Source organism: Streptomyces sp. NPDC058045, from assembly GCF_042885635.1.
Taxonomy (GTDB): Bacteria; Actinomycetota; Actinomycetes; order Streptomycetales; family Streptomycetaceae; genus Streptomyces.
Genome location: NZ_JBHVRR010000016.1, coordinates 1 through 114772, shown reverse-complemented (window position 1 = coordinate 114772; position 114772 = coordinate 1). Strand labels below are relative to the sequence as shown.

Below are 114772 nucleotides of genomic sequence, written 5' to 3'. Positions count from 1 at the left end.
GCCCGCCGCCAGGCCCTGAACTACGCCTTCGCCATCAAGGCCGGCCTCGGGGTGGAGATGAGCGCGGGCCGCCGTCTGCTCACCGTCTTCGAACGGCGCCCCGGTCTGCTGCACGCCGTCCTCACCGGTTTCCGCCCGGCCTGGCGCGCCTTCACCCGCGTCACCCGCGGCTCCACCACCGTCGGCGAACTCGTCCGCACCAACGCCGTAGTAAGCCGCGCCCTCAACACCCTGGACCGCTGACCTGGCCTACGGGCTACGGCCATTCGTACGGAGTGGGGGACCGGGGGCGGCAAGGGGAGGGGATCGGACAGGGAGCGGCAGCGGCTCACGTCGTACGCAACTTCTGTGCCGGGGCGGGGTGTTGAAGTCACCCGATGGGTTGTGAGCGGCGGCGGAGGGGGTTAGCTCTTGACGGTGACGTGGAACACCGGGTGGTGGCCGGCCGAGGCGAGCAGTTCCTCGTCGGAGGAGCTCGCGGTCAACCCGTCGAAGAAGCGGCCCACCTCCCACCCCCACCGGTCCAGGTAGCGCCGCAGCACCACCGGCTTCTCCGCGTCCGCCACCTCCACCGCCGTGAACTCCCGTACCCGGCGCCCCACTTGAAGCCGCCCACCACCCGCGGCCCGCATGTTCCGCACCCAGTCGGCGTTCCCGCGCGCCGACACCAGATAGAACCCGTCGCCGTCCGGCAGCGGATTGACCGGCACCCGGCGCCATTCACCACTGCTGCGCCCCCGTACGGACAACTCCGCCGAGCCCGCCAGACTCACCCCTCGCCGGGCCAGCCACCCGACGAGACTGCTGACGGCCGAGTCGGGACGACCGGGCTTGAGGTAGCGGGACATGAGGGCCTCCGTGGTGCGTGGGCTTGATTGCGAGCAGTGCTCTGGGTGGAGATGCGAGCAGTGCTCCGGGTAGTGAACGGTGCTCGCGGTGGTGAACGGCGTTCTCGACTGTGAGCGGCGCTCTCGGGGGGTGAGCGCTGGTCTCCAAGGCGAGCGGTGCTCCCTGTTGTTGGCGGTGCTCTCTTGGGTGAGCGGTGCTCTCCGGTGCGACCAGTGCTCTCGATGGCGAGCACCGCTCACGTATGTGCAGGCCCCGGGTTATGCAGCTCCAGATCACGCAGGCCTAACCCAGTGAGCGCCGCTCTCGCTTGTGAGCACTGCTCTCGCTTCCCTCCAGTGTGCACCCGTCGACAGCCGCAAAGCAAGAGCGCTGCTCTCGTTTGTGAGCGGTGCTCTCCAGTGGCAGACTCGCGTCATGAGTACGACACGAGGCGTTCGGGCGCGGGCCCGGACGGAGATGACCGAGGCCATCAAGGCCGAGGCGCGCAGGCAACTGGCGGAGGAAGGGGCCGCGAAGCTCTCCCTGCGGGCGGTGGCACGTGAGTTGGGGGTGGCGTCCTCCGCGCTGTACCGCTACTTCCCCAGCCGCGACGAGTTGCTGACCGCCCTCATCGTCGACGCCTACAACGCGGTCGGTGCTTCCGCCGAGGCCGCGTACGAGAAGGCGGTGCTGGGGGATCCGGAGGGGCGGTGTCCGGCGGCGCGGTGGGAGGCGGTGTGTGTGGCGGTGCGGGAGTGGGCGCTGGCGCATCCGCATGAGTACGCGCTGATCTACGGTTCGCCGGTGCCGGGGTATTCGGCGCCGGAGTCGACGGTGCCGGCTGCGGCGCGGGTCGCGGGGCAGTTGGTCCAGGTGGCGCGGGACGCCTATCGGGGGCCTGGGATCGCGGAGCCTCGGCTGGGGGACGAGGCGGGGGTGGAGGCGCGGCGGATGGCGGAGGAGTTGGCGCCGGATCTGCCGCCCGCGGTGGTGTTCGCGTTGGTGACGGCGTGGGCGCAGTTGTTCGGGCTGATCGGCTTCGAGGTGTTCGGGCAGTTCCATCGGGTGGTCGAGGATCGCTCCGCCTTCTTTGTGCAGGCGGTGCGCCAACTCGCCCATGACGTGGGGCTGGTGCGCGCCAAGCCGGAGCCGGCCCGCCCCAGGCGCTCCCCCCGCGACTGACCCGCCCCCACCCCGTACTCCCGCGGGAGTAGCCCCGCGCACTGCGCGCGGGGGACGCCGGGCTGGGGGAGGGCGTCTAGCGTGGCGGTATGGCAGCGCGGCGGAACCCAGAAGGCGGCGGTCGGTCCCGGGATCGGGGCGGGCTGCCGTGGCCCCGGTGCCTGACCCCCGCCCACCGGCCGCCGTTCACGCCCCCGCACCAGACACCGCACGAGATGCCGTACGACGGGCCGCCGGGGCCCGGTTGGCTGGTTCGGTGGCCGTGGGTGTCGACGTTGGTGGTGACCGGGGTGATGTTGGCCGGGTCGCATTTCGCGGCGCACGGGCAGCCGGAGCGGGCGCCGTTGGATGTGTTCGCCCGGGTGTTGCTGCTGGTCGCCGGTGGGGTGCTGTTGTGGCGGCGCAGGCATCCGGTGGCGGTGGTGTGGGCGACGGCGGTGGCCGTGCTGCTGTACCTCGGGGGCGGGTATCCGTACGGTCCGGTGTTCCTCGCGGTGGCCGTGGGGTGCTTCGCGGCGATCGCGGCGGGGCATCGGCGGGCCGCCTGGGCGGCGGTCGGGACGGTGTGGGTGGGGCATCTGCTGATCGGGCACTGGTGGTGGCGCTATCTGCCGCCCGCGCACGACCATGCGGCGCCCTGGGCCGAGGAACTCGGCGTGGCCGCCTGGGTGTTGGCGGTTCTCGCGGTCTCCGAGCTGGCGCTCAACCGCCGCCAGCAGTGGGCGCGGGAGCGTGCGGAGCGGGCGCAGGCGGCCCGGCGCCGCGCCGACGAGGAGCGGTTGCGGATCGCCCGTGAGCTGCATGACGTACTGGCGCACAGCATCTCCGTGATCAATGTGCAGGCGGGGGTGGGGCTGGCGTTGCTCGATTCGGACCGGGAGCAGGCGCGTACCGCGCTGACCACCATCAAGGCGGCCAGCAAGGAGGCGCTGGGGGAGGTGCGGCAGGTGCTCGACAATCTGCGGACGCCGGGTGACGCGCCGCGGGCGCCGGCGCCGGGTCTGGACCGGTTGCCGGAGCTGGTGGAGCAGGCGCGGGGTGCGGGTCTGACCGTCGAGGTGGACAGTGCCCGCGAGCCGGGTGCCCCGTCGGCGGTGCCGCCCGGACTCGACCTGGCCGCGTTCCGGATCGTGCAGGAGGCGCTGACGAATGTGGTGCGGCACTCCGGTTCGCGGCGGGCCCGGGTCCGGGTGCGGTACGGGCCCGGGGAGGTGCGGCTGCGGGTGGACGACGACGGTCCGGCGACGGGGCAGGAGGCCGGTGGCAGCGGCAACGGGCTGGCCGGAATGCGGGAGCGGGCGGCCGCGCTGGGTGGCACCATCGAGGCGGGGCCGCGCGCGGACGGCGGTTTCCGGGTGTCGGCGGCGCTGCCGCTGGACGGCTCGCGGCAGCTCAGGGAGGACCGTTGATCCGGGTACTGCTTGCGGATGACCAGTCGCTGGTCAGGGCCGGGTTCCGGGCCCTGCTGGACGCCCAGCCGGACATCGCGGTGGCGGGGGAGGCCGCGGACGGCGAGGAGGCGGTGCGGCTGGTGCGTGAACTGCGCCCCGATGTGGTGCTGATGGACATCCGGATGCCGCTGCTGGACGGTCTGGCCGCCACCCGCCGGATCACCTCGGAGGCGGATCTGGCGGCGGTGCGGGTGGTGATGCTGACCACCTTCGAGCTGGACGAGTATGTCTTCGAGGCGATCCGTTCCGGCGCTTCGGGTTTCCTCGTCAAGGACACCGAGCCGGAGGAACTGCTGCGTGCGGTGCGGGCGGTGGTGGAGGGGGACGCGTTGCTGTCGCCGGGGGTGACGCGGCGGCTGATCGCGGAGTTCGCGGCGCGGTCCAAGGCGCCGTCGGAGGACGGTGCGCTGGCCGGGCTCACCGAGCGGGAGCGGGAGGTGATGGCGCTGGTGGGGATCGGCCTGTCCAACGAGGAGATCGCCCGCCGGCTGGTCGTCAGCCCGCTCACCGCGAAGACCCATGTGAGCCGCACCATGGTCAAGCTGGGCGCCCGGGACCGCGCCCAACTGGTCGTCCTGGCCTACGAGTCGGGGCTGGTGCGGCCCGGCTGGCTCGGCTGAGGGCGGTGCTCCGGTCGCGGCACGGGGCGGCTCAGGCGGGGTCTGCGCGGCGGGTGGTCCAGCCGATGGCGGCGGCCACCGCGGCCAGGACGGCGACGCTGGTGAGGGCCGAGGGCAGGGAGAACCAGTCGGCCATGAAACCCATCGCGGGCGGCCCGAGCACCATGCCGCTGTAGCCGAGGGTGGAGGCCGCGGCCACTCCGCCGGGTCCGGTGAGGGCGCCGGCGCGGTCTACGGCCACCGGGAAGATGTTGGCGAGGCCGAGGCCGGTGATGCCGAAGCCGAGCAGGGCGGCCCAGGTGGCGGGGGCGAGTGAGCCGAGGAGCATCCCGGCGGCCGCGGTGAGCCCGCCGCCGACCAGCAGCGGGGTGCGGCCCAGCCGTTCCAGGAGGGTGGTGCCGCAGAGCCGGCCGATGGTCATGGCGAGGGTGAAGCAGGCGTAGCCGGCGGCGGCGAGGCCCGGCTGGGCGTGCAGGTCCTGCTCCAGGTGGAGGGCGCCCCAGTCGGCCAGTGCCCCCTCGCCGTACGCGGTGCAGAGGGCGATCACGCCGAAGACGAGAACGGTGGCGCGGGTGGCGCGTGCCGGACGTGCGGGCTCGGTCGGCCGGGGCGCGCGGGGTTCGGGCGGGCGGACGGGTGCGGGTGGGGTGTGGCGGAGGAGGGCGGGGCGGGCGAGGGCGGTGATGAGCAGGCCGGTCGCGGTGAGGGCGAGCAGGTGCCGGGTGGGGGAGAGGTGCCCGGCGACCAGCCCGCCGAGCCCCGAGCCCAGCATTCCGCCGAGGCTGAACGCCGCGTGGAAGCTGGGCATCACCGGGCGCCGCAGGGCGGCCACCAGGTCGACGGCGGCACTGTTCATGGCGACGTTGAGTCCGCCGTACGCGGCGCCGAACACCAGGAGTACGGCGCCGAGTTGGGGCGCGGAGCGGGTCAGGGGCGGCAGGGCGACGCTGAGGGACAGCAGGATCGCGCAGAGCACCGTCAGCGGGAGGCTGCCGTAGCGGCGGCAGAGGCGGCCGGTGAGCATCATGGTGATCACGCCGCCCGCGGACACTCCGAGCAGGGCGAGACCGAGGGCGCTGGCGGAGGCGCCGGTCTGCGTCTTGATCGCGGGGATGCGGACGACCCAGCCCGCGAAGATGAAGCCGTCGAGGGCGAAGAAGACGGTGAGGACGGCGCGCAGCCGAAGGAGCGGGTCCGTCCCGGGACGGCGGCCGCACACCCTCGGACCGAGTTTGTTCAATGTCGGCACAAAAAGAGGCTACGGGTCTGCCGGAGGTCGCGGCAAGGGGGACCGCCTCACAGCAACGACACGGCCTAGACCGCGATCACCGTCAGGCCCGCCTCCTCGAAGCGGGTGAGGGTGGCCTGGTCGGCGGCGCTGTCGGTGACCAGGGTGCCGATGTCCTCGGTGTCGCAGATGCGGGCGAAGGCGCGGTGGCCGAGCTTGCTGGAGTCGGCGGCGACGATCACGCGGTCGGCGCGCTCGCACAGCAGCCGGTTGATGGCGGCCTCCGCCTCGTCGTGGGCGGTCGCCCCGTGGTCCGGGTCGAGGCCGACCACGCCGAGTACCGCCACGTCCAGCGAGACCTGCCCGAGCACCCCGTCGGCGAGCGGTCCGATCAACTCGTAGGACTGGGGGCGGGCCACTCCGCCGGTGAGGACGATTTTGAACTGGGGGCGTACGGCGAGCTCGTTGGCGATGTTGAGGGCGTTGGTGACGACGGTGAGCGCGGGGGAGCCGGTGGCGAGGTCGGCGCGGACGGCGAGGGAGCGGGCCACTTCGGTGGTGGTGGTGCCGCCGGTGAGGCCGACCGCTTCGCCCGGCGTGACCAGCTCGGCCACCGCACGTGCGATCCGCTGCTTCTCGGAGGCCCGCCGCGCCGTCTTGTACCGCAGCGGCAGCTCGTACGAGACGCCGTGGACGACGGCGCCGCCGCGGGTGCGGACGAGCATCTGCTGCTCGGCGAGCTGGTCGAAGTCGCGGCGGATGGTGGCCGCGGACACCCCCAGCTCGGCGGCGGCCTCCTCGACGTCGAGCCGGCCGCGCTCCACCAGCAGTTCCAGCAGCGACTTCCAGCGCGCGTCCCGGGACATGACCCTCTCTTCCATGGTCGATCTCCCGGCGACCCTAGCGCAACCACCCCTCACCACCACTGCTTGAAAATGATTGACAGTTCCCGATATCTTGCAGGAACAATCACAAGTCGGAGGTGGGGCACGGCATGAGCCATGTCGAGAACGAACTCAGCAGCCAGCCCGAGTGCTGGGAGCGCGCCGCGCACCTGGCCGAGGCGCACGGCGCGGCGCTGCCGCAGCCCGGCGAGCGGGTCGCGGTGGTCGGCTGCGGCACCTCGCTGTTCATGGCGCAGTCCGTGGCGGCGCTGCGCGAGCAGTCCGGGCAGGGCGAGACCGACGCGTTCGCCGCCTCCGAGTTCCCCGACGGCCGCCGCTACGACCGCGTCCTCGCCCTCACCCGCTCCGGCACCACCACCGAGGTACTGGCCCTGCTCGCCGCCCAGCGCGGCCACGCCCGCACCACCGCCGTCACCGCCGACCCGGAGACACCGGTGATGTCCGCCGCGGACGATGTGATCGTGCTGGACTTCGCGGACGAACGCTCCGTGGTGCAGACCCGGTTCGCCACCACCGGCCTCACCCTGCTCCGGGCCCACCTCGGGCTGCACGACGGCTCAGTGGTCGCCGACGCCCGTACCGCGCTGGCCGAGCCGCTGCCCGAAGGGCTCGTGGGGCGCCGCCAGTTCACGTTCCTGGGGCGCGGCTGGACGGTCGGGCTGGCGCAGGAGGCCGCGCTGAAGATGCGGGAGGCCGCGCTCGCCTGGACCGAGGCGTACCCGGCGATGGAGTACCGGCACGGGCCGATCAGCATCTCCACCGACACCACCGCCACCTGGATGTTCGGGCCCGCGCCGGAGGGCCTGGAGCAGCAGGTGCGGGACACCGGGGCGCAGTGGGTGGCCGGGGAGCTGGACCCGCTGGCCGAGCTGGTGCGCGCCCAGCGGCTGGCCGTCGCCGTCGCCGCGGCCCGCGGTCTCGACCCGGACCGGCCGCGCCACCTCACCCGCTCCGTGATCCTCCCCTCCGCCTGACCCACCGGCCTCCAGGGAGCCGTTCGCGTCAACTCCGGTCTCCGGCAGGTGAGTTGGCCAGGCCCGCAGGTCGTCCCGTGCACCGAAAGGAGGGGCCGTGCCCCTCGCAGCAACCGGCACCCTCATCACCGAGGCGGCCGCCGCGCACTCCGCGGTCGCCGCGTTCAACGTCATCACCCTGGAACACATCGAGGCCGTCGTCGCGGGCGCCGAGGCGGCCGGTGCGCCGGTCGTCCTCCAGATCAGCGAGAACGCGGTGAAGTACCGCTACGGCAGGCTGCTGCCGCTGGCGCGGGCCGCCGTGGCCACCGCGGAGCGCGCCGGGGTGCCCGTCGGCCTCCACCTCGACCATGTGCAGAGCGACGACCTGCTGCGCCAGGCACCCGAGGCCGGCTTCAGCTCCGTGATGTACGACGCGGCCCACCTCCCCTACGCCGAGAACCTCGCCGCCACCCGTGCCGCCGCCGACTGGGCGCACGGCCAAGGCCTGTGGATCGAGGCCGAGTTGGGCGAGGTCGGCGGCAAGGCGGGCCCCGACGGCCGGGTACGCCCACCGCTGGACGCCCACGCCCCCGGCGCCCGTACCGACCCGGGGGAGGCGCGGGAGTACGTCGCCGAGTCGGGGGTGGACGCGCTGGCCGTGGCCGTCGGCAGCAGCCACGCCATGACCACCCGCACCGCCGCCCTCGACCACGGCCTGCTGCGGTCCCTCGCCGCCACCGCGGGGGTGCCGCTGGTGCTGCACGGCTCCTCCGGGGTGCCCGACGGCGAACTCGCCGCCGCCGTCGGCGAGGGCATCGTCAAGGTCAACGTCGGCACCGCGCTCAACCTGGCCATGACCGGCGCCATCCGCACGTACCTGGCCGCCCGCCCGGACGCCGTCGACTCCCGCTCCTACCTCGGCGCGGGCCGCGAGGCGATGGCCGCCACCGTCACCCGCCTGATCGGCGTCCTGCGCCCCTGACCCGGGGCGCGGCGGCGGGTGCGAGAATCACCCCCGTGACCCGAGAGAACCAGCCCCAACCGCCGCAGGAACCAAGGGAGTTCCCGCCCGACATGGTGGTGGCCGAGGACGCCCGCTGGCGGGTGCACGGCAGCCGCCGCGAGTACCGCAGTCCGTGGCTGGAGGTGCGGGTCTCGGACGTGGAGCAGCCCGACGGGACCCGGGTCGACTACCACCATGTGGTGCTGCGCCGGGTCGCGGTGGCCGCCGTGGTGGTGGACGGCCGGGTGCTGATGCTGTGGCGGCACCGCTTCCTCACCGGCACCTGGGCCTGGGAACTGCCGATGGGCCTGGTCGAGGACGGTGAGACACCCGCCGCGGCCGCGGCCCGGGAGGCGGAGGAGGAGACCGGCTGGCGCCCCGGCCCGCTGCGCCCCCTCGTCTACGCCGAGCCCTGGGCGGGGATCTCGGACTCCGAACACCATGTGCTGCGCGCCGACTCCGCCACCCGTGTCGGCGACCCCGTCGAACGCAACGAGGCCGGTCTGCTGCGCTGGGTGCCGCTCGGCGACCTGCGCGGCATGATCCGCGACCGCCGGATCGTCAGCAGCGCCACCCTGGTCGGCGTCCTCACCCTCCTCCTGGACGAGACCCCGGACGAGACCCCGGATGCGGCCCCGGACGGCGCCCGCTGAGGGTCCCGACCGAATCCCGCCCGTCCGGATCATGACGGGTCCGCACCGTGGGAGACTCGCAGGCATGAACCGCAAGGCGGCGCCCGAAGGGAGCGGGAGCATGACCACCCGCAGCCGGCTCGAACGGGGCCGCGGCGCGCTCGGCCCCGCCCTGGAACTGGTGCACACCGGCCGGGCGCCGACCCGTGCCGTGCTCACCGCGGAGCTGGGCGTCACCCGGGCCACCGCGGGGGCGGTCGCGGCGGAGCTGGCCGCGCTCGGCCTGATCCGGGTCGACCCGCGGCCCGCCGCCGAGGGCTCCCAGGGGCGGCCCTCGCACCGGCTGGAGATCGCCGAGGACGGCCCGGTGGCGTTCGCCGCGCAGGTCCACGCCGACGGATTCCGGGCGGCGCTGGTCGGCCTCGGCGGCCGTATCGTCGCCACCGCGCCCGGCTGCGAGACCGTGGCGGAGGACCCGGCGAGTGTGCTCGGCTCCGTGGTCGAGGCGGGGCGCCGGCTGCTGCTGGAGACCGGGCGCCGCTGTGTGGGCGCCGGGCTCGCCGTGCCGTCCGCGGTCGCGGAACCGGAGGGCACCGTGCTCAACCCGCTGCATGTGGCCTGGCCCGTGGGCGCCCCGGTGCGGGCCATCTTCGCCCGGCGGGTGCGGGAGGCGGGCCTCACCGGTCCCGCCTTCACCGCCAACGACGTCAACCTGGCGGCCCTCGCCGAGTACCGGCACGGTGCCGGGCGCGGCGCCCGCGATCTGCTGTGTGTGGCCACCGGGCACCGCGGGGTGGGCGGCGCGCTCGTCCTCGACGGCCGTCTGCACAGCGGGAGTTCGGGCCTGGCGCTGGAGGTCGGCCATCTCACCGTCAACCCGGAGGGCCGCCCCTGCCACTGCGGCAGCCGCGGCTGTCTGGACGTGGAGACCGACCCGCTCGCCTTCCTCACCGCCGCCCACCGCACCCCCGGCCCCGAGGTGTCGCTGCTGGAGCAGTCCCGCGCCCTGATCACCGGCGCCTACGACGACCCCCGGGTGCGCGGCGCCACCGAGGCCCTGATCGACCGCCTCGGGCTGGGCCTCGCCGGTCTGGTCAACATCCTCAACCCGGACCGCATCATCCTCGGCGGCCTCCACCGCGACCTGCTGGAGGCCGACCCGGAGCGGCTGCGGTCCGTCGTCGCCGCCCGCAGCCTGTGGGGGGTCAGCGGCAGTGTGCCCGTCCTCGGCAGCAGCCTGGACCACAACAGCCTGGTGGGCGCCGCGGAACTCGCCTGGCAACCGGTGCTGGACGACCCCCTCAGCGCCGTCCCCACCGCCTGACCACGGCCGCGGCGGTCAGACGGTGGGCCGTGCCGCTACTCGCAGTTCCCGGCGAAGGTGGCCCGGGTCATCACGTCCGTTGAGGCGGCCGCGGAGTCGATCCAGGTGATGCGCTGCCCGTCACCGAGCGACGGGGCGAGCTGGGTGCCCGAGGAGCAGGAGACCCGCTGGTAGGTGGGCGTGCCGTTGACGACGTCCGCGGTGGGCGCCGCGTACGCCTTCCACGGCCCGGACCAGGCGCCTAGGCCGCCCCAGACGTCGGTGGAGGAGTAGGCGAAGTAGTCGTCGGTGACGGTGAATTGGCCGAGGTAGGTGGACGACGGCCTCTTCAGCGGCTTCATCTGGCCGAGGTCGGACACCGGGGCCGTGTTGATGCTGTCGCTGCTGATCAGGAAGTACTGCGTGCCCCGGTAGAAGAGGCGGTCCGAGGTGAGCTGCACATCGGTGATCTCACCGAACAGGAAACCCGTCATCCGCTTGCTCTGGGTCTTGCCGCCGGCGATGTCGTAGGAGTACACCCACGTCCCGTCGCCGCCGGCCCAGGCGATGGTGCCGTTCTTCATGGTGAGGCGGTAGGCCTGGGTGCCGGGCTCCGGTGTGACATTGACGGTGGTGCCGTCGGCCTTGCGGAGCATGACGTCGGACTCGCCGTCGGCGGTGGTGGAGATGTAGGCGAGCGCGCCGTTCTCGGTGACCGGCTCGGTCAGGTCAGCGCCCGGGGTGGCGAGGACCTTCTTGATCTTGCCCTGGCCCTTGTCGCCGGCGCCGTAGATGCCGATGCCCTCGGCGCTGATCCGGGTGAAGACGACCCGGTCCCTGTCGACCGACGGGTCGATCAAGTAGGCGTCCCGCTGGGCCAGTTCATGGTCGGACTTGCCGTCCTGCTTGCTGAACCGGCCGACCGTGATACCGAAGGCGGCACCGCCCTGGTCCCAGGCGACGGCGTCGCCATGCCCGATGGCGTAGACGTCACCGCTGATCTGCGCGGCCTGCTCGTCCACCCCGCCGTACACCTCGTAGGCGGGCAGGACGTCGGCGCTGAGGGTGGTGCCGCCGGTGCGGTTGGCGCCCTTCTTCTCCCAGCCCTGCTCGATGCCGTGCGCGTCGAAGGCCTTGGCGATGGCGGCCATGTCGGCGGCGGACACCTTCAGCGACTTGGCGGCGAGGGTGACCGCGGTGCGCATGTCGGTGAAGCCGGACAGCGGGGTGAGGTAGTTCTGCGCGGCGCGGTAGACGATCCGGTCGGCGAGCTTGGTGTCGATGGACTTGCGGACGTCCCACAGGGCGCCGCCGACGATGGTGGAGTTGTAGTGCACCCCGCCGTTGTCGATGTCGAGCGGGATCGGGTCGAAGTCCTTCTGCGCGTTGCGGCCGTCGTTGAGGTCGCGCAGGGCGCAGTCCTCCAGCGGCTTGGTGCCGTTGCAGAGGTACTCGCCGATCAGCCCGGAGTGGGGGTCGTCCATGGCGATGCCCTTGTCGGTGGTCTCCATGGCGTTGCCGAAGTAGTCGGAGATCGCCTCGTTGAGGGCGCCCGACTGGTTGAGGTAGACCAGCCCCGCGTTGTGCTCGGTCACCCCGTGCGTCATCTCGTGGCCGACGACGTCCAGGCCGACGGACAGCGGCACACCGCCCATGTGCCCGTAGACCATCTTCGAGCCGTCCCAGAAGGCGTTGGCGTAGTCCTTGCCGTTGTTGGCGACATTGACGACGGAGTACACCGAGCCGCCCTTGCCGTCGATGCCGTCACGGCCGATCTCGTCCTTGTAGAACTCGTAGACCTTCGCCGCGTTGAGATGCGCGTCCACCGCGCCGGACGAGGTGTTCGCCCCGTCGAAGCGGTCGCTGCCCGAGGTCACCAGCGGGACGTCGGCACTGACCGGGCCGCCCGCGACCGCCGTGTACTGCTTGCGCTGGGCGTCGTAGGTGCGGATCTGGCCACCGGTGGCGGGGTACATCGCCCGTGTCGAGTCGACCAGCGTGTACGTGCAGTCCGCGCCCTTGTCCGCGGCCAGCTTCACCTCACTGCCGTCGACCCGCACCCCGGTCGCCTCGGCCGGTGAGGCGTCCGCCGTGTCGATGTTGTTGTAGAAGAGGACGAGCCCGCCGACCCGCGCGTCCACATAGGTCTCCTGGCGGACCGGGCTGCCGTCCCGGTGGGCGCCGGTGACGGTGAAGTGCCAGGCGAGGCGCCCGCCGTGGGCGTCCGGCAGGACCGTCAGACCGTGTGCGGCGGTCTTCGCGCCCCGCACATGGCGCAGATCGCCGTCCAGAACTGCCAGGCGCCGCTTGGCCGTTGCCTCGTCGACCCGGGGTGTGGTGGACACCGTCAGCTCGGTGTACAGGGTGCCGGTGGCGGAGGTGATCTGCTGCCCGTCGCCGGACTCCCGGGTCTGCACGGCGTACTCGGCGCCGAACACCGGGACACCGTGGTGCTGTTGGTGGAAGCGGACGGTGGTCTGCCCGCGGTCCTCGGTGGTACGGACCGCCTTCAGGTCGGACACCGGCACCCGGTAGGTGTTCTGGTGGGCTTTGAGGTGGGCCCGGGCGGCCTGTGCGGGGGTGCCCTCCCTGGCCGATGTGTCGAGGCCCTGCGTCATGGCCGGTGCCACCGCGACCGGGGCGCTGCTGCCCGGCGCGCTCTCGGCCGGGACCGTCGCGGACGCCGCGTCGTCGGCCCAGGCGGGCCCGGTCAGCAGTGCCGTACCGGTGGCGGCGGCCACGACCCCCGCGGCCACCGTCCGGCGTATCGGTCTCTTCGCCACAGAATCCTCCCCATCACACACGGAAACGCGGGGCGCTGCCGCCCCACGTGCTCGGTGCGTCGATGGTTCGCCACGGTGCGTATCGGTCACAAGGCATCGGACCTGGCGTCAAATGGCCATGGCGTAAAGCCGCCTGATGACCGGAGAGTTGGACTCCACTCGGTTCCGACCAGGGGCTTTCCGGTTCGGTCCGGGGACCTTCCGGGTCAGTGCAGCCAGCCGGCCCCGCTCCACCAGCACCGCCAGCGCCCGCGCCCTCTCGTCCGGCGTCAACTGGCCGGTGAACGCGCCCGGTTCGCTGTCCGGGTGGTCCACGAGCTGCCGGTAGACGGAGTCCTCCTCGGGGCCGAGCCCCAGCAGGGTGAGCAGCGACGCGGCCACCGCCCCACCATCCCAACTCCCCCCGCCCGCACACCGCTTGCCGGCCGACGCGGTCGGAGTAACGGCAGCTTCCGGGAGCGCTGCCCTCGATGCGGGGCCGCGCCGGGTGCGGATCAGCCACCGCGGTGCGTGACACCCCGCCGGGAGCAGCCCCCGCCCGCCGCCGTACTCCCCGTGAGGTAGGGGCGAAGCCGCTGGCCGTACGACGTTTTCCGGGCGGTGGGGCGCGAGGCTCGAAGCAGTGGTCGACCAGCGTCGACCGGCCCCCCCGCGGAACGCGGTGCGAGGGGGCGCCCGACAGCCCGCACAGGGCCTCCCCAAGGAGCTGACCGAGAATGAATGTCCTGGCCTTCGCACATGACGGGCCCGGCCCGTGGATCCTGTTCTTCCCGCTGTTCTGGGCCGCCGTGGTGTTCGGTGTGCTCACCCTGCTGCGGCGCACCGTCTGGCGCGGCCGCGGCGGACCCTGGCGCCGGCCGGCGGACGCCGACGACCACTCGCCGATCACCGTCCTCGGCCACCGCTTCGCCTCGGGCGAGATCGACGAGGACGAGTACTGGCGCCGGCTCTCCGTGCTGGACGAGCAGTTCGGCCGCCGCGACCGCAAGGGCGGCCAGGTATGACGGCCACCGGCGGCCCGGCCCGGCCCGCCGCGCGGGTCGCCGGAGCCGTGAAGGTCCACGGCTCCGGCGACACCGCGGTACACGCCCTCGACGGGGTGGACGCCGCCTTCCCGGCCGGCCGCTTCACCGCGATCATGGGGCCGTCCGGCTCCGGCAAGTCCACCCTGATGCACTGCGCCGCCGGGCTCGACACCCTCACCTCCGGCAGCGCCTGGATCGGCGGCACCGAACTCGGCGCCCTTGACGACCGGCGCCTCACCGTGCTCCGGCGCGAGCGCGTCGGCTTCGTCTTCCAGGCCTTCAACCTGGTGCCCACCCTCACCGTCGCCGAGAACATCACCCTCCCCCTCGACCTGGCCGGCGCCACCGGCGACCGGGACTGGATCGACGCCGTCATCGAAGTGGTCCACCCCCGCGACCGCCTGCACCACCGCCCTGCCGAACTCTCGGGCGGGCAGCAGCAGCGGGTGGCGGTGGCCCGCGCCCTCGCCGCCCGCCCCGAAGTGGTCTTCGCCGACGAACCCACCGGCAACCTCGACTCCCGCTCCGGCGACCAGGTCCTCGGCCTACTCGCCCACGCCGTACGGGAGTTGGGCCGCACCGTGGTCATGGTCACCCATGACCCGGTGGCCGCCGCCCACGCCGACGAGGTCGTCTTCCTCGCCGACGGGCGCCTCGCCGGCCGGATGCGGCAGCCCACCGCCGACCGGGTCCTCGACCGGATGAAGGGCTTCGACCCCCACACCCCCACGGAGGTGCCCTCGTGACCGGCACACCCGCCGCGGCCCGGCTCAGCCTCGCCGCGCTGCGCGCCCACCCCCGCCGCTTCGCCGGCACCTTCCTCGCCGTCCTCCTCGGTGTCTCCTTCCTCACCGGCACCCTCGTCATGGGCGACACCCTGCGCGCCGGCTTCGACACCCTCTTCGGCAATGCCACCAGCGGCACCGACGCCGTCGTCCGCAGCGCCGCCACCATCACCACACCCGGCGAGACCCAGGGCGTACGGCAGCCCGTCCCCACCAGTCTGCTCAGCCGGATCGAGCGGGTGCCGGGGGTGGCCGCCGCCGCGCCCGCCGTCCAGGGCGCGGGCCAACTCGTGGGCGCCGACGGCAAACCCGTGGGCGGCCAGGGCCCGCCCACCCTCGCCGGGAACTGGATCGACGACGCCCGGCTCAACCCGTACCGCCTCGCCGAGGGCCACCCGCCGCGGCACCACGGGGAGGTCGTCGTCAACCGCGGCGCCGCCGCGGCCGGGCACCTCCGCCTCGGTGACACCACCACCCTGCGCACCCCCGACCCGGTGCGCGTGACCATCGTCGGCCTGGCCACCTTCGGCGGTGAGGACGGTATGGCGCAGACCACCTTCACCGGGATGACCCGCGCCGACGCCGAGCGGTACCTGGCCCCGGAGCCGGGCCGCGCAGCCACCCTCCAGGTACGGGCCACCCACGGCACCGGTCAGCGGGAACTCGTCGACGCCCTGAAGCCGGTACTGCCGCGGGGCGTGGAGGCGATCACCGGGGAGGCCGCCGCGCAGGAGAACACCGACATGATCTCCGGGCGGTTCCTCACCCTCTTCACCACCCTGCTGCTGGTCTTCTCCGGGGTGGCCCTGCTCGTCGCCACCTTCTCCATCCACAACACCTTCGCCATCGTGGTCGCCCAACGCACCCGCGAGAACGCCCTGTTGAGGGCGGTGGGCGCGTCCCGGCGACAGGTCACCGCCGCCACGCTCACCGAGGCGAGCGCGGTGGCCCTGATCGCGTCCGCGGCCGGACTCGCCGGCGGTGTCGCCGTCGCCGCGGGACTGCGGGCGCTGTTCCCCGCCATCGGTTTCCCCTTCCCTGACGGGCCCCTCGTCATCAGTGCGCTGTCGCTGCTGCTCCCCCTGGCCGTGGGGGTGCTGGTCTGCCTCGGCTCGGCCCTGCTGCCCGCGCTGCGCGCCGGACGCACCGCGCCGCTGGCCGCCCTGCGCGAGACCACCACCGACCCTTCCGGCACCTCCCGCACCCGCACCGCCGCCGGTGCCCTGCTGCTCGCGGCCGCCGCTGCCTGCACCCTGACCGGTGTCTGGGCACTCCCCTCGGTGTGGATCGCGGGCACCGGGGCGGTACTCGCCCTCGCCGGGTTCGTCGTCCTCGGGCCTGTCGCCGCGGCCTGGACCCTGCGTGCCCTCGGCGGGCCGCTGGACCGGCTGCGCGGCACCACCGGAGCCCTCGCCCGCCGGAACGCGCTGCGCCAGCCCAAGCGGACCGCCGCCACCGCGGGCGCCCTGATGATCGGCGTAGCCGTGGTCACCCTCTTCACCGTCTTCGGCGCCTCCCTGAAAGCCACCATGGACCAGACCGTGGACCGCTCCTTCGCTGGTGATCTCGCCGTCAGCGCCCCCTCGTTCGGCGCCGGCGGCAGCGGCCTCAGCCCCGCCCTGGCACCGGCACTCGACCGGCAGCCGCAGGTGGACACCGCCGTCGGACTCGGCCGCGGGGTCGCCGAGGTCGACGGGCAGGGCCGCGCCCTCACCGTCACCGACCCGGTCGCCCTGTCCCGCGCCCTCGACCTCGGACCGGTCCGCGGCTCCCTCGGCGGACTCGGCACCGACGGGCTCGCCGTCGCCGCCTCCGAGGCCGCCGCACAGCATCTCACGCCCGGCTCCACCACCGTCCTCACCTTCACCGACGGCAGCCGCCACACCTTCACCGTCCGTGCGGTGTACGGCAGTTCAGAGCTGGCCGGCGACTACCTGATCACCCGTCAGGCCTGGACGCCGCACCGCATCCAGGACTCCGACACCCTGGTCGCCGTCACGCTCAGGTCCGGGGTGGGCGCCGCCGAGGGCAAGGCCGCCGTACAGAAGGTCGCCCGCGCCTACGGCAACCCCGAGGTGCAGACCCGCGGCGAGTACGCCGAGTCCTCGGCCGGCGGCATCGACATGATGCTCACCCTGGTCTACGCACTGCTCGCGCTCGCCGTACTGATCGCGCTGCTCGGTATCGCCAACACCCTGACCCTGTCGGTCCATGAACGCACCCGTGAACTGGGCCTGTTGCGCGCCGTCGGGCAGACCCGCGCCCAACTGCGGGCCATGGTGCGGTGGGAGTCGGTCCTGGTCGCCGCCTTCGGCACGGCCGGCGGGCTGGTCCTCGGCGGATTCCTCGGCTGGGTCCTGGTGCGGGCCTCCGACAGCACCTCGGACAGCGCCTTCGCGTTCGCCCTGCCGCCGCTGCAACTGGCGGTGGTGGCCGTCGCCGGACCGGTCGCGGGCGTCCTGGCCGGCCTGCGCCCGGCCCGCCGCGCCGCCCGCCTCGACGTCCTGCGCGCGGTCGCCACGGAGTGACGGGCGACGGGGGAGCGGTGCGGGTGTGGCCGCTCAGCCGGAGAGCGCGGGCGGGGCCGGCAGTGGTTCCGCCAGCCGGTCCGGGTCCGCGCCCGGCCGGGCCGCGGTGGCCATCGTCCCGGTGAACGGGCCGGTGGTCTCCGCCCCGTAGACGGGCACCGCGGTGACCGGTGCCGCGGTCGGCGCGGGCAGGGTGAACCAGACGACCTTGCCGTGCTCGCCCTGCTGGTGCGCGCCCCAGCTCTCGCTGAGCGCGGCGATCAGGGCCAGCCCACGGCCGCCGGTGTCGTACGGCCGCGCGTCGTTGAGGCGGGGGAGATGGGGATCGTGGTCGTGCACCGACACCGTGAGCCGGTCCAGGACCAGTTCGATCTCCACGGTGCAGGTCTTGTCCGGGTGCGCGTGGCGGTGCACGTTGGTGAGCAGTTCGGTGACACCGAGCGCCGCCCGGTCCACCAAGGGATCGAGATGCCAGTAGCGCAACTGCGCCGATACGATTCTGCGGATCTGTCCGATCCGGGAGGGCAGGGCCTGGAGCCCCACCGTGCAATGCCTGCTGTGCTGGCTGATCACGGCTACGACTCCCCGAAGTGAGGTCCGAAGAAGACGAGATGCTGATCCAGCAGCGCGATCACGGGTCTCCGCGAACGGCCTGCTGCGGTACCGGCGGGGGCTGGTTCGCAGTGTTATCGCCGGTGAACCCAGAGTGACGTGCCACCAGCGTGACGCAGGGTGCGGCAGCGCGCAACTCGCGGGCCCACACGTGCTCCTGCGCACCTGAGCCGCCGGGTACCGCCGGGCGCCGGCACTGCGGGCACCCGTGCTCCGGGGCGCGCTCCCGGGCGGAACGGCCCAGGTCCCGCGGCCGGTTCAGCCGCGGCGGCCCCCGGCCCGGCGCACCGCCTCGACGAAGCGCCGTGCCGCCCCCGCGCCCTCCCGCGGCGGGCCGTCCTCCGGGGCGAGCCGCAGTACGTACCGGGTGCCGTTGACCTCGGCCGAGGCGCGGTCCGGGGTGAACCACGGGGTGCCCGCGCGCACCGCCTGCACCGGCGCGCTGTCGATCTCGCTGCCGTAGCTGGTCAGCAACTCCAGCCGGCCGCCGCTGATCCGCACCTGGCCCGCCCGGGTCAGCGACCGCAGCCGCTTGCCGATCCGCACCCCTCTGGCCGAGAACTCCTCGTCCGCCATGGCGCCGCCCCCTGTCTCCTCAGCACGGTCACGGGACCGGTGCCCCATACCCCAAGTCTGCCCGCCGCCGGGCCGTTCGCGCCAGGCCTCCGGCAGTCCCGTCGAGCGGCCCCACGCAAGGCTCGCCTTGAGCCGCCCAAAGTAGTGTTTATGCAGGTGAGAAGTGGTGCGAGGCGGGCTATCCTCGGAGCGTCACGCCGCGCGGATCCGCCCGGCGCCGCCCTGTGAGGAGCTCCGTGGTGACCAGCCGCCCCCAGCCGGAACCGGACCGCACCGCCCCCGCCGTCCCCCAGGCCACTCTGGACGTGGACCGCACCGACACCGCGTACCGGGACTGGCTGAAGGAGGCCGTGCGCAAGGTGCAGGCCGACGCGAACCGCTCGGCCGACACCCACCTGCTGCGCTTCCCGCTGCCCGAGCGGTGGGGCATCGACCTGTACCTCAAGGACGAGTCCACCCACCCCACCGGCAGCCTCAAACACCGCCTGGCCCGCTCGCTGTTCCTGTACGGCCTGTGCAACGGCTGGATCCGGCCGGACCGCCCCGTCATCGAGGCGTCCAGCGGCTCGACGGCCGTCTCCGAGGCGTACTTCGCCCAGCTCACCGGCGTCCCCTTCATCGCCGTGATGCCCCGCACCACCAGCACCGAGAAGATCCGCCTGATCGAATTCCACGGCGGCCGCTGCCACTTCGTGGACGACCCGCGCACCATGTACGAGGAGTCCGCCGCGCTCGCCGCCCGCACCGGCGGCCACTACATGGACCAGTTCACCTACGCGGAACGCGCCACCGACTGGCGCGGCAACAACAACATCGCCGAATCCATCTACCGCCAACTGGAGAGGGAGCGCTACCCGCACCCCGCCTGGATCGTCGCCACCGCCGGCACCGGCGGCACCTCCGCCACCCTCGCCCGCTACGTCCACTACATGCAGTACGACACCCGTATCTGCGTCGCCGACCCGGACAACTCCTGCTTCTTCGACGGCTGGACGACCGGCGACCCGTCCGTCACCTGCGACTGCGGCTCCCGCATCGAGGGCATCGGGCGGCCCCGGATGGAGCCCAGCTTCGTACCCGGGGCGATCGACCGGATGATGAAGGTGCCGGACGCGGCGAGCGTGGCCGCGGTCCGCACCCTGGAGCGGGTCATCGGGCGCAGGGCGGGCGGCTCCACCGGCACCGGGCTGTGGGGCGCGCTGAAGATCGTCGCCGAGATGGTCGCCGCGGGCCGCACCGGCAGCGTCGTCACCCTGCTGTGCGACCCCGGCGACCGCTATCTCGACAAGTACTACTCCGACACCTGGCTCGCCGCGCAGGGCCTGGACATCGACCCGTACACGGCGACCCTGGACACCCTGCTGACCACCGGCACCTGGCCCGAACGGGGCTGAGCGGGGCGGCAGTTGGGCGCCCGGCGTCAGGCGGCGAGGCGTTCGTCAAGGCGGGTCACCGCGTCCCGGAAGGCGCGCCCCAGACCGGCCCGGCCCAGCCTGAGCGCCAGCCGGACCGCCGGGCCGCCGTCCGCCGCCACCGTCCACCGCAGATGGGTCCCGCCCTCCGAAGGCGTCAGCCGCCACTCCTCCAGCAGCGCCCGCAGCCCCGGCACATTCGTCGCCACCGTCCGGTACGCGTACACCTCCGGTGCGGTGGCGGCGATCACCAGCTCGTCGAAGCGGGCGCCGCCGCGCAGCCGCACCGCACGCCCGGTGCCCCCGGCCAGCGACCGCACCGACCGCACCGGGGTGAACCAGAGCGGAACGTCCTCCACCTCCTCCGCCAGTGTGTGGAAGACCGCCTCCGGAGCGGCGGACATCCTCTGGGCGAACACCAGGCGCAGCGGCGCGCTCTCGGTGAAGTCGAGCCCGACGGGGCTCAGGCGGTGTGCCATGGCACGCACCCCCAAAGCACTCAGGGGAGCCCTGGCCGGGCTCCCGGCGGACGACCCGCGGGCCGTCACCGCACGGCGGCCCCAGGTGACCTGATCACCATAGCCGCGGGCCGCGCCGACCAGTAGGCCGTATCCGGGACCACCGGACCACACCGGCCGCGTCAGGCCCCGAGCCCCGGCCGCTCAGCCCTCCGCGGCCTCCGTAGACCCACCGGCTCCACCGGTCCCGCGGGCCGCATCGGTCCCGTCGGGCTCATCGGCTTCATCGGTCCCGCCGTCCTCCGCCGACTCGCCCGCCACCACCAGCCGCCGCAGCCGCTCCGTCACCTCGTCCCGGACCCGGGCCGGCAGCCCCGCGTCCGTCACCAGCGTGTCCACCTCGTCCAGGGTGGCGAACGAACTCAGGCCCACCGTGCCCCACTTGGTGTGGTCCGCCACCACCACGACCCGCCGCGCCGACCGCACCAGCCGCCGATTGGTCTCCGCCTCCGCGAGATTGGGCGTGGAGAGACCGGCCTCCGCGGAGATGCCGTGCACCCCGAGGAACAGCAGATCGAAGTGGAGCGCCCCGATCGCCTGATCCGCCACCGGCCCCACCAGCGAGTCCGACGGGGTGCGCACCCCGCCCGTCAGCACCACCGTCGCCGCACCCGGCCGCCGCCCCGTACCGCGCTGCGCGGTGTGGAACACCTCGGCCACCCGCACCGAGTTGGTCACCACCGTCAACTCCGGTACGTCCAGCAGGTGATGGGCCAGGGCGAAGGTCGTGGTGCCGCCGGAGAGGGCGATCGCCGTACCCGGTACGACCAGGGCCGCCGCGGCCCGTGCGATGTTCTCCTTGGCCGTCGGCTCCAGCCCCGACTTCGCCTCGAAACCGGGCTCGTGGGTACTCGCCTCCACCACCGGCACCGCACCGCCGTGCACCTTCTCCACCACGCCCTGCCGGGCCAGCACATCCAGATCGCGGCGCACCGTCATATCGGACACGCCCAGTCTGCGCGTGAGTTCATTGACGCGGACGCCGCCGCGGCGCCGCACCTCGTCCACGATGAGGGCGCGGCGCTGCTCCGCGAGCAGGTTCTGGTTCTCGCTCACGTCCGCTCGGTCCCTTCCCGACGTTCCCACGGCGGCCCCCACGGCCCCGCCCGCGCCCGCACCGGACCGGCCCGCGCGGGACGCCCATCCTGCCACGCGGCACCGACAGTCCCGCCCGCCGTCACCACCGCCCGTCAGCGGCATGTGCCCAACGTCCCCCGGAACGGGGAGATTCGGTGCGGAGGCCTGTGCTCCGCTGTCCTGTTCGGAGAACATGGCGGGGAGACGAACGACCGCACCAGCCAGGGCGACACCGCGGCCCAGCCGCGGCACGGGGGGATCCCAAGGTGGCATCCGCGACCGAACCGACCACACCGACCACACCGAACACAGCACCCGAACCGGCTCCGGACGCGGGCACCGGCGGGCGCCCCGCGCTGGAACTCCTGGTGCACGGCGTCGGCGGCGCCACCCCCGAGGAGATGCTGGGCGACCCGCGCACCGTACGCATAACGGGAGACGAGACCGCCGCCGTCTACCGCCGCGCCGACGACGTGGACGCCGAGCGCCACCCCGAGGAGCACCGCGAGGAGCCGGTGCCCGAGGCCTACGTCTGGTCCAACCTCACCTCGGGCAACGGCTCCCGCGCCCTGTGGCTGCTGTTACTCCCCTTCATGGTGGTCAACCTCGCCCACTGGATGCGCCCCACCACCCACCACCCGGGCTCCCGCACCGTCCGCGCCTACGGCCTGCTGGTACGGCTCTGCGGCCTCACCCTCACCGTGCTGCTCACCGCCGCCGCCTGCGAGGTCGCCCTCGGCCTCGCCGCCTGGCAGTGCGCCGGCACCCGGGCCTGCGCCGCCGACCACTCCTGGCTGCACTTCATGTCCCCGGGCCTCACCCCGCACGGCTGGTGGACCCAGCCCGGCCGCCGCCTCGCCCTGGCCGCCACCGTCCCCACCGCCCTCACCGCCCTCCTCTGGTACCTCTCCCACCGCACCTGGAGCGCCTACGAGTCGCAGCAGCCGCTGCCGCACCGGCCCGACACCAGCGACACCCCGGACCCGGTCACCCACACCGCCCTCAGCCGCCCCGGCTTCTGGTACGGCCGCCGCCTCGTCGCCCGGCTGCGCGCCGCGCACACCGCCGCCGGACTCCTCACCGTCGCCGCCTCCGTCGGCACCTCCGCCGCCCGCCACGACCGGGCCCCCGGCGGCCCGCCGCTGCTGGACGCCACCGGCCGCGTACTGGAGGCGCTGATGGTGGTCGGCGCGCTCGTCGTGCTCTGGGTGGTGTGCCGCCGCGGCCGCAGCGAGCGCCGCGCCGACACCTCCCTCGACGCCGCCCTGGTACGCGCCCTGCCGCTGGCCGCCCTCGCCCTGCTCACCGCCACCGCCGGATACGCCGCCTGGTCACGCCCCGAGTGGCACTCCGCGGACCGGCTCGCCGGCGACACCACCTTCGGCCTGATCGCCCTGGTGCAGGGCGTGCTGGTGGTCGCCCTGGCCGTCACCGCCCGGCTGCTGCACCGCGCCAACCCGGTGCCGCGGACCGTGCTGCGCGGCCTCGGCGGCCCCGCCGTCGCCATGCTGGCCTGCGCCCTCGGCGGTGTGATGACCGGCGGCGTCGCCCAGCGCGTCGCGGACTGGCTGGACGGCTCCGGCGGCAGCATCATCGGCCCGCCCACCCTGCTGACCTGGCAGGCCTCCGTCATCCCGCCGCTCCTCCTGGTCGTCATCGCCCTTGTCGTCTGGAACGCGGTACGCACCGCGGCCCGCACCCGCCGCGCCCTGCCCGCGGTGCGCCGTGACTACCCCGACGAGCCGGAGGACGCCGCCCGCACCCGCCGTATCGCCGCCACCCGGGTCCGCGCCTCCCTCACCGACCGTGCCCCGCTGGCCGTCGGCCTGATCTCCGGGATCACCCTGGTGCTGGGGGCGGGCGCCCTGGCCGGGGCCTGGCTCACCGGCGAGGTGCCGGCCGAGGCGGCGAAGGGCTCCTGGCGAGTGATCGAGGGTGTGGCCGGCACCTCCCAGATCCTGGGCTCCTGGCTGATCGGCCTCGGCTTCGTCCTCCTCGTCGCCTCCGGCCGCCGCGCCTACCGCGACGCCTCCACCCGCCGCACCATCGGCATCCTCTGGGACGTCGGCACCTTCTGGCCGCGCGCCGCCCACCCCTTCGCCCCGCCCTGCTACGCGGAGCGCGCGGTCCCCGACCTGACCTGGCGGATGGCGACCTGGACCAGGATCACCTGCGGCCGCCTGGTGCTGTCCGGGCACTCCCAGGGCAGTGTGCTGGCAGCCGCCGCGGCCTGGCAGCTCGGCCCCGCGACCCGCCGCCGCGTCGCCCTCCTCACCTACGGCTCCCCGCTGGAACGCCTCTACGGCCGCTGGTTCCCCGCCCACTTCGGGCCGGAGGCCCTCCAGGGCCTGCACGACGAGGTGGACTGCTGGCGCAACCTCTACCGGGAGACCGACCCCATCGGCGGCCCGGTACGGCTGCCGGACGACGCGGCCCCGGACGTCGACCGCGGCCCCCTCACCGACCCCCTCGCCTACGGCCGCACCGATCTGCATCCGCTGCCCGCGCCCATCCTCGGCCACTCCGAGTACCAGGCCGACCCGGTCTTCGCCGCCGAACGCGCCCGGCTGCTGGCCCGGTTGAAGCCCGGCGCGGAGGGCGAGGCGGGCGCCGCCCCGCTGGAGCACGCCGAGGCGGTCGACGGGCAGGCCGTCGCCACCGCCGCCCCACCCGCACCCCGGGAAGCGGAGACCGCCGCCCCGGAGTCCGTACCGCCGCAACCGTCGAAGGGGTGAGGGGGAAGGGGCCAACGGGCTGGCGGGTCAGGGGAGTTGGGGGAGGTCCTCGGGGTAGAGGAGGGTCAGGTCGTCGGTGCTGATGTCGAGGAGCTGCGCCACCCGCCCGGCGTGCCGCTCCACCATCGCCTCGAAGGTCTGCCGCGCGGTACGCCCGTTGCCGAACGCGGGCCCCCTCGGTACCGCGGCGAAGTACGCCCGCAGTGCCTCGCCGGTGCCCTCGGCCAGGGTGTACTCATGCTCCTCGGACTGCTGCTCCACGATGCTGAGCAGCTCGTCGGGCGAGTAGTCGCCGAAGGTGATGGTGCGGGAGAAGCGGGACGCCACCCCCGGGTTGACGGTGAGGAAGCGCCGCATCTCCTCGGTGTAGCCGGCGACGATGACCACCACCGCCTCCCGGTGATCCTCCATCAGCTTCACCAGGGTGTCGATGGCCTCCCGCCCGAAGTCCCGCCCGGAGTCCTCGGGGGAGAGGGCATAGGCCTCGTCGATGAACAGGACGCCACCGCGGGCCCGTTCGAAGGCCTCCTGGGTGCGGATCGCGGTCGAACCGATGTGCTCGCCGACCAGGTCCACCCGCGACACCTCGACCAGATGCCCCTGCTCCAGCACACCGAGCGCGGCCAGTATCTCCCCGTAGAGCCGGGCCACCGTCGTCTTGCCGGTGCCGGGGGAGCCGGTGAAGACGAGGTGGCGGCGGACCGAGGCCGCCTTCAGCCCGGCCTCCTGCCGGCGGCGCCCCACCTCGATCATGTCGGTGAGCGCCCGCACCTCCCGTTTCACGCTCTCCAGGCCGACCAGCGCGTCGAGTTCACCCAGGACCTCCTTGGCCTCCCGGCGCTCCGCCACCGGCGCCGCGGTCGCCACCGCGGCCTTCGCCGGCCCCGCCACGGCCTGCTCGGGGATGGTCGCGGCGGCCGGTGACGCGCCCAGCAGGCCCGGGACCGGGTCGCTCTGCACGGCGGCCGCGCGGGCCCGCACCCCGCCGCTCTCGTCGCTGCTGCACTCCTCCACCAGGGCCCCGCCACCCGCCTCGGTACCGCCCTGGACGTCCGCGAACTCGAAGCCGCCGCGGGCGCACCGCTCGGTACGGCACCGGCGGAGCGTGGTGCGGCAGCCGTCGATGATGTGGAAGCCGTAGCCGCCGCTGTCGGTGACCCGGCAGCCGTGGAAGGTGCCGCGGCCGCCCGCCGACACATAGCAGCCGGCCTCGGTGGGCGCCGTGACCGTGCAGCGTTCGATCGACGGGTCGGCGCCCTTGGTGACGATCACGCCGGTCTGGGTGCCGTCGAAGGTGCAGCCCGCGAGGGTGCCGCCGCTGCCGTGGTCGCGGAACCAGGCGCCGGTCGCGGCCTCCCGGATCCGGCAGTCGTCGAGCTGCGCGGTCGCCCCGTCGCTCACCGACACCGCGGTGTTGCGGACCTGGGCGAGATCGCTGTCGACCACATCGGCGCGCGAGCCCCGGTCCAGGACGAAGAGGGCGTCCGGCACATCGTGCACCCGGCAGGTCTCCAGGACCGCGGTCGCCCCGTCGCTCACCCACACCGCCGGATAGTCGCCCGTACTGTCGTGGATCTCGCAGCGGTTGGCGTCGACGCGGGTGCCGGGGTCCCATACCGAGAGGCCGTTGCGGCCGAAGCGGCGGACGGTGCAGCGGGTCAGCGTGAGCACCGAACGGGAGCGCAGATCGACCGCGTTCTCCGGCACCTCGTGGATCCGGCAGTCGGCCATGGTCAGTACCGCGTCGGTGTCGAGGGTGACCCCGTCCGCGGTGGTGCGGTGCACCTCGCAGTCCGCCAACTGCGCGGAGGCCTGCGCGGTGACCTGCACCCCGCTGCCCTTGACCTCGTACACCTCGCAGCCCACGGCCTCCAGTCCGGACCGCTCGCCCGTCGCGGAGAGGCCCGCACCCGAGGCGTGGTGGATCCGGCACCGCTCCAGCCGCGGATGCCCGCCTTCCCGCACCGCCACCCCGGCCTGCCCGGCCGCCACCACCTCGCAGTCCTCGAACACCCCACCGGAGGCGTCGAGTACGGCGATGCCGACGCCCGCCGGATTGTCCACCGTGCAGCGGCGGACCGCGGGACGCGCCCCGCCCCGCACCTCGATCCCGGAGGCGGACCGGGTCACGATGCGCAGCCCCGCCAACTGCGGTGCCCCGTCCTCCACGAGCAGTGCGGGCGCCGCCGCGTCCTGCCCCTCCACCTGGAGGTCCTGCACCACGGCCGAGGACCGCACCGTCAGCGGCACCCCGTCGGCCGGCGCGATCCGCACCGAACCGGGAGCGTTGTCCGCCCCGCGCAGCGTCACGGCACGCTGCACCACCAGATTCTCCCGGTAGGTGCCGGGCGCGACGGTCAGTACGTCACCGTCGGCGGCCGCCTCCAACGCGGCCGCCAGCGAGGCGTACTCGCCTGTGCGGCGGCGCCACCGCGATGTGCCGGTGTGCGTCACCTGGACCGTGCCCTGTGCCATGGCGGTGTCTCGTCCCCCACCTCGTGGATCGCAACGCAAACCCGGCGCGACCGCACCGGGAACCGGAGAGTCCGGCCGGTCCACCGTAGCGTGTGCGGAGCACCCGTTCCGACCGCGGGAGAACGCCCGGCGCGGGTCAACTCCCGGTGCCGGTACGGCCCCAGTCGGGACCGGCGCGCTCCCAGGCGCGGTCCCAGCGGGCGTACCGCCGGCGCACCATTCTCCACCGCACCAACTGCCGGCCGCCCTCAACGGAGAGGGCGGTGAGGGCGGCGGCGCCTATTCCGGCCAGAGTGGCGTACGCCGTGGCCGTGGTCCGGTCCAGCGGCCGCTGCACGGGCTTGCCGCGGTCGTCCGTCCAGAGCGTGAAGTGGTCGCCCGGGTGCGGGGTGCGCAACGGGGAGAAGACCTTGCCGGTGTGGTGGGAGCGGTCGGGGCCGGTCCAGGAGGCGAGGACGCGGCTTCTTCTGGTGCCGGTGCCGGTCTCGGGATCGGTGTCCAGCGGGGGCTGGGGCAGCGCCTCCAGCACCGTGGCCGGGATCTCGTGGCGCTGGCGCTGCTGGTCACGCATCGACCGCAGCAGCGCCTGCCGGCTGGACGACCCGGTGACCATCCCGGCGACCGGTGCCGCCACCGCGATCAGCAGGATCGCCGTCAACGCCAGCCAGGCCTCGGCGAGATCGGTCTTGCGGCACAGCGGATTGCGCCGCCACCGCCACAGCCCGGCGATCACCCGCACTGCCGAGCACCCCCCTTCCGCGTCCTTCGCACCCCGCGCCGCACCGGTCGCACGGGGGCGCCGGAGGACGGCGGGCGGCAGCACCCCGCCCGGCGAGAGGCAGGGCCCGTCTGTGGAAAGAAACGACCGCGCCCGCCCGGCGGTTCCCACCCGCGCGGGCGACGGCCGGGATTGGCGCGAAGGGCTCGGCCGCGGTACCGGCTCGTCTCCGGCGGAGTTCGGCCCGAAGCCCCAAGTCCCCCTGGGGAAGCCTCAGTCGAGGATGCGCACCGGGTCGCCGAGACGCAGCGTTCCGGTGGTCTCGGGGATCAGGTTCTGGCCGAAGACCAGTTGGTCGCCGAAGCGCCGGGCCCGCGCCAGGGTCCGCAGCGGCTCGCGGCCGCGCTCCGCGGTCTCCTGGTCGGTGGTGGTCACCACGCACCGACCGCACATCTTCACCACCCGGAAGCGGACCTCACCGATGGAGATCCGCGTCCAATCGTCCTCCGCCCAGGCGGCCACCCCGTCCACGACCGCACTTGGCCGGAAACGGTTCATCGGCAGCGGACCCTCCTCCGGGTGGCCGCCGTCCGCGATCAGTGTGTTGAGCGCGGCCAGCGAGGCGGTGGTGGTGAGCAGCAGCGGATAACCGTCGGCGAAGGACACGGTGTCCCCGGGCCGTCCGTAGCCCGGGTCGACAGGGCGGCGCACACCCGGCTCGTCGAGGTGCACCAGGCGTACCGGTACGTCCAGCAGGCCGCTGAACCACTCGGCCGCGGCGGGGTCCGCGGTGACCGTCTCCACCGTGGCGCCGAAGATCTCGGCGACCGCGACCGGACTCCCCGGAACCGGTACGGCCACGTCGAGAGGCGCCAGGCCGGGCGCTTCGAGCCGCAGCCCACCACCGGGCGCGAGATCGGCCAATACCCGTGCCAACAGGGGCTGTTGACGTTGTGTCACGGCACGTCCGCTGCTGTCGATCAGCATCCAGCGGCGGTCGCCGGCCAGTCCCCAGGGCTCGACCGCCGCCGTCGACGGGGCGAGAGCGCGCGCGGCCTTCAGTGGATAGACGTGCAGGGCGGTCAGGGTGGCGGAGGCGGTCGGCATATCCCCATCCTGCCAGCAGGCCGGCGGCGGCCCGGCCTCCCCCTGGCCTGCCCACCACCCGCCCGCGGCAGGCAATCAGTAGCCGCCTGCGGCCGGGTCAGTACCCGCGGTACTGCCGGTTGTACGGGTCCTCGTAGCCGTTCGGCGCGGGGCGCGGGGCGGCGGGGCGGGGCGCCGCGGGCCGCATCGCCTCGTAGCCGGTGGGCGCGGCCGGACGGGGCTGCTGCTGGGGCGCCGGATAGCCGCGCGGCACGGCGCTCTGCTGAGGGATGTACGGCGCCGGGGCCTGCTGCAACGGGGCGGGCTGCAGCGGCGCGTGGTACTGCGGGCCGGGGTGGCCGTAGCCCGCGGGCGCGGGTGAGGGCGCCGAGGGCCGCGCGGGAAGGGCCGCCGGGAGGGCGGGCAGATGACCGCCCGTCTCATAGGCGGAGGGCACGCGGATCGGAGCGATCTGCGGGGTGCCCCGCTCTGCGACCAGAGAGTCGTAGATCGGAGTGTCCGGGAAAAGAGGCGCGGAGTGGTAACCGCCGCCATAAGTGGAGCGGGGGGAGGTCATGGCACATAAGTTAAGCCCACGATGTGCTGGTTGGGGAGACCGATAAGAGGGTTGTTTTGAGTCCTGTCCGTGACCTGGCTTCCTCAATTCGAGCGTATCCGTGGAAAACGGTCGTCCACAGCCGTGTGGATCGTGTAAAGCGCGAGATCACGCCGGGTTACCGATGAGTTGACCGATCGGTTGACCCGTGAGTTGACCGGCGGGTAGCCGACGGGGCGGAGGGCCGGGAGCGGAACTGCCTCCGGTGTGCGGTCGTCCACCGGGTACGGGCCGCGGGCCGGACGGCCGGTGGCTGTCGGCCCATGGGCTTAGATTTGGACCAGCAAGGGCCCCAACGGCCCGCACACGACGCCGTGGCAACGGGGGAGGACATGTCCGTGACGCAGAACATGCCCAAGGGATCAAACGTGATGGTGCCGGCCCAGGCGGTGCGCATCGAGCTCAACTGGCATACGGGGCCCGGGATTCCGGACGCGGACGCCTCGGCCCTGCTCCTCGCCGACGGCCGGGTGCGCTCCGACGCCGACTTCGTCTTCTACAACCAGCCGCAGCACTCCTCCGGCGCCGTACGCCACGAGGGCAAGCGGACCCAGGGCGGCAGCGCCACCGACACCCTCCAGGTCGAACTCGGCCGCGTGGAGCCGGGGATCGAGCGGATCGTCATCGCCGCCTCCGCCGACGGCGGCAGCTTCGGCCAGGTCCCCGGCCTCTCCGTCCGTGTCCTCGACGCGGCCGCCGGCAGCGAGATCGCCCGCTACGAGAGCACCGACGCCGGGGTCGAGACCGCGTTCATCCTCGGCGAGCTGTACCGGCGCCAGGGCAGTTGGAAGTTCCGCGCTGTGGGCCAGGGCTACAGCACCGGACTCGCGGGCCTCGCCACCGACTTCGGCATCACCGTCGACGAGCCCCAGCGACCCGCCCCGCAAGCCCCTGCTCCCCAGCCCCCCGCCCCGCAGGCCCCCACCCCGCCCCCGCCCCCGCAGCCCTACCCCGCGGCCCAGCCCGGCCCGCCGCCCGCCCCGCTCGCGCCCACCCTCCCCGGCACCGTCCCCCCGCCGCCCGTCGCCTGGCCCGCGCCCGCCGGCCAGCCCGCCCCGGGGTACCCGCCGCCCGCGCCCACCCAGCCGACGCCCGCACCCGCCGCGCCCGTCAGCCTCAGCAAGGTCACGCTCACCAAGGAGGCGCCGTCCGTCTCCCTCACCAAACAGGGCGCCACCTCCGGCGCGCTGCGCGTCAACCTCAACTGGCAGGTGCGCAAGCAGTTCAAGGGCTGGGGCAGCAAACTCGGCCGCGCCGTGGCCCAGCACAACGATCTCGACCTTGACCTGTGCGCCCTCTACGAGTTGAGCGACGGCCGCAAGGGCGTGGTCCAGGCACTCGGCAACGCCTTCGGCGACTTCCACCGCGCCCCCTATATCCACCTCGACGGCGACGACCGCACCGGCGCCGTCGACACCGGCGAGAACCTCACGGTCAACCTCGACCACCGCAGCGACTTCCGCCGCATCCTGGTCTTCGTCACCATCTACGAGGGCGCCCGCTCCTTCGCCGACCTGCACGCCACGGTCACCCTGCAACCCCAGCACGGCGCCCCCGTCGAGTTCTTCCTCGACGAATGCACCGTCCCCTCCACCGTCTGCGCCCTCGCCCTCATCACCCACGACGGCAACGACCTGGTCGTCCAGCGCGAGGCCCGCTACCTGGTACCACAGCGCGGCGTCAGCCCCCAGCGCACCGTGGACCACACCTACGGCTGGGGCATGAACTGGACCCCGGGCCGCAAGTGACCCTGCGGCGGGCCGAGTTGGTGCCCCTAGGCCGTGTCGTTTGGATCTCCGTGGAGCAAGGAGCGGGGTCTGGTGCGTGCTCTCGGTGCGTCGGCCAAGCGCCCTCGTACTGGACGTACTTGGGCGTTTGGCCGGTGCGGCGAGAGTGCGTGCCAGGGCCCGCGACGCCATGGAGATCCAAACGACACGGCCTAGTCCCCGGTCGGCCGGCCCGCTCTCAGGGCCGGCGCCCGGGGTCCGCCGCCGAGCTCGCGTCGCCCACCGGACGGGCATAGGTGCGGCCCTTCCAGGCGGCGCCCCGGCCGCGGAAGTGCTGCACCGCGGAGTCCACCGTCATCAGCAGATACAGCAGCGCCGTGAACGGCAGCAGCGGCGCCCACCACCCGCCGAGCCCGTAGTAACGCACCATCGGCAGGAACGTCCCCGCCATCACCAGCCACCCCAGCCCGCCCACCGCCGCCACCGGCCACACCCCGGACCCCAGCCCCGCCACCAGCGCCACCGGCGGCACCAGGTAGACCAGCGCCAGACCGGCCACCGTCCCCGCCAACAGCAGTACGCTGTGCCGGAGTTGGGCGAAGGCGCTGCGGGACACCATCCGCCACAGATCCCCCAGCCGCGGATACGGCCGCACACTGTGCACATCCCCCGCGAGCCCCAGCCAGATCCGGCCCCCGCCGCCCTTCACCGCACGGGCCAACGCCACATCGTCGATGACCGCCTCCCGGATCACCTCCGGCACCCCCGCCCGCACCGCCGCCGAGGTCCGCAGCAGTACACACCCCCCGGCCGCGGCCGCCGTCCGGGTACCCGGACGCCCGATCCACCGGAACGGATAGAGCTGGGCGAAGAAGTAGACGAACGCCGGCACCACCAGCCGCTCCCACACCCCCGCCACCCGCAGCCGCGCCATCAGGGACACCAGGTCGAAGCCGCCGCCCTCCGCGGACGCCACCAGATCCCGCAGGCTCAGCGGGCCGTGCGCGATGTCCGCGTCCGTCAGCAGCAGATACTCCGGATCGCGCGCCCGGGCCAGCGCGATGCCGTGCCGCACCGCCCACAGCTTCCCGGTCCAGCCCGCCGGCGGTTCCCCCGGCGAGGCCACCGTCAGCGGCAACCCGCCCTGCCGCTCCGCCAGTTGACGCGCCAGCCCACCCGTGCCGTCCGTACTGCCGTCGTCCACCAGGAAGATCTCGGCCCGCCCCGGGTACTCCTGCGCCAGCAGCGACGGCAGGCTCGACGGCAGCACCTCCGCCTCGTCCCGCGCCGGCACCACCACACACACCGAGGGCCACACTCCGGGCTCCGCGGGCGGCGGCAGGCGTACATCCGTCCGCCAGAAGAAGCCCTGCCCCAGCAGCAACCAGAGCCAGCCGGCCAGCGACACCACGGAGATCCACCACAGAGCCATCACCCGCCGAAGTCTGCCACCGCGGACCGGTCGCAGCCGGGCACAGCGGGGCGAAAGCCACCCACTGACCTCGACTGACCATCGACTAGGGTGGCCGGGTGAAAATCGCGCTCGTGGACTCCGGCCTTGGACTGCTGCCCGCCGCCGCCGCCGTGCGGCGCCTGCGCCCCGACGCCGACCTCGTGCTCTCCAGCGACCCCGACGGAATGCCCTGGGGCCCGCGCAGCCCCGAGGACGTCGCCGAGCACGCCGTCCAGGCCGCCGAGGCCGCCGCCGCGCACCGCCCCGATGTGCTGATCGTCGCCTGCAACACCGCCTCCGTGCACGCCCTGCCCGCCCTCCGGGCCCGGCTGGAACCGGAGTTGCCCGTCGTCGGCACCGTCCCCGCGATCAAACCGGCCGCGGCCGGCGGCGGACCGCTCGCCATCTGGGCCACCCCCGCCACCACCGGCAGCGCCTACCAGCGGGCGCTGATCGCGGACTTCGCCGACGGCATCCCGGTCACCGAAGTGCCCTGCCCCGGCCTCGCCGACGCCGTGCAGCACGCCGACCCGGAAGCCACCCGGGCAGCCGTCGCCGCCGCGGCCGGACTCACCCCGCCCGGCACCCGCGCGGTCGTCCTCGGCTGCACCCACTACGAACTCGTCACCGACGCCATCCGTGGTGCCGTCCAGCAGCCCGGCCTGCCGCCGCTGGTGCTGCACGGCTCCGCCGGAGCGGTCGCCGCCCAGGCCCTCCGCCGCATCGGCGCCGAGCCCGCCCCCGAAGCGCCCGCCACCGGTGGGATCACCGTGCTGCTCAGCGGCCGCGAGGAGCGGCTGCCCGCGGACGCCGCGCGCTACCCCGAGGGCCGGCTCCTCGCCGAGACCGCCCCCGTCCGCTGACCCGGCACCCGGCGAAGCGGCGCCCGCGGTCCGCCGAATGACGCGCGCCACCGCCTCATGCGGTGACGTCCCCCCGCGCGGAACCGGTGCCGCTGCGCAGTCTCCTGAGTACGCTCGATGACATGAGCGACCACTCTCCGGGCGACCACCCTGCGGGCGACAACTCCCAGGACGACGACGCCGCGGGCCGGGCCGAGGCGACGCCCGAGATCTGGACCGGGCGCGCCACCAACCGGGTCCAGTGGCTGCTCGCCCCGGCCGGCGCCGCCTGCCTCGCGCTCGGCATCGAGATCGCCGTCCGCTCCCACTGGACGGCCAATGTGCCCGCCCTGCTGATGTCCGTCATCGGCTGTATCGCAGCGGGCCTGCTGATGCTCTACGGCACGCTCGCCTTCGTCCATGTCGCCGTCCGGGTCGACCGGGAGTGCCTGGAGGTGCGCTGCGGGCACATCGGGCTGCCCCGCCGCCGCATCCTGCTCGCCCATGTCGTGGACGCCGACTTCGCGCCCCGTGTCACTCCCCGCCAGTGGGGCGGCTGGGGCTACCGGTGGCGCCCCGAGAAGGGCACCGCGGTGGTGGTGCGGCGCGGCGAGGGCATGGTGCTGGTCCTCGGCGACGGCCACAAGTTCACCGTCACCGTCGACAACGCGGAGACCGCCGTCCGGATCATCCGCTCCCGCCTCGCCCGCCTCACCTGACACCCAACACCCCGGCTGCCATGGGCACTTGACCGTGCTACTTCTTCCCCTTCACCGGCCGGGTGAGGACCTTCGCCACACACGCCGGGACCGCCGCCCCCTCCTCGTGCGGCCGCGCCCGGTACGCGCTCGGGCTCTCGCCCACCAGCTCCGTGAAGCGGCTGCTGAACGAACCCAGCGAGGTGCAGCCCACCGCGAAGCACACCTCCGTCACCGACAGATCACCACGCCGCAGCAGCGCCTTGGCCCGCTCGATCCGCCGCGTCATCAGATAGCTGTACGGGCTCTCGCCGAACGCGGCCCGGAAACTGCGGGAGAAGTGGCCCGGCGACATCAGGGCGGCACGGGCCAGTGCGGGCACGTCCAGCGGCCGCGCGTAGTCGCGGTCCATGGTGTCGCGCGCCCGGCGGAGCCGGACCAGGTCCCCAAGCATCACCCGGCCAGCATCCCACGCCCACCGCCCCCGCCTACCGCGCTGTCCGGGCCGAGGTCACGCGCCGTACACTCCCCGGGTGACCGCCACCAGCCCTTCCCTTGACGCACCGGAGCAGCCGGAACCGCAGGCCACGCCGTTGTCCCGGTGGGCGCGGCGGGCCGGACGGGCGCTGCCCGCCGCGGTGGCGGCGCTCGCCGGAGTGCTGCTGTATGTGAGTTTCCCGCCCCGCCCCCTGTGGTGGCTGGCGCTGCCGGCCTTCGCCGTGTTCGGCTGGTGCCTGCGCGGTCGCGGCTGGAAGACGGGCCTCGGGCTCGGCTATCTCTTCGGCCTCGGTTTCCTGCTGCCGCTGCTGGTGTGGACCGGGGTCGAGGTCGGCTCGGGTCCCTGGCTGGCGCTGGCCGGAGTGGAGGCGTTGTTCGTGGCGCTGGTCGGCGCGGGCACCGCGGCGGTGTCCCGGCTGCCGGCCTGGCCGGTGTGGGCGGCGGCGCTGTGGACCGCCGGTGAGGCGGCGCGGGCCCGGTTCCCGTTCGGCGGCTTCCCCTGGGGCAAGGTCGCGTTCGGCCAGGCCGACGGGGTGTTCCTGCCACTGGCCGCGCTGGGCGGCACCCCGGTACTGGGCTTCGCGGTGGTGCTCTGCGGCTTCGGCCTCGCGGAAACGGTACGGCTGGCGGTGGCGCGGCGCCGTGGCGGGGAGTTGCGGCGGCCCGTGGTGGTGGCCGCGCTGGCGACGCTGCTGCTGCCGGTGGCCGGTGCCCTCGCCGCCCGGCCCCTGGTGAGCGACGCGGCGGAGGACGGCACCACCACCATCGCCGTCGTCCAGGGCAATGTGCCGCGCGCCGGTCTCGGCTTCAACGCCCAGCGCCGCGCCGTCCTCGACTTCCACGCCCGGGAGACGGAGCGCCTCGCCGCCCGGGTCGACGCGGGCCGCGTGCCCCGGCCCGACCTGGTGCTGTGGCCGGAGAACGCCTCCGACATCGACCCCTTCACCAACCCCGACGCACGCGCCGTGATCAGCGGGGCGGTGCACGCGATCGGTGCTCCGGTTTCGGTGGGCGCGGTGGTGAACCGCGACGGCGAGCTGTACAACGAGCAGGTTTTGTGGGACCCGGACAAGGGCCCGGTCGACACCTACGACAAGCGGCAGATCCAGCCCTTCGGCGAGTACATCCCGCTGCGGTCCGTGATCGGCTTCTTCAGTTCGGACGTCGGGATGGTGCGGCAGGACTTCAGCCGCGGCACCCGGCCCGGCGTCTTCCCCATGGCGGGCGCCCGGGTGGGCCTCGCCACCTGCTACGAGGCGGCCTTCGACTGGGCGGTGCGGGACACCGTGACACACGGGGCGCAACTGATCTCGGTGCCCAGCAACAACGCCACCTTCGACCGCAGCGAGATGACCTACCAGCAGCTCGCCATGTCGCGGATCCGGGCCGTGGAGCACAGCCGCGCGGTGGCGGTACCGGTGACCAGCGGAGTGTCCGCGGTGATCATGCCGGACGGCCGGATCACCGATCGCACCGGGTTGTTCACCGCGGACTCGCTGGTCGAGCGGGTGCCGCTGCGCTCCTCCCAGACCCCCGCCACCCGCCTCGGCACCCTGCCCGAGCTCCTGCTGGTCCTGCTCGCGGCGGGCGGTCTCGGCTGGACCGGCGCCCGCACCCTCCGCTCGCGCCGTACGCCGGCGACTCCCGACGCGGGGGAGCGCGCCACCGGCGAGTGACCGCGCCCGTCCCCTGTGACCTGGGCGGTTAGGGTCGGGGGATGGCTACTCCCGAATTCATCCGCACCGTCCGGGCCAGCGCCGGCCACCAGTTGCTGTGGCTGCCGGGGGTGACGGCGATCGTCTTCGACGACCAGGACCGGGTGCTGCTGGGGCGGCGCAGCGACACCGGGCGCTGGGCGGTGATCGGCGGCATCCCCGACCCGGGCGAGCAGCCCGCGGCGTGCGCGGTGCGCGAGGTGTTCGAGGAGACCGCGGTGCGCTGCCTACCGGAACGGCTGGTGCTGGTGCAGGCCCTGCGGCCGGTCACCTATGGCAACGGCGATGTGTGCCAGTTCATGGACCTCACCTTCCGCTGCCGCGCGGTGGGCGGGGAGGCCCGGGTGAACGACGACGAGTCCCTGGAGGTCGGCTGGTTCCCGGTGCACGCGCTGCCGGAACTGGACGAGTTCGGCCTGACGCGGATCAAGCAGTCGCTGTCCTCGGCTCCGGAGACCCCCACCTGGTTCGACCCCGGCCACTGACACCGCTCAGCGCCTGCCGGTACCGCTTCAACTCCCGCCCGGCCAGGGAGCGTTGAGAGACCCTACGGGAGGGCGTGGGCCTCGGCGATGAGGAGGGCCACGTCGTCGTGGTCGCCGGGGTGGCGCAGCGCCTCCAGGAGCCAGCCGCAGGTGTCGTGCAGCGGCCGGTCCGATTCGTCCAGTACCCGCAGCAGGGCGTCCAGCCGTTCGTCGATCGCATGGTGGCGGGTCTCCACCAGACCGTCGGTGTACAGCACCAGCCGGTCGCCCGGGGCGAGTTCGAAGGAGGTGGTGACGAAGGTGACACCGCCGACACCGAGTGGCGCACCCGTCGGCAGCCCGACCAGCTCGGGGGAGGACCCGGCGCGGATCAAAACCGGCGGCAGATGCCCGGCGTTGGCGATCCGCACCCGGTGGCGGTGCGGATCGTAGACGGCGTACAGGCAGGTGGCGATGGACTGCTCAAGCCCCGCGGTGATCCGGTCCAGGTGCCGCAGGATCTGGTCCGGGGGCAGCTCCAGATCGGCGTAGGCGCTGGTCGCGGTGCGCAGTTGGCCCATGGTGGCGGCGGCGTCGATCCCACTGCCCATCACATCGCCGACGACCAGCGCGGTACGGTCCCCGGACAGCGGGATGACGTCGTACCAGTCGCCGCCGACCTCGCTGGACGACTGGGCCGGCTGGTAGTGCGAGGCCACTTCCAGACCGGCCAGCTCGGTCGGGTGGCCGGGCAGCAGGCTCCGCTGGAGGGTCTCCGCCGCGTTGCGCACGCTCTGGTGCCAGCGGGCGTTGTCGACGGCGACCGCGGCCCGCCCGGCCAGGTCCATCGCGAGCAGCGCGTCGTCCTCGGTGAACGGCAGCGGATTGCGGGCCCGCAGCAGACCGAAGGCGCCCAGCACCTCGTTGCGGGCGATCAGCGGCACCACCAGATAGGAGTGCACCCCCGCCCTGGCCAGAGCGGCGGCGGCCTCGGCGTCCCGGGCGATGTGCCGCAGGTCGTCCGGCCCGGTACGCGGCACCAGTACCGGCAGCCGGGTCTGCACACAGCGGGTGACCAGGCGGTCCGCGCCATAGGCGGCGAGCTCGCCGACCTCGTCGGTGGCGCCGGTGGCCTCGGTGGCGTAGGCGGCGGCCACGGCGAGGGCGCGGAAGAGCTGCGGTCCGTCCCGGTAGGCGGTGGCGCGGCGGAAGGACAGGATGTCGTCGAGGATGTCCACGGCCGCCACGTCCGCCAGTTCGGGCACCGAGACCTCGGCGAGTTCCTGCGCGGTCTGCTCCACCTGGAGGCTGGTGCCGACCCGGGCCGAGGCGTCGGCGACCAGCGCCAGCCGCCGCCGCGCCCGGTCCACCTCGGTCGCCGCCCGGTGCCGCTCGCTGACGTCGATCACCGAGGCCGCCACCCCCACCACCCGCCCGCCGGGCCCCGCCAGCCGGAAGTACGACACCGACCAGGCGTGGTCCCGGTCCGGGTCGTCCGGCGGCCGGCCCACCGCGTACTGGTCGACCACCGGGGTGCCGGTGCGCAGCACCTGCCGCATCGCGGACTCGATGCTGACGGTGTCCAGGAACGGCAGGATGTCGCGGGGGCGGCGGCCCAGATGCTCGGCGGCGGGCCTGCCGTTGATGGCTTCCAGCGCCGGATTGACCAGCAGATAGCGCAGCTCGGCGTCGAGCACGGCGAGCCCGACGGGGGTCTGCGCGACCATCGAGTCGGACAGCGCCAGATCCCGTTCGATGCTCTGCAGCCGCGGCTGGTCCGCCGCGATCCCCAGCGCGTAGACCTCGCCCCTGGTGTCCCGCAGCCGCATGTTGCGGAACTCCACCAGGCGGGTGCCGCCGTCCTTGTGCCGCACCGGAAAGGCACCGGCCCACGCCTCGCCGTCGGTCAGTACGTCCCCGAAGAGGCGGGTCACCAGCTCCCGGTGCTCCTCGTGCACCAGCAGTCGGGACGCGTACCGGCCGAGGGCCTCCTCCGCGGTGTAGCCGAAGACCCGGTCGGCCTGCGGGCTCCAGAACACGATCCGGCCGCTGCCGTCGAGGACGACCGCGCACACCCCCAGCAGATCGAGCAGCCCGCCCGGCGGCACCACGCCCGCCCCGCGCTCGCCGTCCGGCGCCCCGTACGGGCGCGCCGCACCGGCCGCGGGCGTGCCCTGCCGGGCGCGTGGTGCGTCGGGTTCCATCTGCTCGGGCTCCCTCCTGGCGAGCGCGGGGGCGCCGCCTGCCGAGGCCCTCCCTCCATGCTGCCCGCACCCCGGCCCCCGGCAAGTCCACGGCACCCGCTCTCGCACTGCGGAGGGTCAGCAGTCGGTCACAGAACTCGCGGGCCGCGGACCGCACGGCACGGGTCAGGCCTGTCCCAGGTGGCGGAGGAGCTCCCGGAACGCGGTCCAGGTGCTTGGGTCGGTGCCGTCGCCCAAGGGGTAGTGGCCGGCGCGGCCCGGGTGTCCGGTGCGGGCGGCCTCCTGGTGGCCGAGGGTGAACGTCATCGGGATCGGCGGGGGTTCCAGACGCGGGGGCACGGTGAGGTCGCGGCGGGCGGCACGGAGCGCGGTGAAGAGGGTGACGAGCCCGTGCCCGGCGTCGAGTTCCGCCGCGAGCTCTTCGACGGCGCCCGCGGGCGGCAGCGCCTCGTCCCCGCCGTGGCCGAGGGTGAGGGTGATGTCCTCCTCGACGCCCGCCGGGGTGCGGAGGACGCGCACGGTGGCCAGGGCGGGGCGCTCGCCCTGGCCGACGGCGATCAACCAGGTGGACCGTGGCGCGCGAGCGCGGGCGAGATCGGTCAACCGGCCTGTGGACCAGGGGAGGTTGACCGGTTCCGCGGTGCTCCAACCGGCGGGCGGGGCGCCGGTCAGATGCCGGAACGCGGTCTCCACGGCCCCGCCGAGGACCAGCTCCCGGTCGGCCGGGTGGCGGGTTCTGAGGGTGAGGACGAGCTGCCGGTCACCGGAGTCATCGGCGGCGGTGAAGGCGGGCGCGAGCCGGGCCGGGCCGTCGCCGGTCACGGGGGCGAAGGTGCCGTTCTTCCAGTGCAGTACCGCGCCGGACAGACCGTCGTAGTAGCCGAGTCGAGGGTCCTGCACGACCCAGCGGTTGGGCAGGCCGTGCAGTGCGGTGCGGGTGGGCAGGGTGAGGCGGGTGTCCGGCGGGGTGACGAGGTGGAGGGCGCGGTCGGCCCCGGTCGCGGAGCGCAGGGCGTCGGACAGCCAACTGGTCATCGGGACGAGTGGCCGGTCCTGGATGACCACGGCGGTGCTCGCGGTGAGGACGTCCACGGCCGGGGTGTCGGTGGCGGGCACCGGTACCGCCGAGAGGTCCGTGGTCAGCGGGATGACCTCGGTGCTCGCGGCCTCCGGCGGCCAGACCGTGCCGCCGAGAACGGTGGCCACCCGCCCGGCGAACGAGCCCGCCAGCCGCCCGGCCTCGGCGACGGCGGTGGAGGCCCGCGCCTCCGTCCACCACACCGGGCCGTCCCCGGCGGGGTGCCCCAGCAACCGGACGGTCTCGCCGGGGACTTGGACCAGGACGGGTGCCTCCACGGAGACCAGCGGCCGGCCGTCGGACGCGCGGAGCTGGATCACCGCGCCGTCGGCGAGGGTGCCCACCGTGAGGTCCGGGCCACCGGCGTAGAGGCCCGCGAGCAGGGTGCGCGTATCCGGCATCCGGGGGGTGAGCGCGATGACGTCCTTGGTCACCCCGCCTCCCCCGCCGCCGTCTCCGTCGCCTCGGTGACGGCGGTCTGGATGAGGACGTGGGAGCGGCCGCGGCGGACCAGGGTGCCGCGGCCGGGCGGCTGTTGGGACGCGTACAGGCCGGGGAAGAGCTGGCCCTCGGTGCGGTCGCCGGTCATCACCAGTGCGGTGGCGCCGGTTTCGCGCAGGGTGGTCAGCAGTGGCTCGTACAGGGCGCGGGAGGCGCAGGCGGTGCGGCGGGCGAGGACGAAGTGGAGTCCGACGTCCTGGGCCGCGGAGAGGTACGGCAGGAAGGGGGCGAGCGGCTGCGGCCCGGCCGCGGTGAGGATGTCGTAGTCGTCGATGAGGATGACGATCCGCGGTCCGGTGAAGGCGGGCTCCGCGGTGGGGGCGTCCGGGTCGGCGGTCTCCGGGAGGCGCTTGTCCAACTCCGCGGCGATTCCGGTGGCCAGGGCGCCGGCCAGTTTGGCGTTGTGCGCGTAGCCGCCGCGGTAGGGCTCGGGTACCACACCCCGCAGGCCGCGGCGGGGGTCGAAGACGCCGAAGACCAGTTCCTCGTCCGTGTACCGCTCGACCAGCCGGGCGGCGATCAGCTTCAGCAGATTGGTCTTGCCGCACTCGTTGTCGCCCAGGATCAGCAGATGCTGGTCGGCCCCGAACAGGTCGAGCAGCACCGGTGCCAGGGCGTCCTGATTGACACCGAGCGGGACACGCGCCGGTTCCGCGGCCGGTGAGGGCAGCCGGGCGGCGGCCAGCCTGGTCGGCAACACCCGTACGGGCGGGGCGAGTTCGCCGTGCCAGGAGGCGCGGACGGTGCGGGCGGCGTGCTCCAGGGCGGGGCCCAGACCACTGGTCCCGGTGCGGCCGTCGACCCGGGCCAGGGCGGTCTGCGCGAACAGCTTGCCGTCGGTCAGCACCCGGCCCGGCAGCTCGGGGGAGAGGGTCTCGGACAGCTTCCGGTCGATGGACGAGTCCGCCGGGTCGTTGAGCCGCAACTCGACCCGGGTACCGAACATCGACTGGTTGGCGATCCGCACATCGTTCCAGCGCAGCATCCCCGCCACCACATGGATGCCGTAGCCGCCGCCGCGCTTCAGCAGATCGGCCACCGGGTCGTCCAGATCGGCGAACTCGTCGCGCAGCGCGCCGAATCCGTCGATCAGCAGCACCACATCGGTGGCGCCCAGCTCGGGCAGCCGCCCCCGGGCCCGCAGCGCGCGGAGCTGGTCGACGGAGTCGATGCCGTGCTCGCGGAACACCTCCTCGCGCCGGGCGAGCATCCCCCGCACCTCGGCGACGGTACGGGCGGCCCGCTCATGGTCGGCGCGCCCCGCGACACCTCCGACATGCGGCAGCCCGGACACCGCGGACAGTCCGCCGCCCGCCAGATCGAGGCCGTAGACGGCGGCGTCGTGCGGGGTGTGGGTGAGGGCCAGCGACAGGGCGAGGGTGCGCAGCAGTGTCGTCTTGCCGGACTGCGGCCCGCCGATCACCGCCACATGCCCGCCCGCCACCGTCAGATCCAGCAGCCACGGCTGCTGCCACTGCCGGGCGGGATCGTCCAGCACACCCAGCGGGACGCGCATCGGACCCTCGGCGTGGGCGGGGCGCAGCCCGTCGGTACCGGCCCGCAGGGGCCCGGCCGCCGCGTCCAGGCTGACGCGGTCCGGCAGCGGCGGCAGCCAGATCCGCCGTACCGGCGGTGCGGCGGTGGCGAGTTGACCCGTCATCACGGAGAGCACCGTCGGCCCCGCCTCCCGCCGCGTCGCGGCCGGCTCGTCCTCGGCGGTCCGCTCCTGCCGCGGCGCCTGGTACGCGGGGTACGGCAGGACCAGCGGCTCGGCGTCCCGCTCCTCGCGCGGCGCTGGCCCGCGGTGGGCACCGGAGACGTACCCGGCCTTGAACCGCTCATAGGTCGAGGTGTCCACCTTCAGATAGCCGAAGCCGGGCAGCGGCGGCAGATGGAAGGCGTCGGTGGTGTCCAGCACGGTCCGCGACTCGTCCGCGGAGAACGTGCGCAGGCCCAGCCGGTACGAGAGATAGGTGTCCAGCCCCTTCAGCTTGCCGCCCTCGATGCGCTGGCTGGACAGCAGCAGATGCACCCCGATGGAGCGTCCGATACGGCCGATGGACAGGAAGAGGTCGATGAAGTCCGGTTTGGCGGTGAGCAGTTCGCCGAACTCGTCGATGACCACGAAGAGATGCGGCAGCGCCTCCAGATCGGGCCGCTCGGTGGCCCGCAGGACCGCGTACTCCCCGATGTCGGCGGCGTTCCCGGCGTCCTTCAGCACCTGCTGGCGGCGCTTGACCTCGCCGGCCAGGCTGGTGTGGACCCGCTCCACCAGCCCGGCCTGGTTCTCCAGATTGGTGATGACACCCGCCACATGCGGCAGCCCGGTGAACGGCGCGAAGGTGGCGCCGCCCTTGTAGTCGACCAGGACGAAGGCGAGGTCCTCGGGGGAGTGGGTGGCGGTCAGCGCCAGCACCAGGGTGCGCAGCAGCTCGCTCTTGCCGGAACCGGTGGCGCCCACACACAGCCCGTGCGGCCCCATACCGAGCTGCGAGGACTCCTTCAGATCGAGCAGGACCGGCTCATGGCGGTCCGTCAGCCCGATCGGCACCCGCAGGAAGTCCCGCTCGCCGCGCGGCGCCCACAGCCGGCCCAGGTCGAGCGCGGCCGGATCGTCCACGCCGAGCAGAGCGGGGAAGTCGACCGGACCGGTGACCGGGGTGCAGTCGGCCACCGACTCCGGGGACAGCCGCAGCGGCGCCAGCATCCGGGCGATGCCCTCGGCTCCGGCGGCGGTCACCCGGTCGACGGTGCCCTCCACAGCGGTCCCCCGCAGGTCGTCCACCACGATCCGGTCGCCATCGACGGTGATCCGCACACTCACCTGGTCCGGCTCGTGCACCTGCCGCTCCAGCAGATGCAGCACGGTGACGTTCATCTCCGGCAGGCCGATCGCCGAGTCGGGGCACGGGAGTTCGGCCGCGTTGGCGCCATGGCAGTCGCTGACCACCAGCAGCCGGTCGGTGAAGCGGAGGGCGTCCCCGCCGGCCAGCCCACGGCGCACCTCCGCGGCGAACGCGGCCCGGCGACGCAGGTCGGCGCCGCACTGCCGGGCCAGCCCGGCCAGGTCGGGGGCGATCCGGCGAGCGGCCACCGGACCGTCGTGCCGCTGCGGATCGAGGATGTGCGGCAGCCACTTGGCCCACGCCCACGCTCCGGTGTCGGCGGTGTCGCCGGTGGCCAGGGCGACGGCGACCTCCTCCGGGGCATGGGTCACGGCGGTCTGCACCAGGAGGGCGCGGGCGACCCGCAGTACGTCCTCCCGGTCACCGATGACGCTGATGTTCCCCGCCCGGTCCAGCGGCACGGTCAGCGGGAAGTCGGTGGCGGTGGCGTAGCGGCGCTGGAGGGCGCGGGCCTCGTTGAGCATGAAGGGGTCCGGCGGGGTCAGCACCCCGCCCGCGCTGTTCTGACCGATGGCCAACTCCTGCGCCGGGACATCACCGACACCCGCCCGGACCGTCAGGAAGTCGGCGTCCCGGCCCCGCCGTTCCCATAGTCGCGCCGGGTCGCGGAGAAGGTCGTAGAGGGCCTCGGGAGGCGGGTTGAGATGCCGGGCCCGCAGCCGACGCTCCCGCTCCTCGAAGCTCAACTCCTCGCGCAGTTCCTCCAGATACTCCAGATACCGCTCCCGCTGGACGCGCCGGGTGCGCTGCGCCTTGCCGCGCTGCGACAGGAACAACGCCAGCGCGCCGCACACCGCGACGACGAGCACGATCGCGCCGAGCGCGGCGAACTGGCTGTTGCGGATGACGGTCATCATCACGACCGAGCTGATGATCCCCGCCATCGGCAGCAGCGCGGTGGCCGCGTTCCCCACCTTGCCCTCGGGAAGGTTCGGCGGCGCCTCGACGGTACGGGCGGGCGCCGGTTCCAGGGGGCTGGTGCTGCGGGCGGGACGGTGGACCAGGGACAGCGTCATCGCACCCGCACCGCCCGCCGTATCGCTTCAGCGGCCAGACGGACCGCCGCCGTGCGCGTTTCCTGACCCAGCATGGCGGTGTGGATGGGGCCTCCTTGGGCGAGATGGCGATCGTAGGGAAGCAGCACCACGGGGACGCCGGGCTCCCGCAGATGGGCGGTGGCGGTCCGGGCGTCGAGCGTGGCGTCGGGAGAGGCGGCGCTGAGGACCACCACCGTGGTGGACAGCGCGGGATGCGGCAACTGGCTGAGCCAGTCAAGGACTTGACGGGTGCCGTCGACCCCCTCCGCGGTCATCGGCGCCACGATCACCCGTGCGTGGCAGGTGTCCATCGCGGTACGCGCCACCGCCCCGGGGATCGTCTCGCAGTCCACCGCGGTCACCGCGAAGTACCGCCGCAGCGCCAGCGTCACCGCCCGGTAGGCGGGTACGTCGAGCATCGCGCCGGCCCGCCCCCGGCCGGCGGGCAGCAGCCAGCCGCCGTCCGCCACCGGCACCAAGTAGTCGGTGACATCGGCCAGTTGCATGGACGGCGTCAGAATCCGGGCCAGATCGGCACCCGACCAGCGCGCCGACTCGGCCCCCATCCGCACCGGGAGGGTGCCCAGGGCGGCGTCGGCCTCCAGGGTGAGCACCGGGTCGTGCCGGTAGTGGTTGAAGGCCCGGCCGAGCAGCGCGGTCACGGTGGACTTGCCGACACCACCGCGGATCGAGGTCACCGCGATCACCCGCCCGGTGGTGACTGGCTGCTGCAACTCCCGTGCGTACCCCGTCCGTTCGGCGACCTCCTGGCCCGCCGAGGACGTGAGCCTGCGCAGCCCCGCCCCCGCACGCCGGGCCACCGAGTCCCCGTGCTGCGGCGGCCCCAGCGCGATGGCCAGCCGCGGATCGATGGTGGGCACACTCTCCGGAGGCACCGCCCGCACGTCGACCGGCCGCGCCGGCCGGTGCACGGGTACGGGCGCCGACGGTGCGGGCGCACTCCGGGTGGCGGGTGCCGTCGGTGCCGCGTCCCGGGCGTCCGGCGGCGAGGCGTCTCCGGGCGCCAAGTCGGCGTCACCGTCCGCCAGTTCACGCAGCAGGTCGCGCTGCCAGTCCCCGTCCTGAGCCATGCTGATCCCCCGCGCCCTCACCCGAACGTGCCGAGAAGCCGGCCGTAGACCCCGAACACCCCGACGACCAGCGGGAAGAGGGCGACCACGGCAAGGGACTCCAAGGTGTCACCGGCCCGCCGCAGCCGCACCCGCACATGCTCGGCGGGCTCCACCACCAGCACCCCGAGCGGGACGACGGCGAGCAGCGCGAGCACCGCGACCGGCGCCGCCGCTGCCGTAGGGCCGCTCCACACCCCGACGAGCCGCACCACCACGACCGCCGCGGCGAGAAGCAGCACCACCACCTCCGCGGTGAGCGGAAAAGCCCGCGCCCGCAACGCCAGCGCCACCGCGACCACCACCCCCAGCAGCACCGTCCACACCGACACCTCCGCCAGCACCAGCACCCCGCCCGCAGCCGCCGAACCGGCCAGCACCACGGACGCCAGCGCCAGCCCGCGATGCGTCGCCGCCAGCGCGGCCCCCACCTGGTAACGGCTCACCGACACCCCGTCCGTGCGCCGGTCGTCCAGGCTCGTCAGGCCCGCCGCCATCGACGCCAGCCGCGGCAGCACCCCGATCGCCACCACGGACACCACGGCCAGCAGCGCACCGACCCGGCTCAGTTGCCCGTCGCTCCCCGCCCCGCCCTGCACACCGACCGCCGCCCCCCACAGCACCAGACACCCGGCGAGCGCCCCCGCACCGATCAACGCCCCGCGCCCCAGCGGCGTACACCACCCGGCGAGCAGCAACGCGGCCACCCCACACGCCGCGACACCGCCGAGCCGCAGCGGACCGGCCCAGCCGTAGGCGTCGGCGGAACTCCACACCCCGAGCGCGGCCACCGAGGCGGCGGTGACGATCAGCGTCGCCGCAGGCCCCGTCCGCCGCGCCCGCCCGCACAGCACCCCGGCGACGGCAGCCGCACCCCCGACGGCGAGCAGCCCGGCCCCGGCCGCCGACGGATCGAACTCCCGCCGGGCGAACACCCCGGCAGCCACCGCCCACCACACCGTGGCCAGCCCGGCGACGACCCGCTGCGTCAACGGCCCCCAACGCCAGGCCCGCACATCGAGATCACCGGCCACCTCGTCGGACACGTCGTGCACCACCGGCGCCGACGGAGCGTCCTCCGCGCGTACCAGCCGCAGCACCGCCCCATCGGGCACCCCGGCGTCCTCCAAGCTGCCGTCGTGCGCCAGCGCCGACCCGTCCGCCGTCACCAGATGCCGCAACTCCGGCCGGGCGCCCACCTGGTCGTCCAGCAGTCGCAGCACCTCCGGCAGCAGCACACCCACCGGCTCCCGCGAAGGCAGCACCAGGTCCACCCGCCTGCGCTCACCGACCAGCGTCACCCTGCTGAGCGCCGTACGACCGCCGGATGTGGAAAGGCTCAGAGAGCCGGTATCTATCACGTCTTCGAACCTATCGCCGGGTAGAAGTGGCAGAAGGGGCAGGGGAGTTGGGGGAGGCTTGAGCGGAAGGCGCCGTCGGGACCCCGCCGTACGGACTCTTCCCGATCAGCCGGTGCGACACAAACGACCACCCCACACACCCGGCACCCAGCACGGCCGTGACGACCAGCCCCGCGAGCACCTTCCCGACCCGCTCGTCCAGCGACCGCCGCTGCCGCTGCCCCCCGAAAAGCAGAGCATCCCGAAGCCGCCGCCTCCGCACAGCCACCGACTCCAGTAGCTGATTGTCATAATCCTGCGCTGTCACGGTTCTCGGCCGCCCGCCTCTCGTACTTCTGCTCTGTCCCTGCGAACATCCCACCCGTCAGGCAGGAAATTCGCCCAACCAATCACGCCGCAGCAGGTGCTGGGGAAGGTATTCGGATTCCACCTCGACGGGGAACCCCGCGTCATAGGCCAGACATGCGATGGCGAGGGGACCGAGGGCCAGATATCCCTCGACACTGCGTTCCCGGTCCTCGGCGGCGGTCCAGTATTCCTTGTGGTGCTGAAGAGCTTCGACCAGGGCCTCGTTGAAACCTTCGTGGTCCCTGCGCAGGAAGCGATGGAAGAGGTTGATCGGCTGGTAGAGGATCTTCTCCAGCAGGTCCCGGGGCGCCACCCGGGCGATCTCCGGATACGAGCCGTTGATCGCCTCCGTCAGTTTCTCCACCAGCCCCGGCCGTTCCATCCAGTACGCCTGGAGCGCTTCGACCCAGTCGTACATATGGGAGTCGACCTGTGCACCCGCATCCACAGCCGAAGCGCGTAGCGATTCGACTGGAAACGCGCACAGTTGGTTCATACGCTGCTGATCCCGGCAGACGATGGCGAACCAGAAAGCCGTGAGCCAATTACCCGAAGTGGAACATCCCCGCAGCCCCGTGGCCGGAATGGTCCGCAGTTCATGGTCGATTCTGCACTGGACCATGCCTTCAGCCACGGCGGCCGACGCGAACACAGCCGACCCCACCTCCATGGCCCCGACCACCGCTTCCCAGGTGTCGATGCCCACGGCACTCGGGTCGACGGCCAGGCGCGCGTTGACATGCAGAAGAGCTTCGCTCAGCGCGATATTGAACATGTCCGGCGCCCGATCGAGATCCGAGACGGTGTCCGCCAGCGCCGCACCGAGCGCACGGGCGTATCCCTCGTCGTCGGGCCCCGGGCTGCCGTGCCGGATCACTTTCACTGTCATGGCGTCCTACCGCTCGCCGTTCTCGATCACGTCGGGAACTCCCCGAGCCAATCGTGCTGAAGGAGGTGCTTGGGGAGGTATTCGGATTCCACCTCGATCGGGATTCGACCGTCGTATGCCAGACATGCGATGGCGAGGGGGCCGAGGGCGATGCTGCCGTCGAGTCGGGCTTGCCGGTCCTCATCCGAAGTCCAGTACAGCTTGTGCAACTTCAAGGCCTCAACCAAGGCGGGACTGAAGCCCGCTTCGTCCCTGCGTACGAAGTGGTAGAAGAGGTTGATCGGCGGGTAGAGCAGGCCGTCCAAGAGGTCGCGTGGGGCGATCCGGGCTACGGACGGGTCCGATGCCTGGAGTGTGGAGGTGAGTTTCTCCACCAGTCCCGGGCGGCGCAACCAGTAAGTCTGGAGGGTGTCCACCCAGTGGTAGATGTACTCGTCGTACTGTCCCTCCGGCGAGCGGAGTCGCTCCAGCGGGATTTCACAGAGTTGCGTCATCCGTCGCTGTTCACGGCAGATCACAGCCAGCCAGAAAGCGTTGAGCCAGGTTCCCGCGTCCGCGGTCGACCTGGGCCCGATAAGGGGAAGAGACCGCGCTCTCCCATTGATACGGCACTGGACGCTCGCCTCGCCGATGCCGGTCATGGTGAAGAACGCCGAGCCGATCTGCATGGCGTTGATCGCGGCTTCCCAGGTCTCGACAGCCCCCGCATCCGGATCGACGAGGCAGCGAGAGCGCAGGTTCTGGAGAGCCGTGCCGAAAGCGAGGTCGATCATTTCCGGAGACTCTTCGAGATCGTCGATCTCCTCGGCCAGATAGAGACCGAGTTGCTCGGCATAACCTTCGGGGTCGGGCCTCGGCACCTGGTGCCGGGCGATCATGGTGGTCAAGAGAGCGTCCCCCTGCTGATGTCGAACCGGCGAAATTGATGGCCGGCGTACGTCCCGGAGTTCTTCTCGCCCCGGACGAGGACGTATTCTAGCTTGCCTTGCGCGAGCGCCTTTCTGATGTCCCTCGCGAGACTGATTTCCCCACGACCAATCATCAGCCCTATGATGTCGTGGAAGTATTCCTGGCTCCCCTGGGATACTCGTCGACCGTCCTCGAGGGTACGTTTACCCAGTCTGGTGTCGGGGCTGCTCTTCGCTTCGATGACAACTATCCGGCCGTCCCTGTGCTTCCATACTTGATCGAACTGGTCATTACCGTTTTTCGGTCCGAGTAGATGTTGTTCCTGGAAGTCCGGGTAGCGCTCGGCCATGTAGTGATATCTGGCCGCCTTATCGCCGAACTCCTCGGCAGCGTACCCCATCGAGGTGTGCGACTCCTTGTACGCCCCCTTGGCCTCGCTCCACTGGGCTGCCGAATCAATTGTGTCGTGGAGCTGATGGGCGGCACCTGTGTCTTCTTTCCACCTCTCCACCGTGTGATCCCACTGAACGGCGAGGTGACGCTTCTGTGCGGCCTCTTCCAAGGCTTGTCGTCGAACCGGACTGGTTACAGTATCCTCTCCCGCCCGGATGTAATCGGCGTCCAGGAAATGCGGTTCGGGTGGTTCTGGGACATCCTTGGCGCGAACCCAAGGGGCGTGTTCCGACGGGCGATGTAGATGCGGCGGTGTAAAGCCGCTCTCGTCATGGATATTCAGAAAGCGGCGTGTTCCATTTATTCTGTAATAATGCTCGATGTATCCGGGCTCATGATTTGCCCGGTATACCTGAATCTCCTCGATCTGCTCCCGGGTGAGTGAACCGCGAGGTCCGTAAGGATTCGGACCCTCGTGCATGAGACTAGGGCGCTCGGGGGTCGGACGCTGCTCCGGGATATCGAGGTCGCCCTCGGCCGCCGCGTCTTCGCTGCCGTGTTCAGGGCCTTCTGGATTCCTGCCCCCGCCACCTGCAGGGCCCGTATCGACACGGTCACGGGTGGTCGCTTCAGGCCCGCCGGAGTGCGCGGATGTCTCGATACCCGTGTGAGCCGGAAGTCCGCTGTCTCCATGGGAGGCACTCTCAGGGACCCGAGACACCGCTCCGGACCGGGCGAACTCCTGATCACGAACCTCGGCATTCTCTGGTGCATCTGATGCGGAGACGGATTCCTCTTGTCCTGGCGCACCGTGGACCATTTCGCCGTGCCCGTCATAAGCGATGAACTCGCCGTTCTCGATGACGACTTTGGAGCCGTCTTCGAGTTCGATGACGCTGTGTACGCGTCCGGCGTTCCCGGTGGTTTCGGCGCTGTTGAAGATGCGGGAGGTCAGGTCGGAGAGTTTGGGGAGGGTGGTGGCGGCCTTGCTGGTGGCTTTGAGGGTGAGGGAGAGCGGGTCCATGACTTCGCCGATCGTGGCGGCGGCGCGTGCGCCCTTGGCGACGGCGCCGATCTCGCTCGTCCGGGAGATGGCCGTCAGTGGGCCCACGCCGAGGGTGAGGATGTTGAATGAGGCGGTGCCCGCGGCGCGGGTCGGGTTCTCCTGCCACTGGTCCCAGGCGACCAGGGCCTTGCCGAACTCCTTGGCCGCCTTCTTCGCCCTGATCTCGTCGGCGCTCTCCTGGTCGGGGCCGAACGCCCAGTCCATGGCGGCGTCGTACGGGGTGAGGGTGTAGAGGCCGACTCCGGTGACGACGTCCTTGAGGCCGCCCCAGGCCTCGCTCGCCGCACTCCCGCCGTTGCCGCCGGCCATTGTCCACAGTCCGCTCAGGCCGGCTTCGATGCCGTCGTGGTAGATGCCGTCCCAGACGAAGCTCTTGGTGCTGTGGGCGAACCAGCCGGAGCTCCAGGCCTCGTGGGTCTGCTCATCCGCACTGCCCCAGGGCAACTCGTCGGCGTTCTTGAGGAGTTCGAGGTCCCGGCCGTAGGTCACCGTGTTGCGGTCGTAGAAGCCGCTTCCGTGGTCGGTGACGAAAGCCGGTCCGCCCACGAGGGCCGAGATCTTGCCGGCGGCTCTGCGTTCCGCTTCCTCGAAGGCGAATGTGGTGGCGGAGGCGCCGTCGACCAGTTCCTTGTTCCGGTCGGTCTTGTCCTGGTCCTCGGTCCAGTCGTCGTCGCCCTCGACGCTTGCCGTGAACTCCAGGGCATCCGCCTTGAGTTGCTCCAGGCGCAGGGCGAGCGGGCGGGCCTCGGCGGCGAAGGTGTCCAGTGCGTCGGCCACCGTCTCCAGCTTGGCGGCGAAGGTGTCGGCCTTGTCCATGACGGGCTGGGTGGTGGCGAACAGTTCGTCGGCCTCGGGTGCGGTGTAGTACGCGCCGAGCATCTGGAAGCGGGAGTGCACGTCCGTGCCGCCGCCCCGGATGCCGACGGCGTCCTTGCGCAGGCCGGAGACGTCCTTGTCCAACTGCTCGAAGTCGCCGGTGAATTGGGGTATGCCGGAGGGGTTGATCACGGCTTGCGGTGCCCCCTGCCCTGCCCGGTGCCCTCGCCCTGACCCGGCATGTCGATCTTCGGTGCGGCGAGGGCCTTGTGCTGCGTCTCGGCGGCCATCTCCAGATCCCCGAGGACGTAGTAGGCGGTGGCCTCACGTGCGCCGTTCACCGATTTCGCGGCACGGGCGCCGAGGAAGAGCACATCGCCCCTGGTCTTCTCGGCGAAGAGGGACAGCGCGGCCTCGATGGGACCGGTGGGTGCGGCCCCGCAGTGAGCGCCGACGATGGTGCCGGCCGCGCCGCCCGCGCTTCGCAGGTGTTTGCTGTACGCCTTGACGTCCTTGGCCATGTCGTCCATGGCGTCCTCGACCAGCGAGGTCACGAACTGCACGCCGGATGTCGTGATGTCCCACGCCGTCATGCCCAACCCCCGTGAATCTGTGCGGCCGTGTGGTCAGCCGATGTTGTCGACGGCGGCGCGGGCCTTGGCCAGGGTGGAGTGGGCCGTGCCGTCGTTCTGGCCCAGCGTCCGGTGCACCAGCCGGATGATCTCGCGGACCTCGCTGGCGGCGCTGTGCCAGCGGGTCTCCTTGCCGTGGTAGTCGTCGGCGACGCCGTCCGCGGTGAAGTCGGCCATCGCAGCCTTCACCGCGCGGTCGCGGTCTGTGAGGACGCGTTCCAACTGGGCGATGACGCCTTGCAGATTGCCCTGTACATCGCCCGATGCGGCGGTGTCGTACGAGCGGCGGTCGTCGTTCCTGGGCATGGTCTGGTTCCCCTTTGTGAAGGTACGTGCGAATCGAGGGAGCGGGTGCTCAGCGGGCGCCGAAGCGGGCCGCGTCGAAGTTGGCGGCGCCCATGTTCTGGTGGGCGTTGTCCCCCAACTCCGTGTCACCGGTACCGAATGCGGTGTCCATACCGGACTGGCCGCCCAGGATCGCGTTCAGCGCGCTGTTCAGATCGTGGGTGATCTCGTCGGCGTGCAGCTTGAACTGGTCGAAGGTGGTCTTCCCCGCCCCGTTGAACTTGCCTTCCAGGGGCTCGGCCGCCTGGATCAGCCACCTGATGAGGGTGCCGAGGTCGTCCGTCGAACCGACGGTGCTCCTGCCGAGGTCCGACAAGGTGGTCGACCCCATGTCAAACTTCATTTCCCTGCCCCCGTAAGCGCGTTGTGTGCTGTGGCTGCGGGATCGGCAGGACGTGGTGGTGTCGCCTCGGCCTCCCGGCCCGCGCAACATCATCTCCTGTGTCGCGTTGCAAACGCAACGGGTTTGGGCGGGGAATGGCGTGATCTGGTTGATGGGCGTCGTGATGTCGCTCCGCCGCCCGGTGGAGAACTCGCCTTGCGGGGGCCGTTCTTGGCGGATGTGTCCGGACATGCCGGAACTCCGCCGGGTGCGGTGAGGTGTGCGCCCGGCGGAGTTCGGCAGGGGTGGGTTCAGCGGCGGGTGAGGTGAACGCGGGTCAGTTCGTCCTGGGACTCGGGCCCGGCGGCGGACTTGGTGGTGATGTAGGCGGTGCGGCCGTGGACAGTGATGTGGTTGGGGTTGGCGCCGGTGGCGAGGGTGTGCAGGACGGTGCCGCGGCGGGGGTCCACGATGCTCGCGTTGCCGTCGGCGCGATGGGCGACCAGGACGTTGCCGGTGCGCGGGTCGGTGGCGGCGGAGAGCGGGCCCTCGCCGGTCGGGACGGTGCGGATGACGGCGTTCCGGCGCAGGTCGACCACGGAGAGGGTGCCCGCGGTCTGGTCGGTGGTGTAGGCGGTGCGGCCGTCGCGGGAGAGGGCCACCGAGATCGGTCCCTCGCCGGCGGGCGCGAAGTGGGGCTTGTTGGCGTACGGGGAGACGGCGATGACGCGGTTGCCGTTGAGGTCGGCGGCGTAGACGGTGCCGGTGCGCTTGTTCAGCGCGAGGCCCGTGGGTCCGGCGCCCTCGACGGTGATCCGCTTCTTCTCCTTGAAGGTGCGGGTGTCGAAGCCGATCACGCTGCCGTCGCCGAAGCCGCTGGCCCAGGCGGTGTTGTGGCGCTCGTCCACGACGACATCGCGGGCGTGCGGCACGTTCGGCAGGGTGGCGAGGTGGCGGCCGGTGCGCTGGCTGTAGACGGCCACCGAGTCGTCGCGGGTGTTGGTGGTCCAGACGGTGTCGTGCTCGTCGTCCACGGCCACCCCGTAGACGGCTTCCATGGCGCCGGTCTCCTGGTCGGTGACGGGCGGGGTGTGGCTGCCGCGTACGGCGAGGGTGTGCGGGTCCAGCTTCAGCAGGGCGGATTCGGTGACCGGGGGGCGGCCCACGGCGGTGGTGGCCCACAGGACGTGGTTCCGCTCCGAATAGGCGGACTGGTAAAGGCCCTTGGCGACCGGCGTGGAGTCAACGACGGGGGTCCGGTGGCCGGTCTGCTGCGGCTGAGCGGTGGCGGTGCCGGTGAGGGCGACGGTGCTTCCCGCGGCGAGGGCGACGGCGGTGGCGGCGGTGCGGCGGAGTCGGCGTAGGGGGTGAACGGGCCTGGTTCTGCGGGGTGTTGGGGACATGCGGTGTCGTTCTCCAAGGCGGTCGCGCCTCCCCCGAGGAGGCGGGTCCCGAGCAACTTAACTTAGGCTTGCCTTAGTTTCCACCTGAGAAGTTAGGTGACCCTAAGTAGATGCGATCCACCTCGGCCGTACTGGCGGCCCCGCCCACCGGTGCCCCGCACCACCCGCCCCGCCTCGCCCGCCCCCACCCGCTGCCCCTGCTTCCCGATCCCGTCTGCGAACTCCCCGCCCCCGGAGCCGAGTTGGAGTTCTGGGCCGAGGCGCGCCGCCGCGGCACCCCCTTGATCGGACCCGACCCGGAGGGCAGCGCCGACCACTGCGCCGTCACCTTTCTCCACCGCGGCACCCCGCACACCCGCGCCGTACTGGCCCTGCCCAACAAGCTCACCGACCCCCGCGCCCCCGAGGCCAACCTGATGCGGCGCGCCCCCGGCACCGACGTCTGGCACTGGACGGTACGGCTGCGCCAGGACTGGTACGGCAGCTACGACCTCTGTGCCGACGACGGCGAGGAGCCCCTGCCCGAGCCCCCCGGCAGCCCCGCCCACTGGCAGGCCCTGCGCACCCGGCACCGACCCGACCGGTACAACTCCCGTACGCTGCCCCGGCGTTGGGGTGGGGAGCCGGTGCCCTGGGCGGCGTTGCCCGGGGCGCCGGAGGGGGCCGACTGGGAGCCTCGGGCCGGGGTGCCCCGTGGGACCGCGGAACGCCATCTGCTGCCCGGTGCCTCCCGCCATGTGTGGCTCTACACACCGCCCGCCACCGCGCCCGCCGACCCGGAGGGGCTGCCGGTGCTGGTGCTGCTCGACGGTGAGCACTGGCAGTCGCGGCTCGGGCTGGCCCATCTGCTGGACAACCTGATCGCCGATGGCCGGATCCCGCCGCTGGCCGCCGTACTCCCGGAGTCGGTGGACCCGGCGCGGCGGTGGGCCGACATGACCTGCCGGCCGGAGTTCGCGGACTTCCTCACCGGGGAACTCCTGCCGTGGGCCGCCGCCCGGCTCCCGCTGACCACGGACCCGGCGCGCACCGTGATCGCCGGGCAGAGCCTGGGCGGGCTCACCGCCGCCTACACCGCCTGCCGGGCGCCGCACCGGTTCGGCGCGGTACTGGCCCAGTCGGGCTCCTTCTGGTGGCCCGCGGACCACCGCTCCCAGTGGCTCACCGGCGCCCTCGCCCGGGGGCCGCGGCTGCCGGTGCGGTTCCGGCTCTCCTTCGGTGAGCAGGAGTGGGTGGCGCTGCCCGCGGCACACCGGCTGCGGGACACCCTCGCCGCCGCCGGCTACCGGGACGCCGTGTACCGCGAGTTCAACGGCGGCCATGACTATCTGTGCTGGCGTACCGAACTCGCGGACGGGCTGGTCGAGTTGCTGGGTGGCGGCTGACCCGGGCGGGGCCGGACCGGTCACCCGTCGAGTTCGGCCAGGCGGGTCGCGAGTGCGGTGCCGACGGTGTCCAGCCACCGGTCCTGGAGGAGCTGCGGGTGGGTGCAGTCCAGGTCCAGATTGGTGAGGGTGCCGGTGAGGTGCGGGCGCCACGCCTCCCGGTGGAGCCAGTCCTCGGGGCGGGGTGCGGCGGCGGTGATGAAGAGGACATCGCCGTGGAAGCGGTCGTGCCGGTGCTCCCGCATCAGCCGGGCGTGGTGCGGCACCACGTCGACGATCGCGGCCAGCGCCCGCTCGCCCAGCCCGGCCAGCGGACTGCCCGCCCGCCGCAGTGTTGCCAGTACGTCCTCCCGGGTCCGCTCACCGGACCGTTCGAAACCGGCCATCCGGAGCACCGCGGTCAGCGCGTCGCCCTCCTCGGGTGCGGGCCGCGCGCGCCACTGCTCGGCGGGGAACGCGTCCAGCAGCGCCAGGAGTTGGACCTCCTCCCCGGCCTCCTGGAGCAGTACCCCCACGGTGTGCGCCAGGATCCCCCCGACCGACCAGCCCAGCAGCCGGTACGGGCCGTGCGGCCGCACCTCGCGGATCCGCCGTACATATCCGGCGGCCTGCGCCCGCAGGGCCGGCGGCAGCGGCCCGCCGCTCAGTGCGGGCGCCTGCACCCCGTACAGCGGCTGCCGCCGGTCCAGGCGGGCGGTGAGGCCCGCGTAGCACCAGGCGAGGCCGCCCGCCGGGTGGAAGGCGAACAGCGGGGGGCGGTCACCGCCGGTGCGCAGTGGCAGCAGCTCTCGGAGGGCGGCGTCCCCGGCGGCGGGGGCGGCACCGGTGAGGCGCCCGGCGAGGGCGGCCGGGGTGGGCGCCTCGAACAGGGCGCCGATGGTCAGCTCCGCGCCCAACTCCTCCCGGATACGGGCCACCAGGCGCACCGCGAGCAGCGAGGTGCCGCCCAGGTCGAAGAAGGCGTCCTCGGGGCCGGCCCGCTCCACGCCCAGCACCTCCCCGAACAGCCCGGTGAGGCAGGCCTCTTGGGGGCTGCTCGGCGCGCGCCCGGCGCCGCCGCCGGTGAAGACCGGTGCGGGCAGCGCGCCCCGGTCCAGCTTGCCGCTGGGGCCGAGGGGGAAGGCGTCGAGTACGACCACCGCCGACGGCACCATGTGCTCCGGCAGTTCACGCGCCAGTTCGGTCCGGGCCGCCTCCGGGTCCGCGGTGCCCGTCACATAGCCGACCAGGTGCTGCCCGCCCGGCGCGTCGCCGCGGACCACGGCGCACGCCCCGTCGACAGCGTCCAGGGCGCTCAACGCGGCCTCGATCTCGCCGAGTTCGATGCGCTGGCCGCGCAACTTGACCTGGTTGTCGGTGCGGCCGAGGTAGACCACCTCACCGTCCTCCGTCCACTGTGCCAGATCCCCGGTGCGGTACATCCGGGTGCCGGGCGGTCCGAAGGGGTCGCGGAGGAACCGCTGCGCGGTCAGTTCGGGCTGCCCCAGATAGCCGTCCGCGAGTTGCCGCCCCGCGAGGTACAGCTCGCCCGGTACCCCCGGCGGGCACGGCTGGAGGGCCTGGTCCAGCACATACAGGCGGGTGTTCCACACCGGGCGGCCGATGGGTACCAGGCCCTCGGCGCCGGGTTCGCAGGTGTGGTGGGTGACGTCGACGGCGGCCTCGGTCGGACCGTAGAGGTTGTGCAGTGCGGTGCCGGGCAGGGCGCGGGCGAAGGCTTCCGCGGTCTGCCGGGGCAGTGCCTCGCCGCTGCAGAACACCTGCCGCAGCCCGGAGCCGGCTAGGTCGTGTCGTTCGGATCTCCGTGGAGGAAGGAGCGGGTCCTGGTGCGTGCTCTCGGTGTGCCGGCCGGACTCCCTCGTACTGGGCGTACTCGGGTGTTCGGCCGGTGCAGCGCGAGGGCGTGCCAGGGCACGCGACGCCACGGAGATCCGAACGACACGGCCTAGGGCGCCCGGGTCCGCCTCGGTGAGGAAGACCTGGAGCATGGACGGTACGAAGTGGCAGGTGGTGATGGACTGTTCGCGGATCAGCCGGGCCAGGTACGCCGGGTCGCGGTGCCCGCCCGGCTCGGCCAGTACCAGTGCGGCGCCCTCCCGCAGCGGCCAGAAGAACTCCCAGACCGAGACATCGAAGGACGATGGTGTCTTCTGCAACACCCGGTCCCCGGGGGTGAGTTGGTAGGTGTGCTGCATCCACCGCAGCCGGTTGTCGATCGCCGAGTGCGGCACCACCACGCCCTTGGGGCGGCCGGTGGAGCCCGAGGTGTAGATGACATACGCGGGGTGGGCCGGGGTCAGCGCCCGCGGCGGGTCCACCGGCGGGTGCCCGGCGAGCGTCTGCTCGTCGAGGGTGTCCAGGACGACCTGGGGGGTCTCGGTGTCCGGCAGCCGCTCGGGCCGGTCGACCAGGGCGCACACCGGGTCGGCGTCCGCCAGCATCCCGGCCAGCCGCCGCGCCGGGTAGTCCGGGTCGAGTGGCAGATAGGCGGCGCCCGCCTTCAGTACCGCGAGCAGGGACACCACCAGGTCGACGGAGCGCGGTAGTGACACGGCGACCAATGTGCCCGGTGTGGCGCCGAGTTGCTGGAGGTGGCGGGCCAAGCGGTTGGCGCGGGCGTTGAGTTGGCCGTAGGTCAGGCTCTGTCCGGCGTGGATCAGGGCGGGGGCGCCGGGGGTGCGGGCGGCCTGTGCCTCGATGGGGCCGATGAGGGTGGTGGCGGGCACCGGTCGTGCGGTGCGGTTGAACTCCTCGGTGACCAGGGCGTGTTCGGCCTCGGTGGCGATACCGAACGCGGCCAGCGGGGTGTCCGGGGCGGCCTCGGTGAGGCGTTCCAGCAGCCGCAGCCACCGCTCCTGGTGGGTGGCCAGCTCAGCCGGGGTGTAGAGCGCCGGGTTGCCGTCGTGGTCGATGCGCAGACCGCGGCCGTCGGCCCGGTCGTAGAGGTTGACGGTGAGGTCCTCGACGGGTCCCGCGGACAGATTGCGGGCGCGGGCCGGGGTGCCGGCGAAGTCCGCGCCGTAGTCGAAGGGCATCGCGTTGACCAGCGGGCCGACCAGGGGGCGGGACTCGCCGAGGAGGCCCAGGTCGCGCCGGATGTCCTCGTAGCGGTAGCGCTGGTGGCGGCGCAGGGTGCGCACCCCGAGCACCACCCGGCGTACCAGTGCGGCGAGGGTGTCGGCGGGGGAGAGCGCGAGCCGCAGCGGCAGCACGTTCATCACCATGCCGGGCACCCTGAGCGCGGCGGAGCCGGTGCGGCCCATCAGGGGCAGCCCGAGCACCACCTCGTCCCGTCCGGTGGCCCGGGACAGATAGAGTGCCTGCGCCGCGACGGCCAACTCCGGCCAGATGGCGCGCAGTTCGGCGGCCAGCCCGCGCAGCCTCGCGGTGGCCTCGGGACCGAGTACGGCGGTGCTGCGCAGGAACGTCCTGGCGGGCAGCGCACCCCGCCCGGCGAGCCGCGGCACCTCCGGCCGGTCGGCCAACTCCCGTGCCCAGTACGCCCGGTCCTCCTCGAAGGCGGCGGAGGCGCGGTACCCGGTGTCCTCCGCGACCAGGTCCTCCAGGGTGCCGAAGGCGCGGGGCGGTGGCTCCTCGCCGCGGGCCAGCACCGAGTACACCTCCGCGGTGCGGCGCACCAGCAGCGAGTAGCCGTAGCCGTCCATCGCCAGATGGTGGATGCACTGGTACCACCACCAGCGGCCGGTGCCGAGGCGGAACAGGGCGTGCCGGAACGGCGGTCCGGCCGCCAGGTCGAAGGGGACCGCCAGATCGGCCCGCATCCACTCCTCGGCCCGCTGCTCGGCGTCCTCGCCGCCGCTCAGGTCGAGCACGGTCAGCGGGGTCGTAGAGTGCGGCAGCAGCCGCTGGCGCGGCCCCTCCGGGGTGTCCTGGACGCGGATGCGCAGCGCGTCGGACTCCGCGGTGATGTGTGCCAGGGCGGCGGCGAAGGTGTCCGGGTCCAGGGGGCCGTCGATCTCCAGGCACTCCGCGGTGTTCTGCGCCTGGCTGCCGGGGTCCAGGGCCTGCGCGTACCACATCCCGGTCTGCGCGGCGGTCAGCGGCAGCACCGCCCCGGCCGCCCCCGGCCCGGTCTCCCGCACCCCGGTGGACGGTTCGGTGGTGGTCGGCGTGGTCATACGGCCCCCAGCAGCGGGGCCCAGGCGGTGAGTACGGGGTCCTCGGCGAGATCGGCGAAGTCGGCCTGTACGCCGTGCTGTTGGCGCCAGCGTTCCAGCAGCGTCATGATGCGCACCGAGTCCAGGCCGTGGTCCAGCAGGTTCTCGTCCAGGGGGATGTCCGCGGGGTCCTCGCCGAGGACGTCGGCGATGTCGGCGCGGAGTCGGTCCAGGGTGGGGGGCATCGGTCAGGCCTCCGGGAAGAGCGCGTCGGTGGTGGTGACCCGGGCGCAGCGGCCGGCGGCCCAGCGCAGCGCCTGGTCGTGGTCGGCGCGGGAGAAGTCCGCGACGGCGTCGGCGACGACGAACGCCTGGATGTCGCGCGTCCAGGCGTCGCAGGCGCTGACCAGGACGCCGATATGGGCGTACACCCCGGCCACGACGAGCTGGTCGCGGCCCGAGTCGCGCATCAGCGCGCCGAGTCCGGTGCGGGTGAAGGCGCTGTACTTCCACTTGGTGAGGACGGTCTCGCCGTCGAGTGGGGCGACCTCCTCGGGCACCGCGAGTGCCGCCGGGTCGTCGGCCACGCCCGGTCCCCAGAAGTCGAGTTGGAGGCCGCGTTCCTCTGGGCTCTGCCCGCCGCGCTGCGCCGAGTACACCACCGGCACCCCGAGGAAGCGGCAACGGGCCAGCAGGCGGGCGGTGTTGGCGAGCATCCCGGTCAACGGCTGCTCGCCGGCGGGGAACGCGCCGAGGAAGTGCTGTTGCAGGTCGTGGACGAGGAGCAGGGCGCGGGCCGGGTCGGCGGTCCAGGACACCCGGTTGCCGGGCAGTTCGTCGGCGGTGGGCAGGGGGTAGGGGTCGATGGCGGGGAGGGGCATGGCGGGGCCTTTCACTGCTGCGGGGCGTGGGGGTGCGGCTGCGGTCCTCCGGGGGCCTTCGGTGTGGAGCGCAGTCCGTTCTTGCTGACCTTGCCGACCCCGGTGTGCGGGAAGGTGTCGACGAAGTCGACCAGGTCGGGCACCTTGTGGGCGGCGACCCCGCGTTCACGTACGAAACGCTTCAACTCGGCGGGCCTGGGCGGTGGTTCGCCTTCGCGGAGGATGACGCAGGCCCGGGTGCGTTCGCCGAGGTAGGGGTCCTCGACGGGGACCACGGACACATCGCGTACGGCCGGGTGGGCGAGCAGGATGTTCTCGATCTCCTCCGGTGCCACCTTCTCGCCGCCCCGGTTGATCTGGTCCTTGGCGCGGCCCTCGACCACCAGATGCCCGCCGGGCAGCCGCCGCACGATGTCCCCGGTGCGGTAGAAGCCGTCCGGGGTGAAGGCCCGCGCGTTGTGCTCGGGCGCCCGCCAGTAGCCGCGGATGGTGTACGGGCCGCGGGTCAGCAGATGCCCGTAGGCGCCCTCGGGTACGTCCTGGTCGGCGTCGTCCACGACGCGGATCTCGTCGTCGGGGGAGATGGGGCGGCCCTGGCTGGTGACCACGGTCTCCGGATCGTCGTCCAGCCGGGTGTAGTTGACCAGGCCCTCGGCCATGCCGAAGACCTGCATCAGCCGGCAGCCGAGGGCCGGTTCCAGCCGGCGCGCGGCCTGCTCGCTGTACTTGGCGCCGCCCACCAGCACCAACTCCAGGCTGGACAGGTCGAGTTGGGTTGCGGCGGCGGCCTCTGTCCACAGCAGGGCCATGGGGGGCACCAGGCCGGTCATGGTGATGCGTTCCTGTTCGATCAGCGGGAAGGCGGTGGCTGGGTCGGGCCGCGGGGCGAGGACGGCGGTGCCGCCCGCGTACAGCACTCCGAGCCAACCGGGGGAGCTCATGGGGAAGTTGTGGGCCGCGGGCAGGGCGACCAGGAAGCGGGTGGTGGTGTCCACACCGCAGATCTCGTTGGAGCCGCGCAGTGAGTAGAGGTAGTCGTCGTGGGTGCGCGGGATGAGTTTGGGGACGCCGGTGGTGCCGCCGGAGAGCTGGAGGAAGGCCAGCTCGCCGGGGGTGGGGCCGGGCGGCAACGAGCCCGTCTCCAGGGGGACTTGGCTGAGCGCGGTGTGTTCGCCGGGCTCACCCGCGACGAAGACGTGGCGCAGGGTGGGGGTGCCGCGGGCGATCTCCCCGGCCATACCGCGGTGGTCGAACCCGGCGTGCCGGTCCGGCACCACACAGGCCACGGCCTCGGTGAAGGAGCAGAAGTAGGCCATCTCGGCGGCGCGGTGTGCGGGCAGTGCGTACACCGGGAGCGCGCCGAGGCGGAACAGGGCGAAGACCACCTCGGTGAACTCCCCGATGTTGGGGAGTTGCACCACGACCCGGTCGCCGCGCCCGATGCCGCGCGCGGCGAATCCGGCGGCCAACCAGTCGGCCCGCCGGTCGAGTTGGCGGTACGTCCAGGTGCGGCGTGCGGGCGCCGGGTCCACCAGGGCGAGGCGGTCGGGGTGTGCGGCGGCCCGCTCCCGCAGCATCCCGCCGAAGGTCTCCCCGCGCCAGTGGCCCGCGGCACGGTAGCGGGCGGCGAACTCGGCGGGCCAGGTGGGCGCGTCGGGCGCTGGGGCGTTGTCGGTGGTGGTCATCGGGCGGCTCCGACGGCGCCCAGCATGGTGCGGAACTTGGCGGTGGTCTCCGCGGTCTCGGCGGCGGGGGAGGAGCCGGCGACCACACCGGCCCCGGCGAACAGCCGCAGGGTGTTCTCCTCGGCCTCGGCGCAGCGGATCGCCACCACCCACTCCCCGTCGCCCTCCGCGTCCTGCCAGCCGACGACGCCGGTGTAGGCGCCGCGGTCGAACGGCTCGGCGTCGGCGATGAGTTGGCGGGCGGGCCCGGTGGGCGTACCGCAGACGGCGGGTGTCGGGTGCAGTGCGAGGGCGAGTTCCAGGGCGCACACCGAGGGGTCCGCGAGGGTGCCGGTGGCGGTGGTGGAGAGGTGCCAGAGGGCGGCGGTGCGTACCAGGGTGGGGCGTTCGGGGATGTCGAGGCGGGTGCAGTAGGGGGCGAGGGCTTCCCGGACGGCGTCCACCACCAGGGCGTGTTCGTCCAGGTCCTTGGCCGACTCCAGCAGGGCGGCGGCGCGTTGGACGTCCTCGGCGAGGTCGGCGCTGCGGGGCGCGGTCCCGGCCAGGGGGTTGGCGAGGAGCTGTCCGCCGGAGCGGGACACCAGCAGTTCGGGGCTGGCGCCGACCAGGGTGCGGCCGGACCCGCTGGGCACCGCGAAGGTGTAGCCGGCCGGGTCGCGGTGGGCGAGCCGGGCGAGGAGTCCGGGCAGGTCGGGCCGGTGCGGGGAGGTGAGTTCGAGGGTGCGGGCGAGGACCGCCTTGCGGAGTTCCCCGGCCCGCATCCGGGCCACGGCCGCGGCCACCGCCTCGGTGTAGCGCTCCGCGGCGGGCTCCTCCCGGATGCGCCAGTCGGTGTGCGCGGGCGCGGGCGGCGGCAGCGCGATCAGCGGATCGTGCCGCAGCGCGGGCGCCCACCGCACGGACTCCGGTACGGCCAGTACGGCGGGCGCGTCCGGGGCGAACGGTACGGACCCGGCGACCAGCGGCTCCGGTTCGCCCGCGGCCCGCCGCTCGGCCAGCACGGACCGCACCCGCCGGGTCAACGGCCGTTCGTCGTACGGGACTTCGGCTCTGGTGCCACGGGCCAGCAGGGTGCGGTGCGGGGAGGAGAGGAAGCGGTCGGTGCCGGGCCGGTAGGCGTTGAGCAGGGCGGTCGCCGTACCGGGTGCGGTGGTCTCGGGCGGGGCGGCGGGTTCGCCGAGCGGGGTGGGCATCTGGTTCTCCTGGCTGGCTGGGGGGTGGTCAGCGGTGGTCAGGCGCGGAGGGTGGCGCCGCCGTCCACATACAGGTCGTGCAGGGTGATGTGGCGGGCGCGGTCGGAGACGAGGAAGGCGACGGCCTCGGCGATGTCCTGCGGTTCGGCGAGCCGGCCGAGGGGGATGCCGGTGCGGTGCCCGGAGAGGTCGCCGGCGATGATCTGCCGGGCGGCCGCCTCCTCGTCGGGGGCGCCGCCGGCCGCCCACAGGGCGCGCTGGATCGCGGTGCGGGTGGAGCCGGGGGAGACGGTGTTGCAGCGCACGCCGTGTGCGACACGGCCTGGTTCCAGGCCGAGGCACTTGGTGAACATCACCGCGGCCGCTTTGGAGGCCGCGTAGGCGGCCATACCGGCGCGGGGGACACCGGCCGCGTTGGAGGCGACGGTGACGATGCTGCCCCGGCCGCGGGCCGCCATCCGGCGTGCGGCGGCGCGGGACACATGGAAGACGCCGTCGGTGTTGACGGCGAAGGTGGCCGCCCAGTCCGCGTCGCCGAGTTCGGTCACCGGACGCGGCGGCTTGAGGACCCCGGCCACATTGACGGCGATGTCCAGCCCGCCCAGGGCGTGTTCGGCCTCTTCGACGAGTCGGTCCACGGCGGCCGGGTCGGTCACGTCGAGGGTGCGGGCGGTGATCCGGCCGCGGTCGCCGGTGACTTCGGGTCCGGCCGGGTCGAGGTCGGTGGCGAGGACGCGCGCCCCGCGGCCGGCGAGGGTGCGGGCGACGGCCGCCCCGATCCCGGGGGCGGCACCGGTCACCAGGGCGGTGCGGCCCGCGAGTTCGGCTCCGGCGCTCACTTGACCATGGCCTTGCGGATGTCGCCGAGTACGGAGACGGCGGCCTGGGCGCCGCCGAGGCTGGTCCACTGGGAGCCGTCGATCTCGGTGGCGTGACCGTCGCGGACGGCGCTCAACTGCCGGTAGGCGGGCTTCTTCCGGAGCGCGCCGAGGAGTCCGGCGTCCTTCCCGGTGGAGGAGAGGGTGCCGATGAAGAGCCAGTCCCCGTCGATCTCCTTGAGGTTCTCGTCGCCGATGGGGGTGGAGTGGCCCTCGCCCTTGTCGTTCTGGATGCCGGGCCGCTTGAAGCCGAGGTCCCTCAGTACGTCGCTGACGAAGACGCCCTGCTGCATGACGGCGGTGCCCTTGGCGGAGTAGCGGGCCACCGAGACGGTGGTGTCCGCGGTGTTCCCGAGGTCCTTGCGCAGGGCGCCGGCCTCGGTGTCGTAGTCGGTGAGGAACCTCCCGGCCTGGTTGCTTCGGCCGAGGGTCTTCCCGGTCAGTTCCAGGGCCTGCTTCCAGTCCTTGTCCCGGCCGATGGTGACGACGGTGGGCGCGATCTTCCGCAACTGCGCGAGGACTTGGCCGTCGGCGAGCTGACCGGCGAGGATGACGTCCGGCTTGGCCTGGGCGACCTTCTCGATGTCGGGACCGGTGACGGCGCCCACCACCGGTATGCCCTCGGCCTGGTCGGTGAGGTACTCGGGGGCGCCCTGCTGGCCGCGGCCCGCGGTGAGCCCGACCGGCTTGACGCCGAGCGCCAGCGAGGCGTCGAGGTCCATCTCGCTGAGGGCGACGACCCGTTGGGCGTGTGCGGGCACCTGCACCTCGGTACCGGCGGCGTCCTTGACGCGGACGTCACCGGAGGCACCCCCGCCCTTCCCGGTGCCGCCCTCGTCGTCGGAACCGCAGGCGGTGAGGGCCAGGGCGCAGGCCGCGGTGACGGCGGCCGCGGAGCGGAGTCGGGCGGGACGGGACGAGCGGAACGGCGTGGGCTGCATGGCCTGGTTCTCCGTGGGTGTGCTGGGCGAGCGGGGTGCGGGCGGGCCCGGTGGTCGGTGGCCCGGGTGTGCGGTCAACGGCCTTGCCGGGCAGGGCGGTTGACCCGGGATCGGGCATGGCTCCGCCAGGTGACGCCGCCCTGACCGGCGGCTGCGTACTTAGGTTAGGCTAACCTAATGCTCACTGTTCAAGGGGGGAAGCCGGAACCGGCCGCCATCCGCCCCCGCGCCCACCTCCCGGCCGCACCCCGCCGCATCCCCTGGGCCTGCGGCGCCCTGCTCGCCCTGCTGCTGCTTCTCGCCCTGCTCTCGCTCCTCATCGGCACCGGCACCGCGGGAACCGGCCGCGCCTGGGACTACCTCACCGGCGACCCGGCGGCCCGCGCCGACGCCCAACTCCGCCTCGCCGTAAGGGATGTACGCCTGCCGCGCACCCTCGCCGCCGTCCTCGTCGGCCTCTGCCTCGGCACCGCGGGCTGCCTCCTCCAGGCCGCCACCCGCAATCCGCTCGCCGAGACCGGACTCCTCGGCGTCAACGCGGGCGCCGCCTTCGCCGTCGTCTGCGGCCTCACCTTCTTCGGCGTCGACTCGCCCACCGCGCTCCTGGTCTGGGCCCTGCTCGGCGGAACGGGCGCCAGCGCTGTCGTCCTGCTGCTCGCCGCCTCGGTGCGCGCCGCGGGATCGCCGCTGAAGCTGGTCCTCGCCGGTTCCGCACTCGGCGCCACCTTCCACGGCCTCACCTCCGGCGTCCTCCTCGGCACCCGCTCCACCTTCGACACCTACCGGTACTGGACCATCGGCTCCCTCGCCGGAGTCGAGACCTCCGCCCTGCTGCCGCTGCTGCCGCCCGCCGCCCTCGGACTGGCCGTCGCCCTCGGCTGCGCCCGCCCGCTCGCCGCCCTCGGCCTCGGCGACGACAGCGCCCGCTCCCTGGGCCACCACCCCGCCCGCGTCCGGCTCGTGGTGTCCGGCGCCGTCGCCCTGCTGGCCGGCTGCGCCGTCGCCCTGGCCGGCCCCATCGCCTTCCTCGGCCTGCTCGCCCCGTACGCGGCGCGCGCCCTGGCCGGGGCCCGGATGACGGCCCAACTGGTGCTGTCCGCACTGGTCGCCGCCGATGTGATGATCCTGGCCGACATCCTGGCCCGGGTGGTGATCCGCCCCTGGGAGACACCGGTCAGTGTGCTGCTGGCACTGGTCGGCGGCCCGCTCCTCATCTGGATCGCCCGCTCCCCCCGGCTCTCCACCGCGGGAGCCGCCGCATGAACCACCACCCCACCCCCGATGCCGCCCTCCCGCCCGACAGCGCCGTGCTCCGCACCCGCACCCTGTCCTGGCTCTTCCCCCGCCGCAGCGCACTCGCCGCCGCCCTGCTCGCGCCGCTCCTCCTGCTGCTGGTGCTGCTCGCCGCGGCGGCCAGCTCCACCGGGATGACCCTCACCGACACCGCCCGCGGCCTCCTCGGCACCGGCGACCCCCAAACGGTGCTGGTGGTACGGGAGTTCAGGCTGCCCCGGATACTGACCGGGCTGCTCGTCGGCGCCGCCCTCGGCACCGCCGGCTGCCTCACCCAGACCCTCGCCGGGAACCGCCTCGCCACCCCCGACCTGGTCGGCGTCAACGAGGGCACCACCGCCGTCATGGTCGCCACCGCCGCCGGTTCCGCCACCGGCATGATCGGCGCGTGGTGGCTGGGCCCGCTCGGCGCCGCCGCCGCGGCCGTCCTCGTCGTCCTCTGCGCGGGCGGCGCCGGCACCGCCGGGTACCGGCTGCTGGTCGTCGGCATCGGCGTCTCCACCATCCTCGGCGCCGTGGGCGACCTGGTGATGTCCCGTCAGAACGACAGCACCGCGGGCGGCGTCTTCCTCTGGGCCGTCGGCAGCCTCAACGGACGTGACGGCGGCGTCGGCCTCCCCCTGCTGGCCGTCCTGCTGCTCCTGCTGGCCCCGACCCTCGCCGTCGGCCACCGGCTCCAACTGCTGCGCCTGGACGACGAGACCGCCGCCTCCCTCGGCGCCGACCCCCGCACCCTGCGGGCCGGTGCGCTCGCCCTCGCGGTGGCACTGGCCGGGGTCGCCGTCGGCGTCGGCGGGCCCATCGCCTTCGTCAGCCTGGCCGCCCCCGTACTCGCCGGGCGGCTCGCCGGACCCACCCGTGTCCCGGTGCTGGTCTCCGCGCTGACCGGTGCCTGCCTGGTCGTCGCGGCCGACGCCCTCGGCCGGGTCGTGGCCCCCGTCGAACTCCCCGTCGGGGTCGTCACCAGCGTCCTCGGCGGCCCCTTCCTCCTCTGGGTCCTGTTCCGCACGGACCGCACCACCGGAAAGGCCTGACCCACCCCCATGACCGAACCGACTCCCACCCCCGACGGCCTGCATGTGCACGACCTGCACGCCGGCTACCCAGGCCGGCCCGTCGTCGAAGGGGTCCAACTCGCCGTCCCCGCAGGGCAGGTGGCCGCAGTCGTCGGCCCCAACGGCTGCGGCAAGTCCACCCTGCTCCGCGCCCTCGCCCGGCTGCACCGCCCCACCTCCGGCACCGTCCGCGCCGCCGGAGCCGACCTGTGGCAACTGACCCAGCGCCAGGCCGCCCACCGCGTCGCCCTCCTCCCGCAGTCCCCCCGCGCCCCCGAAGCGGTCACCGTCGCCGGGCTCGTACGGTACGGCCGCCATCCGCACCAGGGGCTGCTGCGGCAGTGGTCCCGCGCCGACGAGGAGGCGGTGGCCGAGGCGCTCGACGCCACCGGCACCACCGCACTCGCCGGCCGGCGCCTGGACCGGCTCTCCGGCGGGCAGCGGCAGCGCTGCTGGCTCGCCCTGGTCCTCGCCCAGCGGACCCCCGTCGTCCTGCTCGACGAACCCACCAGCGCCCTCGACCCCGGCCACGCGGTGGAGGTCCTCGAACTGGTGCGGCGGATCGCCGCCGACGGCCGCACCGTCGTCATGGTCCAGCACGACCTGGCCGCCGCCGCCCGCTACGCCGACCTGCTGGTGGCGATGAGGGACGGCCGGATCGTCGCCCACGGCCCACCCGCCGAGACCGTCGACGCCGCCCTCGTCAAGGAGCTGTACGAACTCGACGCGGACATCCTGCGCGCCCCCGGCGACGGTTCCCCCGTCGTCGTCCCCCGCACCCGCCGCTGACCCCGCCGGCCCGCGGCGCCCGATTCCGCCGATCCGACCAACACCCGGATTGCGCCCGGCGGCGGCCGGTTACCCATGCCCGCGCCGCGGTCCGTGAGCCGGTCGGCAGAAAGGGCGGACGTATGCGGGGCGCGCGGCGGGAACAGGCGGCGGTACGGGCCGGCGAGGCGGCACGGACCGGCTTCGACGTACTGGACAGGCGGCTGCCCGTGGCCGAGTCCGGCCGGGCCCTGATGCGCAAGGCCTTCCCCGACCACTGGTCCTTCCTCCTCGGTGAACTCGCCCTCTACAGCTTCCTGGTGCTGCTCCTCACCGGCACCTTCCTCACCCTCTTCTTCGACCCGAGCATGGTCGAGACCGTCTACCGCGGGAGCTACCGCCCGCTGCGCGGCCAGCCCATGAGCCAGGCCTACGCCTCGACCCTGCGGCTCTCCTTCGACGTCCGGGGCGGGCTGCTGCTGCGGCAGTTGCACCACTGGGCGGCGCTGGTCTTCCTCGCCGCGATCGGCGTCCATATGCTGCGGGTCTTCTTCACCGGCGCCTTCCGCAGACCCCGCGAGACCAACTGGATCATCGGCGTCACCCTCTTCCTGCTGGCCCTGCTGGAGGGCTTCTGCGGCTACTCCCTCCCCGACGACCTGCTCTCCGGCACCGGACTGCGCACCGCCCACACCATCGTGCTGTCCGTGCCCGTCGTCGGCACCTATCTGGCCTTCTTCATCTGGGGCGGCACCTTCCCCGGCCACATCCTCATCCCGCGGCTCTATGTGGTGCATGTGCTCTTCGTGCCAGGGCTGCTGATCGCCCTGATCGCCGCCCACCTCATCCTGGTGGTGTACCTCAAGCACACCCACTGGCCCGGCCGCGGGCGCACCAACCGCAACGCCGTCGGCCAGCCGATGTTCCCCCAGTTCACCGTGAAGACCACCGGCCTGTTCCTGACCGTCACCGGCTCCCTCACCCTGCTCTCCGCCCTCGCCCAGATCAACCCCGTCTGGAACTACGGCCCTTACCGCGCCGACCAGGTCGCCACCGACGCCCAGCCCGACTGGTACGTCGGCTTCCTGGAGGGCGCCCTGAGACTGATGCCGGCCTGGGAGACCAACGTCGCCGGGCACACCCTGATGTGGAACGTGCTGCTGCCCGCCGTGGTCCTGCCCGGAGTGCTCTTCACCCTGCTCTTCGCCTATCCGTTCTTCGAGCGCTGGATCACCGGAGACCGCGGCGAGCACCACCTCTGCGACCGGCCCCGCGACCACCCCACCCGCACCGCGTTCGGCGTGGCCGCCCTGGTCGCCTACGGGGTACTGCTGCTGGCCGGCGGCAACGACGTCGCCGCGCTCTCCTTCCGGGTCTCCGTCAACGCGCTCACCTGGATCTTCCGGATCGGCGTCATCCTCGGCCCGGTGGCCGCGTTCCTCCTCACCAAGCGCGTCTGCCTGGCCCTCCAGTACCGGGAGCGGGCCAGGCTGCTCCACGGCGAGGAGACCGGCCGGGTCGCCCAGGGTGTCGACGGCGCCCTCGGCGAGCAGCCCGCGTCCGTCGCCCCCGACCGCCTCTACCGCTTCGTCGCCCGGGACCTGCCGCACCCCCTGCCCGCCGGACGCGGCAGGTCCGCCCGACTCCGCACCGCCCTCAGCCGCTGGTACTACGGCGACCGCATCGAGCTGCGGCTGCCGCCCGAGCGCCGGCACACCGTGGCGAAGACCCTCACCGGCCCCGAACGCGAACCCGCCCGCGACACCGAGACCCCCGAGCACCGCGAGCGCTGAACACCCGCTACTCCTCGCGCTGTACGAACTCGAAGACCAGCCCGAACACCCCGGCCAGCAGCAGCCCCAGCCCCAGCACGAACAACCACAGCCCGAAGACCACCCCGAGCGCCGTGGCGACCGCACCGAGACCGGTCACCGGCGGATACGGGCTGTGCGGCGGGAAGAAGTCCAGCGGTCCCGACCGGTCCGCCACCTCCCCCTCCCCGCGGTCCTCCGGCCTGAGCCCCCGCCGCCGGTACGTACGGTCGAAGAAGAACGACAGCAGCGTCGACATCAGGAACGCCACCACCAGCGCCGCGGTCCCGGCCGGCTCCCGCGACCACCAGCCGTATCCGCCGCCTGTCACCAGGAAGAACGCCGCGACCCCCGCGAACAGCCGGGCCTCCGCCTTCACCGCGCACCCCCGTCGCGCCGTACCGGACCGGGTTGTGTGCGCACGGGTTCGGCGCCGGTGGGCGGGGCGTCCGGGTGGTGCAGCTCGAAGGCGGGGGAGTCGGATCGGATCCGGGGCAGGGCGTGGAAGTTGTGCCGCGGCGGCGGGCAGGACGTGGCCCACTCCAGCGAACGGCCGTAGCCCCACGGGTCGTCGGAGTCGACCTTCCGCCCGTACACCGTGGTGTGCCAGACGTTGTAGAGGAACGGCAGGGTGGACAGGCCCAGCAGGAAGGCGCCGGCGGAGGAGACCGTGTTGAGGACGGTGAAGCCGTCCGCGGGGAGGTAGTCGGCATAGCGGCGCGGCATCCCCTCGGCGCCGAGCCAGTGCTGCACCAGGAAGGTCGTCTGGAAGCCGGTGAAGAGCAGCCAGAAGTGGATCCGGCCGAGGCGCTCGTTCAGCATCCGGCCGGTCAGTTTCGGCCACCAGAAGTAGAAGCCGCCGAACATCGCGAAGACCACCGTCCCGAACAGCACATAGTGCAGATGCGCCACCACGAAGTAGCTGTCGGTGACATGGAAGTCCAGCGGCGGCGAGGCCAGCAGCACCCCGGTCAGACCCCCGAAGAGGAACGTCACCAGGAAGCCGCAGGCCCACAGCATCGGCGTCTCGAAGGAGAGGCTGCCGTGCCACATGGTGCCGATCCAGTTGAAGAACTTCACCCCGGTCGGCACCGCGATCAGGAACGACAGCAGGGAGAAGAACGGCAGCAGCACCGCCCCCGTGGCGAACATGTGGTGCGCCCACACCGACGCCGACAGCATGGTGATGGCGATGGTGGCGCCCACCATCCCGAGATAGCCGAAAACCGGCTTGCGGCTGAACACCGGGATGATCTCCGTGATGATGCCGAAGAACGGCAGCGCCACGATGTACACCTCCGGATGCCCGAAGAACCAGAACATATGCTGCCAGAGCAGCGCACCCCCGTTGGCCGCGTCGAAGACATGCGCCCCGAACTTCCGGTCCGCCTCCAGCACCAGCAGCGCCGCCGTCAGCACCGGGAACGCCAGCAGCGCCAGGATCGAGGTGAAGAGGATGTTCCAGGTGAAGATCGGCATCCGGAACATCGTCATCCCGGGGGCGCGCAGACAGACCACGGTGGCGATGAAGTTGACCGCGCCCAGTGTGGTGCTCAGCCCCGCCACCGCCAGCCCCATCGTCCACAAGTCCCCACCCGCACCAGGGGAGTTGACCGCGCTGTTCAGCGGCGCGTACGCGAACCAGCCGAAGCCCGCGGCGCCGCCCGGCACCACCAGACCCGACACCACGGCCAGCCCGCCGAAGAGGAAGAGCCAGTAGGTGAGCGCGTTCAGCCGCGGGAACGCCACATCGGGGGAGCCGATCTGCAAGGGCATCACCGCGTTGGCGAACCCGGCGAAGGTGGGGGTGGCGAACAGCAGCATCATGATGGTGCCGTGGATGGTGACGAGCTGGTTGTACTCGGCGTTGGTCACGAACTGCAGCCCGGGGCTTGCCAGTTCGGCGCGCATCGTCATCGCCATCAGCCCGGCCAGCAGGAAGAAGCAGAAGGCGGTGGCCAGATACATGTTGCCGATGGTCTTGTGGTCGGTCGTCGTCAGATAGCCCACCAGCCGGCGCGCGCCGCGCATCCGGCGCCGGGTCGCCTCCGGGGGCGCCGGGATCTCGACCTGCACACCGGCCTGCGTCATGGCCTCTCCGTCCGCCGGGCTCCCGGCGGACGCGGCCCGGCCCGCCGACGGGGCAGGGGTAACCGGCGGCCTCCGGGGGCAAACCGGGGCTGGTCCGAACAGACCAGAACCGGATTGGCCCGGTTCGGCCCCGGCCTCACCCGTCCGTGGCCTGGAAGCCCCGCCCGGCGTGTGTGAAGCTCTCCCCATGAGCGACTCATCTCCGAGCGACTCCGGCGCCGACGGCCTCGCCGCCCGGCTCCGCACCGACCGGCCGCACTCCGCCCGGGTGTGGAACTACATCCTCGGCGGCAAGGACCACTACGCGCCCGACCGGCAGGCCGGGGACCTCATCCTGCGGGCCTTCCCCGAGTTCGCCGCCGTGGCCAGGACCCAGCGCCGCTTCCTCGCCCGCGCCGTCCGCTTCCTCACCGAGGAGGCCGGCGTACGCCAGTTCCTCGACATCGGCACCGGCCTGCCCACCGCGGACAACACCCACGAGATCGCCCAGCGGGCCGCCCCCGACAGCCGCATCGTCTACGTCGACCACGACCCGCTGGTCCTCGCCCACGCCCGCGCCCTGCTGACCAGCACCCCCGAGGGCTCCTGCGACTATCTGGAGGCCGACGTCCGCGACCCGCGGACCATCCTCGCCGGCGCCGCCCGCACCCTGGACCTGGACCGCCCGGTCGGCCTGGTCCTGCTGGGGATCATGGGGCAGTTGCCCGACTCGGACAATCCGTGGGGGCTGGTGGACGAGCTGGTCGAGGCGCTGCCTCCCGGAAGCCATCTGGTGCTCAGCGACGGCATCGACACCAGCGAGACGCTGAACGCGGCGGTCCGTGCGTACAACGAGCAGTCCGCCGACTCGTACCATCTGCGGCCGGCGGAGCGGATCGAGGCCTTCTTCCACGGGCTGCATCTGGTGGCGCCCGGAGTGGTGCTCGCCGACCGCTGGCGGGCGCCGGAGACGGCCGAGCAGGAGCCGAGGGCCCATGCGATGGCGGGCGTGGCCCGCAAGCCGTGACCACCCCGGCCCGGCCCTGACCTTCGCGGTGGGTGACGGGCGGGGGCGGGCCGTGTCCGAGCGGTGGGTGGCGCGTTGAGCACAGCATGATCTCCACTCGACGTGTTCTCGCCGCCCTCGCTCTCGCCACCGGGGCCACCGGTCTCGCCGTCCCCGCCGCGGTCGCCGCCGACCAGGGCGTGCAGGTGCCCTCCGTCCTCGGCACGGTGGACGACCTGTCCGCCAATTCCGTATCGGCCGAACACCGGGACGAACTCCCGCGCCCGACCGAGCAGTTGTCCACCGCCAGTGCCGGGCTCAACCACGGGGTGTCCGAACTCGCCCCGCTCACCGGCCAGGTGGCCCCGGTCACCGGTCTCCTCCCGGCGGTCCAGTGACCCGGTACTGAATCCGCTACCGACCCGGTAGCGATCCGGCGGCGGGACCCGGGCGCGGGCGCCTCAGCGCACCGCACCCGGGTCCCGCCGTCTTCGGGTCCGGCCCGCGGCCCGCTCAGCCCGAGCGCCTGGTGGCCGCCGTAGCGGCGGGCGGTGACCATCGCCTCATGGGCGGTGCGCGGCGCCAGCCTGGCCTGGATCAGGGCGGACATCCCGGGCGTGAACGGGATGTCGATATCGGCCTCCGGCAGGCACCAGAAGCCGCGGTCCGCGCGCATCACCCGCACATCGTGGGCGAGCGAGAGCATCGCCCCGGCCGCGAAGGTGTGCCCCTGGAGCGCGGCCACCGTCACCAGCGGCAGCGACAGCGTCCGCGCCAGCAGCGCGTGCACCGAGTCCACATAGGACGTGTACCGCTCCGGGTGGGCCAGCAGCCATTCCAGGTCCAGGCCGTTGGACCAGAACTTCCCGGTGGCCGCGGTCACCAGCGCCCGCGGCCCGTCCGCCGTGGCGACCTCGTCCAGCGCGGCGCCGACGGCCGCCAGCCAGTCGGGGTGGAAGCGGTTCTCGGAGTCGCCGAGATCCAGGACGAAGACGTCACCCTGGCGGTCGAGCTTGGGCATCGCGGTCCTCCAACCGGAACTACCAATCAGTAACGACGGTCACGGTACCCCCGGGTCACCGCCCCGGCGAACGGTGCCGGGGGAGTGCGGCGGGCGCCGGGTGGGTGCGGCGGTGCGGTGCGCGGTCTCCTCCCGGGCGCCCGGCCCGGCCTATCATGTGCCGCTGCCCGCCGGTGAGTTGGCCGCCGCGGGCGTTGACCGAGGCCGGTCGGAGGAAGGGGTGGGCGCATGGGGCGGGCCGGAACGGAGGGTGCCCGGCGGTGGCCGCCGGTGCTGGTCGCTGGTGCGATGCTCGCGGCGTGCGCCCTGCTGCTCGGCTGCCTCGCCGCAGCCGGGGCCTTCGACCGGGACTCCGCCCCCGCGGACCCCACCGGGGCGGACGGGCTGCGGCACACCGCCGTGGAGATCACCCTCGGCGACTGCGGCGGCGGGGTACGGGACGCGCACCCCGGGCGGCAGGTCTTCGATGTGCACAGCGGTATGGAGCGCTCGGCCGAGGTGCAGCTCGTCGAGGTGCGGACCGGGACCGTGCACGGTGAGCTGGACGGCCTCGCCCCCGGCACCACCCGACCGCTCCACGTCGCCCTCGGCAACGGCACCTACCGGCTGCGCTGCCTGCCCGACGACGCCGAGGCCGTCAACGGCCCCGCCCTGCGCGTCACCGGCGCCGGTACCCCGGGCGGCCCCGCCGCCGTACCGCTGGACCAGCACGATCTGATCCCGCCCACCATCGCCTACCAGCGGTGGGTCGGCCGGCAGATGTCCCGACTGGCGCGCGCCACCGGCACCTTGCGTACCGCGATCCGCCGCGGCGACCTCCCGGCCGCCCGCACCGCCTGGCTGACCGCCCACCTCCGATACGAGCGCCTGGGCGCCGCCTACGGGGCCTTCGGGGACGCCGACCAGGCGATCAACGGCACCGACGCCGGGCTCCCGAAAGGCGTACACGACCCCGGCTTCACCGGCTTCCACCGGCTCGAACAGGGCCTGTGGCACGGGGAGTCGGCGCACAGGCTGCGCCCGGTGGCCGACCGCCTCGTCCGCGAGGTGCGCACCCTGCGCACCACCTGGTCGCAGGTCAGGATGGACCCGCTCGATCTGGGGCTGCGGGCCCACGAGATCCTGGAGAACACCCTGGAGTCTGAACTCAGCGGCCGCACGGACTTCGGCAGCGGCAGCAACCTGGCCACCGCCCGCGCCAATCTGGACGGCACCCGGGCCGTACTGCGCCTGCTGCGGCCCCTGCTCACCGGCCGCTACCCGCGTCTGAAGGACCTGGACGCCTCGCTCGACCGGTTCGGCGACCGCCTCGACTCCCAGCACCGGCACGGGAGTTGGACCCCGCTGGACCGCCTGGGCACCTCGGACCGGCGCCGCCTGAACGCCGCCACCGGCGACACCGTGGAGCGCCTCGCCGAGGTGGCCGCCCTCTGCGACGTACGGAGGACCGCATGAGCGACGCACGGAGGACCGACCGCATGAGCCGGCAAGCCGACGGGCACCGGGACACGCCCACCCGCCCCGCCGGTCCGGGCGGTGAGGGGCCGCACACCCGGCGCGGGTTCCTGCGGGGCGCGGCTGCCGGCACCGTGGGCGCCGTCGCCCTCGGCACCGCCACCGGCGACGCCCGCGCCGACCCGCCGGTGCCCTCCTACCCGTCCCCGGTCCACCCGCCCTTCCACGGCCCGCACCAGTACGGCATCCTCACCGCCCCGCGCCGTGCCACCGCGTTCGTCTCCTTCGACGTCACCGCCGAGGGGCGCGCCGGACTCGCCGAGGTGCTGAGGACCCTCACCGAGCGGGCACGTTTCCTCACCGGCGGCGGGCTGCCGCCAAGTGCGGGCATCACCGCGCCGCCCACCGACTCCGGCACCCTCGGCGCGGGCCTCCCCGGCGGTGACCTCACGGTGACCGTCGGAGTCGGCGCCGCCCTCTTCGACGACCGCTTCGGCCTGGCCGCCCGCCGCCCGCGCCGCCTCACCGACATGGCGCCCTTCCCCGACGACGACCTCCAACCCGCCTGGTGCGGGGGCGACTTGAGCGTGCAGTTCTGCGCCGACGACCAGGACACCGTGTTGCACGCGCTGCGCGACGTGGCCCGGCACACCCGCGGCGGACTCCAGATCCGCTGGCGCCAGGACGGCTTCTCCGCCCCGCCCCGGCCCACCGGCGCGCCCCGCAACCACATGGGCTTCAAGGACGGCACCGCCAACCCGGACCCGGCCGACCCGCGGGCCATGGACCGCCTGGTGTGGGCGGGCAGCGGCGAACCGGCCTGGGCGGACGGCGGCAGCTACCAGGCGGTGCGGCTGATCCGGATGCTGGTCGAGTTCTGGGACCGGGTGTCCCTCACCGAGCAGGAGCGCATGTTCGGCCGCACCCGGGACAGCGGCGCCCCCCTGGACGGCGACCGCGAGGAGGACGAGCCGCAATACGCCCACGACCCCAAGGGCGAGATCATCCCCCTCGACAGCCATATCCGGCTGGCCAATCCGCGCACCCCGGGCAGCGACGCCCACCGCATCCTGCGCCGCTCCTACAACTACGACCGGGGCACTCTCGACAACGGCAACCTCGATATGGGGCTGCTCTTCTGCTGCTACCAGCAGGACCTGGCACGGCAGTTCAAGACCGTGCAGCGAAGGCTGGAGGGCGAGCCGCTCACCGACTACCTGGTGCCCTTCGGCGGCGGCTACTTCTACGCCCTGCCCGGCGTCCGCGACCGCCGGGACTGGTACGGGCGCCGCCTCCTGGCGTGAACCGGGACCGGCCCGCGTCCGTGCAACGGGGAACAGCAGAACAGCGCCCGGTCACCGCGGCATGACAGCCCGTCAAATGTCAAGAACACACCAAACCTTGGTGACCGACTCCTGACCCTTCCGCCCCACCCGTGCCATGGTGGACGGGCCCCACCTCACGCCGGGCGCAGCCGCCCGGCCCTGCACCACCGAAGCAGCCCGAAGACCGAGCCGCACTCGCAGGAAGCCGAGGGATCATGGCAGGCAACGCCAGACGCACCGGACCGCACCGCCGCCGCGCCGCCCGCTGGGGCGCCCTGGCCGGCGCCGCCGCACTCACCCTGGCCGGCGCCGCGCCCGCCTGGGGAGCGGGCTCCGCAGCCCCCGGCAAACCCACCACGCCCGTCAAACACGTGGTCGTCATCTTCGGCGAGAACATCTCCTTCGACCACTACTTCGCCACCTACCCCGAGGCCGCGAACACCGACGGCACCCCCTTCCACGCCTCCCCGCGCACCCCCAAGGACGTCGACACCCTCGCCAACGCCGGTCTGCTGCACGACAACCCGAACCAGTACCCACCCAAGCGCCTCACCCCCGAGCAGGCCATGACCTGCGACCAGAAGCACAGCTACACCCCCGAGCAGTACGCGTACAACGGCGGCAAGGCGGACAAGTTCGTCGAGCACACCGACTCCGGCAAGTGCTCCGGCAACCTCTTCGGCGAGCCCGGACTCGTCATGGACTACTACGACGGCAACACCGTCACCGGCATGTGGAACTACGCCCAGCACTTCGCGCTGAACGACCGCTCCTTCGGCGACGTGTACGGGCCGTCCACCCCGGGTGCCATCAACCTGGTCGCCGGGCAGACCCACGGCATCGTCTCCATGGACCCCAAGTCCGGTACCGAGAACCCGAAGCAGACCGACAAGCCCGACCCGTACACGGTGGCCTCGCCGGACGGGAACGGCGTCGGCACCATGATCAACGACCCGCAGCCCGCCTACGACGACTGCTCCGGCAAGGACCACACGGCGAACAACGCGCTCGGCGCGATGCGCGGGAAGAACATCGGCGACCTGCTCAACCGGCAGAACGTCACCTGGGGTTGGTTCCAGGGCGGCTTCCGCCCCGGCACCCCCTGGGACGGTGAGGACGGCCACTACGCGAAGTGCGCCTCGGTGACCCACACCAATCTGGGCGGCGCCCAGGTGCAGGACTACATCCCCCACCACCAGCCGTTCCAGTACTACAAGTCCACCTCGAATCCGCACCATCTGCCGCCGCGCAACGTCCATGAGATCGGCCGCGACGGCCAGGCCAACCACCAGTACGACCTGGTGGACTTCGACGCCGCGCTGAAGACCGCGAACCTGCCCGCCGTCAGCTACCTCAAGGCCGCCGCCTACCAGGACGGCCACGCCGGCTACTCCGACCCGCTGGACGAGCAGCACTTCGTCACCGACACCCTCAACAAGATCCAGCAGTCCCCGCAGTGGAAGGACACCGCGGTCTTCCTCGCCTACGACGACTCCGACGGCTGGTACGACCATGTCGCGCCCGAGGTGCTCAACGGCTCCACCGACACCACCAAGGACTCGCACGGACTGGAGACCGACAGCCCCGCCTGCCAGGCCGGTCCGCCCGCACGTGGCGGCTACCTGGACCGCTGCGGCCCCGGCCCCCGGCTGCCGCTGATGCTGGTCTCCCCGTACAGCAAGGTCAACGCCGTCGACCACACGCCCACCCAGCAGTCCTCCGTGCTCCGCTTCATCGAGGACAACTGGGGCACCGGACGGATCGGTGACCACTCCTTCGACGCGGACGCCGGGACCGTCGACGGCCTCTTCGACTTCCGCCATCCCCACCAGGACCGGCTGCTGCTGGACCGGGACGGCTCGGTGAAGTCCCGGAGCGGCCTCCCGGCCCAGGTGCCGGCGGCGAGCGAGAAGCAGGTGAACGCCGACCTCTACGACGGCCGGAACCTCGCCCTCACCACCCGCAGCGACGACACCGCGGGCACCCCGCTCGCCGTCGGAGGCGCCCTCACCGCGCTGCTCGTCGCCGGCGGCGCCGTCGCCTACGCCATGCACCGCCGCAGGCCCGGCACCACACGCTGAGCCCAGGACCGGTCACCCCTCCTGGCGGTCCCGGCACACCTCCCGATTCCCCGCACCGGGGACCGGGAAGGGATGCCGCCGCATCCGCCGCGCACCGCCAGGAGGACTGGTCCCCATGCCGCACCGACCCCCGCCGCCCGGTCCCGGACACACCCCGGGCGAGATCGGCCGCCGGGTCGCCGCCCGCCGCACCGAACTGGGCCTGTCCCGCGAGGACGTCGCGGTACGGGCCGGCTCCGCGCCCGGCTACCTCCAGTACCTGGAGGAGCAGCCCGCCCGCCCCGGGACGGGCTTCCTGGTCCGGCTCGCCGAAGCCCTGGAGACCAGCGTCGCCGCCCTCACCGGCACCGAGGACCCGCCGCCGCTCCCCGGGCGGCCGGCGTCCCGCGCCCGGCTGGTGGAACTCTCACCCGAGGAGTGCCGGGCGCTCCTCGCCGCCCACGGCGTCGGCCGGATCGCCGTCACCGGCCCCACGGGACCGGCCGTCGAACCGGTGGCCTACGCCGTCCTCGGCGAGGAGATCGCGTTCCGCGCCGCGCCGGACGCGGTGCCCGACGAGGTGATCGGCACCGAGATCGCCCTGGAGGCCGACCATCTGGACGAGGCCCTCAGCCAGGGCTGGAGCGTGCTCGCCGTCGGCCGCGCCCGCCGCCTCACCGACCCGGCGACCGTGCGGCGCCTGGACGCCGACACCGGCCGCGGGCCGTGGGCGGGCGCCGGTCCCGGCGCCTGGACGGTACTCGCCCCGGAGCGGATCACCGGCCGCGGTATCCGTATCCCGGACACCCCGCACCGGCCCCGTGACGGCGGCCCCGCCACCCGCTGAGTCGTCCCGGCACCCGGTTCCGTCCGCCGGTGGCGCACAGTGGAGGGGAGGCACGGCCGTGTCCGCCGCGTCCGGCGGAGCCGGAGAGGCCGGGAGAGGAAAGACACGATGAGGCATCAGAGCGTCGCCGACCTGATGACGCCGGTGGCGGTCAGCGTCCGCCCGCAGACCACCTTCAAGGAGATCGCGCGGCTGCTGGACGAGTACGGCATCACCGCGGTCCCCGTGGTGGACGACGAGAACCGCCCCCTCGGCGTGGTGTCCGAGGCGGACCTGCTGCACCGCAGGAACGGCGCCGACTCCGCCGGGGGCCTGATGACCTCGCCCGCGGTGGTGGCCCGGCCCCACTGGTCGGTGGTGCGGGCCACGGACACCCTGGGCCGGCACCACATCAAGCGGCTGCCCGTCGTGGACGAGGACGGCCGTATCGTCGGCGTGGTCAGCCGCAGCGACCTGCTGCGGCTCTTCCTCCGCCGTGACCGCGCCATCCAGGAGGAGATCCTGGAGGAGGTCCTCACCCGCACCCTGGGCCTCTCCCCGTCCGCGCTCACCGTCGACGTCCGCGACGGCCGCGTCACCCTCAGCGGCACCGTCTCCCGCCGCAGCCTGGCCCGCGTCGCGGTACGCCTCTGCACCACCGTCGACGGAGTGGTGGACGTGACCGACCACCTCGGCTACGAGAGCGACGACACCGCCCGTACCCCCGCCCCGCAGCCGGTGCCGGTCACCGCCGAGGGCGCGGTACCGGAAGCGGACGTGGCCTGAGACGTCCTCGCACTGCCCTGGCCCGGAGGTATGGGCCGGGGCGGGGGCATGTCCGGGGAGCCGGGGGAGAGTTGGGCGGGGGTGGCAGGCAAGTGCGGTGCGCCGCATGGGAGTTGGGGAGAGGGCGAGTTGGGGGTGGCTGTGCTCGTAAGTCCGTTGTATCGCGGGTGAGTTGGCGGGGTGTGTTCAGGCAAGTCCGGGGAGGGGGACCTGCCAGGTCAGGGTGGTGCCGCCGCCGGGCGGGGTGCCGGTCTCCAGGGTGCCGCCCAGGCGTTCCGCCCGTTCCGCGAGATTGCGCAGACCGCTGCGGCGGCCGCCTTCCGGCAGCCCCACCCCGTCGTCGGTCACCGTCAGCCGCACCTGCCGGCCGTCCGTCTCCAGCACCACCTCGCAGCGCGCGGCGTGCGCGTGCCGCGCGATATTGCTGAGGGCCTCCGACACCACCGCGACCACCGCGTCGCCCACCGCGGCCGGCACCTGGGTGTCGAGCAGTCCCGTCATCCGCACCCCCGGCGGGAAACCCAGCACCACGGCTGCCTCGTCCACCACCCGCACCACCCGCGCTCGCAGCCCCTGCCGCTCCTCCACGTCGTGCAGCCGCAGCCCGAAGATGGTCGACCGGATGATCTTGATGGTCTCGTCCAGGTCGTCCACCGCCCGCATCACCCGCGCCGAGGCCTGCGGGCTGTCGATGAGGCGCCCCGCGCTCTGCAGGGTCATCCCGGTGGCGAACAGCCGCTGGATCGCCAGATCGTGCAGATCCCGAGCGATCCGGTCCCGGTCCTCCAGTACCGCGATCTGCTCGGCGTCGCTGCGCCGCTCGTCCAGCTCCATCGCCACCGCGGCCTGCCCGGCGAACGTCAGCAGCAGCCGGGTCTCCGTCTCGGTGAACGGATTGCCGCCCGCCTCCCGCGCCAGCAGCACCACGCCCCGCGCCCCGTCCCGCGTCCCGATGGGCACCGCCACCGCCGGACCCAGACCGCCGAACCGCGGCGGGCCCACCGACACCCGCTCGTCCTCGGCGATCCCGGCACTGGTCACGGGCGTGCCGGCGGCGAACGCGGCCCCGGTGAAGGACCCCTCCACCGGCAGCACCAGGCCCCGGTGCGCCTCGGCGCCGGTACCGATGGCCAGCTCCACGGTGAGGGTGTCGGTGCCCGGGACCGGTACCGAGACCACGGCGAGCGCGGCGCCGGCGATCTCCCGGGCCCGCTCCGCGATCAGGCCGAGGACCTCGCGGCGCCGCCCGCCGGAGAGCAGATCGTGGGTGATCTCGCCGCTGGCCCGCAGCCACCGCTCGCGCCGGGTGGACTCCTCGTAGAGGCGGGCGTTGTCGATGGCGACCCCGGCGGCGACGGCCAGGGTGGCGAGGACCGCCTCGTCCTCGTCGTCGAAGGCGGCCCCGCCGTGCTTCTCGGAGAGGTAGAGATTGCCGAACACCTCGTCCCGCACCCGGATCGGCACCCCGAGGAAGGTCTCCATCGGCGGGTGGTGCGGCGGGAAGCCGTAGGAGCGGGGGTGGTCGGCGATGCGGTCGAGGCGGAGGGGGACGGGGTGGTGGATGAGTTCGCCGAGGATGCCGTGGCCCTCCGGGTCGTGGCCGATGGCGGCGATCTGCTCCTCGCTGACGCCGACGGTGAGGAACTCCGCGAGCCTGCGGCCGTCGGGTCCGATCACGCCGAGTGCCGCGTACCGGGCGTCCACCAGGTCGGCGGCCGACTCCACGATGCTCCGCAGCACCTGCGCCAGATCCAACTGCCGGCCCACCGCCAGGACCGCCTCCAGCAGATGGTGCACCCGGTCCCGGGTGCCGCGGGCCGCGTCGATGCGGGCCTGCACCTCGCCGAGCAGTTCGTCCAGGCGGAACTGCGGCAGGCTGACCCGGCTGCTGTCCGAGGACCGCTCCACCACCACTCCCGCCTCCCGGCCGCCGTGTGTCCACCCCCCTCCTCCACCCGCGGGTGCACCCTGTACCGCCGGGCGCTCCACCCCCCGGTCCCCTCACCGTAACCGCGTGCCGCGGACCGCACCTGTGCGCCGGTGCCGTCGGGTCAGCCGGGGGAGCCGTCGCGGAGGCGGGTGGCGAGGACCGCGGCCTGCACCCGGCGCTCCACCCCCAGCTTGGCCAGCAGCCGCGAGATGTGGTTCTTCACCGTCTTCTCCGCCAGGAACAGCCGGGCGCCGATCTGCCGGTTGGTGAGGCCCTCGCCGATCAGGGCGAGGATCTCCCGCTCGCGGCCGGTGAGCGCCGGCAGCCGGTCGTCCTCCGCCTCCCGGGGCCGGTCGCGCAGCCGCTCCGTCATCCGGCGGGCCGCCGCCTCGTTCAGCAGCGAGCGGCCGGCCGCCACCGTACGCACCGCGGACACCAGGTCGGAACCGCGGATCTGCTTGAGCACATAGCCGGAGGCACCGGCCAGCACCGAGTCGAGCAGCGCCTCCTCGTCGTCGAAGGAGGTCAGCATCAGACACGCCAACTCCGGCATCCGGGACCGCAGTTCACGGCAGACGCTCACCCCGTCCCCGTCCGGCAGCCGTACGTCGAGCACCGCGACCCGCGGCCGCAGCGCCGGTACCCGCGCCAGGGCCTCGCGGGCGGTGGCGGCCTCGCCGACCACGGTGATCCCCGGGTCGTCGTCCAGCAGATCGTGCACCCCGCGGCGCACCACCTCGTGGTCGTCCAGCAGGAAGACCCGGATCGGGGCGGGCCCACCGGGCTTCACGGTCTCCGCCATCGTCCGCTCCCGTCCGAGCCGTCCCCCGGTGCCGATCCGTCCGGGGCCGCCACGGGTACCCCGCGCCGGGACCGGGAACCGCGGCGCCGCCCACCGGGAAGTGGGGACCAACCGGCCCTGTCGCGGTGCCGGGTGCGCGCGGTGTCCTGGAGGTATGCACGAGAACCGGCAACCCCACCTGAGCGGTCTGCGCGAACGGCACTCCGGTTCCACGACCGTGGTGGAGCTGTACGGCGAGTTCGACGTCGCCGCCGCGGCACCGGCCCGGCGGCACCTGGACGTGCTCACCGCCTACCCGGACACCGACCTGGTGCTCGACCTGACCGCGGTCACCTTCATCGACTGCAGCGGCCTGTCCGTGCTGTGCCGGGTGCGCAACCGGATCCGGCACGGCGGCGGCCGGCTCAGGCTGGTGGTACCGGGCCGCGGGGTGCGGCGGCTGCTCCGGTGCACGGGGCTCGCGGGTTCCTTCGAGGTGCTGCCGAGACTGCCCCGCCCGCTCACCGCGGCCGGGATCCGCGCCTGACCGCACCCCGTCGAACCCGCCGCCCGGAGCACTGCCGGTACCGGTCCCCGAGTGACAGCCTGGGGGGTAGGACGAGGAGGTGCGGTCCGATGCGCAGGCGCGAGAGCGGGAAGCAGCGACACTGGCGCTGGCGGAGCAACCCTCTGCGGCGCCCCGAGGACGTCATCGAGGCCTGGGTCGTCCTGGTGGTGTGGGTCGTCGTCCTGGTGGGCGGGATTTTCGCGGGGACGGTGACGGCGCTCGCCACGACCGGCCAGTTGCACCAGCAGCAGGCCCAGCGGCACGAGGTGGCCGCCGTCCTCCAGGAGAACGCGCCGCGCTCCCTCGCGGTGACCGGCACCAACGGCAGCCAGGTACGCGCCGATGTCGCCTGGTCCGGGCCGGGCGGCGTCCGGCACACCGGGCAGGCCATGGTCCCCTCGGGCCACCACACCGGCGACCGGGTACCGATCTGGACCGACGCCCACGGCAAACCCAGCGCACCCCCGCTCGACGGCACCGAGGCCGCCCTCCAGGCCGCCCTCCTCGGCAGCGCCGCGGCGGGTATGTCGGGCGCCGTGGTGTACGGGGTGGGGCGTGCGGTGCGCTGGCGCCTGGACGTACGGCGGGACCAGCGCTGGGACCGCGAGTGGCGCGAGGTCGGCCCCCGCTGGAGCCACCACACCCGCTGAAGCCCGTACGCCGGGGTCAGCCCGTCCGGCCCGAGTTCGCCTCAGCCGCAGGTCAGAAGGCCGCGGGTCAGAAATCCTCGTCGGCCGTGCTGTACGGCCCGTACAGGCTGAGGAGGCGGGTGCGGGAGGCGCGGAGCCTGCGGGCCAGGGCGACGCCCACGCAGTGCTCCACCGAGCGCCCCAGCTCCGGGTCCTGCGCGCACATCCGCCGTACCGAGGCCGCGTCGAACTGCCAGGCCCGCACCGCCGAGGCGGTCTGCCCGCCGAGGTGCCACACATGCGGGGTGTACAGCCAGGACCAGCCCACCAGATCGCCCGGCCCGAGGGTGTCCACGGCGGGGGAGCGGCGACCCGGCACCCGCAGGTCCAGCACCACCGTCCCGCTGCGCACCACCCAGAACCGGTCCGCGTGCCGCCCCTCCTCGAACATCCGCCGCCCCGCGGGGTACGACACATCCCGTGCCGCGCGCAGCAGTTGGTCCCGCTGGCCCGCGGTGAGGAACCCCAGCATCGTGCTCTTCGTCGTCATGGTGGTCATGGCCGCTCCGCCTCTCCGCTCACCGGCGTGCCACCCCCGTACCTTCGAGCATCGCGCACCCGCCCCGCGGACCGCGTGGGCCGAAGGTCCCCATCGCCCGCCCCTGCGCCGCCCCACCTCCGGTGCAACGATGGGAGGCAGACCGCAACCCCGCGGAGAGGCGGTGACCCGTGATGGAGCTTCCGCTGGTCGTGGGGGTCGACGGATCGGAGTCCAGTCTCCAGGCGGTCGACTGGGCGGCCCAGGAGGCGGCCCGCCGGCGGGTGCCGCTCCGCCTGGTGCACGCCAGCCTGTGGGAGCGGTACGAGGGCGGCGCGCTCTCCCGCAGCCTCGGCCGGAGCCGCGGACACGGGCCCCGGCTCGGCGAGTCCATCCTGACCTGCGCCGCACACCGCGCCGAGGACACCGACCCGGACGTGGACGTCGCCACCGAACTGGTCTCCGAGGACACCACCCTGGCCCTGCTGCGGGAGGCCCGCAACGCCGTCGCCCTGGTCACCGGCCGCCGTGGCCGTGGCGCCATGGCCGGGCTGCTGCTGGGCTCGGTCAGCCTCGCGGTGGCGGCCCGCGCCCCCTGCCCGGTGGTGGTGGTCCGCGGCGCCGAGGCCGGACGCGACGGCCACCACCACCGGGTGCTGCTGGCCGTGGGCGACCCGGTGTGCGCCGCGGACGCCGTACGGTTCGCGTTCCTGGAGGCGGAACTGCGGCGGGCCGAACTCCACGCGGTACGGGCCTGGCGCTCGCCCGCCCGGGAGTCCCCGGTCCGCCCCGGCCGGGCGGGCGAGCGGGAGCGGACCGACGCCGCCTCGGCCGCCGCCGCACTCGACGCCGCCCTCAGCGAACCGGCCGAAGCCCACCCCCGGGTGGACGTCGTCCCCACCGTCGTGGAGGGCCCCGCGCACAAGGTGCTGGTGCCCTTCGCCGCCGACGCCGACCTGATGGTGCTGGGCGCCCGGCACCGGCACGGCCGTCCCGGCACACCGCTGGGCAGGGTGCCGCACGCCATGCTGCACCGCGCCGCCTGCCCGGTCGCCGTCATCCCGCACCACGGCTGACCCGCCCGCAGTCCCGCCGACCGGAGGACCACCCTGGTGACCCCCACGCCCAGCCAGCCCGCCGCCACCCCGCGGCTGCCCCTCGCCGGGGTGCCCGCGGTGGTCCTGGACACCGACGGTGTGATCACCGACTCGGCCCGGGTGCACGCCGCCGCCTGGCAGACCGCCTTCGACGCCCGACTCGCCGCCCACCCGCCACCCGACCCGGCGCTGCGCGCCCCGTTCGACCCGCACGACGACTATCTGCGGTACGTCGACGGCCGCTCCCGCCTTGACGGCGCGGAGAACTTCCTCCGCTCCCGCGGCCTCGACCCGGACCAGGACACGGTACGGGCCGTGTCCGAGGAGAAGGACCGCGTCTTCACGGCCCGGCTGGCGGCCGGCATCGACGCCTACCCCGGCACCGTGCGGCTGCTGCACGCCCTGCGCGCCGCCGGGGTGCGGCTCGCCGCGGCCTCCGCCTCCCGGCACGCCCGCGAACTCCTCGACCGGGCCCGGGTGTTGGACCTGTTCGACGCGCTGGTGGACGGCGATGAGGCACGCCGCCTCGGCCTGCCCGGCAAGCCCGACCCGGCGCTCTTCCTGGAGGCCGCCCGCCGCCTGGACAGCCCGCCGGCCGCCACCGCGGTCGTCGAGGACGCCCTGGCCGGGGTCGAGGCCGGGCGCCGCGGCGGCTTCCACCCGGTGATCGGCGTCGACCGCACCGCGGGCCCCGGCACCGCCGACCGCCTCCGGGCACACGGCGCCGACCTCGTCGTACTCGACCTCGGGGAACTCGTCACGGAAGCCGGGCCCGGTGCGGGAAGCGGCGGTGAGCGGGATGAGAGGGAAGGGCGGCATCCGGCATGACCGACCATGTCAGCGACCGGGTCACCGACTGGACCTGGGAGTACGAGGGCTATGACGTCAAGCAGGTCAGACTGCGCGAATCGTTGTGCACCCTGGGCAACGGCTACTTCGCCACCCGTGGAGCGCTCCCCGAGTGCACCGCGGACGGGGTGCACTACCCCGGCACCTATGTCGCCGGCTGCTACAACCGCCTGACCTCCACCGTGACCGGACACCGGGTGGAGAACGAGGACATGGTCAACGTCCCCAACTGGCTGCCGCTCCGCTTCCGCGCACTGGACAGCCCCCCGGAAGTCGGCGGGCCGGACGAGACCGGGCCGGAGGACGACGGCGGGGAGCCGGGCGGGCCCTGGCTCACCCCCGACGCGACCACCCTGCTGGAACACCGCCTGCGGCTCCGCCTGGACCGCGGACTGCTGGAGCGGCACGCCCGCTACCAGGACCGGGCAGGACGCCGCCTCACCCTCCGCCAGTGGCGCGCCGTACATATGGCCGACCCCCATCTCGCCCTGCTGCGCACCGAGTTGACCCCGGAGAACTTCTCCGGCCGGATCGAGGTGGAGTCCGCCCTGGACGGCTCCGTCACCAACGCGGGCGTGCCCCGCTACCGCGAGCTGGACGGCCGGCACCTCACCGCCACCCGCACCGGCACCCACCGCGGGCCGGTGGACGCGGACTGGCTGGAGTGCCGCACCAGCACCTCGCAGGTGCGGATCGGGGTGGCCGCCCGTACCACCGTGCACACCGGCACCGAATCCGGCTCCGCCACCCGGCACGGCCCCGAGCGCGCGGTGCGGCGGCTGGTGCTCGACGCCGAGCAGGGGGTGCCGGTCACCGTGGACAAGGTGGTGGCGCTGCACACCTCCGCCGACACCGCGGTCAGCGACCCGCTGGCCGCCGCGGTGGACCGGGTGCTGCGCGCCCCCGGCGCGGACACCCTCCTCGGCACCCAGCACACCGCCTGGCGGCAGTTGTGGCGCCGCGCCGAACTGAGCGTGCCGGGCCCGGCGGGCCGCATCCTGCGGCTCCACCTCTTCCACGTCCTCCAGACCCTCTCCCCGCACACCGCCGGACTCGACGCGGGCGTACCGGCCCGCGGGCTGCACGGGGAGGCGTACCGGGGGCACATCTTCTGGGACGAGCTGTTCGTCCTGCCCTACCTCAACCTGCACTTCCCCGAGGTGTCCCGCGGTCTGCTCGACTACCGCTACCGCCGGCTGGAGCGGGCCTGCAACGACGCCCGGGACGCGGGCCGGGCCGGCGCCATGTACCCGTGGCAGAGCGGCAGCGACGGCCGGGAGGAGACCCAGCGGCTGCACCTCAACCCGCGCTCCGGACGCTGGCTCCCGGACAACTCCCGGCTCCAGCACCACGTCGGCTCGGCCGTCGCCTACAACGTGTGGCAGTACTGCGAGGCCAGCGGGGACGCGGAGTTCCTGCACACCAGAGGCGCCGAGATGCTGCTCAACATCGCCCGCTTCTGGGCGGATTCGGCGGTCTGGGACGCGGACCTCGGCCGCTACCGCATCCGCGGCGTGGTCGGCCCCGACGAGTACCACGACGCCTACCCGGACGCCCCCGAGGCCGGACTCGACGACAACGCCTACACCAATGTCACCGCCGCCTGGGTACTGTCCCGCACCCTGGAACTCCTGGCGGCCCTCCCGGAACCGCGCCGCCGCGAACTCGCCGAGCGCACCGGCCTCAACGGCGACGGAGAACTCGACCTCTGGCAGGACGTCTCCCGCAAGCTGTACGTCCCCTTCCACGCGGGCGTCATCAGCCAGTTCGACGGCTACGGCGACCTCGCGGAACTCGACTGGTCCGGCTACGAGAAGGAGTACGGCAACATCCGCCGCCTGGACCGGATCCTGGAGGCGGAGGGCGACACCGTCAACCGCTACCAGGCGTCCAAGCAGGCCGATGTGCTGATGCTCGGCTACCTCTTCCCGCCCGCCGAACTCGCCGCGCTTTTCCAGCAGTTGGGCTACCGCCTGGACGACACGCTGTGGCACCGCACCGTCGACTACTACCTGCGCCGCACCAGCCACGGCTCCACCCTCAGCGGCCTGGTACACGGCTGGGTGCTGGCCCGGGTGCGGCGGGCCGACGCCTGGCGGTTCTGCCAGGAGGCCCTGGAGGGCGACATCGCCGACCTCCAGGGCGGCACCACCGGCGAGGGCATCCACCTGGGCGCCATGGCGGGCACCCTGGACCTGGTGCAGCGCGGCCTCACCGGCCTCGCCAGCAGCGGCGGCGCCCTCTGCCTGGACCCGGTACCGATGCCCGAACTCGCCGAGTACGCCTTCAACATCCGCTACCAGGGCCACTGGGGAGTCCGGCTCCGCGTCCGTCCCGGCCTGCTCCACCTGGCCGTCCCCGACTCCGACCGCTCACCCATCGACGTCCAACTCCCGGACCGTACGGTGTCGGTGGCCCCCGGCGAGTCCTGCGAACTGATCCTCCCCGACTGACCGGACGCGGCACCCAGGCGGCGGCACGTAGGCTGGCCCGCATGTTCGCACCCGGCGGTCCCACCCTGCGTGAGCTGGCCGTACAGGCCCTGTCCTCGGTGGAGCACGGCTACGACCTGCTGGCGCCCGCCTTCGACCGCACCCCCTTCCGCACCCCGGCCCCCCTGCTGGACGCGGTCGCCGCCGAACTCGCCCTCCTCGGGCCCTTCGAACGCGGCCTCGATGTGTGCTGCGGCACCGGCGCGGGCGCCGACGTCCTCAGCGCGGTGTGCCAACTCTCCGTCACCGGGGCCGACTTCAGTACCGGAATGCTCACCCGGGCCCGCACCGCACGCGCCGACCGCCCCCGCCCCGTACCGGAGCACTGGGTGCGGGCCGACGCGCTGGCCCTGCCGTTCGACGGGGCCTTCGATCTGGCGGTGAGCTTCGGCGCGTTCGGGCACTTCCTGCCCCGGCAGCGCCCCCGCCTCTTCGCCGAGGTGTACCGGGCGCTGCGCCCCGGCGGCCGCTTCGCCTTCCCGCAACCGGCGCCCGCCCCGCCCACCTCCCGCGCCTACTGGGCGATGCTCGGCTTCGACACGGCGATGCGGCTGCGGAACGCGGTGTGGCGCCCGCCGTTCGTGATGTACTACCGCACCTTCCCCACCGGCCCGGTCCTCTCCGAACTGGCCGCCACCGGCTTCGAGTTGGCCCTGCGCCCGCTGACCGGGACCGGCCGGCGCCCCGACGGCACCCCCCGCTGCGCCCTGGTGGTCGCCACCCGCCCCACCACCTCCTGACCGGCCCGGACCGCCGCCCGGACGCCGGGCAGCGGTCCGCACCGTACGGCCGGTGTCACAGGTGCGGGCGGACGAACGCGTAGCCCTGGTCGAGGAGTCTGGGCAGATACGCCGAGACGGCCTGCACGGTCTGCGAGCGGTTGCCGCCCCCGTCGTGCTGGAGGATGACGGCGCCGGGCTCGATACCGTCGGCCACCGCCTTCTCGATCTTCCGCACCCCCGGTTCGGCCCAGTCCATGGTGTCGATGGACCAGTTCAGCGGCTCCATCCCCAACTCGGCGCAGATCTTCAGCGAGGGCGCGTTCCAGTCCCCGTACGGCGCCCGGCACCAGCGCGGCGACGCACCGGTGATCTTCCCGATGAGATCGCTGGTACGCCCGAGCTGGCTGCGCACCGCGCTGCGCGACAGCTTGGTCAACTGCGGGTGCGTGTAACTGTGGTTGGCGATCACATGCCCGCCGTCGGCGATGTCGTGCAGCAGATGCGGGAACGCCTTCACATTCTCCCCGATCAGGAAGAACGTGGCCTGCACCTGGTACTTCCGCAGCAGCGCCAGCACCCTCGGCGTCCAGGTCGGCTCCGGCCCGTCGTCGAAGGTGAGCGCCACCGCACGGGCGTTGCCGGGCAGGGTGTACGCGGCGTGGGTGCGCACCTGCGGGTGGGCCGCGGGTACGCCCATCGAGGAGTCACCGGCGATGGGCCGCAGCCGGTAGCCCTGCGGTGCGTGGGCGGCGGGCCGGCCGGCGGCACGGGGCGCACCGGCTGCGGGGCTCGCGGCCTGCGGGGGGCCGGAGGGGGCGGGGCGGGTGGCGGCGGTGGTGCCGCCGCCGTCGGAGGAATCGGCGAGGACCAGGGCGGTACCGGCCACGGCGGCCGCGCCGGCACCGAGGGCACCGGTGAGGAACCAGCGGCGGGAATTCCTTTGATCCGTATTTGTGTGATTATCGGACATCATGATTCTTCCTTGTCACACCCCGCCCCGCCCCACACCACCGCCACCCCGACCCGCCGCACCAAACACGCGATCGGAGCAGCGAGTTGGGGGTGACGGGTCGAGTCGAGGGGGCCGGTGGGCACGGAGACGGGCGCCGGTGCGGGTGAGGCTCGATGGCACCGCGGACGGGCGCACGGACGCGGCGGCTCGGCCCCCGTACCGGCCGTGCCTCACCGCCGCCCCCATGCGCATCACAACTCCCGTCCCCCTAGGGGGAGTTGACAAGGTCCTCAGCTCTCCCGGCGCCTCCGGAAGCGTGCCCTGAGCCAGACGACGGCCGCCGCGGCGGCCAGACAGGCGGCGGCCAGCAGCCGTCCGCTGGGGAACCCACCGGACTCCCCGGCCCCGGCGGCCTGGGAGGACTGCACGCCGCGATCCGGTCCGGCCGCCGCCGGGGCCGCCGACCGCGACGACTCCAGCGAACCCACCGGCACCACCTGGCCCGCCGCCTCCCCACCCCAGTCCAGCAGCCGCCGCGCCTCCTCATAGACCGCGTTGGACTCGCCGGACTGCGGATTCATCACCGACACCAGCACCGTCCGCCCGTCCTTGCGGGCGGCGGCGATCAGCGTGTTCCCGGCATGAGAGGTGTAGCCGTTCTTCACCCCGACCAGCCCCGGATAGCGCCGCACCCCGTCGGCCCCGCTCAGCAGCCGATTGGTGTTCTGGATCTCGAAGGTCCGCCCACCGTTCCCGGGAAAGTCCGCCGTCCCGGTCGAGCAGTACTCGGCGAACTCCGGGATCCGCAGCCCCGCCCGCGCGAACACCGCCAGGTCGAACGCCGAGGACACCTGCCCCGGCTCGTCGTACCCGTCCGGCGACACCACCGTGGTGTCCCGCGCCCCGAGCGCGTCCGCCTTCGCCTGCATCTGCTCGGCGGTGCTCTCCCACCCCCCGTTCATCCCGGCCAGTACGTGCACCGCGTCGTTGCCGGAACTGAGGAACACCCCCCGCCACAGGTCCGGCACCCGGTAGGTGTTCCCGGCGACGATGCCGACGCGGCTGCTGCCCGGGGCGACACCGGCGAGCTCGGACTCGGTCACGGTGTGGACGCCACCGTCCGGGATGTGCGGCATCGCGGTCACCGCGAAGAGGGTCTTGAGGGTGGACGCGGGAGGCAGCTTGCGGTGGGCCGCATGGGCGGCGAGCACATCGCCGCTGCCCGCGTCGGCCACCACCCAGGACAGGCCCGACACCTTGCTCGGCAGGCTCGGCGCCCCGGCGCGCAACCGCACCTGAGTCCCCGAGTCACCCAGCTCGGAGGCGGTCTGCGGGGGGTCGGGATCGGGCTCGGGCCTGCCGGGCACCAGGGCCGGGGCAGCGGGCACCACCCCGAACAGCAGCACACCGGCCACCGCGGCGACCAGGCAGCACTTACCGGCACCGGCACCGGCACCGGCACCTGCCCGGACTCGGCGAGAACTGACAGAGCTGAGGGATCTGGCTGATCTGACGGATCTGACGGATCTGACGGTCATTCAGCCACGGTAAAATCGCATGAGAATACCGCGCAGGACGACATGGGCCGACCGGATGAGACCCTGCGGTGGGGGACGACGAGGAACGTTCCCGGGGAGCGGCGGGCGGGAGCCCAAGGACGTTCGGGACGGTCGGGAATACACGGCGCCCGCTCTCGCTTGCACGCTGAGGAGACGCCATAGGTGTGTCTGCGGGGCGCGTCTCGGGGCGCACCCCCTGCGGCAGCCCACCGGACCGGCGCCTCCCGCAGCCCGAACCGAGGCCGACAGCAAGCCGAGGCCCACCGCGAAGGAGGCCGAAGGCGAGGAGAGCGAGGAACGCATGGCCGAGACGTACGCCGCCCCGGGCACCGGAACGATCAGCGGCACCTACGGGGCGACGGACCTGACCGGCGAAGCGGTGCGCGACACCGTGCACCCACTGGACGACCCGGTCCACTCGGCCCTCACCGGCCCGCAGGCCGCACTCGCCGAACGCCGCGGCCGCGTCCTCCGCTATCAGCCCGATGTCTCGGACTGGACCGCACTGCCCGCCGACGCCGGCCCCGAGGACTGGCACGACCTCGCCGAACTCGCCGGCCCCGGCACCGAAGTCGCCTTCGTCGGCCTCGCCGCCACCCCGCCCGCCGGCTGGGAACTCACCTTCCACGTCCCCGGAGTCCAACTGGTCGACACCGAGACCGACCTCGACCACGACCCGGAAGCCGTCCACCTCGGCCCCGCCGACGTCCCCGAGATGCTGGAACTGGTGGAACGCACCCGCCCCGGCCCCTTCCTCCGCCGCACCGTGGAAGCCGGCACCTACCTCGGAATCCGCCGCGAGGGCCACCTGGTGGCGATGGCCGGCGAACGCATCCACCCCACCGGCTGGACGGAGATCAGCGCGGTCTGCACCCTGGACGGCTACCGCGGCCAGGGCCTCGGCGGCCGCCTGGTACGAGCGGTCGCCGCAGGCGTCAGACAACGCGGCGAAACCCCGTTCCTGCACGCCAGCGCCGAGAACACGAGCGCCCTCCGCCTCTACGAAACCCTCGGCTTCACCCTCCGCCGCACCATCGACTTCACGGGCGTACGGGTACCGGAATCGGGGTGGGCGCGGTAATTGTGCCGGGGGGAGAGGGGGTGGGGTGAGAGAGCCTCCGTGTGCCGGTTTCGAGAGCGCTGCTCTTGGAGGTGAGCGGTGCTCTCGTGCGTGAGGACTGCACTCCCGTGTGAGCGGTGTTCTGGTACGTGAGCACCGCTCTCGCGCGTGAGCGGTGCTCTGCTTGGCGAGCGCCGCTCTCGCTCGTGAGCACCCGCTCTCCCTCGCGAATGCTGCTCTCGGAAGTGAACGCCGCTCCCGGGAGAGAGCGTTGCTCACGCACGAGAGCGCCGCTCCTCAACGAGAGCACTGCTCACCACCGCGAGCACCAGTCACCAGCCAGAGCACCGCTCACCGCCAAGACCACCGGTCACGACCGCGAGCACCGCTCACCACTCACCGCTCACCACTCACCACTCACCGCTCACCACTCACCGCTCACCACTCACCGCTTAGAACTCACCGCTTAGAACACCGCTCACCGTCGAGAGCGCTGCTCTCACTCGCCCTCCGCGGCCCGGTTGTACCGCTGTACGTACTCCGCGAAGCGGAGCAGGTCGGCTTCTGGCCAGTCGTGGAGGCGGTGGTGGAACACGTCGCGGCGGCGTTCGGTGACCTTGGCGAGGATGGCGGTGCCGGCTTCCGTGAGGTGGAGGACCTGTACTCGGTGATCGTCGGGGGCGGTGCGGCGGGCGATGAGGCCGGCGCGTTCGAGGGCGGTCACCTGTCGGCTGACGGTCGACTTGTCCAGCGCGTAGTGGGCGGCGAGATCGGTGGCGCGGCAGGCGTCCTGTTCTTCGAGGTGTCCGAGCAGGGTGTAGGAGACCAGGGAGAGTTCGGGATGCAACCGGCCCGCGGAGGCGCGGGCGCGGCGTGCGAAGACCGTCATCTCCCGCTGGATCGTCTCGACGGCGGCCTCCCGCCGGTTCCCGGCTTCGACGTTCTCGTCCGGCATGGCCGCCTCCCTCTGTCGTGCCCGAAAGTATGCGTGCCGGAGTGGGGCCTGCCCGACGACGGCCGTGCTTGACGGTCCACCGGTCCGGGAACGGTGAGCGCGACCACAACGGCAACAGCCCTCGTAGATCGCAACTGTGCCCGGCCCCCCGGCACCCCCGCCCCCACACACGTAGTTGCGCAGTACAACTCGACACACTCTACGGTGGCCCGACTTGATACGCGGACGCCCACTGCGAGGCGCAGGGCAGGAACAGGACAGGAGGCGGGACACGAACAGAGTGGCGCGGTGCTGGTCAGTCCTCGCTGTCCGGGGTGGTCTCGGCGACCCAGCCGTAAGGGAGTTCGCGGCCGTCGACGGTGATGGCCTGGACCGTGCCGGTGGTGGGGTCGATGTCGGCGGCGATGCCTTCGCCGGTGTAGCGCGGTGCGCCCGAGGCGCCGTACCCGCCGGTGGCGTGGACCGTGGCGCTGCGGAGGCCGGAGCCGTGGTCGGGGTGGCCCTCCTCGTCCGCGAGGCGCGGTTTGAGAGTCACGGTGTACCGCTCCGGTGCAGCGCTCATGATCACGAGGGTAGGCCGGAGGCCGGGGGTGTGCACTGCCGCGCGGACCGTGGTGCGGCTCATCGGCGGCGCCGTCCGAGAGGGCGCCGAACTCGCCGCCCGCCCATGAGGCGGTGCTCCCGGGATGCCCGCATGTCCCTGCCGTACGCGATCCTGACCGCCCTGCTGCCGAGGGCGAGGTGACCCGCGGGCGCCGCAAGGAGTACGAGGTGCTGCCCGCGGGCCGTGCCGAACTGGCCAGGTGGACCGCGTAGGCGCAGGATCCCGAGCCGATGGGGGACACCAGGCGGCTGCGGCTACGGGCCGCCGCGGTGGACGGCACCACCGGATTCGGCGCCGATCCGCGGTGCCATCTCGACCTGCACTGGGGGCAGTTGGCGAAGTACCGGGACGGGGCGGCGGGCAGCGGGAGTTGAGGCGGTCGCCCGCCTCAACCGCCCGCTTCCGCACGGCGGTTCACATCCGAGCTGCGCCGAACTCGATGCGGCCACGCTCGCTCAGTACCGCACACCGCGCTGCCCGGTGCGGCGTCGGTGGAGGTACCAGGCGCCGCCGCCGAGTGCTGCGCACACCATCGTGCCGCCCACCGCGAAGGTCAGCGGACCGCGGTCCTCGCTGCTGCCGCCGTAGCCGCCCTGCACGCCGAGGGCCGGGGCGCTCGACGTGGGGACGGGAGTCGGTGTCACACGGGGGGTGCGGGTGGCGGTCGGGGTGGGGGAGGGGCGCGGGCGGCTGGTCGCCGAGATGGTGGGGTCGGTGCCGACGGACACCGTGCGGGAACCGCCGTCCGAGCCGTCCCCGCAGTGCACGGCCACCGTGTAGCGGCCCTTGCGGACATCGGACCAGGAGGCGCTCTGGCTGGGTCCGGTGCCGGCGAGTTCGGCCTGGCGGCCCTGGGCGAAGTCGGCCTGGGAGGCGGTGAGCAGTGCGGCGTTGCCGCCGTCGGTACAGCCCGGGGCGGTGACTCGTACCGTGGATCCCGTGGTGCTGACCGTGATCTGGTCCGAGTTCGCGGCCGACGCCGGGGCGGTCGCCAGGAGTGGCAGCGCCGCGGCCGCCAGCGTCACCCCGGTCCGGGCGGCTGTCTGAGCAGTACGCATAGGAGCCTCCGGCGGCACGGCCCGCGGCGTCCAGGCGCCGCTGGGGTCGGGGAGTGTCCGTGTCGCCTGCGGTCGAGTCAACGTGCCGTGCCCGGGCGGCGCATGTGGACCGCCGCCGGGCAGGTGAGACCGCCACCCGCCCGGTCCAGCACCGGTTGCGGGCACCGGCCGGTGCCACCCGCCTGTGGATCTTCTGCCCGCCCTGGTAGGCGTCGTACGAGACCACACCGAGGTCGTCGTGGGCGGCGCCCCAGGAGCGGGCGGCGGTGTCCTGGCGGTGACGGGGCGGCGGGGTGCGGACCCGCCGCCGTCGTCCGTCCCCCGGAGGTGACTGCGAGCGCCGCGGCCAGCGTGGACACGGTGCGCGCCCGAGGTCCCGGCGCAAGGCCAACTACTCCTGGACGCACGCCACTTGCGGAACCCCCGGGTACGGACGGCAGGCGCACAGGTCGCCGCGCCGACCAAATCGTATTCGTGTGGATCATCCGTCGCCCGCCGCACCCCCGACAGCAAGCCCCCCCGGCACTGATACCGGCTCCGCGGTGGGCGCCGATGCCCCCGGACGGGCGAGCCGCGGATGCGGGCTCGGGGTGGGCGGGCACAGATGGGGAGCGCGACCGTCCCCGTCCAGGGGTGGCTCCGGACCCGGAACCATCCCGGCGCAACCCCTCCCGGAGGCTGCTCACCGTGCACATCCGACCGGCCGCCCGCGGCGCCCTGATCGGCGCCGCCCTGCTGCCCGTGGCGGCCCTCGCCGCGGCCGCCCTCCCTCCGCTGCCCTGGACCGACCCGGACCGGCCCGCGCCCAGGACCGCGCCCCCCGCGGCCGGGCCCGAGCACCCCGCCCCGGTCACCGCCGCCCAACTCCTGGACGCGGTACGCGACTGCGAGCAGATCTCCGACGGCCGCTACCGCACCGACGAGGAGAAGGAACCGACCATCCCGGTCTGCGCGACGGGCGACCGCAGCGGTGGCGGGACGGGGAGGGGCGCGGGGGTCGTGCACTGGACGGCCGATATGGACATCGACTGCGACGGCCGTCCCGGGCGCTACTGCAACGCCCGTACCGACCCGTACTTCGCCGATCTCACCAACTTCACCGCTTCCGACGGCGGCCCCCTGGACGCGGAGCGCCTGCCGTATGTGGTGGTGCCGGAGCCGAGTGACCGCTGGGACCACCGCGAGTACGGTATCGGCGCCGGCACCGCGGCCGCCATCGTCTACCGGGGCATGGTGCGGTACGCCGTGGTCGGGGACACCGGGCCCGCGGACCTGATCGGGGAGGCCTCGCACGCCGCGGCCGCCTCCCTCGGCATCCCGCCCCACCCGGGCGGAGGCGGGGCGCCCGACCACGTCACCTACATCTTCTTCCCGCACTCCAAGGTGTCGCCCGTGGAGAGCATCGGCGCCGCACAGGCGGAGGGCGAACGCCGAGCCCGCCAACTCCTCGGCCGGCAAGGGTGATCGAGCCCAGCGGCCACCCGCCACGACACCGCTCGGGTCACTCCTTGCGGTAGCTGTACGCCTCGGTGGCCGCCGCGGCGACCGCGTCCAGATCGGCGCCGGTCGACGCCGTCACCACCGCGCCCACCGCGCCCTCCACGAAGGGTGCGTCCACCAGGCGGGCCCCCGGGGGGAGTTCGTCGCCCTCCGCGAGCATCGCCTTCACGGTGAGGACGGCGCTGCCCAGATCGGCCAGGACCGCCACGCCCTCGCCGTGGTCCACCAGGGCCGCGGCGGCGGAGATCAGTTCGGCGCTGGTGCCGAGACCGCCGTCCTCGGTGCCGCCCGCCGCGGCCACCGACACCCGGGCGCCGCCACCCGCCAGACCCTGCGCCAACTCCGCCACAGAGCTGGCCACTTGAGCACTGTGCGAGACCAGCACCACACCCACACCGGAACCTTCGCCGGTCGTCTGCCGACCGGTCGCTTCGTCCGTCATCTCACTCACCCGCCTCTGCCGCGGTCGCCGCCAGCGTCTCGAAGAACAGGGCGGAGGAGGTGGCACCGGGGTCCTGGTGGCCGATGCTGCGCTCGCCCAGATAGCTGGCCCGGCCCTTGCGCGCCTGCATCGGCACCGTGGCCTGTGCACCCTGCGCCGCCGCGTCCACCGCCGCCCCGAAGGAACCGGTGAGCGCGTCCACCGCGGGCACCAGCGCGTCCAGCATCGTCTTGTCGCCGGGCGCCGCCCCACCCAGGGCGGACACCGCGTCCACCCCGGTACGCAGCGCCGCGGCCAGATCCTCCCGCGACACCTCCGCCGCGTCGCCCAGCGTCTTCCCGGCCCGCCGCAGCAGAGTGCCGTACAGCGGGCCGGAGGCGCCGCCCACAGTGGAGATCAACTGCCGCCCGGCGCCGGTCAGTACCGCGCCCGGGGTGGCCGGCGGCTCCTTCTCCAGCGTGGTGCGCACCGCGCGGAAACCCCGCTGCATATTGGTGCCGTGGTCGGCGTCACCGATCGGCGAGTCGAGCGCCGTCAGACGCGCCGCCTCCCGGTCCATCGCCGCCGCGGTGGCCGTCATCCAGCGGCGGAAGAATTCGGCGTCCAGCACATGCCCTCCTGATGCTTCTGGTGTCCCGTGTGACCGGATCGGTAGGTGTCAGACGCCCCAGCGCAGGCCGGGGGTGCGCACCGGAGCGTCCCACAGCCGCAGCATCTCCTCGTCGACCTGGCACACCGTGACCGAGGCGCCCGCCATGTCCAGCGAGGTCACATAGTTGCCCACCAGGGTGCGGGCCACCGCCACCCCCCGCTCGGCGAGCACCCGCTGCACCTCGGCGTTGAACCCGTACAGCTCCAGCAGCGGCGTCGCACCCATCCCGTTCACCAGGACCAGGACCGGGCTGTCCGGGCGCAGATCGGAGAGTACGGCGTCGACGGCGAAGTCCGCGATCTCGCCCGAGGTCATCATGGCGCGCCGCTCGCGCCCCGGCTCGCCATGAATGCCGACGCCCAACTCCAGTTCCCCGTCGGGGAGTTCGAAGGTGGGGCCGCCCTTGGCCGGGGTGCTGCACGGGGCCAGGGCCACGCCGAAGCTGCGGGCGTTCTCGTTGACCCGCCGGGCGAGGGCGGCGACCTGGTCCAGCGGCCTGCCCTCCTCGGCGGCCGCACCCGCGATCTTCTCCACGAAGAGGGTGGCACCGGTGCCCCGCCGGCCCGCGGTGAAGGTGCTGTCCTCGACCGCCACGTCGTCGTTGACGAGGACCTTCTCCACCCGCACCCCCTCGTCCTCGGCCAGCTCGGCCGCCATGTCGAAGTTGAGTACGTCACCGGTGTAGTTCTTCACGACGAACAGCACGCCGTGGCCGCTGTCCACCGCGGCCGCCGCCCGCACCATCTGGTCCGGCACCGGCGAGGTGAACACCTCACCCGGGCAGGCCGCCGACAACATGCCGGGCCCCACGAAACCACCGTGCAGCGGCTCATGCCCCGACCCCCCACCCGAGACCAGCGCCACCTTCCCGGCCACCGGGGCGTCGCCCCTGACCACCACACGGTTCTCCACATCCACGGCGAGCTCCGGATGAGCCGCAGCCATACCCCGCAGGGCATCGGCGACGACGGTCTCCGCCACGTTGATGAGCATCTTCACGGCTAACCTCCTCGACGGCCCGGCGGCGGTGCCGCGGGCGGGGCTTGGGCGTGTCCCGGACGGAGCGGCCGGGGCCGCTCTGACCAGTATCAAGCCCTTCGCCGGACGGGGCAGGACTTACGGAGTTCTTCCGGTCGCCTGCCGGTGGCCGATCGGTCAGGAATCGAGAAGCGGGGGTGGTGGGGCGTCCCTAGGGTGGGGTTCATGGACATCACGATTCACACCAGCGTTCTTCCGCATGACGATCCGGAGGCCTCGGTGGCGTTCTACCGGGACATCCTCGGGTTCGAGGTGCGCACCGACGTCGGCCAGGGCACCATGCGCTGGATCACCGTCGGACCGGTCGGGCAGCCCGACACCTCCATCCTGCTGGCACCGCCCGCCCTCGACCCGGGGATCACCGAGGACGAGCGCCGCACCATCACCGAGATGATGGCCAAGGGCACCTACGGCTGGATCCTGCTGGCGACCCGCGATCTGGACGGCACCTTCGAGCAGGTGCAGGCCACCGACGCCGAGGTGGTCCAGGAACCGACCGAGCAGCCGTACGGCATCCGCGACTGCGCCTTCCGCGACCCGGCCGGAAACCTGGTCCGCATTCAGGAACTCCGCTGACCGGAACTGTGTACGGAGGGATTCCGGCGAGAGGGCCGAGGGGAAGGGGGACCGCCGTGTGCTGTCCTGAGTGGGGGCGGGCCCGTACCGCGGCGCTGCGCCTGCGGGAGTCCCGGGACGGGCGGGAGAGCGGTGTCCCGGGGGCGGACGTGGTGGATGCGGAGGTGCCGCCGGTCCCCGCGGAGGACAGGTCCGGTCGGGGTGGGTCAGCGGGTGCGGCGTCCGTTGCCGCCGCGGTTGCCTCGGGTGCCGGGGAGGCCGATCGCCTGGCGGTCCTCCTCGGTGCGTTCCGCGAGTTCCGCCTGGTCGGGGCGGAGGGGGAGGCCGCGCCCGTGCCCGGAGTCGGGGTTCCCTTCGACTTCCTGGTTCGACTTGTGGTGGCCCATCTGCCGCCTCCTCGCTCGGTGGCCGCGCACAGCAGGTGACACGTCCAGGTGACACGTCCAAGCTAGCGCGGCCCGGATCGCGCCGCCTGCGCTCCTGTGGAAAGCTCCCTGGGCGAAAGATCCCCTGATGCACCACCGGGAGGTGTGCGGTCATGTCCTCGAAGCGACGCCGGAAGAAGAAGGCCCGACGCAAGCACGCGGCGAACCACGGAAAGCGGCCCCAGTCCTGACGACCCCGGTACGCGCTGCGCCGGTTCCGGGGGCGTACGGCATGATCCCGGCATGAGTGATGTGGAAAGCGCCGGGGCGCCGGGCGGTATCGCGCACCCCGTGGTGCCGATGACCGGGCGCGATCCGGCGGAACCGGGCCGGGTCTCCACCCCGCTGGAGTTGCTGTTCGATCTGACCTTCGCGGTCGCGGTGGGCACCGCCGCCTCGCACTTCGCGGAGATGGTGGCGGCGGGGCATGTACTGCCCGCCGTGACCGCGTTCGTCCTGGCGATGTTCGCCATCAGCGTGGCCTGGATCAGTTGCTGCTGGTTCGCGTCCGCCTTCGGTACCGACGACTGGCTCTACCGCGCCCTGACCATGGTGCAGATGGTGGGCGTCGTGGTGTTCGCGCTGGGGCTGCCCGCGATGTTCCGCTCCCTGGACGGGGGCGGTCACCTCGAACTGCGGCTGATGGTCATGGGCTATGTGGTGATGCGGATCGCCATGGTGGTCCTGTGGTGGCGGGCGGCGCGGGACTCGCCGCCGTTCCGGGCCGTCGGCAGGGCCAACATCCGCTGGACGGTGGTCGCCCAGGCCGGCTGGGTGGTGGTCGCCTTCGTGGCACTGCCGCCGGCCGCGGTGGCCGGCGCCTTCGTGGTCCTCGCCGCCCTGGAACTGCTGCTGCCCGTCTTCTCCCAGGGCGCGGCCGGCGGCACGCCCTGGCATCCGCACCATGTCGCCGACCGGTACAGCGGGTTCGCGATCATCACCCTCGGCGAGGGCGTCGTGGGCACCGTCGCCTCCTCCGGTGCTCTGCTCGGCGGCCCGGACGGCACCCGGTGGAGCGGTACCGCGATCGCCGTGGTCATCGCCGGGGTGGGCCTCACCTTCGGCATGTGGTGGGTGTACTTCGCCACCCCGTTCGGCGATGTCCTGGTGCACCGCAGAAGCCGCGGCTACCTCTTCGGCTACGGACATATGCCGCTGTACATCGGGGTGGCGGGGGCCGGTGCCGGGCTGCATGTGGCGGGGCTGTCGCTGGAGCACCAGGCGGAGATCAGCCGGGTCACGGTGGTGCTGTCGCTGGCGGTGCCGGTCGGGCTCTACCTGCTGATGGTGTATCTGCTGCACACTCTGCTGCTGTCCGCCGACCCCTTCCACGTCCTGCTGATCACGGTGACCCTCGGGCTGCTGGCGCTGGCGGTGGGCCTCACCGCGGCCGGTGCGCCGCTCGCCGTGGGCCTCCTGGTGGTGATGCTGGCGCCCTTCGTCTCCGTCCTCGGCTACGAGACCCTGGGCCACCGCCACCAGCGGCAGATACTGAGCCGCCTCAGCACGGAAGGCACCGCCTAGTTCGGTTTCGGGGCGGTGCCTTCCGTGCGGCCGGTCAGTCGGTGGAGCGGGGTGCCGGGGTGAGGGCCAGGGACTGCTCGCGGGCGGTGCGTCCGCCGCCGACGCCGCTGCCACTCGCGTCGGTCCAGGAACGGGCGGGCACCGTCTCCGCGCCGCGGTCACCGGTGCGGGACAGTCCGAGCACAAGTCCGCTGTGGCGGTTGACGAGTTGGTGGGTGCCGGTGGGCTTCCCGTCGGCGCCGGTCTGCGGGAGGACGAACCACTGCTGGCCCACGCTCGGACCGTCCTTGCCCGCGGGCGTCGCGGTGGTCCTGGTCCCCCAGGCGCGGTGCCCGGCGTCGGTGGCCACGCCCAGCAGATCACCGGTGGCGGTGTTGGCGATGCGGTACGAGCCGTCGCCGTTGGCGGTGAACTCCCAGGCGTCCAGGGCGGATCCGGCGCCGCGGGCGGTGGACGCGGTGGTGGGGGAGCCCTTCACCTGGGACAGCATCCGGTTGCCGGCGGCGATGGTGAGGGGCCGGCTGGTGTCGACGGGCGCGGCGGGCTTCGCGGTGTCGATGGTGACGTTCACATACTCGCTGCTGGAGCCGCCGGAGCAGCCGTAGGAGCAGTAGGCGCGGAAGTCCTTGCCGACGATGCGGGAGCTGGTGCGGTTCTTGCTGTCGAGGAACCAGCGGTACCAGGAGGCGGTGGTGTAGTCGCCGGTGTCACCGATCTCGGTCCACTTCTGGGTGGCCAGGTCCTTGGTGGCGTAGTAGTGCTGCGGTTCGGTGCCGTCCTGGTTCACCGCCTGCGGTTCGCCGATGTAGAGGCCCAGATGGGCGTTGTAGGTGATGTCCATGACGAACAGCGGTGAGGTGGGCGGTGTTTCGCCCCGGGCGACCTGCTCGGTGACGGTGCCGGGTGTCTTCGGGTCGTACTCGCGGTCGGTGGGGGTGTAGCCGGTGGGGTGGTCCGCGTCGACCGGTGTCATATTGCTCTCCTTGCCGCCGGTGCCGGGCTGCGACCAGGAGCCGTCGTACCACTTCTGCCAGGAGCCGGGGGACATCTTGGCGGAGATCGGGGCGCGGGCCACATGGCCGTGGAAGGCCTTCCAACTGCCGCGCTGGTCCACGATCCTGGAGCCGTAGTAGACGTAGAAGTAGCCGGAGGCGGTGTCGACGAAGAGCCTCGGGTCGCCGTCGCCGTAGTGGTAGGTCTTCTCCGGGAAGGCGGCCTTGTCGCCCCGTTCGGTGCTGAACGGGGAGGTGATGACATGGTCCTCGATGGTCCAGGTGCGGCCCTGGTCGGTGGAGACGGCGTAGTCGATCGCGTCGTAGTGGAGGCCGTCACCGAAGGGCTGCGGGGTGAACTCGTTGTGCACCAGGCCGTACCAGTCGCCGGTGTCGGGATCGACCCAAACACCCGCCAGATCACAGTAGTTGGCCTGCGAGTAGTGCGTGCCGGCGGGCGGGAAGGTGGCTTCGCGGCCGGTGGGGCTGTTGTTGCAGCGCCAGGTGGTGTCGTTGTTGCGGTCCTTCGGGTTGGCCGGGTTCACCGCCTTGTCGAGCGCGGTGTCGGACTTGGCCGAGTCGAAGTCCTTGCCGGTGAAGAAGTTCCACTTGCGCGGGTCGGAGGCGCCGTACAGGGCGTGTGCCTGCTGGAAGTGGAAACCGCCGTCCTTGTCGATGAAGGTGTTGGCCGGGGTGTCGTCGGGGTGGGTCCAGGAGCCCTTGCCGCCGACGGTCACGGTGTACGCGGGGCCGTCGGACGGGGCGGGCGCGGCCGAGGCGCCGGGTGCGGCGAGGGCGCCGGTGGTCAGCGCGAGCGCCGCGACGGCGGCGAGCACCGCGGCGAGTCTGTTCCGAGGAGCTGGCACGGGTAACTCCTTGACTGGTTGCCGGACTTGACTGTTGTCGGACTTTGCGGGACTGCGGTACGGGTCGCCGGACAGCGGTGTTCTGCGGCCGGTCGAAGCGGTCAGTCGAAGGTTTCTACGTACTCCTCGGGTGGGCCGAGGTCGGGGCGGTCGGTGAGGGTCAACTCCGGGCCGAAACGGTGGAGTTCGAGCACGGTGAGGATGTTCTCGCCTGGGTGCAGCAGGGGACCCGGCAGATAGAGGGTGCGCTGCGGGCCGATCTCCCAATAGCGGCCCAGCAGCGTGCCGTTGACCCAGACGAAGCCCTTACCGAAGCCCGGCAGGGCGAGGAAGGTGTCCGCCGGTTCCGACTCCGCCAGCGTCAGCCGGGCGGTGGCGAAGCCCGCGGTGCCGGGGGGTGCCGCGGAGCCGAGGCGGTCCAGGTCCTGTCCGGTCCACTCGTCCAACGGCAGTGGCCGCATGGACCAGTTGTGCACGGTACGGCGCTCCACGCGCACCCCGCCGAGGATGCCCTTGCCCTGCCCCAGCAGGGGGCCGTAGTTGATCCGGCCCTGGTTCTCCACCAGCAGTTCGAGGCGGACCGGGCCGCCGCCGCCGGTGAGGGGGAAGGACGCGGTCTCCTCGTCCAGGACGGCGACCGGTTCCCCGTCGGCGAAGACCTGCGCCCGGTCGTGCAGCCCCGTCACCGTCAACTCCTGCCGCCCCGGCGGGAGTTGCGGGTAAGCCGTGTACAGCATCAGTCCCGCGGGCAGGCCCAGCCGGTCGAAGTCGAGCGGCAGCGGGGCGTGTACCGGTGCGGTGGCGGTGCGCAGCGCGTCCAGGAGGGCGGCGCCGCGGACCACCGGGAGGGTGCGGGGTGCGAGCAGCGGCGGGTCGGCGGGCGGTGGTGGTGGCGGTGGGCCGCCGAGTGCGGTGAGCCGCTCCCGTAGCGCGTGGAACTTCGGTGTGAGCGCGCCGTGTTCGGCGATGGGGGCGTCCGAGTCATAGCTGGTGACGGTCGGCTGGAGGCGCCGCCCGTCGTGGTTGGCGCCCGCCCACAGGCCGAAGTTGGTGCCGCCGTGCGCCATATAGAGGCTCACCGAGCCGCCCGCGTCGAGGACGCCGCCGACCGTGGCGGCCGCGTCCCGCGCCGAGCGCACATGGTGCCGCTCGCCCCAGTGGTCGAACCAGCCGTTCCAGAACTCCGCACAGAAGAAGGGGTCTTGAGGGCGCCGGGCGCGCAGCAGGGCGGCGGCCTGCTCGGGCCGGGAGCCGAAGGTGGCGGCGGCCAGCTCGCCCGGCAGGGTGCCCCCGTCGAGCATCAGCTCGGTGGGTCCGTCCGCGGTGTACAGCAGCTCGGTGATGCCCCGCTCGACCAGGGCGTCGCGCACCCGGCGCAGATAGTCGCGGTCGTCGCCGTGGCTGCCGTACTCGTTCTCGATCTGCACCGCCACCACCGGGCCGCCGCGGCTCGCCTGGAGCTCGGCCAGGCGCGGGATCAGCTCGTCGAACCAGCGGCCGACCGCCGCCAGGAACGGCGGATGCGCGGTACGCAGCAGCATTCCCCCGCTGCCGGTCAGCCAGGCGGGCAGCCCCCCGTTGTCCCACTCGGCGCAGATGTACGGGCCGGGGCGGACGATGACGTCGAGGCCGGTGTCCTGGGCGGTGCGCACAAAGCGGGCGAGATCGCGTGGGCCCTCGAAGGACACCTCGCCGGGGCGCCGCTCGTGGAAGTTCCAAGGGACGTAGGTGTCAACGGTGTTGAGCCCGAGGGCGGCGAGCCGCCGCAGCCGGTCGGGCCACTGCCGGGGGTGCACCCGGAAGTAGTGCAGCGAGCCGGCCAGGACCCGGTGCGGCCGTCCGGCGCGCAGCAGTCGTCCTTCGGCGCGGGTCAGGACGGCCGGGGCGGAGGCGGGTGCGGTGCGGGCGGTGGTCATCTGGCGGCTCCCGCGGTCCAGGGCCCGCCGGCCCGGCGGGTGAGCGAGCGGAATGTGATCGATGCCGAGTCGGAGGTGAGGGGCGACGGCCGAAACTATGGCAGAGAATGTTAACGATGCCAATGGGTCGGGACGCGGCCCCTCCGGCGCCCTTGCGGGAGCACGGACCGGGGCGCGGTCGGCCCGGTTGGCGGCGATACCATCTACGGGGCCTGGTCCTGACACTGGTGCCGGTGGAGTGGGCGGCGTGGGCACTGTGGAAAGGGAGCCATGGCGAGACGGAGCGGCGGCGGCGAACGCCCGCCGGGTATGGCGGATGTGGCGCGCCTCGCCGGGGTGTCGGCGCAGACCGTCTCCCGCGCCCTGTCCGGCCACCCCAATGTGCAGCAGGCCACCCGGGCCAAGGTCCTGGCCGCCGTCGAACAGCTCGGCTACCGCCGCAACAACGCGGCCCGGATGCTCTCCTCCGGCCGCAGCCGCACCCTCGGCGTGGTGACCCTGGCGACCACCTTCTACTCGCGGGCAGCCCTGACCGCCGGTATCGAGAACGCGGCCCGCGACGCCGGGTACGCCGTGAGTACCGCCACCACCACCTCGCTGGACACCTCCGCCATCGAGGCCGCGCTGTCCCGGCTGGCCGAGCAGGGCGTCGACGGGGTCATCCTCTCGGTGCCCCTGATCCACAGCAGCGAGCGGATCGAGCAGCTCACCCGCTCCGTCCCCACCATCACCATCGACGGCTCCCGCACCGACGCCACCGAGGTGGTGGCCGTCGACCAGACCCTCGCCGCCCGGGTCGCCACCCGCCATCTGCTGGACCTCGGCCACAGCACGGTGTGGCATGTCGCGGGCCCGGGGGAGTGGCTGGAGGCGGCGAGCCGGCGCGACGGCTGGCGGACCACCCTGGAGGAGGCGGGCCGACCGGTGCCGCCGCCACTGGAGGGCGACTGGTCCCCGGCCTCCGGACACCGCGGCGGCCTGGTGCTGGGCCGCATCCCGGACGCCACCGCGGTCTTCGTGGCCAGCGACGAGATGGCCTTCGGCGTGATCAGGGCGCTGCACGAACTGGGCCGCCGGGTCCCGGAGGACGTGTCCGTGGTCGGCGTGGACGACATCGAGCTCGCCGCCTACTGCACCCCGCCGCTCACCACCGTCGCCCAGCCCTTCGCGCAGACCGGGGCACTGGCCGTGACCCGGCTGCTGGCCCACCTCGCCGAACCCGGCACACCCTCCGAACCGGCCTCGGTGGAACCGGAGTTGGTGATCCGCGCCAGTACCGGACCGGTCTGAGGGGGTGCCCTTGGCCGCTCAGTGACGGCGGCCGAGCCGGATGGTGCGGCTGCCGTGGACGGTGAGGTCGCCACGGTGCCCGACCGCGTCCGGGCCGTCCTCGGTGCGCAGGTGGTCCGGGGTGTGCAGGTCCCCGGCGGACAGCCGGTCCGCCAGCACGGAGCGGTAGGCGTCCAGCAGCAGCGGCGCGCACTCGGCGGCGGCGGAGGAACCGGGGGTGTGCGTCCAGCTCCACCGCCGCCAACAGCCCGCCCGGCTCCAGCACCGACTGCGCCTCGCCCAACAGCCGTGCTGGGTCGGCCACATGGCGCGGGCAGCGCACCCTGCTCGTCGGGACCGGGGACGCCGCCGCGTCCTCCACCATGACCCCGCACGCCATCGGTGCACACCAGGGGCCGGTGGAGATCCTCACCGTCTTCGACCCCACCCTTGATCGTCAGAGGCGTCCCGCAAGCGGCCAGAGAACCGGTTGGCGCCGCCCGCCGGTTGCCGCCGCCGGAAGCGCCCCGGTGACTCGGTAGTATTTGAGCGGCAAGGCTGTACGAGGAGGGGTGAGGTGTCGCAGACCATACGCAGCAACGAAGCCGTCGCGGATGCGGACGCCGTCGACCGCGTCATAGACGACTGGCACCGCGAGCGGCCCGACCTGGACCCCTCGCCCATCGAGGTCCTGGGCCGCCTGCACCGCTCCTTCCTCCTCTACCACGCGCAGACCAGCCGCCCCGTCTCCGACCGGGGCATCTCGCTGGCCGGCTTCGATGTGCTGACGGCGCTGCGCCGGGCCGGAGAGCCGTACCGGCTGACGGCGGGGGAGCTGGCGGAGACCAGTCTGATCAGCTCGGCCGGTGTCACCCTGCGGCTGGACCGGCTGGAGGGCGACGGCCTCATCGTGCGTGAACGCGACGCCAAGGACCGGCGGGTGGTGCACTGCCGCCTCACCCCCAAGGGCCTCACCACCATCGACGAGTTGTTCGCGGAGCACCTGGACAACGAGCGGCGGATGCTGGCCGGGCTGAAACCCAAGGAGCGCACCCAGCTCTCCGCCCTGCTGAAGAAGCTGGAACGCTCCCTGGACGAGGCCCAGACCGAGTGACCACCCGGCGGCGCCCGTCCGCGGTAGCCCCTAGGGGAGACACCCCCTAGACGCCCATCCGTACGTGGATGGCCTTGCCGCCGCCGTCCAGCACGCGGATGGTGACCTGCTGGGCGAGACGGCACACCAGGGGCCAGCCGTAGCCGCCGGGGAGCCAGTTCCCGGAGGGCTGGGCCGCTGTCGGCAGTTCGCTGCTGCGGTCCTGGACGCTGAGCAGGATCCGTCCCGCCGCCGCGGTCACATCGACTCCGACCAGGCCTCCGCCGTGCCGGATCGCATTGGTGACCAGCTCCGAGACGACCAGCAGGCAGTCGTCCACCAGGTGTGTGTCGAAACCGGTGAGCCGGGTGCGGGTCAGGGCACGGGCCTGGGCGATCACCGCCGAACCCGTGCCGCTCTCGCCGGTCGTCTCCGCCGCCTCGGCCCCGGTATCCGTCCCGGTCACTGGTTCTCACCCCCGTCAGGCCGTCCGGCCCACGCCCTGCGCCTGCCCGCCGCAGCCCGCCTTACGCCAGGTCCGCGTGGAGCGGGGGCGAGTGGGTGGCCGGACGATGTGCACGGCCCGTGTGCCGGATGCCGTACCGGCCGCGGCGCCGCCCCACCCTACTCCGCACGTATCACGCCCCCGGACCCGCCCGCACCCTCCCGCGCGGCCCGCCCCCGGCACCTCCCGGGGCGCCGCTCAACGGGCTGTGGGGCAAGGGGAGTTGAAGGTGCCGGTGGATGCGGGGTTTGCGGTGGGGCGGGGCGGCTACCCGGGAGCGGACCGCGACAGCCCGGACGGCACCCCGCCCGCATCCCGCGCGGGCGGCCGGGCGGTACGGGTACGAGAGGGGAGCCGACAGGTGACGTCCACGGCCGGAGAGGCGGACCGCGACCGCCAGGACCTCGTCACATTCCTGGAGGAGGCCTTCGGCTGTGCCCAGGCCTGCGCCGACTGCGCCCGGAGCTGCGCCGGGCGGATCAGCGCCGGCCGGATCAGCTTCACCGGCACCCACGACGGCCCCGCCCCGCAGGACCTGCGCCGCCAGTCCGTCCTGTGCACCGAGGTCTGCGACGCGACCTGCGCCATGCTCTCCGAACAGGCCCACCACGACGAGTACGCGCTGCGCATCCAGGTCGAGTGGACCCGCGCCATGTGCCTGGAGTGCGCCCATATCTGCGACCGGTACGCCGGATCCGAGGAGTGCGCCCGCGTCTGCCGCGCCTGCGCCCGTGCCTGCACCTCCTTCCTGACCGTCCTCACCCCCGCCTGAACCACCGCCCCGTCCCGCCCCCGCCGGTTCCCCCTCTGGGAGCGGCGGCCCGTCGGCACTAACCTGGGCGGCAGGCGCGGCACGGAATGCCGCGGGGGCCGGGATCAGGAGGTGGGCGGCATGGCGACGGGTGCCGACCCGGGGCTCTTCGGGCCGTACTCGGTGACCTGGCAGTTGCACGCCGACCCGATGATGTGGGTCGCCGGAATCCGCGCCCTCTACCTCCAGGCCCTGCACCCGCTCGCCGTCCGTGCCGTACTGGAGAACTCCGACTTCCGCCGGGACGCCTGGGGCCGGCTGATGCGCACCGCCGGATTCGTCGGCACCACCACCTACGGCACCGCGGACGCCGCCGGGCAGGCCGGCCGCCGGGTCCGCGCGCTGCACGCCCGGCTACGCGCCACCGACCCCGCCACCGGCGCCCCGTACCGCATAGACCAGCCGGAGCTGCTGCTCTGGGTGCACTGCGCGGAGATCGACTCCTACCTCCAGGTGGTGCGGCGCTCCGGATTCCCCCTCGACGACCGCGCCGCCGACCGGTACATCGCCGAGCACCGCGCGGTCAGCGCCCCGCTCGTCGGCCTGGACCCGGCCCTGGTGCCCGCCGACCGGGCCGCGCTCGCCGCCTACTTCGCCCGCGCCCGGCCCGAGTTGGCCGCCGGAGCCGACGCCCGCGAGGTGGACGACTTCCTGCGCCGCCCACCCGTCCCCACGCCGCTGCTGCCCGCCCGCACCCTCCTCTGGGGCCCTGTCACGCACCTCGCCTACGACGCGCTGCCTGAGTGGGCGCACCCCCTCTACGGCCGGCCCGCGCCGCGCCCCGCCCAGGTCACCCGGCGGCTGCGGGCCACCGGCGCCGTCCTGCGGACCCTGCCCGGGCGGGTGCGCTGGCAACTTCCGCCCAAGCACATCCTGCGCGCCATGGACCGCCTCGGCCCCGGCAGCCGCCCCGCCCCCTGGAAGGCGAACCGGGCCGCTGCCCGCACCGATCGGGCTGCGGCCATACTGGACGGGCCAGGGGCGGGCGCGGCGAGGTGACGGGGGCGACAGCGCAGAATGGCTGAGACCAGGCTCATCCAGGGCCGCTACGAGCTGCTCGAACGGATCGGCCGCGGCGGCATGGGCGAGGTGTGGAGTGCCCGCGACGAGTCGCTGGGCCGCCGGGTGGCCGTCAAATGCCTCAAACCCCGCCATCACGACCCGGACGCCGCCTTCGACGGGGTGCTCAGGGAACGCTTCCGCCGTGAGGCCCGGGTCGCCGCCGCGCTCCAGCACCGCGGGGTGACCGTGGTGCACGACTTCGGCGACCACGACGGGCTGCTCTACCTGGTGATGGAGCTGCTGGAGGGCAGCAACCTCAGTGAGCTGCTGGCGGACGGCGAGCGGCAGGTGCTGCCCGTGGAGCAGGTCGAGGAGGTGGCCCGGCAGGTCGCCGCCGCCCTCGCCTACACCCATGAGCGGGGCATCGTGCACCGCGATCTGAAGCCCGCCAACATCATGTGGCTCACCGACGGCACGGTGAAGATCTGCGACTTCGGCATCGCCCGCCTCGGCCAGGACATCGGCTTCACCTCCAAGCTCACCGGCTCCGGCATCGCCATGGGCACCCCGCACTACATGTCGCCCGAGCAGATCGGCGGCGCCCCCGTCGACCACCGCAGCGACCTCTACTCGCTGGGCTGCGTCCTCTACGAACTCGCCACCGGGGCACCGCCGTTCGACATGGAGGACGCCTGGTCGGTGCTGGTCGGGCACCGCGACACCCCGCCCGAGCCGCCCCGCCGGCTGCGGCCCGAGCTCCCCGGCCACCTGGAGGAGATCATCCTCGACCTCCTCGCCAAGGAACCCGACGCCCGCCCCGCCGACGCCCGCGCCCTGGGCCGCCGCCTCGACTCCGCCACCACCCACCTGCCCACCGGCTACCGGGGCGGCACCGGATACCCGCCGGCGGGCGGCGCCGGAGACGGGGCGGCGGACGGGCAGTGGCTGCCCGCCTGGACCCGGGGGATGACCACCGGACCCAAGGCGCACACCAACGGCACCCTCCGCAGCACCCCGCCCGACCCGGCGGCCGGGCTGGCCGGCGCGTGGATCCCCCGCCGCGACACCCGGCGCCCCACCCCGCCCGAGGCCCCGCGCCCCACCCCGTCCCCGGAGGCGGTCGCGGTGCTCGCCTCCCGGCACGACGCGGGCCTCAGCCTGGGCCGCCTCGGCCGCTGGTCCGAGGCGGGCGAGGTGCACCGCGCCGTCCTCACCGAACGCGAGCACCTCCTCGGCGCCGACCACCCCGACACCCTCGGCAGCCGCTACGAACTCGCCTTCAGCCTCAGCCGCACCGGCCACCCCGCCGACGCGCTGCGCGAGTACGTCCGGGTCTCCCAGGGCCGCCGGCACGCCCTCGGCCCCGACCACCCCGACACCCTCGCCGCCAGCCAGGAGACCGCCTACGAGTTGGGCCGCCTCGGCCGCCACGCCGAGGCCGACCAGGTGTACCGGGAGGTGCTGGCGGCCCGGGTCCGCACCATGGGCGCCGACCACCCCGACACCCTGCGCTGCCGCCACAACCTCGCCTTCAACCTGGGCCGCCTCGGCCGCCTGGAGGACTCCTGCCGGTACGCCACCGAGGTCGCCGCCGCCCGCACCCGCGTCCTCGGCGCCGACCACCCCGACACCCTGGTCACCCGCTACGAGGTGGCGTACGCGATGGGGCGGCTCGGGCGGTGGCGGGACGCGCTGGAGACGTACCAGGAGGTCGCCGAGGCGCGGGGGCGGGTGCTGGGGGCGGACCATCCCGACACCTTCGCCGCCCGCTACGAGGCGGGGATCAGCCTGGGCCGGCTCGGCCGCAGCGAGGAGGCGCTGCGGCTGTACCGGCACCTCGCCACCGACCGCACCCGGGTGCAGGGCGCCGAGGACCCGGAGACGCTCCGCGCCCGGCACGGCATCGGCGTCAATCTGGGGCGCCTCGGCCGCTGGGAGGAGGCCCTGGCCGAGGCGACCGCCGTGCACGCCCTGCGGGAACGCGCGCTCGGCCCCGGGCACCCCGACACCCTGGTCAGCCGCCGAGAGGTGGCCGTCGGCCTCGGCTGGCTGGGCCGCTGGGCGGAGGCCCTGGCCCACTACCGGGCGGTGGCCGAGGTCCGCGAGCACACCCTGGGCGCCGCCCACCCCGACACCCTCGCCGCCCGCAACGACGAGGCGCACTGCCTGGAGCAACTCGGCCACGGAGCCGAGGCGGTGGCCCTCTACCGCCGGGTCGCCACCCTCCGCCACCACCCGCCCGGAAGCCCCGTCCCCTGACACCGGCCCCCCCGGGAGGCAGGCCCTCTGGCCGCCGCCACCGGCCCGTGCTACCCAGGGACCATGCCCGCCTCCCCGCCTCCGCCCCTCGCCGCCGCCTACGACGTGGTCATCGTCGGCGGTGGACACAACGGCCTGGTCGCCGCCGCCTATCTGGCCCGCGCCGGCCGGTCCGTACTGCTGCTGGAACGGCTCACCGCGACCGGCGGCGCCGCCGTCTCCAGCCGTCCCTTCGCCGGAGTCGACGCCCGGCTGTCCCGCTACTCGTACCTGGTCAGCCTGCTGCCCCGGCACATCGTGGACGACCTCGGGCTCCGCGTCCGGCTGCGGCCCCGCTCCGTCTCCTCGTACACACCGGTGGTGCGGGGCGGGCGGCCGACGGGGCTGCTGGTCGGTGGGGGCGAGGCGCGCACCCGGGAGTCCTTCGCCCAACTCACCGGCGGGGACCGCGAGTACGGGGCGTGGTGCGAGTTCTACGGCAGGACGCGGCGGGCCGCCGAGCGGATCTTCCCCACCCTGACCGGGCCGCTGCCGTCGCGGGAGCAACTGCGTCGGGCCGTGGACGACGACCGGCTCTGGCGGATGCTCTTCGAAGAGCCCCTCGGCACCGCCATCGAGGACACCTTCCAGGACGACCTGGTACGCGGAGTGGTCCTCACCGACGCCCTCATCGGCACCTTCGCCGACGCCCACGACCCGTCCCTGCGGCAGAACCGCTGCTTCCTCTACCACGTCATCGGCGGCGGCACCGGCGACTGGGACGTACCGGTCGGCGGGATGGGTGCCCTGACCGACGCGCTCGCCGAGGCCGCCCTCGGCGCCGGCGCCACCCTGCGCACCGGGCACGAGGCGACCGCGATCCGCACCGACGGGCAGCGCGCGGAGGTCGACTTCCGCACCGACGACACCGAGGGCCGGGTCGCCGCCCGCCATGTCCTGGTCGGCGCCGCCCCCACCGAACTCGCCGCGCTGCTGGGGGAGCCGGCCCCGCCGCCGCCCGAGGGCGCCCAGTTGAAGGTGAACATGGTCCTGGAGCGGCTGCCCCGGCTACGGGACCCGGACGCCGATCCGCGGGAGGCCTTCGCCGGCACCTTCCACATCGCGGAGGGCTACCGTGCGCTCGCCGAGGCCCACGCCCAGGCCGCGGCCGGCGAACCACCCGCCGCGCCCCCGTCGGAGATCTACTGCCACACCCTCACCGACCCCGGAATCCTCGCCCCCGGGCTCGCCGAACGCGGCTACCACACCCTCACCCTCTTCGGCCTGCACACCCCGGCCCGCCTCTTCCGCGACGACTCCACCGGCGAGCTGCGGGACCGGCTGCTGGCCGCCACCCTCGCCCAACTCGACCAGCACCTCCAGGAACCCCTCGCCTCCTGCCTGGCCCACGACGCCGACGGCCGCCCCTGCGTCGAGGCCCGCTCCCCCCTCGACCTGGAACGCGACCTGCGGCTCCCCGGCGGCAACATCTTCCACCGCGAACTCGCCTTCCCCTGGGCGACGGAGGGCGCCGGCCGCTGGGGCGTCAGCACCCGCCACCCCAATGTGCTCCTGTGCGGCGCGGGCGCGATCCGAGGCGGCGGCGTCAGCGGCATCCCGGGCCACAACGCGGCCATGGAGGTGCTGGGGACCTAGGCCGTGTCGTTTGGATCTCCGTGGCGTCGCGGGCCCTGGCACGCACTCTCGCTGCACCGGCCGAACACCCAAGTACGTCCAGTACGAGGGAGTCCGGCCGGCACAGCGAGAGCACGCACCAGGAC

The 114772-nt window shown here is 73.3% G+C and carries 100 protein-coding genes and 2 pseudogenes (1 of these 102 cut by a window edge); 48 read left to right on the top strand and 54 right to left on the bottom strand.

Features of this window, described 5'->3' with window-relative positions; translation table 11 throughout:
* Window positions 1-243, top strand: the final stretch of a protein-coding gene (locus ACFVST_RS13150; RefSeq protein ID WP_390149887.1) for a geranylgeranyl reductase family protein. 924 nt of this gene lie to the left of the window's left edge; 243 of the gene's 1167 nt are visible here — the last part of the coding sequence; the start codon falls outside the window, past its left edge; it ends in the stop codon at window positions 241-243.
* Between the two features lie 161 nt (window positions 244-404).
* On the opposite strand, the gene ACFVST_RS13145 is transcribed toward ACFVST_RS13150, so the two are convergent.
* Complete coding sequence (locus tag ACFVST_RS13145) at window positions 405-848, bottom strand: nitroreductase family deazaflavin-dependent oxidoreductase (RefSeq protein WP_390149863.1); 444 nt, start codon at window positions 846-848, stop codon at window positions 405-407.
* 415 nt (window positions 849-1263) lie between these two features.
* Here ACFVST_RS13145 and ACFVST_RS13140 point away from each other — a divergent pair, with 415 nt between their 5' ends.
* The 3 genes from ACFVST_RS13140 (at window position 1264) to ACFVST_RS13130 (ending at window position 4081) form a co-directional block, all read left to right on the top strand.
* Window positions 1264-2010 (top strand): TetR/AcrR family transcriptional regulator, encoded by a 747-nt coding sequence (locus tag ACFVST_RS13140; RefSeq protein WP_390149861.1) that lies wholly within the window; start codon window positions 1264-1266, stop codon window positions 2008-2010.
* 215 nt (window positions 2011-2225) lie between these two features.
* On the top strand, window positions 2226-3419 hold the full coding sequence (locus ACFVST_RS13135; RefSeq protein WP_390149859.1) for a sensor histidine kinase: 1194 nt from the start codon (window positions 2226-2228) through the stop codon (window positions 3417-3419).
* The gene (locus ACFVST_RS13130) at window positions 3416-4081 is read left to right on the top strand and encodes a response regulator (RefSeq protein ID WP_390149858.1); all 666 of its coding nucleotides are present in this window, start codon (window positions 3416-3418) and stop codon (window positions 4079-4081) included. Before ACFVST_RS13135 ends, ACFVST_RS13130 begins: the two co-directional genes overlap by 4 nt.
* A 31-nt stretch (window positions 4082-4112) precedes the next feature.
* Here the strand turns inward: ACFVST_RS13130 and ACFVST_RS13125 are convergent, their stop codons facing one another.
* The gene (locus ACFVST_RS13125; protein ID WP_390149856.1) at window positions 4113-5330 is read right to left on the bottom strand and encodes an MFS transporter; all 1218 of its coding nucleotides are present in this window, start codon (window positions 5328-5330) and stop codon (window positions 4113-4115) included.
* A gap of 65 nt (window positions 5331-5395) precedes the next feature.
* The gene (locus tag ACFVST_RS13120; protein WP_390149886.1) at window positions 5396-6175 is read right to left on the bottom strand and encodes a DeoR/GlpR family DNA-binding transcription regulator; all 780 of its coding nucleotides are present in this window, start codon (window positions 6173-6175) and stop codon (window positions 5396-5398) included.
* 128 nt (window positions 6176-6303) lie between these two features.
* Here ACFVST_RS13120 and ACFVST_RS13115 point away from each other — a divergent pair, with 128 nt between their 5' ends.
* The 4 genes from ACFVST_RS13115 to ACFVST_RS13100 all read left to right on the top strand — a co-directional run bounded on the left by ACFVST_RS13115 (window position 6304) and on the right by ACFVST_RS13100 (window position 10129).
* Window positions 6304-7188, top strand: coding sequence for an SIS domain-containing protein (locus ACFVST_RS13115; protein WP_390149854.1), 885 nt, complete (start codon window positions 6304-6306; stop codon window positions 7186-7188).
* Between the two features lie 97 nt (window positions 7189-7285).
* A complete protein-coding gene (locus ACFVST_RS13110; protein WP_390149853.1) occupies window positions 7286-8152 on the top strand; it encodes a ketose-bisphosphate aldolase in 867 nt (288 codons plus the stop codon).
* A 92-nt stretch (window positions 8153-8244) separates the two neighbouring features.
* Window positions 8245-8826, top strand: a complete 582-nt coding sequence (locus tag ACFVST_RS13105) for an NUDIX domain-containing protein (protein ID WP_390149884.1) — start codon at window positions 8245-8247, stop codon at window positions 8824-8826.
* Between the two features lie 64 nt (window positions 8827-8890).
* Window positions 8891-10129 carry an ROK family protein gene (locus tag ACFVST_RS13100; protein ID WP_390149851.1) on the top strand — a complete coding sequence of 413 codons (1239 nt, stop codon included), beginning with the start codon at window positions 8891-8893 and terminating at the stop codon, window positions 10127-10129.
* Between the two features lie 35 nt (window positions 10130-10164).
* On the opposite strand, the gene ACFVST_RS13095 is transcribed toward ACFVST_RS13100, so the two are convergent.
* Both ACFVST_RS13095 and ACFVST_RS13090 read right to left on the bottom strand, forming a co-directional pair.
* Window positions 10165-12891, bottom strand: a complete 2727-nt coding sequence (locus ACFVST_RS13095; RefSeq protein WP_390149849.1) for a M4 family metallopeptidase — start codon at window positions 12889-12891, stop codon at window positions 10165-10167.
* Between the two features lie 108 nt (window positions 12892-12999).
* Window positions 13000-13272 (bottom strand): hypothetical protein, encoded by a 273-nt coding sequence (locus ACFVST_RS13090; protein WP_390149847.1) that lies wholly within the window; start codon window positions 13270-13272, stop codon window positions 13000-13002.
* Window positions 13273-13607: 335 nt separating this feature from the next.
* Between ACFVST_RS13090 and ACFVST_RS13085 the strand changes: the two genes are divergently transcribed.
* From ACFVST_RS13085 to ACFVST_RS13075, 3 genes are read left to right on the top strand one after another with little or no spacing between them, the layout of a single operon-like run.
* Window positions 13608-13895: an SHOCT domain-containing protein gene (locus ACFVST_RS13085; protein WP_390149845.1), complete on the top strand. Its 288-nt coding sequence runs from the start codon at window positions 13608-13610 to the stop codon at window positions 13893-13895.
* Window positions 13892-14662 carry an ABC transporter ATP-binding protein gene (locus ACFVST_RS13080; RefSeq protein WP_390149844.1) on the top strand — a complete coding sequence of 257 codons (771 nt, stop codon included), beginning with the start codon at window positions 13892-13894 and terminating at the stop codon, window positions 14660-14662. The genes ACFVST_RS13085 and ACFVST_RS13080 overlap by 4 nt, the downstream gene beginning before the upstream one ends.
* Window positions 14659-17229 (top strand): ABC transporter permease, encoded by a 2571-nt coding sequence (locus tag ACFVST_RS13075; protein WP_390149842.1) that lies wholly within the window; start codon window positions 14659-14661, stop codon window positions 17227-17229. The genes ACFVST_RS13080 and ACFVST_RS13075 overlap by 4 nt, the downstream gene beginning before the upstream one ends.
* 33 nt (window positions 17230-17262) lie before the next feature.
* Here ACFVST_RS13075 and ACFVST_RS13070 read toward each other — a convergent pair whose 3' ends face one another.
* Both ACFVST_RS13070 and ACFVST_RS13065 read right to left on the bottom strand, forming a co-directional pair.
* A complete protein-coding gene (locus tag ACFVST_RS13070; protein WP_390149840.1) occupies window positions 17263-17802 on the bottom strand; it encodes an ATP-binding protein in 540 nt (179 codons plus the stop codon).
* A 297-nt stretch (window positions 17803-18099) separates the two neighbouring features.
* The gene (locus tag ACFVST_RS13065; protein WP_390149838.1) at window positions 18100-18417 is read right to left on the bottom strand and encodes a hypothetical protein; all 318 of its coding nucleotides are present in this window, start codon (window positions 18415-18417) and stop codon (window positions 18100-18102) included.
* Between the two features lie 239 nt (window positions 18418-18656).
* On the opposite strand from ACFVST_RS13065, the gene ACFVST_RS13060 reads away from it, so the two are divergent.
* A complete protein-coding gene (locus ACFVST_RS13060; protein WP_390149836.1) occupies window positions 18657-19811 on the top strand; it encodes a PLP-dependent cysteine synthase family protein in 1155 nt (384 codons plus the stop codon).
* Between the two features lie 26 nt (window positions 19812-19837).
* On the opposite strand, the gene ACFVST_RS13055 is transcribed toward ACFVST_RS13060, so the two are convergent.
* Together ACFVST_RS13055 and ACFVST_RS13050 are read right to left on the bottom strand one after the other, a co-directional pair.
* The gene (locus ACFVST_RS13055; RefSeq protein WP_390149834.1) at window positions 19838-20308 is read right to left on the bottom strand and encodes an SRPBCC family protein; all 471 of its coding nucleotides are present in this window, start codon (window positions 20306-20308) and stop codon (window positions 19838-19840) included.
* A gap of 183 nt (window positions 20309-20491) precedes the next feature.
* Entirely contained in the window at window positions 20492-21403 is a 912-nt protein-coding gene (locus tag ACFVST_RS13050) for a DeoR/GlpR family DNA-binding transcription regulator (protein ID WP_390149832.1), read from the bottom strand.
* Between the two features lie 422 nt (window positions 21404-21825).
* Between ACFVST_RS13050 and ACFVST_RS13045 the strand changes: the two genes are divergently transcribed.
* Window positions 21826-24159 carry a hypothetical protein gene (locus tag ACFVST_RS13045; protein ID WP_390149882.1) on the top strand — a complete coding sequence of 778 codons (2334 nt, stop codon included), beginning with the start codon at window positions 21826-21828 and terminating at the stop codon, window positions 24157-24159.
* Between the two features lie 27 nt (window positions 24160-24186).
* On the opposite strand, the gene ACFVST_RS13040 is transcribed toward ACFVST_RS13045, so the two are convergent.
* The 4 genes from ACFVST_RS13040 to ACFVST_RS13025 form a co-directional block, all read right to left on the bottom strand.
* On the bottom strand, window positions 24187-26634 hold the full coding sequence (locus ACFVST_RS13040) for a right-handed parallel beta-helix repeat-containing protein (protein WP_390149830.1): 2448 nt from the start codon (window positions 26632-26634) through the stop codon (window positions 24187-24189).
* A 136-nt stretch (window positions 26635-26770) separates the two neighbouring features.
* Window positions 26771-27373 (bottom strand): hypothetical protein, encoded by a 603-nt coding sequence (locus ACFVST_RS13035; RefSeq protein ID WP_390149828.1) that lies wholly within the window; start codon window positions 27371-27373, stop codon window positions 26771-26773.
* A 252-nt stretch (window positions 27374-27625) separates the two neighbouring features.
* Complete coding sequence (locus ACFVST_RS13030; protein ID WP_390149826.1) at window positions 27626-28459, bottom strand: MOSC domain-containing protein; 834 nt, start codon at window positions 28457-28459, stop codon at window positions 27626-27628.
* A 97-nt stretch (window positions 28460-28556) separates the two neighbouring features.
* On the bottom strand, window positions 28557-29015 hold the full coding sequence (locus ACFVST_RS13025) for a DUF6643 family protein (protein WP_390149824.1): 459 nt from the start codon (window positions 29013-29015) through the stop codon (window positions 28557-28559).
* Between the two features lie 389 nt (window positions 29016-29404).
* On the opposite strand from ACFVST_RS13025, the gene ACFVST_RS13020 reads away from it, so the two are divergent.
* On the top strand, window positions 29405-30802 hold the full coding sequence (locus ACFVST_RS13020; RefSeq protein ID WP_390149880.1) for a TerD family protein: 1398 nt from the start codon (window positions 29405-29407) through the stop codon (window positions 30800-30802).
* A 217-nt stretch (window positions 30803-31019) separates the two neighbouring features.
* Here the strand turns inward: ACFVST_RS13020 and ACFVST_RS13015 are convergent, their stop codons facing one another.
* Window positions 31020-32213, bottom strand: a complete 1194-nt coding sequence (locus ACFVST_RS13015; RefSeq protein ID WP_390149822.1) for a glycosyltransferase — start codon at window positions 32211-32213, stop codon at window positions 31020-31022.
* Between the two features lie 98 nt (window positions 32214-32311).
* Between ACFVST_RS13015 and ACFVST_RS13010 the strand changes: the two genes are divergently transcribed.
* On the top strand, window positions 32312-33097 hold the full coding sequence (locus ACFVST_RS13010) for a glutamate racemase (protein ID WP_390149820.1): 786 nt from the start codon (window positions 32312-32314) through the stop codon (window positions 33095-33097).
* Between the two features lie 122 nt (window positions 33098-33219).
* The gene (locus ACFVST_RS13005) at window positions 33220-33795 is read left to right on the top strand and encodes a hypothetical protein (protein WP_390149818.1); all 576 of its coding nucleotides are present in this window, start codon (window positions 33220-33222) and stop codon (window positions 33793-33795) included.
* Between the two features lie 37 nt (window positions 33796-33832).
* Here the strand turns inward: ACFVST_RS13005 and ACFVST_RS13000 are convergent, their stop codons facing one another.
* The gene (locus ACFVST_RS13000) at window positions 33833-34231 is read right to left on the bottom strand and encodes a helix-turn-helix transcriptional regulator (RefSeq protein ID WP_390149816.1); all 399 of its coding nucleotides are present in this window, start codon (window positions 34229-34231) and stop codon (window positions 33833-33835) included.
* A gap of 76 nt (window positions 34232-34307) precedes the next feature.
* Here ACFVST_RS13000 and lnt point away from each other — a divergent pair, with 76 nt between their 5' ends.
* Complete coding sequence (gene lnt, locus ACFVST_RS12995; RefSeq protein WP_390149814.1) at window positions 34308-35948, top strand: apolipoprotein N-acyltransferase; 1641 nt, start codon at window positions 34308-34310, stop codon at window positions 35946-35948.
* A gap of 41 nt (window positions 35949-35989) precedes the next feature.
* Complete coding sequence (locus tag ACFVST_RS12990; protein WP_390149813.1) at window positions 35990-36472, top strand: NUDIX domain-containing protein; 483 nt, start codon at window positions 35990-35992, stop codon at window positions 36470-36472.
* 62 nt (window positions 36473-36534) lie between these two features.
* Here the strand turns inward: ACFVST_RS12990 and ACFVST_RS12985 are convergent, their stop codons facing one another.
* The 13 genes from ACFVST_RS12985 to ACFVST_RS12925 all read right to left on the bottom strand — a co-directional run bounded on the left by ACFVST_RS12985 (window position 36535) and on the right by ACFVST_RS12925 (window position 53791).
* Window positions 36535-38655, bottom strand: a complete 2121-nt coding sequence (locus ACFVST_RS12985; protein WP_390149811.1) for a SpoIIE family protein phosphatase — start codon at window positions 38653-38655, stop codon at window positions 36535-36537.
* 165 nt (window positions 38656-38820) lie between these two features.
* Window positions 38821-40167: a DUF6177 family protein gene (locus ACFVST_RS12980; protein WP_390149809.1), complete on the bottom strand. Its 1347-nt coding sequence runs from the start codon at window positions 40165-40167 to the stop codon at window positions 38821-38823.
* Entirely contained in the window at window positions 40164-44156 is a 3993-nt protein-coding gene (eccCa, locus tag ACFVST_RS12975; protein WP_390149807.1) for a type VII secretion protein EccCa, read from the bottom strand. The genes ACFVST_RS12980 and eccCa overlap by 4 nt, the downstream gene beginning before the upstream one ends.
* Window positions 44153-45268 (bottom strand): hypothetical protein, encoded by a 1116-nt coding sequence (locus ACFVST_RS12970; protein ID WP_390149805.1) that lies wholly within the window; start codon window positions 45266-45268, stop codon window positions 44153-44155. The genes eccCa and ACFVST_RS12970 overlap by 4 nt, the downstream gene beginning before the upstream one ends.
* Window positions 45269-45285: 17 nt before the next feature.
* Entirely contained in the window at window positions 45286-46608 is a 1323-nt protein-coding gene (gene eccD / locus ACFVST_RS12965; protein WP_390149804.1) for a type VII secretion integral membrane protein EccD, read from the bottom strand.
* A gap of 70 nt (window positions 46609-46678) precedes the next feature.
* Window positions 46679-46975, bottom strand: coding sequence for a hypothetical protein (locus tag ACFVST_RS12960; RefSeq protein ID WP_390149802.1), 297 nt, complete (start codon window positions 46973-46975; stop codon window positions 46679-46681).
* Between the two features lie 57 nt (window positions 46976-47032).
* The gene (locus tag ACFVST_RS12955; RefSeq protein ID WP_390149800.1) at window positions 47033-47905 is read right to left on the bottom strand and encodes an immunity 49 family protein; all 873 of its coding nucleotides are present in this window, start codon (window positions 47903-47905) and stop codon (window positions 47033-47035) included.
* Window positions 47906-47931: 26 nt separating this feature from the next.
* Window positions 47932-48792 (bottom strand): immunity 49 family protein, encoded by an 861-nt coding sequence (locus ACFVST_RS12950; protein ID WP_390149799.1) that lies wholly within the window; start codon window positions 48790-48792, stop codon window positions 47932-47934.
* Window positions 48789-51281 carry a hypothetical protein gene (locus tag ACFVST_RS12945; protein ID WP_390149797.1) on the bottom strand — a complete coding sequence of 831 codons (2493 nt, stop codon included), beginning with the start codon at window positions 51279-51281 and terminating at the stop codon, window positions 48789-48791. Before ACFVST_RS12945 ends, ACFVST_RS12950 begins: the two co-directional genes overlap by 4 nt.
* Complete coding sequence (locus tag ACFVST_RS12940) at window positions 51278-51682, bottom strand: DUF6507 family protein (RefSeq protein ID WP_390149795.1); 405 nt, start codon at window positions 51680-51682, stop codon at window positions 51278-51280. The genes ACFVST_RS12945 and ACFVST_RS12940 overlap by 4 nt, the downstream gene beginning before the upstream one ends.
* Window positions 51683-51715: 33 nt before the next feature.
* Complete coding sequence (locus ACFVST_RS12935) at window positions 51716-52027, bottom strand: pore-forming ESAT-6 family protein (RefSeq protein WP_390149793.1); 312 nt, start codon at window positions 52025-52027, stop codon at window positions 51716-51718.
* A 49-nt stretch (window positions 52028-52076) separates the two neighbouring features.
* Window positions 52077-52409, bottom strand: a complete 333-nt coding sequence (locus ACFVST_RS12930; protein ID WP_390149791.1) for a hypothetical protein — start codon at window positions 52407-52409, stop codon at window positions 52077-52079.
* A 290-nt stretch (window positions 52410-52699) separates the two neighbouring features.
* The gene (locus ACFVST_RS12925; protein WP_390149789.1) at window positions 52700-53791 is read right to left on the bottom strand and encodes a YncE family protein; all 1092 of its coding nucleotides are present in this window, start codon (window positions 53789-53791) and stop codon (window positions 52700-52702) included.
* Window positions 53792-53901: 110 nt separating this feature from the next.
* Between ACFVST_RS12925 and fes the strand changes: the two genes are divergently transcribed.
* Window positions 53902-55176 (top strand): enterochelin esterase, encoded by a 1275-nt coding sequence (gene fes, locus ACFVST_RS12920; RefSeq protein WP_390149787.1) that lies wholly within the window; start codon window positions 53902-53904, stop codon window positions 55174-55176.
* A 20-nt stretch (window positions 55177-55196) separates the two neighbouring features.
* Here the strand turns inward: fes and ACFVST_RS12915 are convergent, their stop codons facing one another.
* The 7 genes from ACFVST_RS12915 to ACFVST_RS12885 are packed head-to-tail and all read right to left on the bottom strand — an operon-like array spanning window position 55197 to window position 64872.
* A complete protein-coding gene (locus ACFVST_RS12915) occupies window positions 55197-59315 on the bottom strand; it encodes an AMP-binding protein (RefSeq protein ID WP_390149785.1) in 4119 nt (1372 codons plus the stop codon).
* The gene (locus ACFVST_RS12910; RefSeq protein ID WP_390149783.1) at window positions 59312-59539 is read right to left on the bottom strand and encodes a phosphopantetheine-binding protein; all 228 of its coding nucleotides are present in this window, start codon (window positions 59537-59539) and stop codon (window positions 59312-59314) included. Before ACFVST_RS12910 ends, ACFVST_RS12915 begins: the two co-directional genes overlap by 4 nt.
* A 3-nt stretch (window positions 59540-59542) precedes the next feature.
* Entirely contained in the window at window positions 59543-60175 is a 633-nt protein-coding gene (locus ACFVST_RS12905; protein WP_390149781.1) for an isochorismatase family protein, read from the bottom strand.
* Window positions 60176-60186: 11 nt separating this feature from the next.
* On the bottom strand, window positions 60187-61860 hold the full coding sequence (locus tag ACFVST_RS12900) for a (2,3-dihydroxybenzoyl)adenylate synthase (RefSeq protein WP_390149779.1): 1674 nt from the start codon (window positions 61858-61860) through the stop codon (window positions 60187-60189).
* On the bottom strand, window positions 61857-63053 hold the full coding sequence (locus ACFVST_RS12895; RefSeq protein WP_390149777.1) for an isochorismate synthase: 1197 nt from the start codon (window positions 63051-63053) through the stop codon (window positions 61857-61859). The genes ACFVST_RS12900 and ACFVST_RS12895 overlap by 4 nt, the downstream gene beginning before the upstream one ends.
* Before the next feature lie 38 nt (window positions 63054-63091).
* Complete coding sequence (locus ACFVST_RS12890) at window positions 63092-63892, bottom strand: 2,3-dihydro-2,3-dihydroxybenzoate dehydrogenase (RefSeq protein ID WP_390149775.1); 801 nt, start codon at window positions 63890-63892, stop codon at window positions 63092-63094.
* Window positions 63889-64872: an ABC transporter substrate-binding protein gene (locus ACFVST_RS12885; protein WP_390149773.1), complete on the bottom strand. Its 984-nt coding sequence runs from the start codon at window positions 64870-64872 to the stop codon at window positions 63889-63891. Before ACFVST_RS12885 ends, ACFVST_RS12890 begins: the two co-directional genes overlap by 4 nt.
* 177 nt (window positions 64873-65049) lie before the next feature.
* Between ACFVST_RS12885 and ACFVST_RS12880 the strand changes: the two genes are divergently transcribed.
* From ACFVST_RS12880 to ACFVST_RS12865, 4 genes are all read left to right on the top strand, one after another.
* On the top strand, window positions 65050-66135 hold the full coding sequence (locus ACFVST_RS12880; RefSeq protein WP_390149771.1) for a FecCD family ABC transporter permease: 1086 nt from the start codon (window positions 65050-65052) through the stop codon (window positions 66133-66135).
* The gene (locus ACFVST_RS12875) at window positions 66132-67199 is read left to right on the top strand and encodes a FecCD family ABC transporter permease (RefSeq protein WP_390149769.1); all 1068 of its coding nucleotides are present in this window, start codon (window positions 66132-66134) and stop codon (window positions 67197-67199) included. Before ACFVST_RS12880 ends, ACFVST_RS12875 begins: the two co-directional genes overlap by 4 nt.
* Before the next feature lie 9 nt (window positions 67200-67208).
* On the top strand, window positions 67209-68009 hold the full coding sequence (locus ACFVST_RS12870; protein ID WP_390149767.1) for an ABC transporter ATP-binding protein: 801 nt from the start codon (window positions 67209-67211) through the stop codon (window positions 68007-68009).
* Between the two features lie 122 nt (window positions 68010-68131).
* A complete protein-coding gene (locus ACFVST_RS12865; protein ID WP_390149765.1) occupies window positions 68132-69781 on the top strand; it encodes a cytochrome bc complex cytochrome b subunit in 1650 nt (549 codons plus the stop codon).
* Between the two features lie 7 nt (window positions 69782-69788).
* On the opposite strand, the gene ACFVST_RS12860 is transcribed toward ACFVST_RS12865, so the two are convergent.
* Complete coding sequence (locus tag ACFVST_RS12860; protein ID WP_390149763.1) at window positions 69789-70178, bottom strand: cytochrome c oxidase subunit 4; 390 nt, start codon at window positions 70176-70178, stop codon at window positions 69789-69791.
* On the bottom strand, window positions 70175-71830 hold the full coding sequence (gene ctaD / locus ACFVST_RS12855; RefSeq protein WP_390149878.1) for a cytochrome c oxidase subunit I: 1656 nt from the start codon (window positions 71828-71830) through the stop codon (window positions 70175-70177). Before ctaD ends, ACFVST_RS12860 begins: the two co-directional genes overlap by 4 nt.
* A 247-nt stretch (window positions 71831-72077) precedes the next feature.
* On the opposite strand from ctaD, the gene ACFVST_RS12850 reads away from it, so the two are divergent.
* Together ACFVST_RS12850 and ACFVST_RS12845 are read left to right on the top strand one after the other, a co-directional pair.
* Complete coding sequence (locus tag ACFVST_RS12850; RefSeq protein WP_390149761.1) at window positions 72078-72896, top strand: SAM-dependent methyltransferase; 819 nt, start codon at window positions 72078-72080, stop codon at window positions 72894-72896.
* Between the two features lie 86 nt (window positions 72897-72982).
* Window positions 72983-73273, top strand: coding sequence for a hypothetical protein (locus ACFVST_RS12845; protein WP_390149889.1), 291 nt, complete (start codon window positions 72983-72985; stop codon window positions 73271-73273).
* Window positions 73274-73398: 125 nt separating this feature from the next.
* On the opposite strand, the pseudogene ACFVST_RS12840 reads toward ACFVST_RS12845, so the two are convergent.
* Window positions 73399-73896, bottom strand: a pseudogene (locus ACFVST_RS12840) (enoyl-CoA hydratase-related protein); the annotation flags it as partial.
* Between the two features lie 270 nt (window positions 73897-74166).
* Between ACFVST_RS12840 and ACFVST_RS12835 the strand changes: the two are divergent.
* The 5 genes from ACFVST_RS12835 to ACFVST_RS12815 all read left to right on the top strand — a co-directional run bounded on the left by ACFVST_RS12835 (window position 74167) and on the right by ACFVST_RS12815 (window position 80348).
* Window positions 74167-75351 carry an EfeM/EfeO family lipoprotein gene (locus ACFVST_RS12835; protein ID WP_390149759.1) on the top strand — a complete coding sequence of 395 codons (1185 nt, stop codon included), beginning with the start codon at window positions 74167-74169 and terminating at the stop codon, window positions 75349-75351.
* On the top strand, window positions 75348-76655 hold the full coding sequence (gene efeB, locus ACFVST_RS12830; protein WP_390149757.1) for an iron uptake transporter deferrochelatase/peroxidase subunit: 1308 nt from the start codon (window positions 75348-75350) through the stop codon (window positions 76653-76655). The genes ACFVST_RS12835 and efeB overlap by 4 nt, the downstream gene beginning before the upstream one ends.
* A 236-nt stretch (window positions 76656-76891) precedes the next feature.
* Window positions 76892-78757, top strand: a complete 1866-nt coding sequence (locus tag ACFVST_RS12825) for a phospholipase C (protein WP_390149755.1) — start codon at window positions 76892-76894, stop codon at window positions 78755-78757.
* A 115-nt stretch (window positions 78758-78872) separates the two neighbouring features.
* Complete coding sequence (locus tag ACFVST_RS12820) at window positions 78873-79583, top strand: helix-turn-helix domain-containing protein (protein ID WP_390149753.1); 711 nt, start codon at window positions 78873-78875, stop codon at window positions 79581-79583.
* Window positions 79584-79691: 108 nt separating this feature from the next.
* Window positions 79692-80348, top strand: coding sequence for a CBS domain-containing protein (locus ACFVST_RS12815; RefSeq protein WP_390149751.1), 657 nt, complete (start codon window positions 79692-79694; stop codon window positions 80346-80348).
* A gap of 186 nt (window positions 80349-80534) precedes the next feature.
* Here the strand turns inward: ACFVST_RS12815 and ACFVST_RS12810 are convergent, their stop codons facing one another.
* On the bottom strand, window positions 80535-82262 hold the full coding sequence (locus ACFVST_RS12810; RefSeq protein ID WP_390149749.1) for a GAF domain-containing protein: 1728 nt from the start codon (window positions 82260-82262) through the stop codon (window positions 80535-80537).
* Window positions 82263-82399: 137 nt separating this feature from the next.
* Window positions 82400-83080, bottom strand: a complete 681-nt coding sequence (locus ACFVST_RS12805; RefSeq protein WP_390149747.1) for a response regulator — start codon at window positions 83078-83080, stop codon at window positions 82400-82402.
* 154 nt (window positions 83081-83234) lie between these two features.
* On the opposite strand from ACFVST_RS12805, the gene ACFVST_RS12800 reads away from it, so the two are divergent.
* Together ACFVST_RS12800 and ACFVST_RS12795 are read left to right on the top strand one after the other, a co-directional pair.
* On the top strand, window positions 83235-83606 hold the full coding sequence (locus ACFVST_RS12800; protein WP_390149745.1) for an STAS domain-containing protein: 372 nt from the start codon (window positions 83235-83237) through the stop codon (window positions 83604-83606).
* Between the two features lie 89 nt (window positions 83607-83695).
* A complete protein-coding gene (locus ACFVST_RS12795) occupies window positions 83696-84277 on the top strand; it encodes a hypothetical protein (RefSeq protein ID WP_390149743.1) in 582 nt (193 codons plus the stop codon).
* Between the two features lie 67 nt (window positions 84278-84344).
* Here the strand turns inward: ACFVST_RS12795 and ACFVST_RS12790 are convergent, their stop codons facing one another.
* Window positions 84345-84815, bottom strand: coding sequence for a cyclic nucleotide-binding domain-containing protein (locus ACFVST_RS12790; protein WP_390149741.1), 471 nt, complete (start codon window positions 84813-84815; stop codon window positions 84345-84347).
* Window positions 84816-84988: 173 nt separating this feature from the next.
* Between ACFVST_RS12790 and ACFVST_RS12785 the strand changes: the two genes are divergently transcribed.
* Genes ACFVST_RS12785 through ACFVST_RS12770 form a run of 4 tightly spaced genes read left to right on the top strand, consistent with a single transcriptional unit; the run spans window position 84989 to window position 89972 of the window.
* A complete protein-coding gene (locus ACFVST_RS12785) occupies window positions 84989-85870 on the top strand; it encodes a universal stress protein (RefSeq protein ID WP_390149739.1) in 882 nt (293 codons plus the stop codon).
* A gap of 36 nt (window positions 85871-85906) precedes the next feature.
* Window positions 85907-86719: an HAD family hydrolase gene (locus ACFVST_RS12780; protein ID WP_390149737.1), complete on the top strand. Its 813-nt coding sequence runs from the start codon at window positions 85907-85909 to the stop codon at window positions 86717-86719.
* Complete coding sequence (locus tag ACFVST_RS12775) at window positions 86716-89193, top strand: glycoside hydrolase family 65 protein (protein WP_390149736.1); 2478 nt, start codon at window positions 86716-86718, stop codon at window positions 89191-89193. Before ACFVST_RS12780 ends, ACFVST_RS12775 begins: the two co-directional genes overlap by 4 nt.
* Before the next feature lie 41 nt (window positions 89194-89234).
* Complete coding sequence (locus ACFVST_RS12770) at window positions 89235-89972, top strand: class I SAM-dependent methyltransferase (RefSeq protein WP_390149734.1); 738 nt, start codon at window positions 89235-89237, stop codon at window positions 89970-89972.
* Between the two features lie 55 nt (window positions 89973-90027).
* On the opposite strand, the gene ACFVST_RS12765 is transcribed toward ACFVST_RS12770, so the two are convergent.
* Together ACFVST_RS12765 and ACFVST_RS12760 are read right to left on the bottom strand one after the other, a co-directional pair.
* Entirely contained in the window at window positions 90028-90924 is an 897-nt protein-coding gene (locus tag ACFVST_RS12765; protein ID WP_390149732.1) for a polysaccharide deacetylase family protein, read from the bottom strand.
* A 272-nt stretch (window positions 90925-91196) separates the two neighbouring features.
* Window positions 91197-92321: a D-alanyl-D-alanine carboxypeptidase family protein gene (locus ACFVST_RS12760; RefSeq protein ID WP_390149730.1), complete on the bottom strand. Its 1125-nt coding sequence runs from the start codon at window positions 92319-92321 to the stop codon at window positions 91197-91199.
* Window positions 92322-92766: 445 nt separating this feature from the next.
* Here ACFVST_RS12760 and ACFVST_RS12755 point away from each other — a divergent pair, with 445 nt between their 5' ends.
* The gene (locus tag ACFVST_RS12755) at window positions 92767-93546 is read left to right on the top strand and encodes a GNAT family N-acetyltransferase (RefSeq protein WP_390149728.1); all 780 of its coding nucleotides are present in this window, start codon (window positions 92767-92769) and stop codon (window positions 93544-93546) included.
* Window positions 93547-94024: 478 nt separating this feature from the next.
* Here ACFVST_RS12755 and ACFVST_RS12750 read toward each other — a convergent pair whose 3' ends face one another.
* The gene (locus ACFVST_RS12750; RefSeq protein WP_390149726.1) at window positions 94025-94480 is read right to left on the bottom strand and encodes a MarR family winged helix-turn-helix transcriptional regulator; all 456 of its coding nucleotides are present in this window, start codon (window positions 94478-94480) and stop codon (window positions 94025-94027) included.
* A gap of 295 nt (window positions 94481-94775) precedes the next feature.
* A complete protein-coding gene (locus ACFVST_RS12745; RefSeq protein WP_390149724.1) occupies window positions 94776-95042 on the bottom strand; it encodes a hypothetical protein in 267 nt (88 codons plus the stop codon).
* Between the two features lie 185 nt (window positions 95043-95227).
* Between ACFVST_RS12745 and ACFVST_RS12740 the strand changes: the two are divergent.
* Window positions 95228-95434: pseudogene (locus ACFVST_RS12740) on the top strand (PadR family transcriptional regulator); the annotation flags it as partial.
* 105 nt (window positions 95435-95539) lie between these two features.
* Here ACFVST_RS12740 and ACFVST_RS12735 read toward each other — a convergent pair.
* A complete protein-coding gene (locus tag ACFVST_RS12735; protein WP_390149722.1) occupies window positions 95540-96142 on the bottom strand; it encodes a hypothetical protein in 603 nt (200 codons plus the stop codon).
* Window positions 96143-96829: 687 nt separating this feature from the next.
* On the opposite strand from ACFVST_RS12735, the gene ACFVST_RS12730 reads away from it, so the two are divergent.
* The gene (locus ACFVST_RS12730) at window positions 96830-97606 is read left to right on the top strand and encodes a glycoside hydrolase family 75 protein (RefSeq protein ID WP_390149720.1); all 777 of its coding nucleotides are present in this window, start codon (window positions 96830-96832) and stop codon (window positions 97604-97606) included.
* Between the two features lie 37 nt (window positions 97607-97643).
* On the opposite strand, the gene ACFVST_RS12725 is transcribed toward ACFVST_RS12730, so the two are convergent.
* Genes ACFVST_RS12725 through dhaK form a run of 3 tightly spaced genes read right to left on the bottom strand, consistent with a single transcriptional unit; the run spans window position 97644 to window position 99735 of the window.
* Entirely contained in the window at window positions 97644-98084 is a 441-nt protein-coding gene (locus ACFVST_RS12725) for a PTS-dependent dihydroxyacetone kinase phosphotransferase subunit DhaM (RefSeq protein WP_390149718.1), read from the bottom strand.
* Between the two features lies 1 nt (window position 98085).
* Entirely contained in the window at window positions 98086-98694 is a 609-nt protein-coding gene (gene dhaL / locus ACFVST_RS12720; RefSeq protein WP_390149716.1) for a dihydroxyacetone kinase subunit DhaL, read from the bottom strand.
* Between the two features lie 48 nt (window positions 98695-98742).
* Complete coding sequence (gene dhaK / locus ACFVST_RS12715; protein WP_390149714.1) at window positions 98743-99735, bottom strand: dihydroxyacetone kinase subunit DhaK; 993 nt, start codon at window positions 99733-99735, stop codon at window positions 98743-98745.
* A gap of 204 nt (window positions 99736-99939) precedes the next feature.
* On the opposite strand from dhaK, the gene ACFVST_RS12710 reads away from it, so the two are divergent.
* The gene (locus ACFVST_RS12710) at window positions 99940-100350 is read left to right on the top strand and encodes a VOC family protein (RefSeq protein WP_390149712.1); all 411 of its coding nucleotides are present in this window, start codon (window positions 99940-99942) and stop codon (window positions 100348-100350) included.
* Between the two features lie 206 nt (window positions 100351-100556).
* Here ACFVST_RS12710 and ACFVST_RS12705 read toward each other — a convergent pair whose 3' ends face one another.
* Window positions 100557-100736 (bottom strand): hypothetical protein, encoded by a 180-nt coding sequence (locus ACFVST_RS12705; protein WP_390149710.1) that lies wholly within the window; start codon window positions 100734-100736, stop codon window positions 100557-100559.
* A 152-nt stretch (window positions 100737-100888) separates the two neighbouring features.
* Here ACFVST_RS12705 and ACFVST_RS12700 point away from each other — a divergent pair, with 152 nt between their 5' ends.
* Window positions 100889-100966, top strand: a complete 78-nt coding sequence (locus ACFVST_RS12700) for a 50S ribosomal protein bL37 (RefSeq protein ID WP_375256634.1) — start codon at window positions 100889-100891, stop codon at window positions 100964-100966.
* 52 nt (window positions 100967-101018) lie between these two features.
* Window positions 101019-102299, top strand: a complete 1281-nt coding sequence (locus ACFVST_RS12695; protein WP_390149708.1) for a low temperature requirement protein A — start codon at window positions 101019-101021, stop codon at window positions 102297-102299.
* Window positions 102300-102333: 34 nt separating this feature from the next.
* Here the strand turns inward: ACFVST_RS12695 and ACFVST_RS12690 are convergent, their stop codons facing one another.
* Window positions 102334-104157: an RICIN domain-containing protein gene (locus tag ACFVST_RS12690; RefSeq protein ID WP_390149706.1), complete on the bottom strand. Its 1824-nt coding sequence runs from the start codon at window positions 104155-104157 to the stop codon at window positions 102334-102336.
* 101 nt (window positions 104158-104258) lie between these two features.
* Window positions 104259-106073: a glycoside hydrolase family 35 protein gene (locus ACFVST_RS12685; protein WP_390149704.1), complete on the bottom strand. Its 1815-nt coding sequence runs from the start codon at window positions 106071-106073 to the stop codon at window positions 104259-104261.
* Between the two features lie 270 nt (window positions 106074-106343).
* Between ACFVST_RS12685 and ACFVST_RS12680 the strand changes: the two genes are divergently transcribed.
* Window positions 106344-107363, top strand: coding sequence for a LacI family DNA-binding transcriptional regulator (locus ACFVST_RS12680; RefSeq protein ID WP_390149702.1), 1020 nt, complete (start codon window positions 106344-106346; stop codon window positions 107361-107363).
* An 18-nt stretch (window positions 107364-107381) separates the two neighbouring features.
* Here ACFVST_RS12680 and ACFVST_RS12675 read toward each other — a convergent pair whose 3' ends face one another.
* Window positions 107382-107669 carry a hypothetical protein gene (locus tag ACFVST_RS12675; protein ID WP_390149700.1) on the bottom strand — a complete coding sequence of 96 codons (288 nt, stop codon included), beginning with the start codon at window positions 107667-107669 and terminating at the stop codon, window positions 107382-107384.
* A 250-nt stretch (window positions 107670-107919) separates the two neighbouring features.
* Between ACFVST_RS12675 and ACFVST_RS12670 the strand changes: the two genes are divergently transcribed.
* Window positions 107920-108456: a MarR family winged helix-turn-helix transcriptional regulator gene (locus ACFVST_RS12670; RefSeq protein WP_390149698.1), complete on the top strand. Its 537-nt coding sequence runs from the start codon at window positions 107920-107922 to the stop codon at window positions 108454-108456.
* 46 nt (window positions 108457-108502) lie between these two features.
* Here the strand turns inward: ACFVST_RS12670 and ACFVST_RS12665 are convergent, their stop codons facing one another.
* Window positions 108503-108901, bottom strand: a complete 399-nt coding sequence (locus ACFVST_RS12665) for an ATP-binding protein (protein WP_390149696.1) — start codon at window positions 108899-108901, stop codon at window positions 108503-108505.
* 400 nt (window positions 108902-109301) lie between these two features.
* Between ACFVST_RS12665 and ACFVST_RS12660 the strand changes: the two genes are divergently transcribed.
* The 4 genes from ACFVST_RS12660 (at window position 109302) to ACFVST_RS12645 (ending at window position 114647) form a co-directional block, all read left to right on the top strand.
* Window positions 109302-109712, top strand: coding sequence for a four-helix bundle copper-binding protein (locus ACFVST_RS12660; protein WP_390149694.1), 411 nt, complete (start codon window positions 109302-109304; stop codon window positions 109710-109712).
* A gap of 120 nt (window positions 109713-109832) precedes the next feature.
* On the top strand, window positions 109833-110750 hold the full coding sequence (locus tag ACFVST_RS12655) for an oxygenase MpaB family protein (protein WP_390149692.1): 918 nt from the start codon (window positions 109833-109835) through the stop codon (window positions 110748-110750).
* 18 nt (window positions 110751-110768) lie between these two features.
* Complete coding sequence (locus tag ACFVST_RS12650) at window positions 110769-113012, top strand: tetratricopeptide repeat protein (protein ID WP_390149690.1); 2244 nt, start codon at window positions 110769-110771, stop codon at window positions 113010-113012.
* Window positions 113013-113075: 63 nt separating this feature from the next.
* Entirely contained in the window at window positions 113076-114647 is a 1572-nt protein-coding gene (locus tag ACFVST_RS12645; RefSeq protein WP_390149688.1) for a phytoene desaturase family protein, read from the top strand.
* Window positions 114648-114772: the final 125 nt, after the last annotated feature.

Coding starts and splice junctions, on each gene's coding strand:
- ACFVST_RS13145 (WP_390149863.1), bottom strand. CDS start 848: ATGTCCCGCTACCTCAAGCCCGGTCGTCCCGACTCGGCCGTCAGCAGT.
- ACFVST_RS13140 (WP_390149861.1), top strand. CDS start 1,264: ATGAGTACGACACGAGGCGTTCGGGCGCGGGCCCGGACGGAGATGACC.
- ACFVST_RS13135 (WP_390149859.1), top strand. CDS start 2,226: ATGCCGTACGACGGGCCGCCGGGGCCCGGTTGGCTGGTTCGGTGGCCG.
- ACFVST_RS13120 (WP_390149886.1), bottom strand. CDS start 6,175: ATGTCCCGGGACGCGCGCTGGAAGTCGCTGCTGGAACTGCTGGTGGAG.
- ACFVST_RS13115 (WP_390149854.1), top strand. CDS start 6,304: ATGAGCCATGTCGAGAACGAACTCAGCAGCCAGCCCGAGTGCTGGGAG.
- ACFVST_RS13105 (WP_390149884.1), top strand. CDS start 8,245: ATGGTGGTGGCCGAGGACGCCCGCTGGCGGGTGCACGGCAGCCGCCGC.
- ACFVST_RS13100 (WP_390149851.1), top strand. CDS start 8,891: ATGAACCGCAAGGCGGCGCCCGAAGGGAGCGGGAGCATGACCACCCGC.
- ACFVST_RS13085 (WP_390149845.1), top strand. CDS start 13,608: ATGAATGTCCTGGCCTTCGCACATGACGGGCCCGGCCCGTGGATCCTG.
- ACFVST_RS13080 (WP_390149844.1), top strand. CDS start 13,892: ATGACGGCCACCGGCGGCCCGGCCCGGCCCGCCGCGCGGGTCGCCGGA.
- ACFVST_RS13065 (WP_390149838.1), bottom strand. CDS start 18,417: ATGGCGGACGAGGAGTTCTCGGCCAGAGGGGTGCGGATCGGCAAGCGG.
- ACFVST_RS13055 (WP_390149834.1), bottom strand. CDS start 20,308: ATGGCACACCGCCTGAGCCCCGTCGGGCTCGACTTCACCGAGAGCGCG.
- ACFVST_RS13045 (WP_390149882.1), top strand. CDS start 21,826: ATGCTGGGCGACCCGCGCACCGTACGCATAACGGGAGACGAGACCGCC.
- ACFVST_RS13040 (WP_390149830.1), bottom strand. CDS start 26,634: ATGGCACAGGGCACGGTCCAGGTGACGCACACCGGCACATCGCGGTGG.
- ACFVST_RS13030 (WP_390149826.1), bottom strand. CDS start 28,459: ATGCCGACCGCCTCCGCCACCCTGACCGCCCTGCACGTCTATCCACTG.
- ACFVST_RS13025 (WP_390149824.1), bottom strand. CDS start 29,015: ATGACCTCCCCCCGCTCCACTTATGGCGGCGGTTACCACTCCGCGCCT.
- ACFVST_RS13020 (WP_390149880.1), top strand. CDS start 29,405: ATGCCCAAGGGATCAAACGTGATGGTGCCGGCCCAGGCGGTGCGCATC.
- ACFVST_RS13015 (WP_390149822.1), bottom strand. CDS start 32,213: ATGGCTCTGTGGTGGATCTCCGTGGTGTCGCTGGCCGGCTGGCTCTGG.
- ACFVST_RS13005 (WP_390149818.1), top strand. CDS start 33,220: ATGAGCGACCACTCTCCGGGCGACCACCCTGCGGGCGACAACTCCCAG.
- ACFVST_RS12990 (WP_390149813.1), top strand. CDS start 35,990: ATGGCTACTCCCGAATTCATCCGCACCGTCCGGGCCAGCGCCGGCCAC.
- ACFVST_RS12985 (WP_390149811.1), bottom strand. CDS start 38,655: ATGGAACCCGACGCACCACGCGCCCGGCAGGGCACGCCCGCGGCCGGT.
- eccCa (WP_390149807.1), bottom strand. CDS start 44,156: ATGACGCTGTCCCTGGTCCACCGTCCCGCCCGCAGCACCAGCCCCCTG.
- ACFVST_RS12970 (WP_390149805.1), bottom strand. CDS start 45,268: ATGGCTCAGGACGGGGACTGGCAGCGCGACCTGCTGCGTGAACTGGCG.
- ACFVST_RS12955 (WP_390149800.1), bottom strand. CDS start 47,905: ATGACAGTGAAAGTGATCCGGCACGGCAGCCCGGGGCCCGACGACGAG.
- ACFVST_RS12940 (WP_390149795.1), bottom strand. CDS start 51,682: ATGACGGCGTGGGACATCACGACATCCGGCGTGCAGTTCGTGACCTCG.
- ACFVST_RS12935 (WP_390149793.1), bottom strand. CDS start 52,027: ATGCCCAGGAACGACGACCGCCGCTCGTACGACACCGCCGCATCGGGC.
- ACFVST_RS12930 (WP_390149791.1), bottom strand. CDS start 52,409: ATGAAGTTTGACATGGGGTCGACCACCTTGTCGGACCTCGGCAGGAGC.
- ACFVST_RS12925 (WP_390149789.1), bottom strand. CDS start 53,791: ATGTCCCCAACACCCCGCAGAACCAGGCCCGTTCACCCCCTACGCCGA.
- fes (WP_390149787.1), top strand. CDS start 53,902: ATGCGATCCACCTCGGCCGTACTGGCGGCCCCGCCCACCGGTGCCCCG.
- ACFVST_RS12915 (WP_390149785.1), bottom strand. CDS start 59,315: ATGACCACGCCGACCACCACCGAACCGTCCACCGGGGTGCGGGAGACC.
- ACFVST_RS12910 (WP_390149783.1), bottom strand. CDS start 59,539: ATGCCCCCCACCCTGGACCGACTCCGCGCCGACATCGCCGACGTCCTC.
- ACFVST_RS12905 (WP_390149781.1), bottom strand. CDS start 60,175: ATGCCCCTCCCCGCCATCGACCCCTACCCCCTGCCCACCGCCGACGAA.
- ACFVST_RS12900 (WP_390149779.1), bottom strand. CDS start 61,860: ATGACCACCACCGACAACGCCCCAGCGCCCGACGCGCCCACCTGGCCC.
- ACFVST_RS12895 (WP_390149777.1), bottom strand. CDS start 63,053: ATGCCCACCCCGCTCGGCGAACCCGCCGCCCCGCCCGAGACCACCGCA.
- ACFVST_RS12885 (WP_390149773.1), bottom strand. CDS start 64,872: ATGCAGCCCACGCCGTTCCGCTCGTCCCGTCCCGCCCGACTCCGCTCC.
- ACFVST_RS12880 (WP_390149771.1), top strand. CDS start 65,050: ATGCTCACTGTTCAAGGGGGGAAGCCGGAACCGGCCGCCATCCGCCCC.
- ACFVST_RS12875 (WP_390149769.1), top strand. CDS start 66,132: ATGAACCACCACCCCACCCCCGATGCCGCCCTCCCGCCCGACAGCGCC.
- ACFVST_RS12870 (WP_390149767.1), top strand. CDS start 67,209: ATGACCGAACCGACTCCCACCCCCGACGGCCTGCATGTGCACGACCTG.
- ACFVST_RS12865 (WP_390149765.1), top strand. CDS start 68,132: ATGCGGGGCGCGCGGCGGGAACAGGCGGCGGTACGGGCCGGCGAGGCG.
- ctaD (WP_390149878.1), bottom strand. CDS start 71,830: ATGCGCGGCGCGCGCCGGCTGGTGGGCTATCTGACGACGACCGACCAC.
- ACFVST_RS12850 (WP_390149761.1), top strand. CDS start 72,078: ATGAGCGACTCATCTCCGAGCGACTCCGGCGCCGACGGCCTCGCCGCC.
- ACFVST_RS12845 (WP_390149889.1), top strand. CDS start 72,983: ATGATCTCCACTCGACGTGTTCTCGCCGCCCTCGCTCTCGCCACCGGG.
- efeB (WP_390149757.1), top strand. CDS start 75,348: ATGAGCGACGCACGGAGGACCGACCGCATGAGCCGGCAAGCCGACGGG.
- ACFVST_RS12825 (WP_390149755.1), top strand. CDS start 76,892: ATGGCAGGCAACGCCAGACGCACCGGACCGCACCGCCGCCGCGCCGCC.
- ACFVST_RS12820 (WP_390149753.1), top strand. CDS start 78,873: ATGCCGCACCGACCCCCGCCGCCCGGTCCCGGACACACCCCGGGCGAG.
- ACFVST_RS12815 (WP_390149751.1), top strand. CDS start 79,692: ATGAGGCATCAGAGCGTCGCCGACCTGATGACGCCGGTGGCGGTCAGC.
- ACFVST_RS12805 (WP_390149747.1), bottom strand. CDS start 83,080: ATGGCGGAGACCGTGAAGCCCGGTGGGCCCGCCCCGATCCGGGTCTTC.
- ACFVST_RS12800 (WP_390149745.1), top strand. CDS start 83,235: ATGCACGAGAACCGGCAACCCCACCTGAGCGGTCTGCGCGAACGGCAC.
- ACFVST_RS12795 (WP_390149743.1), top strand. CDS start 83,696: ATGCGCAGGCGCGAGAGCGGGAAGCAGCGACACTGGCGCTGGCGGAGC.
- ACFVST_RS12790 (WP_390149741.1), bottom strand. CDS start 84,815: ATGACCACCATGACGACGAAGAGCACGATGCTGGGGTTCCTCACCGCG.
- ACFVST_RS12785 (WP_390149739.1), top strand. CDS start 84,989: ATGGAGCTTCCGCTGGTCGTGGGGGTCGACGGATCGGAGTCCAGTCTC.
- ACFVST_RS12775 (WP_390149736.1), top strand. CDS start 86,716: ATGACCGACCATGTCAGCGACCGGGTCACCGACTGGACCTGGGAGTAC.
- ACFVST_RS12770 (WP_390149734.1), top strand. CDS start 89,235: ATGTTCGCACCCGGCGGTCCCACCCTGCGTGAGCTGGCCGTACAGGCC.
- ACFVST_RS12765 (WP_390149732.1), bottom strand. CDS start 90,924: ATGTCCGATAATCACACAAATACGGATCAAAGGAATTCCCGCCGCTGG.
- ACFVST_RS12755 (WP_390149728.1), top strand. CDS start 92,767: ATGGCCGAGACGTACGCCGCCCCGGGCACCGGAACGATCAGCGGCACC.
- ACFVST_RS12750 (WP_390149726.1), bottom strand. CDS start 94,480: ATGCCGGACGAGAACGTCGAAGCCGGGAACCGGCGGGAGGCCGCCGTC.
- ACFVST_RS12745 (WP_390149724.1), bottom strand. CDS start 95,042: ATGAGCGCTGCACCGGAGCGGTACACCGTGACTCTCAAACCGCGCCTC.
- ACFVST_RS12735 (WP_390149722.1), bottom strand. CDS start 96,142: ATGCGTACTGCTCAGACAGCCGCCCGGACCGGGGTGACGCTGGCGGCC.
- ACFVST_RS12725 (WP_390149718.1), bottom strand. CDS start 98,084: ATGACGGACGAAGCGACCGGTCGGCAGACGACCGGCGAAGGTTCCGGT.
- ACFVST_RS12710 (WP_390149712.1), top strand. CDS start 99,940: ATGGACATCACGATTCACACCAGCGTTCTTCCGCATGACGATCCGGAG.
- ACFVST_RS12705 (WP_390149710.1), bottom strand. CDS start 100,736: ATGGGCCACCACAAGTCGAACCAGGAAGTCGAAGGGAACCCCGACTCC.
- ACFVST_RS12700 (WP_375256634.1), top strand. CDS start 100,889: ATGTCCTCGAAGCGACGCCGGAAGAAGAAGGCCCGACGCAAGCACGCG.
- ACFVST_RS12695 (WP_390149708.1), top strand. CDS start 101,019: ATGAGTGATGTGGAAAGCGCCGGGGCGCCGGGCGGTATCGCGCACCCC.
- ACFVST_RS12685 (WP_390149704.1), bottom strand. CDS start 106,073: ATGACCACCGCCCGCACCGCACCCGCCTCCGCCCCGGCCGTCCTGACC.
- ACFVST_RS12680 (WP_390149702.1), top strand. CDS start 106,344: ATGGCGAGACGGAGCGGCGGCGGCGAACGCCCGCCGGGTATGGCGGAT.
- ACFVST_RS12675 (WP_390149700.1), bottom strand. CDS start 107,669: ATGTGGCCGACCCAGCACGGCTGTTGGGCGAGGCGCAGTCGGTGCTGG.
- ACFVST_RS12655 (WP_390149692.1), top strand. CDS start 109,833: ATGGCGACGGGTGCCGACCCGGGGCTCTTCGGGCCGTACTCGGTGACC.
- ACFVST_RS12650 (WP_390149690.1), top strand. CDS start 110,769: ATGGCTGAGACCAGGCTCATCCAGGGCCGCTACGAGCTGCTCGAACGG.
- ACFVST_RS12645 (WP_390149688.1), top strand. CDS start 113,076: ATGCCCGCCTCCCCGCCTCCGCCCCTCGCCGCCGCCTACGACGTGGTC.